Source organism: Corynebacterium pelargi, from assembly GCF_014635485.1.
Lineage (GTDB): Bacteria > Actinomycetota > Actinomycetes > Mycobacteriales > Mycobacteriaceae > Corynebacterium > Corynebacterium pelargi.
Genome location: NZ_BMCX01000002.1, coordinates 57672 through 146291 on the forward strand (window position 1 = coordinate 57672; position 88620 = coordinate 146291).

The following is an 88620-nucleotide window of genomic DNA, read 5'->3' on the forward strand; positions in this document are numbered from 1 at the left end:
CACGTCCTCGATACTCTCACATAGCCTAAAAGCATGAATATCCAAGCGGGCCGCTATGCTCCCTCACCCAGTGGTGACCTCCACTTTGGCAACCTGCGCACCGCCCTTCTAGCCTGGCTCTTTGCCAGAAGCTCCGGGCGCGACTTCCACATGCGCGTAGAAGACATTGATACTCAGCGCTCCTCAGCGGAATCAGCACAGCGCCAATTGGAAGATTTGGCACTGATCGGCCTGGACTGGGACTCGCTGACGTACCAGCACGAACGCTTCGCCTTATACGAGCAAGCACTAGCAAAGCTCGACACCTACGAGTGCTACTGCTCGCGCAAAGATATCCAGCACGCGGCCTCTGCCCCGCACGCCATTCCCGGCCACTACCCTGGAACCTGCCGCGATCTTAGCGAGGCCCAACGCGAGCAGCGCCGAGCAGAGCTCGCCCAGCAGGGAAGAGTCCCCGCAATTCGCCTGCGCGCAGACCGATCCACACAGCCCTTTGATGATTACTTCTTAGGCCGCATCGAGGGCGAAGTAGACGACATGATCCTCCGACGCGGCGGCCAACAACCCGACTGGGCCTATAACTTAGCCGTGGTTGTCGACGACGGCGCCCAAGGCATTGACCAAGTAGTGCGCGGCGACGACCTAGTATCTTCCGCCGGCCGCCAGGCCTATTTGGCTACGTTGCTCGGCATTGCTGTGCCCGAATATATCCATGTGCCCTTGGTGCTAAACCAGCAGGGCAAGCGTCTAGCTAAGCGCGATGGTGCGGTGACGCTGCGGCAGATGATGCAGCAGGGCGCTACAGCAGAAGATGTGGTGGAAGAACTCGGGGCCTCGCTCAACCTTAAAGGGCGTAGCGCGGGTGAATTGCTGGAACAATTCGAGCCCGATCAGGTGCCCAGGCAGCCCTATCGCTGGGAGAAGTAGCGCCAGGTGGCGGCGATGGTGAAAAAGCTTAAGGCCGTGAGCAGTGCAAATGTGCCGAATACTAGGGCGATGTTGCTGGAGTGATTCAGCAGCAGCATGGTGATGAGCGCGCCTGCAAATAGGGAGCTGAAGCAGAGGATGGCTTTGTTTTTAGCGATGAACTCGTGCATGCCTTTAACCTACACCAATTATTTACCCCTTTTTCGGGTAAAAATCGCTGCCGAATAATAGAAACGGATTAAGCCGTAAATAATAGTGGTGTCATTGTCCCTCCTTGGAAAGCACGTGAATGAACACCACCCCTGAGGTCACCGACCGCAGCAAACCAGTGCTCAGCATGAGCAAAGCATGGGTGCAAGGTGTCGCCTTGGTCATGCTTCTTGGCTTCTTTGTCATGGGCTTCTTGGCGTACCGCACCTACGACGCCTCCATGCCGCTGCCTGAAAAAATCGTTGCCGAAAAAACCGGCGATACCCTAATCACCCAAGAACAAATCACCCACGGCCAGGAAATCTTCCAGGCCCGAGGCCTGCAACAATACGGATCAGTGCTCGGCCACGGCGCATACTTGGGCGCCGATTACACCGCCGAATACCTGCGCATGGCCACTGATCTTGCCGCAGAAGAATTTGCAAAAGCAGAACTGCCCCAAGGCACCGATGCCCACGATGCAGTGGTAGAAGAATTCCGAACCAACCGCTACAACGAAGACACCGGCGTACTTGAGTGGACCGATAACCAGATCAAAGCCTTCGAGCAAGCACAGCAGTATTACCTGGACTATTTCGGTACCAACTCCTTCGATCACGGCCTGCCCAAAGACTTCATCACCAACAAAGAAGACATCCGTGACCTCACGGCATTCTTTGGCTGGACCGCGTGGGCTGCCGCAGCAGAACGCCCCGGCTTGGATTACTCCTACACCAATAACTGGCCAGCAGAACCCCGCGTAGAAAACGGCCCCACTGCCGACATCGTGGTGTGGTCAGTGCTTTCCCTCATCGCACTGATCGGCGGCACCGGATTAATCTTCGCCATCTACGGGCGCTGGTCTAAGCAAATCGGCTGGCATTCAGAAGAACAGCTCAACCTCGACTTCAAACAACCAGGAGAAGTTGGCCTTACTAAATCTCAAAAAGTAGTGGCTTGGTTCTTCTTCGTTATCGTGCTGCTGTTTTTAATCCAATCCTTCCTCGGCGCCGCAGTGCAGCACTACCGCGCAGAGATCACCGGCTTCTTCGGATTACCACTGCAAGAAATCCTGCCCTATAACGTCGCCCGCACCTGGCACCTCCAGCTCTCCTTACTCTGGACCGCCGGCGGCCTGCTCGCAGCAGGGCTATTCCTCGCACCATTTATTGCCAAGAAAGAACCCAAGAAGCAAGGCGTGCTCGCCTGGATCCTGCTGGGGGCTATCGCCTTCGTGGTGTTCGGCTCCATGGCATTTGAGTGGCTCTCCGCATTTGGCAAGGTGCCCGAAGGCTCGCTGTTCTCCCAGCAATGGGAATACTTAGATCTGCCGCGCTTCTTCCAGATCCTGCTCACCGCAGGCATGTTCATCTGGATCGCAATGATCTTCCGCTCCCTGCACGGACGCCTTAAGGGCGAGCACAAGTCCAATATGCCCTGGCTCTTCTTCTTCTCTGGCCTGACCATCCCCGGCTTCTACGCCGTAGGCATGCTCGCCGGCTCCGATACCCACATCTCCGTTGCCGAATTCTGGCGCTTCTGGGTCGTGCACCTCTGGGTTGAAGACTTCTTAGAGCTCTTCACCACCATCATGGTGGCCTATGTCTTCGTGCTGCTCGGCGTGATCCGCGAGCGCATTGCCCTAGGCATCATCTACCTCGACATCATCTTGTATTCCGTGGGCGGTGTTATCGGCACCATGCACCACCTCTACTTCTCGGGCACACCCGTGGAGCACATGGCCTTAGGTGCTTTCTTCTCAGCCGCAGAAGTTGTGCCACTGACCCTGCTCACCGTAGAAGCATGGACATTCCTGCAACTGGGTTCGCGCCAGCGCGCCTCCGGCGATCGCCCCTTCCCGCACCGCTGGGCTGTGCTGTTCCTCGTGGCCGTTGGCTTCTGGAACTTCCTCGGCGCCGGTGTGTTCGGCTTCCTGGTCAACCTCCCCGTCGTCTCCTACTACCAAATCGGCACCGCGCTGACCGCCAACCACGCACACGGCGCCATGATGGGCGTGTACGGATTCATGGCCATCGGCCTTGGAGTATTTGCCCTGCGCTATCTGCTGCCCAAGCGCTATTGGAATGACAAGCTCATGGGCTTAAGCTTCTGGCTGCTCAACATTGGTTTGTTGTGGATGGTGGTGATTTCGCTGCTGCCATTGGGCATTGTCCAGCTCTACCACTCCGTGGGCGAAGGCTATGTGGAGGCCCGCTCCCTGGGCTATCTCACCCAACCTGGCAACGCCATCCTCGAATGGCTACGCCTGCCCGGCGATGTGCTCTTCCTCGCCGGCATCTTCCCTCTGCTGTGGATGGGCTTCAAAGGCCTGCTGCACAACAAAGAAATCCCCACCGTGGATACCCAACCCGATAACGCCCTCTACTCCGTCATTTCGCTTGACGACGCCCCCGACACCAACACCCAAGCACACTCACAGGTGGGTCTGGTCTCAGGCGGGCACGGCCGCGTTGATCGGCGCGCTGAAGATGAGCCACGCGGGGGCGTCGAAAAGTGAACACCCCAGACGTGTTCACCTGGCTAGCGGGCGCCTACGCCATCTTCCTCCTGGGGGTGGCGTGGGGCTTCGACCGCATGGCGCAACACACCTCCAACAGAACCAGCGACATGCGCACCGGAACCTTCCGCTACGTCGAACAACACGACGCCTGGCAATGCCCCGAAGACCACTGGCTCTGGCCATCCAGCTTCGACCCAGAAAACCGAGTAATGCGCTACCGCGCACACCCCACCGTGTGCAACAACTGCCCAGTCAAACAAAGCTGCACCGCAAGCGCACACGGGCGCGAAGTAACCAGACAACTCGACCCCTGGCCACACTCAGACTCCGGGCGATTCCACCGCGGCATCGCACTAGGGGTAGCACTCATGGGACTCATCCTGCCACTGGTCTCCCTGATCCAATACCACACAATCGCAGACCTGCTACTCATCGGCGCAGTGCTCGTGATCATGATCGGCGGCACCATCCCACTGGCCAAACACCTATGGAACACGCCCTCCAACTTCCCCACCACAGTGCATGTGCCCCACCTGGATGACAGGCAGGCAGAAATCGAAGCAGCGGTGGATCGCTACGCACGCCGCTACGGATCCGACGCACGCAAACTTGCCCAAGAAAGGAAGCGCCCATGAGCGCACTCGTATTCTGGCCAATCATGGCCGGCATCCTCATCGCCATCCTGGTGGTACTGCTTTCCTACTCCATCAAAGTGATCAAACAATACGAACGCGGCGTCGCATTTCGCTTCGGCCACGTCAAACCACTCATGGAACCAGGACTGCACTTCCTCATCCCCGGCGTGGACAAACTCGAAAGAGTAGACCAACGCGTAGTCACCCTCACCATCCCACCGCAGGAGATCATCACCAAAGACAATGTCTCCGTGCGCGTGAACGCCGTAGTGATGTTCGAAGTACTCGACTCACTCAAGGCGGTGCTAGAGGTAGAAAACTACGCAGTAGCCACCTCACAGATCGCACAAACCACGCTGCGCTCCCTCCTCGGCCGCGCCGACCTTGACGACCTCCTCGCACACCGCGAAGAACTCAACGAAGACCTGCGCAAAATCATCAACGGCCAAACCACCCGCTGGGGCGTAGAAACCCGCATCGTGGAAATCAAAGACGTAGAAATCCCCGAAGCAATGCAACGCGCCCTCGCCCGCGAAGCCGAAGCCGAACGCGAACGCCGCGCCAAAGTGATCTCCGCACACGGCGAACTCCAATCCTCCGTGGAACTGCGCCAAGCCGCCGAAGAACTACAAAAAGCACCAGCCGCACTCCAACTGCGCTACCTACAAACAGTGCTCGAACTCGGCGCCGACCAGAACTCCACCATCGTGTTCCCGCTGCCCATCGACATCATGCAAGGCTTCATGGACAAAGCCACACAAATGGGCATCCCCCTGCCCAAAATCACCGGCAAACAACCCGAAAGTGAATAGGGAAGCACAGAAGCAATTTGGAGGAAAGTAAGAGCCAGCCTTTGGCTGGCTCTTTTCCTTTTGGTCGGCCCGCGGGGCCGGCTGTTTTGTGAATGTTCAAATTAATGAACATGGACTCTGCTATCAGAAGTGTGCACGCTGGAAGAGCGCTGAATTAGTTTTGAGGATTTTCCCCCTGAGGGATTAAAGGCCACAGTGAAAGGCCTCTGAGAATAACTACCAAAACGAGCAAAACCAGAACTACGCGAATCAAAAAATCCACTGCAAAGCAGAGTCTGACAACCCACTTATGGTCACTTGTAAAGCAATGGTATTTACCAATCGCGTCGCTTTCTTCAGGATAGTGATAACCGGCGTAAAGTTGCCACAATGTCATGAAAGGTGCGATGCTCCCCAGGGAATGGAAGGCTTGGATACCTGGCAGAGCATTGCTATCTGAATGGGGGTCGGGGTTGAGATAGGGTACTAAGTCGGAACTGGAGTCTGTTCTAGTGTCGGGTTGCGAATCGTCAGAATCAATAGGGTCGGGGGTCGGCTGAGGCTGGTTGTTTGACGACAAGAATCTACTCCCCAACGTCTCCGTTTACGCGACTAGGACTCTCCGGCGATGCTGTGTAAGGCGGCAGCATCAATTCGTTCTGGTAGGTGTCATCTATAGTCACATCGTTTGGGTCGATGAACCGTTGCTCGTTTTTCCTAGCTCGATCCCACGCTGAATTCTCCGCATGTGTCAATTTATAAAGTTTGATCGCGCCTAGGTCGCGTGTCGCAGCCCAAACTTTGTCGAGTGCCACACGCAATTCTGGGTTAGTGCTTTCATTCACTCCAAACGAATTGCCGAGTGCATCCTGTGTTGCATACTTTGTAATTGGGTATCCGCCGAACGGTTGGAATTCTCGATAGACGGATCGAAGGACAGGGCCATAACGCCAAGCTTCAAACCGCTCTTCAAAGAGCTGCTCTTCGGTTACCTTCGCGTACTCGCTTGCGACAAAGTACATGATTTTCTGAAGTTTTAAAGGTGAGATAGCAATTTCGTCATTAAACGCACGCCTAAGGATGTTGTTGCTGATTACGGTCGGGTCACTGTAGCTCATTTCGGCAGCTCCTTATCGAACTTAACTTGCAATAATGGCAAAGGTAAATAGTCCGCTGTTGAGATGTGCTGATCTACCCACTTTGGTAGTAGGGTGGGTGGTTTCAGTGTAGGTCAACGAAAGGATAGATTGAAGAGCTATTGGGTAAATTGTGACCTTCTTGATCGCTCTTGGGTGTGTTAACTCGCTAAAAGTGATGGACACCCGCACCAACAAGCTTATTAGTGCGGGTGTTCAATTGGCGGAGGATGTGGGATTTGAACCCACGAGGGTCGTGAAACCCGCACGCGTTCCAGGCGTGTGACATAGGCCGCTAGTCGAATCCTCCAGCGTGAGCGCTTCTTGCGCAATGGCGCGCGAAGTGCGTACCGGGATTAGTGTACTCACGGATCGCCCTGATGCAAAATGGCTGGTGGTGGGGGCTTTGGGCGTCGAAAAGCTAAAGAAAAAGAAGCGAAATGGCAAATGCGGCGATGCTGCGCTATTGTCTTGGGCAGGACTTCGCATGGCGCTTATCCCATGAACTCCCCCAGGGCAGGAATGCAGCAAGGGTCAGTGGGCTCTGGCGGGTGTGCGGAGTCCCTTTTTAATGGGCGGGGGAGCCGTTACACTAAAGCCCAGTGCAAACAAAGAGGAAAGGGCTACCTATGACTATCGCCGCGTTGAATGTGGAAAAGCTCCAAGCGAATGCTGAGGCAATTCGCCAACAATACGAGGATCTGAAGGCCAAGAACCTCAACCTCGACCTCACGCGCGGCAAGCCCTCTTCCGAGCAACTCGACTTCTCCACTGCTCTCCTGGATCTGCCGGGGCAGAACTACCGCACCGAATCTGGTGTGGATACGCGCAACTACGGCGGCCTGGTCGGCATTCAAGAAATCCGCAACCTGTGGGCCCAGGTGCTCGGCATTCCGGCAGAAAACATTATTGCCGGCGATGCCTCCAGCCTGAACATCATGTTTGACCTGATCTCTTGGTCCTATATCTGGGGCAACAACGATTCTGAGCGCCCCTGGTCCAAGGAAGACAAGGTCAAGTGGCTGTGCCCCGTGCCCGGCTACGACCGTCACTTCTCCATCACGGAGCACTTCGGCTTCGAGATGATCAACGTGCCGCTCAACCAAGACGGCCCGGACATGGACGTGGTGCGCGAGCTGGTGAAAGACCCGCAGGTCAAGGGCATGTGGACGGTGCCCGTCTTCGCCAACCCCACGGGCATTACCTTCTCTGAGGAGATCTGCCGCGAGCTTGCTTCCATGGAAACCGCGGCGCCTGATTTCCGCATCGTGTGGGATAACGCCTACGCCGTGCACACCCTCACCGACACCTTCCCCGTAGTCCACGATGTGCTGAGCATGAGCGCTGAGGCCGGCAACCCGAATCGCTTCTGGTTCATGAGCTCCACCTCCAAGATCACGTTGGCGGGCGCGGGCGTGGCCTTCTTCGCTTCTTCGAAGGAGAACCTGGACTGGTATTCCGAGCACGCCAATATCCGCGGCATCGGCCCGAACAAGGTGAATCAGCTCGCCCACGTCGAGTTCTTCGGCGGCCCCGAGGGCGTGTACGAGCAGATGCGCAAGCACGCCGGCAGCTTGGCTCCGAAGTTCGCTCGTGTGCTTGAGATCCTCAATGAGCGCCTGGCTCCCTTCGGTGCCGCTGAGTGGACTGAGCCTGAGGGTGGTTATTTCATTAGCGTGAATGTGGTGCCCGGTACGGCTTCGCGCGTGGTGGAGCTTGCCCGCGAGGCCGGCATTTCGCTCACCGGCGCCGGTTCTTCCTTCCCGCTGAAGCAGGATCCGAACAACGAAAACATCCGCCTCGCCCCCTCCTTGCCTCCTGTTTCGGAGCTTGAGGTGGCTATGGATGGCTTTGCCACCTGCGTGTTGCTTGCAGCACTTGAGTCTGCTTAACGCTTGTCGACGTCCCACCAGGAGCATCCCACATGGACTTAGAGGCATCGCTGCTTTGGCAGCAGGGCGTATTCCCCGGCAACCTTGAAGAGGTTCCCCTTGAGCCCGGTTGTGGGGTGCGCGTAGCCGTCTCAGATCTCGGTGGTGAACTACTGGCCACCACCTTGAACTTCAACGAGGTAGACACTGGTCTGCACTCCGAAGATGAGGGCGCTGATATCCGCAGTGAGATCTTCACGGTGGGACGTGTTTCTTCAGAGGTGGCGGTGAGCGCTTTGCAGCAGGTAAGCGCGAAGCTTGCTGCCTTTAACCAAAAGCTGCTGGGCATGGTGCCCGCCCAGCCCGGCACCATGATCCCTGGTTTGGAGCTCGAAGGCTGCTCGGTGCGCCACGGTGTGTTCGTGGTGCCCTATGTATGGGGCGAGCAAGTGCCGCGCTTTAGCGAAGGCGGGCGCCTCGTGGTGATGCTGCAGTTAGTCTTGCTCAGCGATGAAGAATACGAGTACGCCGTCACCTACGGTGTGCCGGCCTTGCAGCAGGCCTTAAGTGAGCAGGGCGTTGATCTGCTTGACTGGCAGCGCTGAGCTGCTGCGATGGGGGCTGTTCGGGTGATACTCTCCCCACGCTGGGAGCAAATCGGTGGTGGGTAGGTAGTGTTTAGTCCGTGGCTTTGTATAGGAAGTATCGCCCCGGCTCTTTCGCGGAGGTTGTGGGGCAAGAACAGGTAACCGTCCCGCTTTCGCGTGCCCTGGATAGTGGCAATATCAACCACGCCTACCTCTTTTCTGGGCCGCGTGGCTGCGGCAAAACTTCCTCTGCGCGCATCCTCGCGCGTTCTCTGAACTGCGCGGAGGGGCCTACCGCTACTCCTTGCGGCAAGTGCCCCTCATGTGTGGCGCTGGCCCCGAACGGCCCTGGCACCTTGGACGTTACTGAGCTCGACGCGGCCAGCAATAACGGTGTGGAGGATATGCGCGAGCTTCGCGACCGCGCCATGTACGCCCCCGCCGAGTCGCGCTACCGCATCTTCATCATCGACGAAGCCCACATGATCACCAACTCCGGTGCCAATGCTTTGCTCAAGATCGTCGAGGAGCCACCGGCGCACCTGATCTTCATTTTCGCCACCACCGAGCCGGAAAAAGTGATTGGCACGATCCGTTCGCGCACCCACCACTATCCCTTCCGGCTGCTCACCCCGCAGGCCATGCGCGGCCTCATTGAGCGCACCGCGGCCGCCGAGCACGCCCACATTGACGACGCCGTCTACCCCCTCGTCATCCGCGCCGGCGGTGGTTCCCCGCGCGATACGCTCTCGGTGCTCGACCAGCTCCTCGCCGGCTCCGGCCCGGACGGCCTCACCTACGACACCGCCCGCATGTTGCTCGGCGTGACCGATGATTCGCTTATCGACGCCGCCGTGGAAGCCCTCGCCGACACCCACAAGGCGGGCATGTTCGCAGTGGTAGACGAGGTGATCGAGGCCGGCATTGATCCCCGCCGCTTCGCCGCCGACTTATTGGATCGCCTGCGTGACCTCATGGTGCTCCAAGCCGTGCCGGAAGCACTCGACTCCGGGCTTGTCGACGCACCCGCCGACCGCCACGAAACGCTCAAAGAACAAGCCGGCGCCTTCCCCGAAGGCGGCATCGCAGGTTATGCGGCGATGGTCAATGAGGGCATCAGCGACCTCAGGGGAGCCACTTCACCCCGACTCTTGCTGGAAATTCTCTGTGCCAAAATGCTCTTCGGCGCCCACACCCCGGCAGTGGCTGCCCCCGAGGCGCCGGCCTCTGCGCAGGCAGAAAACCCGCAGCCTGCGCGCAAGAGCAAATACGACCGCGAAGCCCTGCGTCGCGCCCGCGAGGAGCGCGAACGCCAGCAGCGTGAACAGGCCGAAGCTGCGACGCAGAAGCCCAAGCCGGAGCCTGCACCAGAGCCTGAGCCTGAGCCCGTGCGGGAACCCGAGCCTGCGCCGGAACCCGAGCCCGCGGCGGAAGAACAGCGGGATGTAGAGCAGCTCGCCCGCGATCACTGGGCAGAGATCCGCAAACTCGTGCACCAGAAGAAGGCCGTGGCAGGCATCATGCTCACCGAAGCCCGTGTGCTTGGCCAACGCGAAGGCACCTTAGTCATTGGCCATAACACTGGGGCGCTGGCAGCAAGGCTGAACGATCCTTCCAATAATGCCGTGGTGGTAGAGGCCATCCGAGAGATCACTGGCTGCGATGTCGCCGTGGAATGCGTGGTGGGGCAGCGCCCAAAAGACGCGGGGTTCAGTGAGCCCGAGGCACCCACTGAGCCTCCCGCCGAATCCCCACAGCCTGAGCAAGAAGAAGCAGACGACGGTTGGGGCACCCCAGTGCAGATTGGGCGTAATGCCGATCCCGAACCTGCACCGGAGCCCGAGCCAGAGCCGGAGCCTGAGCCCGAACCTGCGGCACCGGCGGCCCCAGCCACGTTTTCTGATGGCAGCCCCTTGCCGCCCGAGCCTGATGACTTCTATGGTTACGGCCCAGACGAGGGGATGCCCGAACCTCAGCAGCCCGAGCCCGAACCCCAGCCCGAGCCTGCACCCCAGCAGCCTGAACCAGAGCAGCACAGCCGCGAGCAGGAAGAAGAAGAGATGCTGCGGGAGGTTCGCGATGGCGCTCGAAGCGCCGATCATCGCGATGCGCTGACGGTGGCCATGGATCTGCTCGGACAGGAGTTGGGCGCCAAGCCGCTCTAGGGGCTGTCTAGTACACTTGGCGCGAGCGAAACTGATAACAGCACACTTGAAAGGCAATGGAGATATGTCTCAGCCCGATATGAATGAATTGATGCAGCAAGCAGCCCAAATGCAGGCGCAGTTGAAGGCTGCTGAGCAGGAGATTCTTGAGTCCACCGTCACCGGCACCGCTGGTAATGGCTTGGTCAGCATCGATCTTGGTGGCAACGGCGTGATGCGCAACATCAGCATTGATCAGCAGGTAGTAGACCCGGAGGATGTTGATACCCTCCAGGATCTGATCATGGGTGCTTTCGCCGATGCGCACACCAAGCTTGGCGAGCTCGCAGAGCAGAAGATGGGCCCGGTGCAGCAGATGTTCGACACCATGCCCGGAATGTTCTAAACCCACCGAGTTCACGGCCAGCGCCTGGCTGGCCGTTTTCTTATTGCTGCACACTGGAAAGGATCGCGCCGTGTTTGAAGGCCCGCTGCAAGACTTGATCGATGAATTCTCGCGCCTGCCCGGCGTGGGCCCGAAGTCTGCGCAGCGCATCGCTTTTCACCTCTTGCACGTGGAGCCCACGGATATTGAGCGCCTCCAAGCAGCCCTTGGGGCCGTGCGCGATGGCGTGACGTTTTGCCGCATCTGCTGCAATATCTCTCGCGCGCAAGTCTGCCGCATCTGCGCCGATTCTTCCCGCGACCGCGGCCTGATCTGTGTGGTGGAAGAGCCGAAGGATATTCAGGTGATCGAGCGCACCGGCGAATTCAATGGCCGCTACCACGTGCTCGGTGGCGCACTCGATCCCCTGGCAAATATTGGCCCGCGCGAGCTGAACATCACCCAGTTGCTGCAGCGCATCGGCGAGGTGGTGCAAGACCGCGAGCTGGCGGATTCCACCCCTGAACAGCCGCTTTTCGACGATCCCCCGCGCATCACCGAAGTGATTATCGCCACCGATCCAAACACCGAGGGCGAAGCCACCGCCTCGTATTTGGCGCGTCTTTTGCGGGACTTCCCGGATCTGACAATCTCGCGTCTGGCCTCCGGCATGCCCCTTGGCGGCGACCTGGAGTTTGTCGACGAACTGACCTTATCCAGGGCGCTGAGCGGACGTTTGAAGCTTTAGCGCATTCGCTCCTTACGAAGCTGCGCCACCACCTCAATCTCTAAGGGCTCAAGCTCTGCCAAGCTGACGCCCATCGCGCGGGCAAGCAAAAGGTCGGCCAATTGGGGGTTGCGTGCCAGCGCCGGGCCGTGCATATACGTGCACACAACATTGCCCTGCACCACGCCTTCTACGCCCACCTGTGCGCTATCGTCCTTGGCGCCAAAGTCATCCGTATTGCCAATGCCCCTGGTGACCTTGCCTAGCGGCTGCGCATCAGAGCCGATGAGGGTGGCGCCCATGTGGTTTTCAAAGCCGGTGAGCGGCTGGTTGAGTTCCGCTGTAATGCCCGCGCCAGTGGGGGTGGATTGCACCTCTCCGATGGCGCGCTTTTCTAGGGAGACCGTGGTGGCGTCGATAAGCCCAACGCCTTCGACGATGCCCTCAGAAGCGCGGAAGCTGGTGCCGAGCACCTGCAAACCTGCGCAAATGCCCAGCACTGGGCGTCCGGCGTTGGCGGCGCGGATCAGGCCGCCATCTTGACGCAAGTGCTCAGCGGCGAGCACCTGGGCGGTATCTTCGCCGCCGCCGACGCAATAGACGTCGAGGGATTCAGGCACAGCCTCGCCAAGTTTGATGGGGTGGATCTCGGCGTCAATGCCGCGCATACGGGCGCGCTGGCGCAGCACGAGGGCGTTGCCATCATCGCCGTAGGTGCCAAGGACGTCGGGCAAGATGAGTCCGATGGTGAGCATTTAAGCCTCCTTCTTGGCTTCGAGCGCGCGCTTGAGATCGCGGAAGGCGGTGTAATTCGCCAGCACTTCTACACGGCCGGGCGGGCAGGCCCGGATGGCTTCAACGGGGTCTTTGACCAGCTCGTGCTGCACGGAGGCGTAGCTAAGACGCACGGCTAAATCGGTGCCGCGTTCCCCGGAGGCTTTCACCGCCAGGGTTTCTAGCTCCTCGAACTTCACGTCCCAAAGCCAGGAGAGATCCTCGCCATCAGCCACCTGGCCATTGACCGCAATAACCAAACCATCGGCGCTGCGATCCACCATGGAAAGAGCCTCCTGCCAGCCGGCGGGGTTCTTGGCCAGCAGCAGGTGAATCTGGTGCTCGCCCAAGGTGATGGTGGAGTAGCGGCCTGCCACATCATCAACGGTTTCCACCGCGGCCACAGCCTGATCCAGAGCAATATCGAAACGCTCCACAGCACCGGCAACGGCCTGGGTGGCATTGCCGCGGTTGGCATTGCCGGGCAGGGCCAAGTTCAAGGCCACGGGTTGATCTTCGGCGCGCTGGATACCTTCGGGCGTGATCGCCCACGCGGGCGTTGGGCGGCGGAACGTCCGGCCGTCGGCAAGCGGCTTGACGGCATACCAATCCGAACCATCATGCACGATATGTCCGCCGGTTCGCGGGCAAGAGACAGCATCGCCGAGCCAGCCGGCACCGGCAGAAACCCACACCACATTCGGGGAATCGAAGGCGATGGAAGTGATGAGCACATCATCGCAGTTCGCAATCACCGTCATATCCGGGTGCGCATTCACGCACTCGCGCAGCGCACGCTCAATCTTGTTAATCTCGCCCACACGGTCGAGCTGATCGCGCGACAAATTCAGCAGCACCAGGCACTGGGGCTTCAGGCGCTCGGCCACCTTCGGCACGTGGAGCTCATCTACCTCAAGCACCACATGGGAAGCATCGCGGCCAGCCAACAGGGCAGAAATGATCCCGGCGTCCATATTGTCGCCACCCTCATTCGTTGCCACCGTGTACTTGGTGCGCAGGGCAGAAGCCAACATGCGGGTGGTGGTGGACTTGCCGTTGGTGCCAGTCACCAGCGCCACCGGGCGATCGCCACCTAAAGAAAGCATGATGTTGGGGTCGATCTTCTCGGCGATCAGCCCGCCGATCATGCCACCAGAACCCCGGCCCGTGGCACGTGAGGCCTGCGTGGCAAGCTTCGCGGCAGACACAGCCAGGGCACTGCGAATCCGGCCAAAAGACACAGAAGGAAACGTCATGCCGAGCAATTCTAGTCTTTTATGGGCTTACCCTCCGCCACATGCTGACAGGCCTGCAAAAACTCCTCATCTGTCAGCAGCGGAATGCCCTTCCTGTCCCCGTGCATCGCCTTGCCCACCAAATCCTGGCGCTTATTACACACCACCACCGAAGTCTGGCGCGTCAGCTTCTCGCTATACGCCAAGTGCTCGCGCACCGCGGCCTCAATGATCACGTCTGGATCCATCGCGATCTCCGGGGCCACCACCACTTCCATGCCCTGCACCAAACCGCGCTCCGGGGTGTACACGCCTGGGTTTTCGTATTCGCGGGGCACGTGGGTGGCATCGATGCGCACGCTTGAGCGCTGCAAACCAAACTTATCGGCCCGCAACGCCTCAGGTGTTTGCACCGCGAGCAACTGCCAGGCCCGTTGCACAAAGAACATCCGGGCGATCATGAGCGTTTCTTCCCGGCTGGTTTCGGCCTCGCTGAGCTTGGTGCGCGCAACGCTCGCTTGTGCCGGTGGCGCCTCAAGGCCTAACTCCCTGGCCACATTGAGCACGCGGGTATCAGCAAACTGCAATCCGCGCCTGCGAGCAGAGGCCAAGGTATCCACGATCTCTTGAGGTTGTGGCACATGGCCTACACGCTGCCGCCGCTTCTGCTGGCGGCCACGCTGCCGATTCGCCCGTGCGGCCTCCGCCATTGCGCGGCGTGCCTCCGAAACCACAAAGCCCCACACCCGAGGGGCATTGTGCACCAAAAGGACGCGACCATCGATGAGCTTGTCCACGCGCTTGAGCACCTCGCCAAAGCGCTTGCCCTGAGCAATCTCATCCTCATGCAAGCCGTGCAGGTGATATGGGCCTGGGTCTTTGCCTGAATTGAGCACCACGTGGAATTGCTCCACCTGCTCACCATCTTCAGAAAAGGTCACAGCATCGATGCTGACCAAACGCGATGTGGAGGGGTGAATCCCTGAACTGCGCACCGAAAGCGCCACATAGGGGGCTCGCTCAATGGCCTCACGGTCCACGCTGGGAGTGGTTTGCTTCTTGCGCTGCTGCTTCTGCGCGCTGGCATTGGACTGCTGTTTGGAGTTCTGCTGAGCGGAGTTATTGGAGTTATCGCTGCGTTGAGTGCTACTGCGGTTGGACCGACGGCGCCGCCCGCCCCGACGGCGCCTGCCTTGACGCTGCGCCTGTTGTTCACTCCGCTGCTCATCACTCATGGGGCTAGTGTATCGGTGCGCGAAGCAACACAGCGCAACGGCGCTCAAGAGGGGTACACGCGGGGATAAAGCAACAGTTTGTGCTGGCTGCTTTGGCTGGTGTGTGCAGTTTCCCATGTCATGTGGAAAGAAGACCTGTGATTGAGCGCGAAACGTCATGGGAACGTGCACGCTGCCGCCGGCGTGGGGCTCATTGTTGCCTCTGTGCAGGCTAAAGAATGGCTCTGGTGTGGCTTGGTATCTTGCGGGCTTTTGCTGGCTGGGTTTCTCATTTGAGCAGTGCACTTGACGCAAGCGTGGCTTCGTTTTGGGGTCTGGCACCTGAGAATTACACCGTTGAAAGCATTGAAATAATTATTAATATGCATATTGTGTTTTAGGGGCCAATTGTGCAAAAGGCACAAGACTGAAAACGAAGTTACGTCGCGTTTTTCACTCCTCAGACAAAGGGGGGAGCGGTAGGGGTGTGGCGCCAAATAGTAAAAAAGTAGTAGATTCGCTAACGTTGTTAAAAAGACCAGTTCAAAGGCTATTACGATGGAAAAATAGCAGGTTTACTTTTGCTAAAAAACCCGAATTTAATTACTACCGGTGGCAAAAAGAGTGTGCGGTGCCTAGCCTTGAAATTGACCCCCTCCATCAGGTTCCGAGAAAGGCCGGAAGTATGTCCAAGAATTCTAGAAGGTTTGGCGCCAAGGCTATCGCTGCTATTGCTGCCCCCTCACTCATGTTTGCCACCGGAGCCGCATTTGCCCCCTATGCGGTGGCCGTAGAGGCTGAAGAGACAGCCTCTGAAGTTGTTGCACCGGAAGCCTCAAGCGAAGCTCCCGCTGATACCTCGGTAGAAACCCCTACCGAAGAGCCCGAGGCCCCCGCTGAGGAAACTCCTGCGGATACGGATGACAACGACAACGACAGCGACTCAGATTCCTCGACGGTCGACACCGAAGACCCAACTTCTGAGGAATCCACTCCGGCCGAAGAGACCCCCGCTGAGGAGACTCCCGCTGAGGAGACTGAAACCCCCAGCGAGGAATCTGAAACGCCTAGCGAGGATCCTGATCCCGTCGCCCCATCCCAGATCAACCGTGCCCCTAAGATCACGATCGCGGGACCTACTTCCTACCCGAAAGACTTCGATTTCCAGCCATTGGAAAATCTCAAGCCTGAGGCTTATGACGAGGAAGATGGCGACATCAGCGACAACGTCACTGTCTTGAGCAGCAACGTAGACACCAGCCAGCCTGGTGATTACCAAGTCACGTTCGAGGTAGCTGATAGCTTTGGCGCGCGCGTTACTAAGACCGTGGATGTGAAGGTCACGGCTTCCGACGAGCCGAACCAGGCTCCGACCATCGAGGTCAACGGCCCTATGGTGTACACCATTGACGATGGCTTTACGCCAGATCGCCTTGAGGTGGTCGCCAACGACGCTGAAGATGGCGATCTGACCGATCAACTTCAGATCATCGAGGGCGAAGTGGATCCCTCCATACCCGGTGAGTATTCCTTGACCTACCAAGTTACCGACAGCGGTAACTTGACCACCAAGGTGGTCGTCCCGGTGACCATCACCGCGAACAAGCCGATCAACGAGGTTCCCAGCATCACCATCAATGGGCCCACCACCTACACTGTTGGCACTCAATTCACCATTGACAGCCTGGAGGCCACCGCGTTTGACGCGGAAGATGGCGACATCACCGATAAGATCAAGCCCGTCTCCTCGAATGTCAATCCGGATAAGCCCGGCACCTACGAGGTGGTCCTCGCCGTCACGGACAGCAACGGTGCACGTCACGAGACAATCGTGACCGTCAAGTACCTGCCCAAGATGGAAAAGATCAACGCAGCCCCAGTGATCACGGGGCCTGAGCAGGTCGAGATCGAGCAGGATGCAGACTTCTCTAATGTGGTGGAGGTGCTCAAGGCCACCGCTGAAGATGCAGAAGACGGTGATCTCACCAGCAAGATCGAGGTAGAAAGCAACGACGTCGACACCTCGACCCCCGGCAACTACCGTGTGACCCTCAAGGTCACTGACTCCGAAGGCGCAAGCACCACAAAGACGGTGGACGTGCACGTCAAGCCCAAGGACGAAACCGTCGATGCATCGGTCAATATCTTCGTTGCGGCTGTAGTAAACCTGAACGTCGGCATCAACTTCGATGATCCGATCGCAGTGCTGCACGCAACGGCGTCTTCCACCCTTGACGGCAACCTCACTGGCTCCATCAAGGTGGTTTCCAGCGACGTCAACATTGAGGTAGCTGGCACCTATCACATCACCCTCGCAGTCACGGCCTCCAATGGCACCAAGTCTGAAAAGACCGTGGAGGTAGTGGTACACGAGAAGGACGACAACGGTGCTGCCACCAAGGACGATCAGCAGTCCGACTCCTCCAATGACGCGGCAACTGGCCACGCCACGGAAGACAAGCAGCAGCCCGCTTACCGCAACCTTGCTAATACCGGCGCTTCTGTCCTCGGCATCGTCGTGGTTGGTTTGGCACTGGTAGGTGGCGGAATCCTGCTCAGCCGTCGCCGCAAGCAGTCCTAAACACCGCAAAGCTGCTGAGCAAATAACGCAGCAATAAGCGCCCGGTTCCTCCTCGCGTAAAAAGCGACAAAGGAGCCGGGCGCTTCGCCATACACTTCTTCGCCATACACTGAAAAAAGCCCCAGCCGAAGCCGGGGCTTAAAAGTAGGAGGCGAGTGTTTATACGCCGCCGGTTACAGCAGGTGCGGCAGCAGCGCGATTTACGGCGCTGGTCACGGCTTGCAAGGATGCATAGGTAATAGAACCTGCGATGCCCACGCCCCACGCTGGGGTGCCGGAGACGTCGGCAAGCACATAGGCAGCGGCCTCGGCATCGTCACCGGAAGTGCGGGCGTGCTGCGAGTATTCCTGCACCTCAACATCAATGCCCAAAGATTCGAGCGCATTGCAATACGCGGCCACAGGGCCATTGCCGGTGCCGGAGATATTGACTTCCTCGCCGCGGAAACGCACCTGCGCTTCAACCTGGGCGTTTTCATCACCGCGCACCGTGATCTTCAACGCCTCCAGCGGTTCGGAACGCTCCAGGTATTCGGTGGCGAAAATGTCCCACATGTTCTTGGAGTTCACTTCGCCGCCTTCGGCGTCGGTTACGCGCTGCACCACAGAGGAAAACTCCACCTGCATGGGGCGAGGCAGGGCAATGCCGTGGTCGGTCTTCATAATGTAGGCAACGCCGCCCTTGCCGGATTGGCTGTTCACGCGGATCACTGCCTCGTAATCGCGGCCAACGTCCTTCGGGTCGATGGGCAGGTACGGAACCTCCCAGGTTTCGCTTTGCAGCTCGTCCCAAGCCACATCGGTGTGGGTCGCGCCGGGGCGCACACGCGCAGCCATGGCATCCAGACCCTTGTTCACAGCATCCTGGTGCGAACCGGAGAAAGCGGTAAAGACCAAGTCGCCGCCGTAGGGGTGGCGCTCCGGGACGCGCAGTTGGTTGCAGTATTCGACGGTGCGACGGATGTGGTTGATATCCGAGAAGTCGATTTGGGGGTCCACGCCCTGGGTGAGCATATTCAGCCCCAGGGTGACCAGGCAGACGTTGCCGGTGCGCTCACCATTGCCAAACAAGCAGCCCTCAATGCGGTCGGCGCCAGCCATGTAGCCCAGCTCGGCGGCGGCAACGCCGGTGCCGCGGTCATTGTGCGGGTGCAGGGACAAGATGATGGAATCGCGGCGGTTGAGGTTGCGGTGCATCCACTCGATGGAATCGGCGTAGACGTTGGGGGTGATCATCTCCACGGTGGAAGGCAGGTTGATAATGATCGGCTGCTCCGGGGTGGGATCCATGACCTCGACTACTGCGTCACAGACTTCCTTGGCGTATTCCAATTCGGTGCCGGTATAGGACTCGGGTGAGTACTCCCAGCGCCAGTTGGTGCCGGGGTATTCCTTGGCCAGGCCCTTGATCAATTCGGCGGCATCGGTAGCCAGCTTCTTTACCTGTTCGCGGTCTTTGCGGAACACCACCTTGCGCTGCAGCTTGGAGGTGGAGTTGTAGAAGTGCACGATCACATTCTTGGCACCGGCGCAGGCCTCGAAGGTGCGACGGATCAGGTGCTCGCGAGCCTGCACCAGCACCTGGATGGTGACGTCCTCGGGGATCATGTCTTTTTCAATGATCTCGCGCACGAAGTCGAAGTCGGTTTGAGATGCAGAGGGGAAGCCCACCTCGATCTCCTTGTAGCCCATCTTCACCAGCAATTGGAACATGCGGCGCTTGCGTTCGGGGCTCATCGGGTCGATCAACGCCTGGTTGCCGTCGCGCAGGTCCACCGCACACCACTGGGGTGCGACCTCGATGCGCTTGGATGGCCAGGTGCGATCGGGTAAATCGATGGCTTCTACTTCCTCATGGAATGGTTGGTAGCGCGCCGTCGCCATGTTGGAGCCACGCTGCTTATTCCAGTGTGCTTGGCCTGGGTTGAAGTCGCCTGCTGGGGTTTCGATGGAGCGTGGGGCGGAGAAGAAAGTGTCGTTTCGGCTCATGATGGTTCCTCAAGTCTTGTGCTAAAAGCTGATGGTGACTGAGCCGGCGAAAGCGAAAACTCCGCGACGGGAGCCAGCTCAGTGTTAGAAGGAGGGCCCGCCGCGGCGACTAAGCAATAGGTCCGCGCGTTGCATGTCTCACACCCTAGCACAGAAATGAGACAAACTATCCCAAAATACGGAGCTAGCGCCTGCCCGCCAAGCCTCAACGCCAAAGGCTACAGTTGCTGCTGATGCCTACTGCCCAACGTTACGGGCGCACGCTCACCCATCGTGTGGCTCGCGCCTTCACACCCGAACTCCGCCTCGCAACCTGGCTCTTCCTTGCCACGGCGATCGTTCGCTTTGGGCTGCTTTTGGCCATGAATCCCTCCCACGCCGTGGACTACCTGGCCAAATGGGATGGCGAACAATATGTGGCAATCGCTCGCTTTGGCTACTTCAGCGCAGATGGCTCCGGTGCTGCCGATCCAGAGATCTACCAGCAACGCCTGGCATTCTTCCCCGCCTACCCCTTAGCCATTCGCCTGGTATTCGCTGCATTGCACTGGATTCCCCTCCTGCCCATAAGTTATGCGGGGGTGGGGGTGCTCATCTCTTGTATCGCAGGTGTCGCCGCCACGATGGCCATGTTGCGCTTAAGCGGCCAGCAACCCAACGCTGCCCTGCTTCTTCTCGGCGCACCCATGGCAATCACCTTGACCATGGTCTACACCGAAAGCCTCTTTTTAGCCTGCGCGCTCTGGGCCTTGGTGTATTTGATCCAACGCCGCCTCCTGCCCGCTGCCCTGCTCGTCGCGTTGGCGGGGCTCGTGCGGCTTACGGCGGTGGATCTTTGGCTGGTGCTGGCAGCAAGCGTGGCGGTGTATCACCGCCGTAGCCTCAAAGCCTGGGTGCTGTGCGCCTTGGCCGCTGTGCCCGCGGTGGGCTATTTGCTGTGGGCCTCCTGGCATACGCGCGAGGTGGGCGGCTACTTCGGTATGCAGGAGCAGGGCTGGGATTCGGGCTTCGACTTCGGCCGCGCCACCTTGACCTGGCTTGGCACCTGGCACAGCAATCCCGGCTACATCATCAGCAGCGCCATCATCCTCGCAGCACTTCTGACCCTGCCCGTGGCAACGTGGTGGGCGCGCGCCGGGTTCCTCGACTGGCACCTCTGGCTTTTTGGCCTAGCCATCAGCGCCAATGTGCTGCTTTCCAATGGGATCATGCACTCGCGTCCGCGCTTACTGCTCCCCGCCGTGGTGCTGCTGCTCCCCCTGGCTCGACGTTTGCCCACGTGGGTAATGGTGCTGTGGTGCCTTCTGGGCGCGATGATTTCTGCCTACATGGTGGGCATATTCCAGTGGGCCATCTAGAAAGAAGGCCATCTACAAAGATGGCCGTCTAGCTCTTATGCGCCCCAACGCCCTTCCTTGAAAGCGCCACGGTGGAAACGGTCATGGTGACCAGCGCCAGCGCCATAAAGAACCAGTTAAAGCCGCTGACTTGGAACTTCTCTCCCAGCACTGCGTAACCAAGTGCAAATGCCACGATGGGTTCCAGAATCGTCATCGCCGGCAAGGAGTTCTTCAGATCTCCAGCATTAAAGGCATATTGCTGCACCACGGTGCCAATGATGGCTCCGGCCAAGAGGGTGTAGCCCTCCCATGCGGTGAGCAGGGCAACAAAGCCCTCGTGGGTGAAGATGTCCACGGTGCCTTTCGATAGCACGGCCACATAGCCGTAGATACCGCCGGTGACCACACCGAGCCAGAGTGCCTTTTCATTCCTGATCTGGCGCTGGGCATAGCGCTCCAGGCTCACCAGCGCCACCACGCCGATGATCATCGCGGGGATCCAGCGCTCAAGTGGTGGTTGGGGATCTCCGGCTTCTGGGCGGCCAAGCAGCACCAGCACGGCCACGGCCACGGTGAGGGCTAAGGCCCAAAGGAATTCATCGCGGGAGATGCGTCGGCCATCAAAGTGTGCCGAAAGCGGCAGGGTGAACATCAAAGAAAGCACCAGGATCGGCTGCACGACCAACAGAGCGCCGAAGCCAAGGGCAATGATTTGGAAGCCATAGCCCGCCAATGCGAGGAAGGTGCCGGCCCACCACGCTGGGCGTCGAATAGCTTGAAGGAAGGGCGATCCTCCTGCGGGAGCGTTTTCTGCAATGCGGTGTCGAACCACGGTGCCCCAGGCGATGGTGATGGCTGAAAGCAGCGCGAACGCCATTGCAAGAAGATTTCCCAACATTGTCCTTACTATAACGGCTAAATGGGGCTCGACTTCGCTTGACCACGCCGAAGGGCTGTAAGCTATGAAGCCGACATTCATGTAGGGATAGAAAGGGCAATGCCCGTGGCACTTGTCGTACAGAAATATGGTGGCTCCTCCTTGGAGACCCCGGAGCGCATCCGCAGCGTAGCTGAACGCATTGTTGCTACTAAGAAGAAAGGCAACGACGTGGTCGTGGTCTGCTCAGCAATGGGCGATACCACCGACGACCTGCTGGATATGGCCGCCGCAGTGAACCCCGTTCCTCCGGCGCGTGAAATGGACATGCTATTGACCGCCGGTGAGCGCATCTCGAATGCGCTGGTGGCGATGGCCATTGAATCCTTTGGTGCGAAGGCGCAGTCCTTCACTGGCTCGCAGGCGGGCGTGATCACCACCGAGCGCCACGGAAATGCGCGCATCGTCGACGTCACCCCCGGACGTGTGCGTGAGGCGCTCGACGAGGGCAAGATCTGCTTGGTGGCCGGGTTCCAGGGCGTGAATCGTGAGTCCCGCGATGTCACCACCTTGGGCCGTGGCGGTTCCGATACCACCGCTGTGGCGCTGGCTGCCGCGCTCGATGCCGACGTGTGCGAAATCTATTCGGATGTCGATGGCGTGTACACCGCCGATCCGCGCATCGTCTCGAATGCGCAGAAGCTAGAAAAGCTCTCCTTCGAGGAGATGCTGGAGCTTGCCGCAGTCGGCTCCAAAATTCTTGTGCTCCGCAGCGTTGAATATGCGCGCGCCTTTGGTGTGCCGCTGCGCGTGCGTTCGTCGTATAGCAATGACCCCGGCACCCTGGTCGCCGGTTCGATGGAGGATATTCCTGTGGAAGAAGCAGTGCTGGCCGGTGTAGCCACCGATAAGTCCGAAGCAAAAATTACCGTCCTTGGCATTCCGGATTCCCCCGGTGCCGCCGCCGATGTGTTCCGCGCACTCGCCGATGCCGAGATCAACATCGATATGGTGCTGCAAAATATCTCCTCGCTGGAAGATAACCGCACCGATATCACCTTCACCTGCCCCCGCACCGACGGCCCGCGCGCCATGGAGCTGCTGCGCAACCTGCAGGCCAAGAACGACTGGCAAAACGTCGTCTACGACGATCAAATTGGCAAGGTATCCCTGGTGGGCGCCGGCATGAAGTCGCACCCCGGCGTCACCGCCATCTTCTGCGAGGCGCTGCGCGATGCCGGCATCAACATCGAGCTGATTTCGACCTCCGAAATTCGCATCTCGGTGCTCATCCGCGAATCCGACGTGGACGAAGCCACCCGCGTGCTGCACGAGGCATTCGAGCTCGGCGGCGACACCGAGGCCACCGTGTACGCAGGCACCGGCCGCTAAACCTCAATACTTAAAAGGACACTCACATGACCACTGTTGCAGTAGTAGGGGCCACCGGCCAGGTGGGTCGCGTTATGCGTGCCCTGCTCGAAGACCGCGATTTCCCCCTCGACAGCATCCGCTTTTTCTCCTCCCCGCGCTCTGCCGGCACCAAGCTCACCTTCAAGGGCGAAGAGGTAGAGGTAGAAGACCTCACACAACAAGACGTTGAAAGCCTCCGTGGCATCGACATTGCGCTCTTTTCTGCCGGTGGTTCCACCTCCAAGCAGTGGGCTCCGGTCTTTGCCGAGGCAGGCGCCACCGTGGTGGACAACTCCTCTGCATGGCGCAAGGACGAGGAAGTGCCCTTGGTGGTTTCCGAGGTCAATCCTGAGCAGGTGCGCAATCTGCACAAGGGCATCATCGCCAACCCCAACTGCACCACCATGGCGGCGATGCCGGTGCTGAAGCCTCTGCACGATGAGGCCGGCCTGGTGCGCCTGCACGTTTCCTCCTACCAGGCAGTGTCCGGTTCTGGCCTCGCTGGTGTGGAGGCGCTGGCGAAGCAAACCGCCGAGATCGGCGACCGCGACGTGGAGCTCACCCACGATGGTTCGGTGCTTGAGACTGATGATCTCGGCCCCTACGTCAAGCCGATCGCCTTCAATGCCCTGCCCTTCGCTGGCAATTTGGTAGATGATGGCTCCAAGGAAACCGACGAGGAGCAGAAGCTGCGCAATGAGTCGCGCAAGATCCTCGGCATCCCTGAGCTCAAAGTGGCCGGCACTTGCGTGCGTATCCCCGTCTTTACTGGTCACACGCTTACCATCCACGCCGAATTCGACCGCGCCATTACCCCTGAGCGTGCCGAGGAAATCCTTGCGCATGCCGAGGGTGTCAAGCTTGTCGACGTCCCAACGCCGCTCGATGCCGCTGGCATTGATCCTTCGCTGGTGGGACGCATCCGCCAGGATCAGTCGGTGGACGATAACCGCGGCCTGGTGCTCGTGGTTTCAGGCGATAACCTGCGCAAGGGTGCCGCCTTGAACACCATCCAGATTGCAGAGCTTCTGGTCTAGTAGCGAAATCAAAGCGCTCCCCGAAGAATCGGGGAGCGCTTTGGTGTGTCTACAGTGTGTTGTGCGTGAATCTCACGCGGGGGCGTGTTACATCACGCCGTGGATTTGACCGATGCTGCCAAGGATGACCTTGACAATGGCCACAGCAAACTGTGCTGCATCTTGGTCAAAGTAACCGGGAAATGGTGCAGGTCCAACCTCCATGTGAGGTCCTTTCTCGTTGAGGGGAATGTCCCACTAGCCGATGGTGATCGTTGCCTGGGGATCGTTGTAATTGGTCCAAGCGGCAAGCGGAGGAACTCGCTTGCATTCCAAAACGCACTTGGGGTCTTGCTTCTTTGGCCGGCCATCTTGGCGCACATCATTCGCGCTATACACCGTTGGTACTGCTACCACCTTTTCCCCGGACTTCGCCCGGGAGGGGATGTAGGTGTTGAGCTTGATATGAAGCTTGCCTTCATTGGTGGCCTTGTAGGTAAGCCAGGTGTACACGCCCCAGTCTGCGCCGGTTCCTGCTTCACGCAAGGTGACGCGGACGGTGTAGTACAGCCCTGGGGTAAACCCGGAGGCTTCTGCCTGGATCACGGCCTGGGTGGGTGCATTGGGCACCATCTGAACGGTGTGGGAACCTTGAGGATCCGTGAATTTCACACTATCCACGCGGCCTTCGGCATGACCCGGATTCACGGGCACCTCAATGACCTTGGTGGGATCCCACCAGGGTCGGCCGTCGGTGGAGGAGGTGAGTGGATCAAAAGGTGCCGCCACGGCCGCTTGTGCTCCGAGCGCCATGGTTGCTGCCATAGCTCCGGCGGCGATGAGAGATTTGGCCTTCATGTGAGAAACGCTCCTTGTGTTACACCACGCCGGTGGCGAAGCCGAGCATTGCCTGGATCGCATCGAGCAGGTGCGGTCCGATCTCCTGGAACCAGTGAGTTACCGGGATGGGATCGTGTACGGGATCCAACGGCACATTTTCCATTGGGTATTCAGTTGCTCCCATGAGCGTGTCTCCTTGGTGCTAGTGAAGAAAACGAGTGATTTATGCGACCTTTGCCACAAAACCGAGGATCGCTGCAACAAGATCGACGATCTTTCCGAATACACTGGTGGCGTTGTCGGGAGTGATCTCCGAAGAGAAGGCGTTTGCCTTGTCGGAGGAGCTGTACTCAGGCTTTTGCACCGGGGTGGTGGGCTGCTCTTCGGCAGGTGCCTCCTCGGTGGGCTCAGCCTCATCGGCTGGTGCCTCAGTAGCGGGAGCCTCGACCTCGGTGCTTACAGCGGTGTCGGGGGCTTCTACGGGAGCCACTTCGTCTGCGTTGGCAAGGCCTGCACCGGCAACGGAAACAGCGATGGAAAGGAGTGCGGCGCTCGCAATCTTGCGGATCTTCATGAATCTCTCCTTGAGATGAGTGGGATGAACTTACGTCTCCTGTGGAATGGAATTGGAATTCAGGATGACGTGAGCTGATTATAAAATCGCCATTTTTTTAACGCAATAGGCCAGAGAGTAAAAAACTGGTCATTCGACAGGAATTGGCGCCACTTTTCTCCTAAGTGTGAGCATTTGTGCAGGTCAGCGCCTTAATTGAACTCCAGGTGAACTTTACACCGCGCGCTGTTTTGCTAAGTGAAGCTCCGTCTCGGCATCTTATTTTATGTCGAGGCGGAGCCACTTTTATGCAATAAGTTTGAGGCTATATTAAAAATATGCTCATTCTGCTACAAAAATATTTTGCGTGACATGTTCGCAAAGCTCAAACTTTTGAATGAGCTTGAGAAATACACGTTTTCAGTAGCTGAAAGAAAATACTGTGAGCGATGGCACTGCGCGGCGTTGTGTCGCATAGCGCACGCGGGCAGGGCTGCTTGAATTTCAAAGCAAGCGAATAAAAGCGCCCAAAATAGCGGGGGTAGCTATCGGGGGTAGCGTGTAACGCTAGGTAACACCGTTTCGATCGGGCTTAGGCGCCAAAAGAGGCCTGCTGCTGGCCGCTGCCATGCGCCTCGATGAGCTCCTTGCGGGCTCGTGCAACGCGGCTGCGGATGGTGCCGACGCGAACATCGGCGATCTTGGCCGCCTCTTCATAGGTATAGCCCAGCACCTGGGTCAGGATCAGCGCCTCGCGCTGCTGCTCGGGCAGGCTGTCGATGAGCATGCGCACATCGACCCACTCGGACCACTTAGATTCCATCGCGGTGCTGCGCTGAATGTCTTCCACCTCGGCAGTGGACTTGCGCGGGCGCGCCATATCGTGGCGGATATTGTCCACCCACACCCTTCGCGCCAAGGAAAGCAGCCAGGTTCTAGCAGAGGAGCGCGCCGCGAAACGCGGAAGCGCCTTCATTACTCGCAGATAAGTTTCCTGGGTGAGGTCATCGGCAATGGCGGTGCCGCCGAGGTGGGCTAGCAGGCGCCATACGTCGCCTTGGGTGGCACGGATGAACTCGCTGAGGGCAGCACGATCACCACGGCCGGCCTTCAAAGCCAGTGCCGTGACGGCGTCGTCATTATGTTGCTGCTGAGCATCCATGGTGTGTGTGAGTTTAGCAGTCAAACTTCCGATTGAGTTTTTCATGGGGGTAGCCGCTCTGGCGCGCCGCTCTTTGCTGGGCAAGCGCTGTGTTGCCTAGGAATTCCATGTGAATCCCATCGCTTCGCTTGAAGCCGGAGGTGACAAGGTGTAAGTTATCAATTAACGCACATCAATAGGAAAACCCTTAGGAGGGCAATGCTGATGTCCCAGAACGAACAATCCGCCGCCGATCAAATCCTCAACCAGGGCGAGCGCACCCAAGCAGCCAGCCACACCACCCGAGCTGGCGGCCAGCCCGTACCCAGCGAAAACATCTCCATCACCGCTGGTGCCCAAGGCCCCAACGTGCTCAATGACTTGCACCTGATTGAAAAACTCGCGCACTTCAACCGCGAGCGCGTCCCGGAGCGCAACCCCCACGCCAAGGGCCACGGCGCTTTTGGTGAGCTGCACATCACCGAAGATGTATCCCAGTACACCAAGGCCAAGCTCTTCCAAAAGGGCACCGTAACCCCCATGGCCGCACGCTTTTCCACCGTGGCTGGCGAGCAGGGCTCCCCAGATACCTGGCGTGATGTTCACGGCTTCGCGCTTCGTTTCTGGACCGAAGACGGCAATTACGACATCGTGGGCAATAACACCCCCACCTTCTTCCTGCGCGACGGCATCAAGTTCCCCGACTTCATCCACTCCCAGAAGCGCCTCGGCGCCAACGGCCTGCGTGATGCAGATATGCAGTGGGATTTCTGGACCCGCACCCCAGAGTCCGCGCACCAGGTGACCTACTTGATGACGGACCGCGGCACCCCCAAGACCTCCCGCCACCAGGACGGCTTCGGCTCCCACACCTTCCAGTGGATCAATGAAGAAGGCACCCCGGTGTGGATCAAGTACCACTTCAAGTCTCGCCAGGGCTGGGACTGCTTCACCGATGCAGAGGCCGAGGAGATGGCCGGCAAGAACGCCGACTACCACCGCGAAGACCTCTTCAACGCCATCGAGCGCGGCGATTACCCCATCTGGGACGTCAAGGTGCAGATCATGCCCCATGACGAGGCCGAGCACTACCGCTGGAACCCCTTCGACCTGACCAAGACCTGGTCGCAGAAGGATTATCCGCTTATCGACGTCGGGTACTTCGTTTTGAACCGCAACCCGAAGAACTTCTTCGCCCAAATTGAGCAGCTTGCCCTTGATCCGGCAAACCTGGTGCCAGGCGTTGGCCTTTCACCCGACCGCATGCTCATGGCCCGCGCTTTTGCCTACGCAGATGCGCAGCGCGCACGCATCGGCTCGAACTACCAGCAACTGCCCATTAACCGCCCCGTGAACCCGGTGAACACCTATAGCCACGAGGGGCACATGGCCTATGAGTTCAACCCCGCCGATGCTCCCACCTATAGCCCCAACCGCTTTGAAAAGGGCGCAGGCTACCTGGATAACGGCGAGACCTCGAACTCTGGTGAAACCTTCGGCCAAGCCGGCGACCTCTACGTCAATCCGGATCCCCATGGCACGGACCTGGTGCGCGCAGCCTATGTGCAGCACCCGGAAGATGACGACTTTATCCAGCCCGGCATCCTCTACCGCGAGGTGCTCGACGAGACGCAGCGCGAGCACCTGGTAGAAAACATCACCAATGCCATGCAGGGCGTTTCCGCTGAAACTGAGGAGCGCTGCTACTGGTACTGGAGCCAGGTGGATGAGAACCTCGGCGCCGAAGTCAAGCGCGTGTTCGCTTCCAAGAAGTAAAAACTAGACACCTCCAAGCCCCGCAGGCCTGCGCCTGCGGGGCTTGTGTGCTCCCCGGTACCCTCGTGCATGTGCAGCCCACCTCGCCTTTCGATCCCGCCATCCAAATGGCGCACGATTCTGCGCTGCGCTCCATTGCGCGCGTGGTAGAAGAAACCGCTCAGCCCACACCACCTGAGCAGGCATTAGAGCAGGTGAGCGAGCAATTGCGCCGGGGTGGCACCATGGTCATTACTGGCGCCGGGGTGAGCACCGAATCTGGCATCCCCGACTATCGAGGGCCGCGCGGCTCCTTGTCCCGGCATCGTCCCATGACCTATCAGGAGTTCCGCTACGACGCTTTAGCCCTGCAGCGCTATTGGGCGCGCAGCTTTGTTGGCTGGCGTCACCTCGATCAAGCCAGGCCAAACCGCACCCACTTTGCCCTCGTGGAGCTTGAAAGAGCCGGCTGTGTTTCAGGCGTGGTCACCCAAAACGTCGATGGCCTGCACTCTCAAGCAGGCAGCAAGAATGTGATTGCCCTGCATGGGGATTTAGCGCGGGTGGTGTGCCTGAACTGCCATGCCACCGAAGATCGCCACCATCTCGATCAGCGCATCCACCAAGCCAACCCCTCCTATTTGGAGCAGATCGAATTAGACCCCGCCATGGTCAATCCCGATGGCGACGTCACCCTCAACGCCCATCAGGTGAGCAGCTTCAGGCTGGTGGGCTGCCAGGTGTGCGGCTCCAAGCTGCTCAAACCGGATGTGGTGTACTTTGGCGAGCCCGTTCCTAAAAGCCGCCGCGAGCGTGCCTCCGCCTTGCTGGAACAGTCCACTTCCGTGCTGGTCGCCGGATCCTCACTGGCGGTGATGAGCGGCTATCGCTTCGTGCTCGATGCGCTCAAGCAGGGCAAAGAAGTCTCCATTATCAATGGCGGCCCGGGCAGGGCGGATGCCCGGGCACAGACCCTCTGGCGCACCCAAGTTGGCCCTGCATTTGATGATCTTTTAGATGCGCTGCATCTCTAGTGCTGCAGGGATGCTATTCGGGGAATCCTTTGCGCGCGGTTGGGTGGGCGCGGGGGTGCGTCGACAAGCGAAAAAGCAGCTAGGCAAGCCTTATTTTTTGGTGTAGGTTTTCTAATCGTAGCCTAAGTTAATCTCGAAACATCTAGAAGGAGCGAAATGCGCCGCCTCATTGCCGCCGGCCTAGCTGCCGCCCTCACGCTCACCGCCTGCTCAAGCGGGGAAGAAGGGTTCGATCAGAAGTCCGATGACGTAGTCAATGTGTACTCCTCCCGCCACTACGACGTGGATAAAGAGGTGTACAAGATGTTCGAAGAGGAAACCGGCCTCAAGCTCAACGTGGTGGAAGGCAAAGGCGATGAACTCGTCGAGCGCATCACCCGTGAGAAGAACAAGCCTCAAGCAGACGTGCTGCTCACCGTCGGCGCCGAATCGCTCTACCCCCTCCACGAGGCAGACGCCCTTGAAGATGCCATGAGCGACACCATCGAGTCGAATATCCCCGAGCAGTTCCGCGGCGACTACTGGATGGGTATCACCTCCCGTGCGCGCGTGATCGCCTATAACAAGGAGCACGTGGACCCGGAGAAGATCAAGACCTACGAGGACATCACCAAGCCAGAGTGGAAGGACCAAATCCTGGTTCGCCCCTCCAGCTCCTCCTACAACCAGGCGCTGCTGGCCTCCTTCATCGAGGTCGATGGTGAAGATTCCGCCAAGCAGTGGGCCCAAGGCGTAGTGGATAACTTCGCCCGCGAGCCCAAGGGCAACGACATCGACCAGGCCAAGGCAGTTGCCGCAGGCGAGGGCGATCTAGCCATCATGAACTCCTACTACTGGGCTCGCATGGCCAAGTCCTCCGACCCCAACGAGGCCAAGGTGGCTGAGAAGGTCGGCCTGATCTTCCCCGAGAACACCCACCTCAACATCTCCTACGGCGCCATGCTCAAGGGCGCAAAGCACAAGGAAAACGCCATCAAGCTGCTGGAGTTCCTCTCCAGCGAGAAGATCCAGGAACTCTACGCCAAGGAAAATGGCGAGTTCCCCCTCAACCCCAAGGCACCACTGCCTGAGGTGCAGAAGTCTTGGGGCGAATTCACCAAGCAAAAGGTGGATTATGAAGAGCTCGGCAAGTACCGCGACGATGCCACCAAGATCTTCGACGAGGTCGGCTGGAAGTAAGCCCCCGCACAACAACCACCAACACCTTCGAAGAATCGCGCCATCTTGATCACTTCTCGTCGCGTCTGGACCACGATCACTGCGATCGTGGTCTTGCTCATGCTTACCCCACTGCTCGGCATCCTCGCCGGGCTTTTTGCCCCCGCAAGCGATGCCTGGCACCACATCGTAGATCACCTGCTCGCAGGCTATATTTGGGGCACATTCAAGCTGGTTATCGCGGTGGTGTTCCTCAGCGTGATCGTGGCTTCTGCCCTTGCCTGGTGGGTCACCGCCTATGAATTCCCCGGCAGGAGCCTCCTTTCTTTGGGCCTGGTGTTACCCCTTGCCATCCCGCCCTATATCGGCGGCTACACCTATGTGGCCATGACTGGCTACACCGGCTGGATCCAGGTGGGCCTACGCAACCTGGGCGTGGAGCTCGCACCAGGCAGCTTTGATCTGCTCACGCCTTTTGGCGCGGTGCTGATGTTCACGCTCTTTTTGTACCCCTATATCTTCTTAGTGCTCCGCGCCTTCTTATCCCGCGAGGTAGGCCACCTGCTAGAGGCCGCCCGCGTGTCTGGGGCAAGCCCGATGCGCGCCTACTTCACGGTGATCTTGCCGCTTACCCGCAACGCGGTGGTGGCCGGTGCCACCCTGGTGGCCTTCGAGGTGCTCTCGGACTATGGCCTGGCCTCCTACTTTGGCCTGGAAGTCTTTACCACCGCCATCTTCAAAAGCTGGTTAGGTCTTGGAGATATGGCGGCGGCCTTGAAACTCGCAGCCATCTTGCTGCTGGTGGTCACCTTGCTTTCTGCAGGCGAAAAGGCACTGCGTGGGCCACGCTCGGCCTCGATAGGCGTGCGCGCAAGGCCCATGCAGCGCATGCAATTGCGCGGCCCCGCCCGGGTCCTGGTGCCGCTTGCAGCGTGGTCTGTTCTGGCCTTCGCCCTGCTCATCCCCGTGATCCAGATGATCTACTGGGCCATTGTGTCCATGCCCAATATTCGCTTCGATGGCCTCATGGCCACGCTCGGCACCTCCGTGGCCGTTGCCCTTGCCGGGGCGCTGGCCACCACCATTTGCGCTTTGATCGTGGCTCAAACCCAGCGCTTGTGGCCAAGTGCTGTGACCAAGACCTTCGCGCGTATCACGGTGATGGGCTACTCGGTGCCTTCCACCGTGATTGCCCTGGCCATTTTGTCGGTGGGGGTGTGGCTGGATACTCGCCTGGGCACCGCGCTGACCGCCACGCCCGCGATCATCGTGGTGGCCTACCTCATTCGCTACCTGGCGGTGAGTATGCAATCGGTGGAGTCCGGTTTTGAGCGCGTTGGTATCCGCGCCCACGAATCCGCACGCCTGCTCGGTGCCGGGCCGCTCAGGGCCACGGCCACGGTGGATGTGCCGATGATTCGCTCGGCGCTGATCGGCGCCTTCCTCTTGGCGTTTATCGACATGATGAAGGAACTTCCCATCGTGTTGATCCTGCGCCCCTTCAACTTCGCCACCTTATCCACCCGCGTCTTCGAGTACGCCAACGATGAGATGATTCCTGAGTCCTCGCTATCAAGCCTGCTCATTATCGGTATTGCCATGATCCCCATTGCCTTGATCGTGGCACGCCAATCCCAGGAGAACCCACATGTCTAGCATCCAGCTTGTCGACGTCACGTTCCGCTACCCGCACGCCTCCCAAGACCAATTAGCCAACTTCAACCTCGAAGTGGCCCCCGGGAGCTGCACCGCACTGCTGGGTCCGTCTGGATGCGCCAAAACCACGGTGCTCAGGCTCATCGCAGGCTTGGAACGCCCCGCCTCCGGGGAGGTGCGCATTGGTGATGCGTGCGTGGCTTCGTCGACAAGCTTCCAAGCCCCGGAAGCCCGTGGCATCGGCCTCGTGTTTCAAGACTATGCGCTTTTCCCGCACATGACGGTGCAGCGCAACGTGGAATATGGGCTGCGCGGCATGAGCCGTGAGCAGCGCAAACAGCGCGTGGCCGAAACGCTCGACATGGTGGGCTTAAGCGAACTCGCCTCGCGCTACCCCCACCAACTTTCCGGCGGCCAACAACAGCGCGTGGCCCTTGCCCGCGCCCTTGCCCCCAGGCCCAAAGTGCTGCTGCTTGACGAGCCCTTTTCCAACCTCGACGCCAACCTGCGCGAACAAGTACGCCAAGAAGTGCGCGAACTACTTCAACGCGCCGGCGTGACCAGCGTGCTGGTCACCCACGACAGCGCCGACGCCCAAGCCCTGGCCAGCGACATCGTCTACATGCAGCCGATCACCGCCTCGCACACGACGAACTAACCACGGCCACAAACGGCGCACCACCAGCAACTGCACCAACGCCCAGCACGCCATACCAGCGGCCAACGACGCCACCACACCAACCCAAGGATTGGCAATCCGGGCAAGAATATCGAACTGCAAGATATAGCAATACAGCGACGCCGCAGCCAACAAGCCCACCGGCCTCAAAGCCCAACGCGGCAAAGGAAGCTGCGGCACCCACAACAGCAACGCCGCACCAATGAGCACATACCCCCACTGCCACAGCGTCTCAAACATGCCCCAAGCAGCAACGGCAGTAAGCAACCACGCCACAATCTTCTGAGCCTGCTGCTGCGCATTACGCACCAACACACCGGCAGCCAACAGCCACATCGCCCCCAAAGGCCCATGGCGCAAATGCGCGGGATCGAAAATCTCCATGCCATAACGCGGCACCAACATCAATCCCAACATCACCAACGCACCCGCAAAACCATCGCGAGCATATAAACGCCACAGACTCGGCACACAAGACAACGCCGTGAGCACGACCATGCCAAGCAAGTACGTCTCAATAAACCAGAACAGCCACGTAGAACCCTGGCTCTCCCACAACCACTCAATCAACAGCACATTGGACCAGCCATAGGTGCCCGTAATGAGCACACCCACCAAAGAAATCAACGAAGTAGGAATCGCCACAGCCGCACACGTGCGCGCCACACGGCGCACACGATCCCGCGCCGAAGGCAACGCAAAAGCAAACGCAGCCAACTGATACCCCGCCACCAACAACAAGGTATGCGCCCCGCCCAAAATGCGCGCCAAATTTGCGTGATTCAGCACAATCGTCAACGCCGCCACAGCGCGCAACACCATCGGCGTATCCGCGCGCACCGTCGAAGCGCTCCGCGTAGCCAAAATTTGCTCCAAAGGCACATGCTGCCAATTCGGCGGCAAATCATGATGGCGGCCGAGCAGGGAGGCGGCGGCGACGTGGTTGAGGCTGGTGCCGCCGTTGTGCACAAAGGACTTCGACACATCCACCTCTTCTAGATATATACCTAGAAGATGGGCGAGCTTTGGCAATGTACCCGACCCAGCCCACTGCTGATCCACCACCTGCTTCGCCCGCCGTTTATCGGGTTTGCCATTGGGCAAAAGTGGCAGCGTTTCGGTGGTGGCCACTCGCACATGTGCCCCGTCGAGCCCGGTGGCGGCGATGAGTTCGGTGGTGTTGGGGGCGGTGCTTTGCGTGGCGAGCACGCGCACGGCTGTGTCGTCGCCGGTGACGATGGCGTGGATATTTTCTTTGCTCAATTGCGCTTGGATTTCCGGCAGGGCGATGCGCAGCCCGGCAATTTTGAGAAAGTCGCTGCTGCGCCCGTGGATACGCACGATGCCATCGTCCACGCTGCCGAGGTCGCCGGTGCGCAATTCGGTGATCATGCGCCCCAAAGCGAGGTCGTCTTGGTGCATGGCATAGCCCAGCATCACCCCAGGCCCGCGAAACACCAGCTCGCCTTCTTCCACGCGCATCTCGGAGCCGCGAATCACTTCCCCCACCGCGTCGGGATGCTCCAAGCTTGTCGACGGCCGCGTAATGGTCATCCGCGCACTCGCCTCGGTTTGCCCGTACATCATGGAAAACGCGATGCCTTGTGCGCCCAGGCGCTTGGACCACTGCTTGGCCAAATGGGCATCGAGTTTGCCGCCGGCCTGATACACCAGGCGCAGCGAAGCAGGCGCCGGATCAAAAGTAGGTGTGGTTTGGGCCAGTTCGAGCATGTGCGGCACCACACCAATATTGCTCACTTGGAACTTGCTCAAATTCTGGTGCAGGTCTGGGTCGTTCATGCTCCACTCGCCCACAGCCAGGCAGCCGCCAACCAGCAGGTGCGTATGCAGCACCGAAAGCCCGAAAGAATAATGCAGCGGCAATAAGGTTGCGCCCACATCCGAGGGCTCAAGCCCCAAACCGTCGATGATGGCATCGGCATTGGAGTGCAGATTCTCAGCCGAAAGGCGCACCAATTTGCTCGAACCCGTCGAGCCGGAAGTGCTCAATAGCACGGAAAGTTCGGGGTGCAGCTCGATCGGCTGATCATGCAAAGTGACCATGGTTTGGCCATCCATGCGCGCATTGGGCTGATAAGGCTGAGCGGCCTGATCCCCAGCCACCAAGGCCACATGGCCTGCCTGGAGCACGCCAAGGTAGCCGATGATGGCGTCGATGCTTCGTTCAAAAGGCACCTGAACCAGCAGGCGCTGGTTGGAGGCGAGGGTGGCAGCGCAGGCGCTGACCGCTTCGCTGAGCTGAGTGTGGCTCAACGTGCCTGTTGCACTTCGGAGCGCGGGTGCGTCTGATTGGTGGAGGAGCGCACGGGCGAGATTCATGGGGTTACCTCAACATAGGGACGCCTAAAAGAGTTAAGGGTATCCTATCCATTATGAATCCCGAGGTAGCAATCGTGGTGTATCGCATCCCCCTCAGCGTTGCCGGTGCAGACCTCGAAGAGCTACTCAATACGAAGGATCGGGCGCAGCTTGAGCAGTTTGTGCAGCCGGCGGATCGGGCCAGGCGTTTGCTCGGTCATGCCCTCCTCCCTCTTCTAGATATATATCTAGAAGAGCAGGTGTGTCCGGAATGCGGAGCCGAAGGCCACGGCCCGGTCCAAACCACTACTGGTTTCGTCTCCATCGCCCACTCGGGCCAGTGGGTGTATGTGGCTTTTGCTGATGCTCCGGTGGGGGTGGATGTGCAGCGTTTGCCTTGCCCGGATGGGTGGGCGCGACACGAGGCGCAGGTGAAGTGCCCTGCTGCGCGTTGGGTGCGCGATATTGAGGCCCCGGATGGGTATGTGGCGGCCTTGGCGGGGGTGCAGAAAAGCAAACAGCACGCCCTGAAGGATGGGGGCGTGCTGTTTGAGCAGTGGCGTTATTCGCGTTCGGCGTCTTCGCGGGCGACCTCATAAAGCGCTCGGCCCATCACGAAGGAGCCGATGGCGAGTACCACCAGCAGGCCGGTGATGGCGAGGGCTGCGACGACGAGGTCGCTGATCAGGAAGGTGCCTGCGCCGATGTCGTGGATGAGTTTGGCAATGATCAACAGTGGCAGCGCGAGGCTGGTGTTGGTGCTGAGCACATTGGCGCGGGTGAGCGGGTCTTTGCCGCGCCAGACGGCCAGGGTGGTCAAGGCGATGACGATGCAGGCGATGATCACGATGGCGGCGGCGATGATATCGAACATTAGCGGCGTCCCTTCGAGATGATGCGTGCGGCCGACATGGTGGGCAGCACGCCGCCGATGATGGCCACGAGCAGCAGCACATCGTAGGCGATCTGGGTGTCGTGGGTCATGGACCACAGCACGTAGAGGCCGATGAGGGTGTAGAACACCAGGTCGCTGACGACGGCGCGGCTAAAGGCATCCTTGCTGCGCAGGATGAGCGCGAGCGCTGCAAGTGCGCAGACTCCCAACACGCCCACAGCTACATAGATCACGGTGAGAAACATGGTTAGGGCGTCTCCTTTCGCTCCGGCACGGGTGCGGGCTGCTCGATGGTGGCCGATGCAAGGTCATGGTGGATGGAGCGAACGCTGGGCGCCATCGTGGCTTCCATGTGCGCAAGATCTTCCAGTACCGCTTTCGGATCAGAGCCATACACTGCGTGCACCAGGAGGGTGTGGTCTTCTCGCAGGCCAATGCTCATGGTGCCTGGGGTCATGGTGATGGACACGGCAAAGGCGGTGATCTGCCAGTCTTTGCTCAGACGCAGGGGATAGTGCACCACGATGGGGTCCATGCCCTTATTGCCTTTGAGCGTATCTACCAGCACCGTGTTGGCCGCCAGGACGATCTGCCAGACCAGCCACAACACATATTTGATGGCGTGCATTTATTTGCCTCCTAGGTTGCTGCTGGCGTTGGCCTGGACGTCGAGGGGCAAGCCCACTGCTTCATCACCGAGGACGGCTTGTTGGTAGGCGGGGACGTCGAGAAGCCCCTCGGCGGCCTGGTTGGTGAGTTCGAACATCGGCCCTGCGGCAAGGAACATGCCAAAGGAAATCACGATGAGCATGGCGCTCGGCGCGAGTCGGAGCCAACGAACTTTCAGCCCATCGGGGTAGCGCTCCTTATTCAGCGGCTGGCCCCAGAAGGTTTCGCGCCACAGGCGCATCATGGAAAGGAAGGCGCCGAAGCTTGCCACCACGATCACGGCGATCACGATCCAGGAGGCGATATCGCCAGGCTGGGCCGCTGCCACCACGAGTGCCACTTTGCCCCAGAGGCCGGAAAATGGCGGGAAGCCAACCACGGAGAACGCACCTGCGGCAAACACAGCCGCCACCCAGGGGTCGCGGTGGGCGAGGCCGTGGAGCTTGGAAATCAGGTCGGTGCCGTAGGTTTCTTCCACCGCGCCGGTAGCCAAGATGAGCGAGCCGACGGTGATCATGTGGTGCAGCATGTAGAGGATGCCGGCGGCCAGAGCCGCGGGCTCATTGCCGGTGGCAAAGGCAAGCATGACCAGGATGAAGGGCATGCCATTGACCATCTGGTAGGAGATCACGCGGCGCATGGAGTTTTCTGCCAAGCCGGCATAGGCGCCCACCAGCATCGAAAGCGAGCAGATCACAATGATCAGCCACATCCAGCGGCTATCCAGATCGAAGATCACCACGTAGATGCGGAAGATCATGTACACCGCCACCTTGGTGTGCAGGCCAGAGAACAGGCCCATCACCGATGCCGAGGTGGAGGGGTAGGAGCGTGGCAGCCAGGTGTGGACGGGGAAAATGCCCGCCTTGACGGCCAAGGCAATGATGATCACGCCCATGGCCACGGTGATGGGGCCATTGCCCGCGGCTGCGCCTGAAAGCGCTGCGATATTGACGGTGCCGCTGACACCGTAGAGCAGTGCCACACCGGCGAGCAGCACGGTGGAGGTGGCCAAGTTGACCAGCACGAAGGTGCGTCCGGCGGAAAGCCTTGCCCAGGTGCCCGTCATGGCCAGCAGGCCGTAGGAGGGCATGAGCATGACTTCGATAAAGACGAAGAAGTTGAACAGATCGGCCGTCATCAGCGCGCCCATCACACCGCTAAGAAGCATGAGCGATAGGGGTGCGTAGTAGCGTGCGCGTGTTTCGCCCACCACGATGGCAAACCAGTTAGAGGCGAAGGCCACGATGGAGGTGGTCACCATCATCACGGCGCTGAATTGGTCGGCGGCAAAGGGGATGGCCACGCCGCCGATGTAGAGGCCGATGGAGTGTGCCTGGGTGCCGTTGGCGGTGATGTAGGCAAAAAGCCAGGCGCCAGCCAGTCCCGTCAGCACTGGGGTCACGAGCGCGGTGATATCGCGGAAGGCGCGCCAAGGTGCGAGGGTGGTCAGTGCCACCGCCACCAGGGGTAGGCCTACAAAGAGGGGAAGAACATAATCCATTAGTGCTTCGCCTCCTCAGAGCGCGATTCCATGCGCTTGGCGTTGTGGTCGAGGTTTTCTGCTACCTCGGCGCCCGAGATGGAACGGCCGAGGGTTTGCAGCGGCGAATCCTCATCGGCCACCTCTTCGGCCAAGGTGTCATCGGATCGGCCGAGCCCGGAGAGGGTGAGCATGTACGTGGTGGTAGCCATCGCGATCACGATGGCGGTCAGCACGAAGGCTTGGGGCAGCGGGTCGGCGGCATCCGCAAGATCTGTGATGTTGGGGAATGCCTCGCCGCGCCACTTGGGCACACCGGTTGCCAGGATGAGCAGGTTTACGGCGTGGCTAATTAGCGTCATGCCAATTACCAGTCGCAACATGCCGCGCTGCAGCACCAGGTATGTGCCACCGGCGGCTAGCAGCGCAATGGTCAAAGCCAGGATCATTGTGCTTGCTCCTTCTGGATTTGCTTAATGGTTTGAGCCTTCCTGCGTTCCCCGCGCTTTGGACGGGTGGCCGTTTCATGTTCGAAGGGCTTGCCGTCTGGGAAGTTCGGGTCGTCGTCTTCGCGTGCGCTGACTTCCGGTGCGGATTGCAGTGGCGAATTGTCTTTTGTAAACGTCAGTTGCTTGCGGCTCATGCCTGGGCGCAGGTAGCTGCCCAGCACATTGATGGCCATGCTGAGCATGCCCATCACCGCCAGGTACACGCCCACGTCGAAGATCATCGAGGTGGTCCAGTGATTGCCGGCGAAGTGCCCATGCAGTGCGTAGAGGAATGAGCCCTTGATCAGGCCAATAAAGCCCGAGATCAGTGCGAGCAGCACACCGACGCCGGTGAGCTTGGCTGGTGTGTACACATCCACGATGCGCTGGTCGCGCGGGAAGGAAATGTAGGAGATCATCAACGCGCCACCGAAGATCAGCGCGGCAATGAAGCCACCGCCGGGGCTGTTGTGGCCGCGCATGAATACCAGGAAGCTCACAACCGCAAGGGCAGGAATGAGGAAGCGAAGCAGTTGCTGCGCTGGGATGGCATTGATGCGGGCACGCCCGAAGGGGGAGGGGTGGGTGCCACGTTGGAAGGGGTAGCGCGGCATGGAGGTCACCACCGCGGCGATCACCACGGCAGCCATGCCCAACACCGTGAGCTCGCCCAAGGTATCGAAGGCACGGAACTCCACCAGGATGGTGTTGACAATATTGTCGCCACCGGTGATCTCCGGGCCGTTATTGAGGTACCACAGTGAGAGCTCGGTGCGTTCGCGCCTGCCAAGCAGACCATAGGCTGCGCCGAAGGTGACCAGACCAACTAGCACCGCCATCACGCCAGCACCAATGCGGCGCTTGGGCTTGGTGGGGTGGAAGGTTTCTGGCTGCTGGCGAACCACCAGCATCATGATCACCACGGTCAGGGCCTCTACCAGCAACTGCGTGAGTGCCACGTCGGGGGCGCCGAGCGTGAGCATCTGGAAGGTCACGCCCATGCCGGCCACGCCGAGCAGCACCACACCAGTCAGCCTGGAGGAGGTGCGCAGCAGCAGCACGAGTGCCAGCGCCACGATGCCCAGGGGCACCAGATCGCTCCAGCGATCCATGCCCTCTACGCGCGGGGCAACGGGTGCACCGTCGATACCGCCGCTGATCAGCGTGCGGATACCCACCGTGGCGCCCAGGGCGATGATGAGCACGAACATGGCGGCCAGGTGGCGGGTGGGGCTTAGAGAATCAGCCATCTTGCCCACGGCCTTGCCGTAGCCTGCCATGCCGCGCACGGCGGTGTTGAGCAGCTCATTGCCGCTGCGCCACGCCAGCTTGCGGCCATCGAGTGCTGCCCAAATCTGCTTGCGCATCACAATGCCAACCACGCCGAGCACCGTGACGGCGATAGAGATCGCCAGCGGCACATTGAAGCCGTGCCAAAGCGCTAGGTGGGTGTGGGGATCTTCGGATACGGCGGCTACGGCCGAGCTGATGGGCTTATCAAGGGCCGATACGAAGAAGACGATGGGCAAGGAAAGTACGCCGGGAATGGCGGCTGGAAGCCACAGCGAAATGGGCGCTTCCTTGGTTTCCGACATGTCGCGGTCGCCGTCGATAAAGCCATCGCACACGATGCGCGCGGAGTAGGTGAAGGTAAAGAGTGCACCAATACCTGCGGCGATGAGCAAGATGGCGGCAGGGCCGTTGCCGATGGGGGCTTCTTCAAAGGCGGCCAGCATGCCTTCTTTGGAGATAAAGCCGAGGGTCGGCGGCACGGCAGCCATGGAGGCCGCTGCGATGCACACTGAGCCGAAGGTAAAGGGCAGCAGGCGCCAGGAGGAACCAAGGCGCGATGCATCGCGGGTGCCGGTTTGGTGGTCTACCACGCCAATGAGCATGAACAGGCTGGACTTGAACATGGCGTGCGCCAGGGTGTGCACCAGTGCCGCGGCCAAGGCCAAGGGGGTGCCAACGCCGATGGTGGCAACGATCCAGCCCAGGTGCGACACGGTGGAGTAGGCGGTGAGCTTTTTCAGGTCCGATTTCTGGATGGCAAACAGCGAGGCCATCACGGCGGTGACAATACCCACCACAATGAGCAGCCAGTTCCACGTGGCGTTGTCGTGGAAGATGGTGCTAAAGCGCATGAGCAGGTAAATACCTGCCTTCACCACGGCTGCGGCGTGCAGGAATGCAGACACCGGGGTGGCTGCGGCCATGGCCTCTGGCAGCCAGAAGTGGAAGGGGAACTGCGCCGATTTGGTAAAGGCCGAAACGGCGATGAGCACGGCGATAGTTGAGCTCAAGCCGGGTTTTTCGGCCCATACATCGCTGGCCAAGATCCCAGAGATGCTGGTGGTGCCGGTTTGGGTGGCGGCGATGGCCAGCGCGCTGAGCATGGTCAGGCCACCAATGAAGGTGAGGATCAAGGTGCGCTGGGAGCCAAGCTCACCGCCGGTGCCGCCGGAGCGTGCGATCAGCATGAAGGAGGCCAAGGAGACGAGCTCCCAGGCGATGAAGAGCACGAAGGCGTCGTCGGCAAGCACGAGCATCAAGATGCTGGCGGTAAAGGCCGTCATGATGGTGTAGAAGCTGGTGTTGCTTCTATTCTTCGATAAATAGGCAGAAGAATAAATGAACACCACCGCACCAATGAGCAGCGCAAGCAGCGCGAAAAAGACGCTGAGCGCATCGGCTTTAAGCGCGAAGTTCACACCAAGACCGGGGCCGAGGAGGTCGGGCACCCAGGTGGCTTGGTAGCTCAACGCTTTGCCGTCGTAGATGTCGGGGAGCTGCCGAATTAATAAGATGGCTGCAAAAATGAAGATGCCTGCAAGCGGCCAGCCAGCGGCGCGATCAATGAGTTTGACCAGAAGTGGCGAAACGGCGATCGCGAGCGCGGCTAGCGCTAGAACATACAAAAGGGTCACAGTGGTTTCACACCCATTGAGGTAGGAACTCGTGGCCTGTTGGATCTTGTGGGATCACAAGCAAACAAAAGGCAATCGGGCACAACTAACGCCTCAACACTACCAGTTGGGCATAGGGGATCTCACACGGCGATCCAGGTAGAAAGCCCCACAAAAATACCTGCTTTACGCGCGCGCCGTGAACGCAAACGCCCTGCAAGGGGCTAGGTTTGTTAAACCATGAGCCCCATTTCTAAGCCCGAGGCCACCGGAAAGCGTGTGATCGCTTCCATTCTCCTGGCAGTCCCCCTGCTTGCTGGTGTAGGCGTGGCGGCAACAAGTGACACCCAGATCGCATCCACCTGGACTAATAGCGAGGAGTCTCAGGGTGCACCCGCGGCGGTGGCGATGCCCGATCTCAGCGAGGTGCGCAGGGCGGTAGGCAATGCCAACGCCCAGTCCTCGATGCTCCAAAGCGGCACCAAGCAGCTTGTCGACGGCACCGAGAAGCTCAAAACCGGCTCCCAGGCCCTAGGCGATGGCGTGCATGAGGCGCGCGATGGTTCTCAGCAGCTTGCCAATGGCATGACTGAGATTCAGGCGGGTACCGCACAATTAGGCGATGGTGCAACCAAGGTTGCCGATGGCGTGGAGGCCGCGGTGAATCAGATGGTGGGCCTGGAAGCTGCCAGGGGGCAGATCTTAACGGCTATTGAAGATGCCCAGTCCGATGTAGAAAACAGCGTGGATCCGCGCGCTGCGGAGATGAAGCAGCGCCTGGCTGAATTCCATGCCCGCGTGGAGGCCGCCGCCCTCGATGAGGGCACGAAGGCGCAATTAGAAGAGTTGCGCAATGGATCGCGCGAGGTGGCCAATCAGCTTGCCGTGCCAGGCTATAGCTATCACGACGGCATTTATAGCGCCACGAAGGGCTCCAAGGATTTGGCCAGTGGGCTCAATAGGTTATCGGGTGGCGTGGATGAGGCCACCAGTGGCGTGGATCAATTGGATGAGGGCGTGAAAAAGATTGACTCCATGGCTCAAGACACCCGCGCCAAGCTCGCCGCGGCGCAGCGCGCGCTGCCTGCCGTTACCCCAGGCACGCAGGAGGCCGAGGAGGCGGGCGTGAGCCAGTCGCTTGCGCCACTTTATGCCTTCTTTATTGCAGCCGGCATCATGTTGGCCGCTGCAACGCGGGTGCGTGATTGGCGCGGTGGTGCCCTAGCGATTGTGGCTCTTGGCGTGCTCGGTGCGGTGCTCGTCGCTGTGTTGGGCGTGGGCATGAGCGTTGGTGCTGCCATCGTTGCAGGCTTGGTGGGTGCGCTAAGCGCCGCGCTTTCTGCTGCAATGACGATGGCGCTGATGCGCATCCTCGGGCCTCGCATTGGCCTTGGCACAAGCTTTTTCGCCCTGCTTGCCCAGGTAGGCATCGTTGGTTGGGTGTGGAATAAGGCAGCGACTGAGTCGATTGCGTCTGGGCTTGAAGCGCTTGCGGCATTGATGCCGTTGAATTACCCAACTCTGGCGTTGAGCGCTGTGGGTAACCAGGTTGGCGGCGCGGCGTTGTGGGTGCCGCTGGTGGTGATGCTTGCTTTGATTGGGGCGGCAGCTGCGAGCTTGAAGATCGTCCCGGAATCTCGCACGGAGGACGTCGAAAAGCTAGCGATGTGACAATTGTTACGCGCGTGACTGGTGTGATTTGGGCTTGCGCGGTTGTTTTTAGGTAAAAGGTTCCGCTACGTTGTAATAACGAAATCATAACGACGGATAGACACTATGTCTGCACGCCGAAGAAAGGACCCACATGCGCAACCGCGTAGTCGCCTCAATCGCTGCCCTCGCCGCCAGCGCCAGCCTCATGCTTGCCCCCAATGCCTCGGCAGCGGAGCCGAATGCAGTGCTCATCGGTGATTCCGTCCCCGCGAACCCCTCCTTGGTGTCCTTCTTTGCCGGCAAAGTGATTGCCAACCCCTCCAGCGTGGTGCTGCCCGAGGGCGTATTCGTCAACCAGCTCGGCTGCGGCACCGATAACCGCATGTCCGACGCCTTCGGCCGCGGCGCAGGCCAGCCCACCGCCAACTTCACCTGTGCAGGTGCAAGCCTGGCCTCCGGCGGACGCCACGTGATCGACCTGATCAACGACGCAGCAGCCACCGGCCAGCTCGGCCCCCACACCACCCAGGTTGGCCTGCTCGCAGGTGCCAACGACACCTACCCCTACAACGGCAAAGAATCCCTGGAGCAAATCTTCACCCGCATCCACGTTGCCATGCGCGATGCCGTCAACCGCGTGAAGGAAGTAGCGCCCAACGCCCAGATCAAGATCCTGGACTACCCCACCATCGCACCCGATGGAAATGTCTGCCTGATCCGCGTGGCCCCCGGCCAGACCGTGCCTTTGTACCTGCAGGCCATGGCCGATTATGAAAACGGCCTGAGCAACACCCTGCGCACCGTCTCCCAGGAAACCGGCGTGAAGTTCGTCGATTCCAAGATCCCCACCGCAGGCCACGGCATGTGCTCCGATGACGCCTGGTACGCAGGCCTGATCGACTTCGGCGCCGGCCCGCACAAGCTGCCCGTACACGCCACCGACATCGGCCTCGACACCGTAGGCGAGTTCGCTGGTCGCGCCTAAGGCAGGCTCAGCGGAGCTCTAAAGGGCTCAGCGAAGCTTTACGGAGCCCAACATTCAAGCGCACCTTCGGGTGCGCTTTTGCTATTCCTCCCTTTTGTAGCCGTGCCCTAGAGCGCCGGGTTGAGCAGGCCTGGGCTTGGGCCTCGTCTGGGGCAGGGGATAAGAAAAACCGCAGCTCAGAAAGTGAAAGACTTGCTGAACTGCGGTTATTGGTCGGGATAACAGGATTTGAACCTGCGACCTCTTCGTCCCGAACGAAGCGCGCTACCAAGCTGCGCCATATCCCGGCATAACACCTGCGTGCTACCCAGAACAGCATAGTGAGCTGTGCCAGGAACTCCAAAACGGCAGGTCGCAGCTCAAACGCTGTTTGGGCACGCGTGTGCCCGTCGAAAAGCCTAAACTTTTTCCACCAGGCGCAGCAGCGTGGCAGAGGGCTTACAAAATAGGCGCACGGGCGCGTACTTAGATTGCCCAAGACCATTGCTTACATGCATAAACATGTCACCGAAGCGGTGCAGGCCCTTGCAGCGTTCGGGATCGATGCCACAGTTCGTTACCAATGCCTTACCCCCTGGCAGGCACACTTGGCCGCCGTGGGTGTGGCCGGATAAAGAGAGCATGTAGCCGTCTGATTCAAAGCGTTCCAGCACGCGGGGTTCGGGAGCGTGCAACAAGGCCAAGGAGAGGTCGGCTTCTGGGTGGGGCGGGCCTGCGATCTCCTCATAATTGTCAAGATCGTGGTGGGGATCATCCACCCCGGTAGCAGCGATTTTCAGCCCCGAGGCCTTGAACTCATGGCGAGCCTGATTCGCGTCCATCCAACCGTGTTCCACAAAAGCTGCTCGCATGCCCTGCCACGGCAATTCCACGCGGCTGACCTTGCGTTTTTTGCCCAGCAGATACTTCAAGGGATTGACGGGCCTGGGCGCAAAATAGTCATTGGTGCCAAACACAAACAGACCCGGACGGCGCAGCAGCGGCTCAAGGGCACGCAGCACACCTGGCACGCCTTTTTGGTCGCTTAAGTTATCGCCGGTATTGACCACCAGGTCGGGATTCAGCGCGTCCAAGGAGCGAACCCACTCCTGCTTCGCGTGCTGGGTGGGGATCATGTGCAGGTCGGAGATGTGCAGGATGCGGAAGGCATCTCGACCATCGAGGGTGCCCGGCTCAAGGATGGGTACTTCTACCTCGTGGAGCTGGAACTGGGTGCATTCGCGCATCGCCCAGCCCAAGGTGGCAGCCCCGCCAAGCGCAAGACCGCCGAGTGCACGTGCCGTTACCTGAATAATTGAAGCCACTCGATCAGCCTACCGGTACTCTCAAGGTATGAGTGAACTCAAGCAAACCATCCGTCAAGACCTCACCACCGCCATGAAGGCTCGCGATAAGCTCAGCACCTCCGCATTGCGCATGTTGCTGTCGGCGATCCAGGCCGAGGAAACCAGCGGTGCTCGCCATGAGCTTGACGACGCCACCGTGCTCAAAGTCATCGCCCGGGAAATTAAAAAGCGCAAGGAATCCGCCGAGGTCTATGCCCAAAACGGCCGCCAAGAACTTGCCGATACTGAACTGGCAGAGGCCAAAGTATTCGAGCAGTACCAGCCAGCCCAGCTTGATGATGCCGAGCTCGAAGCCCTCGCTCAGGACGCAGTAAAAGAAGCCGCCGGCGATGGCGAGGTTTCGATGAAGCTCATGGGCAACGCCATGAAAATCGCCACCGCCAAAGCCGGTGGGCGCGCCGACGGTAAGCGCCTCAGCGCCGCGGTACGCGCAGCGCTGCAGGGCTAGCTAAGCGTCGCTTCTGGCATTACTGCCCCAGGAGCCTCCGGATGGAATCGGTGATGCTGTCTACGTCCTGGCTCGGAATCTCTGGCACCGGCGGAATAGACGGCACTACCGGTTGCGGTGCTGGCCTGCGCGCCGGGCTGCCATCGGAGATATACAAGGTGATGGTTGAGCCCTTACGCAGTGGTGTGGGCACGCTGGTGCGAAGCACCTGATTCTTGGGTTTGCCGTCGCCTGCAACGTATTGGCGCACGACCTTATAGCCCTGCTTTGTAAGCTCACGTTCGGCGCTGGATACATCGCGGCCAATGAACTGATCCCCTAAGGTTGCCGAGCGTCCACGGCGGTAGGTATCACCAATCGGCGCCAGATTGCCCTGCTGGGCAATATTGCTGCCGTTCGCCGCGGAGAACCACGTGCGCGCCGGCTCATCGCCACCGTACAAGCTGCCTGCACCGCATTGCTGCACCGGCGAGGTGCACAGCGGAGCCACCGAGGTGCCATCGTTGTAGATATAGGTCACGGCGGCATAGGCGGAGTTAAAGCCCATAAACGCTGCCGACTGGTGCGACTCGGTGGTGCCGGTTTTCGCAGCCAATGGGGTAGACCAATTAAAGGCCTTCGCGGCATCCGCGCCGGTGCCTTCAATCGTGTCTTTGCTCAAGGCCTGCCCAAGGGCGTTGGCGGCATCGGCATCCATCGCATTTTCGCAGTCAGGGCGCTCTAGGAATACCTCATTGCCTTCTGCATCGGTGACATTTTCAATGGGGTTCGGTTCGCACCAGCGACCATCCGAGGCGATTGATGCGGCCACATTCGACATTTCCAGTGCGTTAATGGCGGTAGGCCCAAGGGTATAAGAGCCGAGGTTGTGGTCTTTCATGTATTCGGCAATGGAGGCTTCACCATCGAAGGTGCCTGCTTCCTTATAACTTCTTAAGCCCAGCTTCACCGAAAGATCCACCACTTTATCCACGCCCACTTCGCTAATGAGCTTCACAAACGGCGTGTTGGGTGAATAGGCCAAGGCGTCTTGTAGCGACATCCTTGAGGCATAGGAGCCGGAGTTTTCCACGCAGTAGGTGTTGGCGGGGCAGTTGCTAGCGCCGCCTTCACCCAGGCCCTTGGCCTCATAGCGGGTGGGCACATCGAGCATGGTGTCGAGCCCGTAGCCATCTTCAAGCGCGGCACCGGCGGTAAAGATCTTAAACACCGAACCAGCACCGGAGCCCACCAGCGATGCCGTCTGCGGCAGCACTGTTTGGCCGGCTTCAAGGTCGAGGCCGTAGTCGCGAGAAGAGGTCATGGCCAAAATCTTGCGGCTATCCTTGCCGGGCTCAATCACATTCATCACGTTGGCCACCCCTGGGGTAGAGGCGGGTACTTGCCCGGTCACTGCATCATGCGCAGCGGCTTGTACCTCGGGGTTTAAGGTGGTGCGAATGGTATAAGAGCCCGAGGTGATCGTGTCCAGGTCCAGGCCTTTTTCGCCCAGGTACTTCAATACATAATCGCAGAAGAAGCCGGCATCGCCTGCGGCGATACAACCATTGGGCAGCCCGCCAGGCTGTTCTTGCACACCAAGCGGCTCGCCCTGATACCGCGCGGCATCCTCGGGAGTAATCGCCCCTGTTTCTGCCATGGCGCCAAGGACTTCATTGCGACGATCAGTGACAGCTTCGGGGTTGGTGTAGGGGTTGAAGTAGGAAGAAGACTGCACAATGCCTGCAAGCATCGCGGCCTCTGGAATATTCAGCTCCGCTGCTGGCTTGCCAAAGTAGGTCTGGGATGCGGCCTCCACGCCATAGGCGTTATTGCCGAAGGGTACGAGGTTGAGGTAGCGAGTCAGGATCTCGTCTTTGCTCAGGTTCTCGTCGATGCTCGAAGCCATGCGCATCTCGCGCAATTTACGAGGAATAGATGTCTCTGTTGCTGCTGCCTGCTCATCGGGATTATCCGAGGCCACGAGGAGCAAGTAGTTCTTCACATACTGCTGATCCAAGGTGGAAGCACCCTGTTCCACGCCGCCGGCAAGCAAGTTGGTGGCCATAGCGCGCAGATTGCCTTTGAGGTCTACGCCATTGTGCTCATAAAAGCGACGATCCTCGATGCTGACGATGGCAGCTTTCATCGGCTCCGCGATGGCCTCAGATGGCACCGAGTAGCGGCGCTGCTTATATAGCCACGCCATTGGCTCATCGTTGGCGTTGAGGATGGTGCTGACACCGGGGGTAGCTCCGAAGGTGAGATCGTCAATATTTGATTGCATCGTCTCGTCCGTGCGCTCAATAGCCACACCGGAGATAGCTGCAACAGGGGTAAGCACCACGGCAGCGATCGTGCCGGCGGCGAGTGCGCCACCGACCATTTTGATCAGAGATTTCCCTACAGACACGGTTACACCCTACTGGCTTCCTCGGCTGCGGAAAAGAAGCTGAGACTTACCCCCGTCCGAATGAATGCCCATGTGACCCGCTTGGGGGTAACCCATAAAGTGTGATCCATTCGCTAGATAGGTAGGTGGGCGAATAGAATTACACATGTACGTTTTCGGCGCTTGAGCTTTAGCGTCGATCGGGTCCCCAATGTGTGGCAGGAGGCGTTCAACGTGACCACCTCGTTGATCAAAGAAACCAGGCGTGACCCCTTTGCGGTCGAGTCCAATGAGCTGGATGTGACAAGCCCCCGGGGTGAATGGGTGATGAGAGCTACTTGCCGTCACGTGGATCCTGATGCTCTATTCGTCCGTGGCGCTGAACAGCGCCAGGCCGCCACCATCTGCGATGGCTGCCCGGTACTGATGCAGTGCCGCGCCGATGCTTTGGATAATCGCGTGGAATTCGGCGTATGGGGCGGGCTTACCGAGCGTCAACGTCGCGCCATTTTGCGCAAGAATCCCCACGTAGATAACTGGGCAGAGTTCTTTGCTCAGGGAGGCGAGCCCGTCGGGCTGTAATGGCGCTTGGCCATCTTGGCATTAGTATGTGCCCTATGAACAAATGGGAATACGCAACTGTGCCACTTATTACTCACGCCACCAAGCAGATCCTCGATACGTGGGGTGAAGATGGTTGGGAGCTCGTGGCAGTGATGCCCGGCCCGAACCCGGAAAATGTCGTGGCCTACCTCAAGCGCCCGGTGCAAGCATGAGCACACCTTCTGAAAAACTCGCAGAACTCGGCCTGAAACTGCCGGAGGTTGCAGCACCCGTTGCCGCCTATGTGCCCGCTGTGCGCGTTGGCAATCAGGTATGGACCTCGGGCCAACTGCCCTTTATCAACGGCGAACTTCCCGCCACCGGCAAAGTCGGTGGGGATGTCAGTGCCGAAGATGCTCAAGATTATGCCCGCACTGCCGTGCTCAACGCCTTAGCTGCGGTGGATAGCTTGGTGGGCATTGATCATGTCACCCGTGTGCTGAAGATCGTGGGCTTTGTGGCCTCTGAGCGCGACTTCGGTGGCCAGCCCGGCGTGATCAATGGCGCAAGCGAATTGATTGGCCAGATCTTTGGCCAAGCCGGTGCCCATGCCCGCAGCGCCGTCGGCGTTGCTGAACTTCCTTTGGGTGCTCCCGTGGAACTTGAGCTGGTGGTCGAGGTAGACGCCCCTTAACGGGGGAGTGTTTGGGTGTCCGAATCTGCTGGTTTGGGTGCCTGATCCAAGAAAAGTTTTCCGTTTATCGGGGTCAGGGTGAGGGGTGAGACACTTCCACCCCAAGAACTAGTCGCGCGTAATAGATGTGTCCTAAGCTAAACCCTATGGAGCATCCCGCTTACAGTCAGCAGAGGCCGGTGACCCCGTCCACTTCCGTGGTTCTTTGCCCGAATCCGGGGTACGCGTCACTGGAAGGTACGAACTCGTGGATCATTCGCGCCGAGGAAGATCCTCGCGCCATCGTTATTGATCCCGGCCCTGCGGATGAAGGACACTTAAATGTCTTGCACCGTTATGCCGATGAAGTGGCGTTAATTCTTGTCACTCACCGCCACCACGACCACGCCGATGGTGCTGAGCGCTTCCGCCAGCTCACCGGTGCGCCCGTCCGGGCCTTTGATGCCGCATATTGCATGGGTGGTGAGGAACCACTTCGCGATGGAGAGATCATTGCCCTCGACGGTGTTACCCCGCAGATCGAGGTGGTGGCCACCCCTGGGCACACGGCTGATTCTGTGTCCTTCTTTATTTGGTCCGGCAAGCCGCACGAGTCCACCCTTGAGGCGATTGCCACAGGCGACACCATCGCCGGGCGCCACACCACCATGATTTCTGAGACTGATGGCGATCTTGGCCAGTACCTCGAAACGCTCGATCTTCTCGAACGTCGTGGCAAGGATGTGCACCTCCTGCCCGGCCACGGCCCTGATGGCGAGAACTTGGCTGCCTATGCCCGCAAGTACATTGATCGTCGCCACCAGCGTCTGGATCAGATTGTGCAGGCACGCAAGGAGCTGGGTGAAGATGCCAGCTTGAAGGAGCTTATCGACGCCATCTACGACGACGTTGATCCTGTCCTCCGTGGCGCTGCTGAGCAGTCCACCCGAGTGGCCCTGCGCTATCTCGACGCCCAATAACGCTTCAGACCACACAGCAAACGCTCCCGGCAACAAGGCCGGGAGCGTTTGTGTTTCTTGTACTAGCGTGCGCGCTTGGCAAGGTGCTCGGTGTCAATGATGAGCACCGATTTGCCTTCGAGGCGGATCCAGTTGCGGTGCGCGAAGGTGGCAAGCGCCTTGTTCACCGTCTCACGCGAAGCGCCAACCAGTTGAGCAATTTCTTCCTGGGTGAGGTCGTGGTTGACGCGAAGGGCGCCACCTTCCTGGGTGCCGAAGCGGTTGGCAAGCTGCAGCAGTGCCTTTGCTACGCGGCCGGGCACATCGGTGAAGATGAGGTCGCCAAGGGAGGCGTTGGTGCGGCGCAGGCGTCGAGCCAGCATGCGCAGAAGCTGCTCGGAGATCTCCGGGTAATCAGAGATCCACTTGTGCAGCATGGTGGAGGTCATGGTGGCTGCATGAACCTCGGTGACGCACACGGCAGAGGAGGTGCGCGGGCCTGGGTCGAAGATGGACAGCTCGCCGAACATGTCCGAAGGACCCATCACGGTGAGCAGGTTCTCGCGGCCGTCGAGTGCGTGACGGGCGAGCTTCACTTTGCCGGAGGTGATGATGTAGAGGCGGTCGCCTGGTTCGCCTTCTTCGAAGATCGTGGCGCCTCGGGGGAAGCGAACGGTCTCCAACTCCTTGATCAGATTCTCCACCGCCACAGGGGCGACCCCCTGGAAAATTCCGGCGCGGGAGAGGGTCTCTTGTACACCTTCCACGTAAGTACTCCTCATGTCGTCGACGCCTGGTGCTGCGTGCACCGCCGAAATTCGGTGGGCGTCGTGATCCGGTCAGTTGTGCGTTCCGCCTAAAAGGGGAAGTGACACAGCGGACATTATCTTGTTGTTCCTGAGTAACCTTACTATGTGGTTCGTCACGTCTGCACGTAATACTTTAGAATCGTCACATCTTGGGCGTCTTTGCGCTGCGCCGGGGGTAGTGTGTGGCAGCTCGCACAACCTAGAACTTGCGGAACTCCGCCCAGCCATATGTGGGAAATGTCCATATTGTCCTGGGATTCATGTCCGATTACGTGTGAATCTGTGGACTTTCCAAATCTTTTCTACCCCCTACCCCCGTTTGTGGGCAACCTTTTCAGCGTCGAATCCCGGCGATGATCTGTGGACCTGGCAACTATTGTGGTGGGCATGCCATCTCGATCGTCCACACAAAGCAGCAACACTGCCCTGGCAAAAACCAGGCGTGCCCGCAAAATCAACCGGATGCTCGCCCAGGCCTATCCAGATGCGCACTGCGAACTGAATTTTCGCAACCCACTCGAACTCACCGTGGCCACCATCCTTTCGGCACAATGCACCGATGCGCGCGTCAATACCGTTACCCCGGCACTCTTTGCCCGCTACCCCAACGCCGCGGCCTATGCCACTGCCAATGAGGCGGAGTTACAAGAACTCATCCACTCCACGGGCTTTTATAAAGCCAAAGCCCGCAACATCATCGGCATGGCCCAGCGCCTCGTGGCAGACCACGACGGCCAAGTGCCGGAAGATTTCGACGCACTGATCGCGCTTCCAGGGGTGGGGCGAAAAACTGCGCACTGTGTGCGCGGCAATGCCTTTGATTACCCAGGTTTAACCGTGGATACGCACTTTGGCAGGCTCGTGCGAAGGTGGGAACTCACCACAGAAAAAGACCCGGTGAAAGTCGAGCACATCATCGCGGCGATGATTCCTAAGAAAGAATGGACGCTATATTCTCACCGCCTGGTCTTTCATGGCCGCCGCGTATGCCACTCACGCAAACCGGCATGCGGTGCATGCCTGCTCAAGAAGGTGTGCCCAAGCTACGGCACCGGTCCCGTAGGCATCGAGGCAGCAGAATTAGTCAGCGGCCCCAATGCCGAGGCGCTCATTGCCATAGCAAGTGAACAGTAAACAAGGAGCAAAGGACCACCGTGCGCAAACCCATCATCACCTCCATCGTCGTATTCGTGGGCATTCTGGCCTTATTGTTTGCCCTGCTGCAGATGGGCAAGAAGGAAGAATCCGCCCAGGATGGCGTAGAGAGCAGCAGCAATGCGAGCATGCTGAGCGTCGATAAGCGACCAACCTGCCCCAAAGTGAACTTCGAAACTCCCCTGCCGTGCCTCGGCGCTGGGGTTGATAGTGCACCCGCGCAGGCTGAATACACCGTGGTGAATGTATGGGCCTGGTGGTGCGGGCCGTGCCGCGAGGAGCTACCCGCCATCGACGCCTTTGCCAAAGAGCACCCCGAATACGCGGTGGTAGGAGTCCACGCCGACCCGAATGCCGCCAATGGCGCTGCTTTGCTCAATGATCTCAACGTCGACCTGCCCAGCTACCAGGATGGCGAAGGCATGTTTGCCGCCACCTACGCACTGCCCAACGTGGTGCCCATTACCTTGCTGCTGGACCAAAACGGCAAGCTCATCGGCCAAAAAGCCCAGGTGTTCCACAGCGCTTCGGAGCTTGATGCCGCGATCAAGGCTATGGTGGATGGCCAATGAATCCAGACGCCAGCCCTTTAGCCAAGCTCAGCCCCGATAGCCCGGGTGAAAATATCACCCTGCAACCCGAGCGTGCCCCACTGTGGATGCGCGGGCTTGTCCGTGACGTGGATCAAGGACACCTCGACGCGCGCTTGCGCAAGGCCTTAAAACCCGATGCGGCCATTGATCATCGCCGCGAGGCATCGGTGCTGATCTTGCTTGCTGGCACAGAAACCTCCGCAGAACTACCGCATGATGCCGCGGTGCTGCTCACACACCGATCACCGCGTTTGCGTTCGCACTCAGGCCAGATGGCTTTTCCTGGCGGCAGGCGCGACCCAGAAGACATCAATGCCGTTGATTGCGCCCTGCGCGAGGCCTGGGAAGAAACGGGCCTTGATCGCCATAGCCTCAGCCCGCTGGCGCAACTGCCGGAGGTGCATATTCGCGCCACCGGCTACCCCGTGCACCCGGTGCTTGCCCACTGGCATAGCCCTTCTCCGGTTGGGGTGGTAGACCCAGGCGAAGCCGATGCCGTGGCCAGCGTGCCGTTGGCTGAGCTTCTTGCTCCAGAAAATAGGCTCACCGTGGCGCGCGGCGGTTGGCACGGGCCGGCGTTTCGCCTCAATGGCTTTATTATTTGGGGTTTTACCGGCGGTTTGCTCGACGCGATCATTACCCAAGCGGGATGGGAACAAGAGTGGGATCGCGATAGGCACTACGATCTGGTGGAAACCCTGGCTCGTTCCCGCAATAAAGAGGCAGTCGGGGATCAGTTGACCGAAAGGAAACCCACAGCGTGAGCCTCGGGCTGATCGTCGATATCGTCATCGTTGCCATCCTGTTCATCGCCTTTTTCGCAGGCTGGCGCCAAGGTGCAGTCTCCTCGGTGCTTTCCACCATCGGCGTGATCGCAGGACTCATTTGCGGCGCGGTGCTCGCCCCCTTGGCCATGCACTTCAGCGATTCCCAGGCCATGCGCTTTGTGCTTGCCCTAGGCGTGTTGGTGCTGCTCGTAGGCGTTGGCAACATGGCCGGTGCTGCGATTGGTGCTGCGTTTCGCGATGGCCTGATGTGGAAGCGCCTGCGCGGGCTTGATTCGCTGATCGGCGCCTGCTTCCAAACAGCCGCCGCGTTGCTGGTGGTGTGGCTGATCTCCATTCCCATTGCATCGGGCTTGCGCGGGCAATTGCCCCAGGCCGTGCAGGAATCGAAGGTGCTCGCGGAGGTCGATCGCCTCGCTCCCGCGCCGGTGAAGAGCTTGCCTTCGAAGATCTCCGCCATGCTCAACGATTCCGGCCTGCCGCCACTGGTTTCGCCTTTTACCCACGGCAACCGTCCGGTGGTCGATGCCCCGGATATCCAGGTCAGCGATGAAGAGCTGGTGCGCCGACTGCGCCCCTCGGTGATCCACGTGCTTGGCGAATCTCAACGATGCGCCCGAAGGCTCATGGGCTCCGGCTTTGCCGTGGATAACCAGCATGTGATTACCAATGCTCACGTGGTGGCCGGCACCCAGACCGTAAGTTTGGATACGGTGCTCGGGCTTAAAGAAGCCCAGGTGGTCTACTACAACCCAGAGATGGACATCGCCGTGCTTGCCACCGATGAACTCGACGTGCCGGCCTTGCAGTGGGCCCCGGAACCTGCCCAAACCGGCGACGATGCCATCGTGCTTGGCTTCCCCCAATCAGGGCCTTATACCGCCTCACCTGCAAGGATCAATGATCGCATCACTATTTCGGGGCCGAATATCTACGCCGGTGGCCGCGTTGAGCGCGAGGCTTATACCGTTCGAGGCAATATCCGCCAAGGCAATTCCGGTGGTCCGCTTGTCGACGCCAACGGCAACGTCCTCGGCGTAGTGTTTGGAGCCTCTGTGGATTCCTCCGATATTGGCTACGCCTTAACCGCACGCCAAGTACAAGAGGCCATCGGGGATATCGCAGCACTCCAAGCCCCGGTTGATACCCAAGAATGCGTGGCGCACTAGCGCTGCGCACCCTGTAGGCCACGTTCGACCTCAAGGGCAAAAGCGCTGAGGCTTCGCACAAAGGCCTCCGGCTGCTCTAGGTGTGCGCGTTGGCGCGCACCGGGGATGCGCTCGGTGCTAAAGCGTGAAGTGCAGCGCTTGGCGCCGCGGCGAACCAATACCCGAGACAGGGCAGAGGCGTCGCTGAGCATGCGCACGGGAAGATCCACTTTCTCCGTAGCCCAGCGCACAGGGGGCACATTGACCACATAGCGGGAGGTCTTGGCCACCGGTGTTGCCGTGGATTGAATGGACATGGCAGTAAATCGAAGCTGGAGTTCTTCTTCAAAGGCGGCGCTGCGCTGATACTCCAGGGAGGTAGCAGTGCGCAGATCCCTGCTAATGATGCGTTCGCGGTGGCCCCAGAACACCCGCGAGAGCACCTTAGGCAAGCGGAACATGCTGGTCATGGCCAGAAGATTGCTAAAGTGCCAGGGGTGCGTGATGATAGCTCGCCGCAAATCCAGGGGGTGGATGCTCCCAGAGGTGCAGAGGCTTTTTATCCGCTGCGGCTGGTTGGCTGCTGCCAGCCAGGCAATCGCTGCTCCTGCACCAATGCCAACGACGTGGGCTTGGCTATGCCCCAGGGTGCTAATGCACCCAAGCACATCACCTACTGCTTCGCGGTGGTCGTAGCCCTGTGGGGGTTTATCCGACATGCCATAGCCGCGCATATCAATGGCCGCGACGTGGAAGCCTCGATTCGCAAGCGGGGCAATCACATGGCGAAAATCAAACCAACCGCCAAAGGAATCGTGCAATAACAGCACCAAGGGATTATGGGGGTCGCCCGCGGTAGCGGCATGCAGGCGCACGCCGCGGGTGTGCAGCATCTGGTGTTGGAAATCGCCCTCCAAGGCCACCACCTTCGGTGAGAGCTTGCGCTTAGAGCGCTGCTGCGCACTGGGGAGGTTTGCAGTCACTGGGCTCGGGCTCACGGGATATTCCTCGGACGGGGGCTAGGCGGGGGCTGGATAGGGGGCATGTGGGGAAAATGAAAGCCAACACCCCGCAGCCCTGGTGGGCGCGGGGTGGGGAAGCATCTGCGGCTTAGCTATAAAGGCCGCGGGTCTTGGCGTCTTGATTTGCCTCAGCCTTGCCGGGGACCAGCGTTTTCAGCTCGCCTACCGATTCAATGGTCTTTTCGGGCTTGCCGATCTTCTTCACCTTGCGGTAGCCGAAGAGGGCGAGGATGGCTGCAAGCGCCACCATGATCAAAAAGACGATGAGGAATCCAGCCCAGCGATCCATCCACTTGGAAAGCAGCTCGGCCAGGAAGAAGAAAAAGAAGAAGGAGCTGTAGAGCGCCAGGGTGCCAGCTACGCCGAAGAGGCCGCCACCAATAGCGCCCTTTTTCGCCTCGGCGGCGAGTTCGGTCTTGGCCAGCTCAACCTCGGAGCGGAACAGCGAAGACATCTGCGCGGTGGCCTGGCTGACCAAACCGCCGATGGAGTCCTTGCTCACCGAATCAACATCGCTTAGCGGAATGGAGTTGACCTGCGCCTGAAACGTCTCTGCGCTGTCGGTGTAAAAACCACTGTCCTTGCTCACGGGATTGTCCCTCCACGATCGTTCTTTGGGGTATTTGCCTACGTAGTTACTCAATATGGTGCCACGAAACACTGCTTAAAGCGAAGTTGAACCCTATTTCTACAATGGTTCTCATGCCTTATGTCGCAGATTTTGCCGCTCACCCGGATCTTGCGCCTGCACTTTCGCAGGCGCATCTCGCCATTCAAGCGGTGCATCGCAGGCCGGTGAATTTAAGAAAATTCGCTCTCACCAGCTCAGAGTCTGCCGTTCGAGGAGCCGCCATGGCGCAGCGTTGCAGTGGTGTCGATCTGCAGCAGTGCATGGCTGCCTATAGTGTGCTTGCCCCCGATGTGGTGGAAGCCACCACCAGAACCTTCCTTCGGGCACCACTGCAAGTACTCGCCAAAATTGATGTGCTAGCCGGCGGCGATGGGCGCCCCCGCCAAGGCAGTGCCGCGCAACTCCAACAACTTGCAGCGCTGCTCCAACAGCGCCCACCAGCCGATGGTGCGATCCTTGCCGGCATCGTGCAGGCCGGGATCATCGCCACCAATGCCTTTGACGCCCGATCGGTGCTTATCGGGTTGGTGGCAAGCCGATGTGCCGCCATCAGTTATGGTTTTGATCCCCGTGGCCTGGGCGTGCCTGAAACCTGGCTGCACCGGCACCGCCAACGCTATCTTGCATCTGCCCACGCAAGCCTGAACTCAGAAGAAGCCATGATCGATTTTCTTGGCCTCTTCCTTGAGGCCACCATCAAAGGCGCTGCAGAAGCAGAAGGGATTGCCGAAGCAGCCAAAGGCTAGCCAAGTACAAGGCGGCCTGGCCGAGGGGGAGGGGTGAATTTAATTGCGGGGGCGTCGATAAGCCCACCACCACCCAGCGATTCCTGCCACCACGGCTGCAAGGCCGGTGCTAATGGTCATCTCGCGTTTGGTGGGCATGCTAAACAGCGGCACCGGGTTATCAAAGCTGCGGATCTTCCACCCGCGATCCGTGGCGATCTTGCGTAATTGCCGATCAGGATTGACCACCACAGGATGACCCACTGCCTGCAGCATGGGCACGTCGGTGACGGAATCCGAATACGCAAAACAGCGCGAGAGATCATAATGTCGTGCCTGGGCACGAGCAGCCAAGGCCTCGGCTTTCGCCTCACCTTTGCAATAAAACAGCAATTCGCCGGTGAACTTGCCCTCTACTACCTCAAGCTCGCTGGCAATCACGTGCTCAATGCCGAGCTCGCGGGCAATCGGCTCCACCAGAATTTTGGCGGAGGCGGAGATAATGACAACCTCGTGGCCTTGAGCCTTGTGCTCCTCGATTAAGGCGCGGGCCTCGGAATAGATGGTGGGGCGAATGATGCTATGCATCGTTTCGCTCGCGATCTCGCGGATCTGCGCCTCTTCCCAGCCGATGATCAACTTGCTTAATTTATCCCTGGTGGCGTCGAGCTGTTGGGCGTTGTGCCCGCCGAGCATATAACTGGCCTTGCTCACGCTCATCTGCAATGCATCAGCGGGGCTAATTAAGCCAGATTGCAAAAACTCCTTGCCATAGGCCAGGGCCGAGGAGGTGGCGATGATGGTTTTGTCTAAGTCGAACAGCGCTGCGATCCGAGGGCTTGGCGTAGCGGCTGTATCTGTATTGGCTTGCGGTAGGGCATGCGCATTGGCCTTCTCCTGCCGCGAATGCGACTGCTGGGGTGGGCCAGTGGTGCTCATAATGAGTCTCAGCATATCGTGATCCGCGCGCACGCATCCGCCGATCATGGGAAAGATGTGGCAGGAATAGACTCCTGTGACGACTTTTCCACAGGCTATTGGGTGCAAGGATGCCCACACCGCAGTTATCCACAGCCCCAATCGCTCGCCCTCGCGCTGCCGCAGATGCCCTTTCATACTTGGCCACATGAACGGCCACATGAACGGGCACACGAACGGGCAGATGAACCGGCACACCTACCGCCAAGCAGTGTTGATCGCCATTACCGACCCAACCTTGCACCCAGAGGCAAGCCACGTAGCCGCAGCCACCGGGCGCGAAGTAATAGCAACCACCGACCCAAGGGAAATAGCACGTCACGCGCCCAAAGCCGCGGCCATACTCGTAGACGCCACCACCGCCACCCATGTGGCGAGCCTGAAGGCACAAACGGTGGTGCTGCTGGCCAATGATCCAGGGCCGGTGGATTGGCAACTAGCCATGAGCATCCACGCCGAGGCCGCGATGCTGTTACCAGCTCAAGCACCAGAACTGCTCGCCTTGCTTGGCAGAGAAGATCCCGTGCCCCACAGCGACTTTGCACTCATCGCACTCTGCGGCACCGCCGGTGGAGTGGGAACCACCACCTTGGCGGCAAGCCTTGCCATGAGCCTGGAACGCGCCTGCTTTGTTGATGCCGATCCCTACTCCGCAGGCGCCGACTTAGTCTTTGGGGTGGAAGCCGAACCGGGTGTGCGCTGGAATGATCTAGGCCCAGATACCCAGGCACTTCCAGCAGAAGCACTGCACAAAGCCCTGATTCAAGGCCCCGAGGGCGTGGCGGTGCTGAGCAATAGCCGCGCAGGCGAGCCGCCTGAAGCCCAACAACTCGCAGGCGTGCTCAGCTCCCTTCGGGGTGCAGGCCATGTGGTGGTGGACTGTCGTATGGGAACAGCACTTGCCACCGTTGCCCGCGATCACGCCGATGCCGTGGTGCTGGTAGTACCGGCAGAAATTCGCGGCGCCGCCTGTGCTGCCAGGATGCAAGAAGAATGCCGAAACGCCAGGGTGCGCACCGTGGGGGTGCTGCGCCACCGGGGGTGGTCTGGCATCGATGCAGAAGAAGCCGCCACCATCGCCGGGGTCGAGATTGTTGCAGAAATCCCGACGATTCCTCGCCTTGCCAAAAGAATGGAATTAGCAGGGCTACACGCCCCGCCGAAGCCATTGCAGCGCGCCTCAACCAGCATCTTTGATGCTCTTGCACAGCTTGGACACGGCTATGAGTAAATACGACACCATCATCCAAGAAGTGCAGCGCCGCCTGGCGGAAGCGCCCACCGAAGATGACACCGCCCTGGCGAGCTTGGTGCGCGAGGTATCTGGAGGGGTGATCAGCAACGTCGACGTGGTGAATGTGCTTCGCGCCCTACGCCACGAATCCACCGGCGTTGGCCCCTTAGAGCAGGTCTTGGCCATCCACGGAGTCACCGACGTCCTGGTCCACGGCTGCCACGGGGTGTGGTTTGATCGCGGCCGAGGCCTTGAAAAATCCCAGGTGCGTTTCAGCGATGACGCCGAAGTGCGCCGCCTTGCAACACGGCTACTAGTAGCCGCAGGCAGAAGGCTTGACGACGCCCAATGCTTCGCCGACGGGCGAATCCCAAGGGCAGACGGCAGCGCATTAAGGGTGCATGCCGTGCTCAGCCCTCCCGCAGAAACCGGAACCTGCCTTTCTCTTCGAGTGTTGCGCCAAGCAGCCACCAGCCTTGAAGCACTCGAAGCCGGTGGCACATTTCAGCCGGGGGTTGCTGAGTGTTTGCGCCAACTGATTGCCGTGCGCAAATCCATGCTGATTATCGGTGGCACCGGCAGCGGGAAAACCACCCTCCTTGGTGCCCTACTAGCCCAGGTTGATCCCCGCGAGCGCATTATCGGCATCGAAGACACAGCCGAGCTTCGCCCTGATCACCCGCACTTCGTTTCACTGGTGAGCAAGACGCATAACACTGAGGGCAAAGGTGAGGTGCGCATGGAACAGCTCCTACGCCAGGCCCTTCGAATGCGCCCCGATCGCATTGTGCTGGGAGAAATCCGTGGCGCAGAGGTAGTAGACCTGCTTGCCGCCTTAAACACCGGCCACGATGGTTGCGCAGGCACCGTGCACGCCAACACCGTAGAAGAAGTACCGGCACGCCTGGAGGCACTCGGCGCGCTTGGCGGTTTGGATCAACACGCGCTGCATTCCCAACTCAGCGCCGCCGCACCGGTGGTGCTTGCCATGAAGCGCACCGCCCACGGCAGAAGCCTGCACCAAATCGGCATCCTTCGCGGAAACCCCGTGGAAGTAGCCGTGCTCTGGGATGCCCGCCAAGGTGTGAGCTGCCAGGTGGATTGGAGCGCACTATGAGCCTGCTTGGCATCGCAAGCTTCGCCGGAGCCATCGCCTGCTATGGGCCTTCACCTGCTCGCCGCATAGGAGAGCCAACACCGTTCAACCGCAAAATCCGGGCGATGTTAGGCCTAGTACTGCTTCTTGCTTTGCTCGTGCTTTTGCGCCACGCGCTCGTTCTGATCACCGTGGGAATCGCCGGTGGTGTGGCCTTTCGAATTTGGCGCGATGCGGCAGCACTTCGCAAACAACGCCGCGAAGAAGCCACCATCGCCTCGATCGTGCACACCATCAGCACAGAACTTCGTGTTGGTGCAGATCCAGCTACCGCCTTGGCACATGCCGCCGAACAACACGAGCACGGCATCGCCGCTGCCTTTGCCAGCGCAGCCAGAGCCACCCGCAGTGGCGCCCAACCAGGCGCGCAATTGTATTCCATGCGCAGCCGCTATCCGGCCTTAGCGCCCATTGCCCGGTACTGGATGATTGCCGAAGAACACGGCGTGGCCCTTGCACCACTGTTAGAGCAATCCCACCAGCAACTTCGCGCCCGCATCGAGCGCGCTCGTAGCACCAACGCCGCACTTCAAGGGCCAAAAGCCACCGCGATTATCCTAAGCCTCTTACCCCTCGTGGGCATGCTGCTTGGCAGCGCCATGGGCGTGCACGTGCCGGCGGTACTGCTTGGCAGCGCCTTAGGCAATCTGCTCTTGCTCATCGGGATTTGCCTGCTATGCGCAGGGGCGTGGTGGTCCAACAAGATCATCCAAGGAGCAACCCCATGATTGTGCTCGCTGCTTGCCTGAGTGCTGCTGCCCTATGGATCAGCGGCAGCCACAGTGCTCCAAGGATAGAAAGCTGGCAACAACGGCGGCCAAGAGAACCACCCGCATGGTGGGGCCGCATCAGCAATGCACTGCGTCGAAGCGATATAGCTCCCGATGTGCTCGCAGCAGAACTTGAGCTATACCTCGCGTGTGTTCGCGCCGGGCTAGTGCCTCAACAAGCAGTAGCAACGGTGGCAGGCTGCGCCAGCAGTGGCAGCAAGCAGGCGTGGACAAGGACGGCCACCATGTTGGACTTAGGCATCGCAGCGCAACAGGCGTGGGCGCCACTTGCAAGCCTGCAAGGGCTGGAAGAAGTCACCACCGTTGCCCACGCCTCAGCCCGCACCGGGGCATCAATGGAGCCAGGCTTAAGCAGCATTGCCCAACAGCTTCGCGCAGGCGCCAAAGCGCACGCCACCGCCACCGCAGAGCGCGCTGGGGTGTTGATTGCACTACCGCTCACGCTGTGTTTTCTTCCCGCATTCTTCACCCTCGGGCTTGCCCCAGTGCTGCTAGCGCTGGCAAGCGAAATCTTGAACAACCACTAAGCACACAGCACTTCCGTTTGTTTTTAATCGAAAGGATCACCCACACCATGAACAACACCATCCGCGGCGCACTCCAGCGCTTCTACCGCAATGAACAAGGCATGAGCACCATCGAATACGCCATGGGATCCTTGGCCGCAGCGGCCCTCGCGGCCGCGCTCTACCTGGTGGTGTCCTCCGGGGCGGTGGTAGATGCCATCGAATCCATCATCACTACGGCCTTGAATAACTCACCGGGCTAATGATGCCCACGGCACAACTTTGCCGGAATAACGCCTTGAGCTTGGTGCGCAAGGCGTTATCCGCACGTCGCGGCAGCATCAGCATCGAAGCAGCCATCGCCAGCAGCGCGCTATTGATCTTTGCCGCCGGACTCGCCGCGGCATTAGTCACCATCGGGGCCTATATCCAAGCCATCGACATCGCCGGTGCAGCGGCCAGGGCCCACGCCATCGGCCAGGCCTATCAGCCGCCTCGCGGCAGCGTGAGCGTGCACCAAAGCGAAGGACTGATGGTGGCCGAAGCCAGCGTGCCCGCACCCTTTGGCACGATGCGCGCCGAGGCACGCTTTGTACCAGAAGGAGCCCCCGGTGAATAAGCAGCTCAACCTGCGCAATGATCGAGGCTCAGCCACAGTATTGGCCTTAGGCATTGCCATGGCCTTAAGCCTGATCCTGGGCATTATGTTGGCCATTGCCAATGCACACGTGCAGGCCCACCGCGCGCAGGTGGCAGCCGATATGGGGGCGATTGCCGCAGCACAGGCACGTGCCTATGGCCAATGGGCGTGCCCCAAAGCCAAGGAGGTGATCAACGCCAATGGCGCAAGCATGACCTTGTGCATAGAAGAAGACCAGGACGTTCGCGTTTCAGCACAAGTAGGAAGGCAGGTAGCGCAGGCCAAAGCCGGACCAATCTAGGCCGGACCAAGCTAGGTCGGATAAAAGCTAAGCAAGACCAATCTGGGCCAGACCAAGCTAAGCCAGCATGGAACACATCGCCCCAAGCAGACGAATGGCGCCGGCTTTGTTCAAAGGCTGATTGCCATTGCCACACTTGGGTGATTGCACGCAGGAAGGGCAACCATGATCGCAGGCGCAGGATCGAACGGCCTCATAGGTCGCTTCGATCCACTCACGGAAACGCTCATAACCACAATCGGCAAAACCTGCCCCACCGGGATGGCCGTCGTAAACAAACACGGTGGGCAGGCCAGTGTCTGGGTGCTCGGCGGTGGAAACACCGCCGATATCCCAACGGTCGCAGGTGGCAATCAGCGGCAGCATGCCAATGGCGGCGTGCTCCGCGGCATGAAGGGTGCCGGGGATATCGTCAATGCCGAGCTCGGCAAGCACCAAAGGGTCAATGGTGTAGGCCACCGCTTTGGTGATGAGCTGCTGAGGAGGTAAATCCAAGGCCACCATGTCCAAAATGGAGCCGTCTTTGCCTTTGACGGTATAGCCAACAACCCGGTCGGTGACTTCAACTTCGATATTGCTCAGCCACAATCCAGGTGCGGGGTTGAAGACCTTCTCGCCCACCTCGCGGATTGCAATATCGGTAGTAGTGCGGGCGTGGGTAGAAAATTCGGGGAATTCCTGGTGCACCAACGCCATGTGTTCGTCGAAAAGCAGCTCATCCACCACATAGGATTCGCCCTGGTGCAAGTACACAGCCCCTGGGTGTACCTGGCTTAAGGCGGTAGCGGCGTCGATGGTGCCGAGCAAACGTCCGTCACTGTGGTCCACGATGGCAATGCGTCCTCCACTGCCACGTAGGTGCACCTGGGTGTGAATGTCTGGGGCGCCGGGCTGCGGTATGGTGTACCAACCGCGGGCGCGCCTGCGCATCAAGCCTTGGGCTGCGAGTGCTTCGGCTACCTCCCTGGCGCCAAAGGCATCAATTTCTTCTTCGGAAAGGGGGAGTTCCTCAGCGGCGCACAGCAGGTGACCATGGAGGATATGGGGGTTATGGGGATTAAAAACCGTGGCCTCAATCGGCCTGCCCAATAAAGCCTCTGGGTGGTGTACCAGGTAGGTATCCATCGGTTCATCGCGGGCCACGAGTACCACGAGGGAGCCTTGGCCGCGTCTGCCGGCGCGACCTGCTTGCTGCCAAAAACTGGCGATCGTACCGGGAAAGCCTGCGGTGAGCACCGCGTCGAGGCCGCCAATATCGATGCCGAGTTCAAGGGCATTGGTAGAAGCCACGCCGAGAAGCTCGCCGGAATCCAGTTGGCGTTCAAGGCGCCGGCGATCTTCTGCCAGGTAGCCTGCGCGGTAGGCGGCTATTCTGCGGGCGTCTTCGAGGCGACCCATGCCCGCTAATTCTTCGGCGCTGCGCATCGCTACCACCTCCGCTGCGCGCCTGGAGCGCACGAAGGTTAAGGTGCGAGCACCTTCGGCAATGAGTGTGGCCATCATCCCCGCGGCTTCGGTGGATGCGGCTCTACGCACGGGGGCGCCGTGTTCGCCTGTGGCACCTTCAAGAAAACCGGGTTCCCACAGCATCACGGTGCGCGTGCCTCGAGGTGCGGTGTCTTCGGTGACTGCCACGACGTCCTCGCCAATTAAACGCTTGGCGTGCTCACCAGGTTCGCGCGCAGTAGCGGAGGCAAACACCACGGTGGGGTGGGCGCCGTAGCGACGCGCTAGGCGTAAGAGGCGACGAAGCACCAGCGACACCCCAGCGCCGAAAACCCCTCGGTAACTGTGGCATTCATCCACGATCACCACCTTGAGGTGGCGAAGAAACCGCGTCCACCTGCTGTGGTTGGGCAAGATCGCGGTGTGGAGCATATCGGGATTAGAAAACACGAAGCGCGATTGCTCCCGAATGCCTGCTCGTGCCTCGGTTAAGGTATCGCCGTCATAGGCGCTGGGGTGGACGTGCGAAAGTTCTTCAAGCGAAGCACACAGATTGAGCACTTGGGCAAGCTGATCAGAACCCAGTGCCTTCGTTGGCGTCAAATACAGTGCCGTGGCCTGGGGGGATGTGCCCAGAATGCTGAGTGCGGGCAGCAGGTAGCCCAGTGATTTTCCAGAAGACGTGCCGGTTGCCACCACCACATGCCGGCCATTCCAGGCGTGCTCAGCGGTGGCCACTTGGTGCGTATAGGGCTGCTTGATGCCGCGTTCAATCAGCAGTGCTTTTAGGCCCGGCAACACCCACTGCGGCCACTCGCCGTATTCGGCTGGGCGCGCAGGGATGGTGGCAAGGTGAGTGCAGGTGGAGTTTGGAAATCGCTTTTCGACGCTCTGCGCCAGCTCAATGCCGAGCTGAGCTCCCGGTGCGGGGTTGAAATTCTCCACGCTTTTGCTTCCTCCAAGAACGTATTGACCAGCGTTTATATGTTTTGGCTCCGGTGCTTTCTGCTGGGGCGGGGGTAGCACTTGCTCAGCGCAAAAGCTCAAAGCGTGACACACTGGGGTTCGGTCGCCGCATCCAGCAGCAATGTTGGTGCATTTTTTACTAACGCGATCTGCGGGAATTCTATCCCGTGGTGATGCTCGAAGTGTGGAATGAACGGCTCCCACAACAATTCGGTAATCGCCGAAGGATTTTCAAAGAAGTAAGGTTTTACAACATGGCACAGGGTACTGTGAAGTGGTTCAACGCCGAAAAAGGTTTCGGCTTCATCGCTCCCGAGGACGGCTCCGCTGACGTCTTCGTTCACTATTCAGAAATTCAGGGCAACGGCTTCCGTACCCTCGAAGAAAACCAACGCGTTGAATTCGAGGTAGGCGAGGGCGCTAAGGGCCCCCAAGCCCAGCAGGTTCACGCACTCTAAAGCGCAGCGCCTCAGACGTTAAAGAAGACGCCAACCCCACAGGGGGTTGGCGTCTTTTTCTCGCCCTCATGCCGGAGAGGAGATGCCCGCCGTCGCGGACGCTTCTACGGGGACGCTTAAGCCAAGATGAGCTGTGCCAACAGGGAACCCACAACGCAGGACGTGAACACGCAGATGGCGCCGGGGATGAGGAAGGAGTGGTTAATGACGTACTTGCCAATCTTGGTGGTGCCAGTTGGGTCGAAGCCGATACATGCTAGATCCGAGGGGTAGGTTGGCAAGATCCAATAGCCATACGCGGCACCATAGAAGCCCACGATCACTGCGGGATCAACGCCGAGGTTGAGTCCCAGTGGGGCAATGGCAACCAGCGCGGCAGCTTGGGAGTTCACCAACTTCGACACGATGAGCAAGACAATCGCGTACATCCACGGTGCGGAGGCCACCACATCGCCCAGCGATGCCTTGAGTGCCTCAATATGGGTGGCAAAGAAGGTATCTGCCATCCATGCCACACCAAAGACAGAGAACACCGCGGTCATACCGGCTTTGAACACGGCGGTATTGGCGATCTTATTTTTGTCGGTGCCGCAGAAGATCAAGATGATCGCGCCAGCAACCAGCATCACCATCTGGATAACCAGGTTCATCGACAACGCCTTGATCTGCCCGTCCTCGTTGGGGAAGGAGGGGCGCAAAGATTCGAAGGCGCCAAGCAGCACCACCACGGCAATGGCGCTAAAGAAGATATACATCGAGCGGTAGGCGCCTTTGGGGAATACCTGGCCAATGAGCGTGGAGGAATTTCCATAGACGGCGGCTTTGAACTCTGGGTCTTTGAGCTTTGCTTGGAACTCAGGATCTTGATCAAGATCTTTGCCTCGGCGCATCGACCACAGTGCGGCGATCACCACGCCAGTGAGCGAGGCCGGCAGCGCCACGCTCAGGATCTGGGGGATGGAATAGGAGGCTTCGATCACGCCGGCTTGCTCGGCGAGGATCGATGCTAGCGAGACGGTAGCCACGGAAACGGGGGAGGCGGTAATGCCCATCTGTGCTGCGGTGGAAGACACTGCCATGGGGCGCTCGGGGCGGATGCCCTTTTTTAAGGCGATATCTTCAATGATCGGAAACATCGTGTACACCACGTGCCCGGTGCCGCATAACACCGTGAGTGTCCAGGTGGTCAGCGGAGCCAAGATCGTCACCATGGACGGCTTTTTGCGCAGCATCTTTTCGGCGAACTGCATCATTACGTCCAGGCCACCTGCTTGTTGCAGTGTTGCGGCACAGCCGATGACGGCGATGATGGTGAGCATCACCGAGATCGGTGGTTCGCCGGGGGCGAGCCCGAAGATAAAGACCAAGGCCATCAGGCCGAAGCCGGAAATGAGGCCGAGGCCGAGGCCTCCGTAGCGGGTGCCTAGAAGAAGGCAGAAGAGGATCACCAAGATCTGGAGGAGGATGGCAACCCCAGATGTTGGATCAAGGATCCCAGAGAGCATAGATAGACCTGCAATTCTCAAATACGTGATTTCACTTGGGACATTGCAGGCTGCTCAATAATCAAACCCAATGCTTTGCGTTGAAAGCACATCTCTTCCCGAAGAGCGGCGCTGCAATCAATTGCTTACTTTATTGACAACGATGCTCTATGTCCATCTTCACTTTCCAAAACCAATGTGAGTATCCACACAGTGACAGATGCGCAGCACGCAGTCGCCGCTTCTACAGCCTCAGCGCCCCACAACCCCGCAGCGTCTAGAAGTGGGCGCGCTTAAAAACCTTCACGCCCAGCCAGCCCCGAACAAGAACAAAGCGCACCGCCTGCATTCCGCCTGCATACGGCCGCAACGCCTCAGCAGCTCCGCGGGCCTGCGTGAGAGGGCTCAGCCCGCCCTGGCGATGTGTAGAGATGAGCAAACCTGCAGCTCAAGGTGTGTGCAGGGGCTTTCGTGTCGGAGGCCGCCGCGACGTATCTATGAGGAAACAAAGGCATATGTGCCTTTGGGTGGCGTTGGGAAGGGGCGTGGTTGGATCGTCGAAAAGCTTGGCGTGATCCTTGCGTATTTTCCCCCTCGATTGTGCCCTATGGCGCTTTACTGCTTATGCTGCTTGCTTAGACCTTTGTACGCAGGGGCATCCCTTATATATAAGGAATGAAATTGCGTGGGCCACCCGGCCTCAAAACGAAGGTGGCTGAAACTAGAAGTTCGCAGTGTTTTTGAATTGAGGTTTTCACCCTTTATGGCTGAAACGACCGGCACCAAGCGCCTCGTCATTGTCGAGTCCTCGACGAAGGCGAAGAAGATCGCGCCCTACCTTGGCAACGACTACATCGTAGAGGCGTCCGTCGGGCATATCCGCGACCTGCCGCGCGGTGCCGCCGACGTGCCTTCGAAATACAAAAAGGAGCCCTGGGCGCGACTTGGTGTAAACACCGAGGATGGCTTCAAGCCGCTGTATGTGGTGAGCACGGATAAAAAGAAGAAGGTCCAAGACCTCAAATCCAAGCTCAAGCAGGTCGACGAGCTGCTGCTCGCAACCGACCCCGACCGCGAAGGCGAAGCCATTGCCTGGCACTTGCTTGAGGTGCTGAAGCCGAAGGTGCCCGTGAAGCGCATGGTGTTCAATGAGATCACCAAGCCGGCCATTTTGGCTGCCGCTGAGAACACTCGCGAACTGGACGAAAACCTCGTCGATGCCCAGGAAACGCGCCGCATCCTCGATCGCCTCTATGGCTATGAAGTATCGCCGGTGCTGTGGAAGAAAGTGATGCCGAGGCTTTCGGCAGGCCGTGTGCAGTCGGTAGCAACGCGCGTGATTGTCGAGCGCGAACGCGAGCGCATGCGCTTTATCTCCGCCGAGTACTGGGACATCGAAGCCGAATTCGACACCGGCAAACCCGCCCAAGACGGCAACCCTCGCACCTTCCAGGGCCGCCTGGTCAATCTCAATGGCCAGCGTGTTGCCACTGGCCGCGACTTCAATGATCGCGGTGAGCTTAGCGCCGATGTGGTGCTGGTGGATCAAAGCAGCGCCCAGTCTTTGGCCGAGGCTTTGCAAGACGCGCCCATGCAGGTGGCAAAGGTAGAGCAAAAGCCCTATACCCGCCGCCCCTATGCGCCGTTTATGACTTCCACGCTGCAGCAAGAAGCCGGCCGGAAGCTGCACTTTACCTCCGAGCGCACCATGCGCATCGCGCAGCGCCTCTACGAAAACGGCCACATCACCTATATGCGTACCGACAGCACCGCGCTTTCGGAACAAGGCATTCAGGCCGCCCGTGAGCAGGCCATTTCCCTCTACGGCAAGGAGTTCGTCGCCGACGGGCCGCGCCGTTATGAGCGCAAGGTGAAAAACTCCCAGGAGGCACACGAGGCTATTCGCCCCGCCGGCGAGAGCTTCGCTACCCCAGGTCAGCTCCACTCCCAGCTCGATGCCGAGGAGTTCAAACTCTATGAGCTGATTTGGCAGCGCACCGTCGCATCCCAGATGGCCGACGCCAAGGGCACGTCCATGAAAGTCACCATCGCCGGCGAAGCGATGGGCAATGAGGTGGAATTCGCCGCTACCGGACGCACCATCACCTTCCCAGGCTTCCTGCGCGCCTACGTGGAAACCTCCAAGCTTGCCGACGGCCGCGACGTCGCCGACAACGCCGAGAAGCACCTGCCGCGCCTAAGCCAAGGCGATGAGCTGGGTGTGAACAAGCTCAGCGCCGAGGAGCACAACACCAACCCGCCTGCGCGCTATACCGAGGCCTCGTTGGTGAAGAAGATGGAAGATCTCGGCATCGGCCGTCCTTCTACCTATGCCTCGATTATTAAGACGATCCAGGACCGTGGCTATGTCTTTTCCCGCGGCAATGCGCTTGTGCCAAGCTGGGTGGCCTTCGCCGTTGTGGGCTTGATGGAAAATAGCTTCGCTGCGCTGGTGGATTATGACTTCACCTCTTCTATGGAAGATGAGTTGGATGAGATCGCTGCCGGTAATGAAAACGGCACCGATTGGTTGAGCGGCTTCTACTTCGGTGATGCCTCTGCCTCCGATGCCACCGCGGAATCCATTGCTCGCCAAGGCGGCCTGAAGGCGCTGGTGGGCGATAACCTTGAGCAGATCGACGCTCGTCTGGTTAATTCCTTGCACCTTTTCGACGACGCCGAAGGCCGCGCCATCAACGTGCGCGTGGGCCGCTATGGCCCCTATATCGAGCGCCAGGTGGGCACCAAGGACGGCGAGCCTGAGTATCAGCGCGCCAACCTTTCTGATTCCACCACGCCCGATGAGCTCACCTTGGAGCTGGCAGAACGCCTCTTTGCCACCCCGCAATCGGGCCGCGAGCTTGGCCGGAACCCGGAAAATGAGCGCATGATCGTGGCCAAGGAAGGCCGCTTTGGCCCCTATGTGACCGAGCTTGTCAATGATGATGAGCGCGAAAAGGCCGAGGCCAAGGCCGAGGAGATCGTCGCCCGTGAGCGCGCCGAAGAAGATGAGCAGCGCAAGGCCGAAGGCAAGCGGGCGAAGAACTGGGGCACCAAGACGGCTGCGAACCAAAAAGAAAAGCGCATCAACCAGATCGTTGATGAAACACTCAAGCCCAAGACCGCTTCGCTGTTTAAGTCCATGGAGCCATCGACTGTCACCTTGGAGCAGGCCTTGCAGTTGCTTTCCTTGCCGCGCGAGGTAGGTGTGGATCCAAGCGATGGGGAAGTGATCACTGCCCAAAACGGCCGCTATGGCCCGTATTTGAAGAAGGGCAATGATTCTCGCTCGCTCAACCGCGAGGAGCAGATCTTCGAGATCACCTTGGATGAGGCTCGTCGCATCTATGCCGAGCCGAAGCGTCGTGGCCGCGGCGCTACGCCTTCTGCCATTAAGCAGCTTGGTGATAATGACGTCTCGGGCAAGCCCATGAGCGTGAAAGATGGCCGCTTTGGCCCCTATGTCACCGATGGTGAGACGAATGCCTCGCTGCGTCGTGGCGATGATCCGCTGAAGCTTACCGACGCCCGCGCGAATGAATTGCTCTCTGAGCGCAGGGCAAAGCAAGCCGCGGAGGGTCCGAAGAAGGCCACGAAGAAGAAAGCCACCAAGAAAAAGGCCACGAAGAAGGCGCCGAAGAAGACCACCAAACGAGTGGTCAAGGCTGGTAGCCGCAAAAAGTAGCACTGCAGGAGTGCAGTGTGGCCCCGGGGATGTGGCAGCGTCCCTGGGGCTTTGCGCTGAAATTTTGCGCTGGGTTTAGGCCGTGGTGGGCGCAGTGATAGGTCTTCTTGGCAATTTGGCTATGCTAACCTTATTTCTCCTGATATTGTGCTGGTGGCTTATTCCAGCATGCCCAACTGCGGTTGGGTTCCCTCATATCGAAATAAGGAAGACCCCATGGTTCAACGACGCACAACGCTGCGCCTTGTCGGCATCGGAGCAACCTTAAGCCTCGCGCTTGCCGCCTGCGGTGCATCTGAAGAAGTAAAGAACAACGACACTCAGACTTCCACCCAAGCGGAAGGCAATACGCAGTATCCGATCAAGATTGAGAACTGCGGAGAAACCCTCACCATCGACCAGGCACCTACTCGCGTAGTCTCCCTCGACCAAGGCTCCACCGAGATCCTGCTTTCTTTGGGCCTTCAAGACAAGATCGTCGGTACCGCATCCTGGACGGACCCGATCCTGCCCGAGCTTGAGCAGGCGAATGAGAACGTGCCGCGCCTGGCCGATAACGCACCGACCTACGAGGTCGTCCTCGACACCGACCCGGACTTCATCACCGCCTCCTTTGGCCGCCACTTCAAAAAAGAAGGCGGCGTTGCCCCTCGCGAGCGTTTCGAGGAAACCGGCATCCCCACCTACCTTTCGCCCACCGACTGCGATAACGGCGAGAGCATCAACGCCGGCGGTACGCGCAGCTCCGCGCTGACCCCTGAGGTGATCTACGAAGAAATTACCCAGTTGGCTGAAATCTTCGACGTGCAAAGCCGCGGCGAGGAACTCGTCGATTCGCTCAAGCAGCGCGTAGAAAAGGCCACCAAGGATCTGCCCGATGCCGACGGCCAGACCGTTGCCTTCTGGTTCGCCGATACCAAGACCCCATACATGGCTGGCGGCCAAAGCGAACCCCAGATGCTGGCAAACATGACCGGCCTGAGCAACGTCTACGCCCAGGACAAAGAAGACTGGCCAGCAGTGACCTGGGAGGACGTAGCCGATAAGCAACCAGACATCCTGGTGCTTGGCGATCTTGAACGTGACCGCTTCCCCGGCGACCGCCTGAAGGATAAGAAGAAGTTCTTGGCTGAGGATCCGCTGACCAAGAACATGAAGGCAGTCAAGGAAGAAAACTACATCGCACTGCACGGTGCAGAACTCAACCCATCCATCCGCTTCGTCGATGGCTTGGAAAAGATTGCTGAGTACCTGCGCGAGCACGATAAGCGCTAAGGCGAATTGTGAACGCTGCACCCCATCGCTTTCGACGCACCCTCGGTGTCGGAGCGCTCACGCTGCTTGCCTGCGCGCTCATCGCTGCATCCCTGCTGGGAGCAACGGTGTTAGGGCCGGCTGCGGTCAGCGCAGTCAACGTGCGTGATGTGCTAGCCAATCACCTGCTCGGTGCCGATATCCCGGTGCGAAACATCAAAGATGCCATCGTCTGGGAAGAGCGCCTCCCACGAGCCATCCTCGCCGCCTTATGTGGCGCAGGCTTGGGCCTGTGCGGTGTGATTATGCAGTCGCTACTGCGAAACCCACTGGCAGACCCCTATATCTTGGGTGTGTCTTCCGGTGCTTCCACCGGGGCTGTGGTGGTCGGCATCTTTGGCCTCGGGGCATCACGCTTAAGCCTTTCTTCCGGCGCATTCGTGGGATCGCTGATCGCCTTCGGCTTGGTGCTACTGCTTGCTCGCTTCTGTGGTGGAACAACGGAAAAAGTCCTGCTTGCCGGTATTGCCGCCACGCAACTATTTTCCGCCCTCACCTCACTGTTGGTGTTCGCCTTCGCCGATTCCGATGAAGCCCGTGGCGTGATGTTCTGGCTATTAGGCTCGCTCGAAGGCATCCGCTGGTTCGATGTTCGCATCGCAGCCGTGGTGGTATTCCTTGGAACGCTGCTCTGCCTGTATTTTGCGCGCGTGCTCGATGCCTTCGCCTTCGGCGATACCATCGCATCTACCCTGGGCATTAACGTGACCAAAATCCGCTTGGTGCTACTTGGCCTGTGCGCATTGATCACCGCCACCTTGGTCTCGATCACCGGCGCCATCGGCTTCTTAGGCTTGGTGCTGCCGCATGTGGCGCGACTGCTGCTGGGCACCGCCCAACACATGAAGGTCATTCCCGTCACCATCGTCGTCGGCGCGGTGTTTATGGTGTGGGTCGATGTCTTCTCGCGCCTTGCCTTCGCACCAACCCCATTGCCAGCCGGTGTGGGCACAGCGCTTGTTGGCGTGCCAGTCTTTGTATTCCTAATGGCCAGGAGGAGGGCATGAGCCTCGAAGCACACGAAGTGAGCTGGAAGCGCGGCAACAACTTAGTTGTCAACGGTGTTTCGCTCACACCAGAGCCCAACACCACCGTGGGTCTGCTCGGCCCCAATGGTTCAGGCAAATCCTCCTTCCTGCGCCTGCTGCATGGCGAGGTGCGCCCCACCGAAGGCAGGGTGCTGCTGAACCAACGCGACCTTCACAGCATTGGACGCAAAGAACGCGCCAAGCAGATCGCGGTGGTAAGCCAGCACGTGGGAACCGACCTGAACATGTCGGTACGAGAAGTGGTCGCCCTTGGGCGCATCCCCTTTCGATCACTCATCGCCAGTGAGCAAGGATCGGATCAAGCAGCCATCGAAGCCGCCATGGAAGAAACCGGGGTCACGCACCTACGGGATCGTTCCTGGCATCAGCTTTCCGGTGGTGAACAACAGCGTGTGCACATCGCCCGCGCCTTGGCCCAAGAACCAAAAGAGCTGCTTCTCGACGAACCAACGAACCACCTGGATATCCAACACCAATTGGAGATCCTGCAATTGGTTCGCTCGCTTGATGCCACCTGCGTGGTGGCACTGCATGATCTCAACCTTGCCGCCATGTTCTGCGATAGCCTCATGCTGCTCAAAGACGGCAAAGTGGCAGTAGCGGGAGCAACCGAAGAGGTCTTGCGCCCAGAGACCATCCAAGAGATCTTCGGTGTTCGAGCAAAGATCAACCGCGACCCAGACAATGGGCGCATGCACATCGCCTACGAGTGCTAAACAACAACAATGCCCCCGGCTCTCGCCTTTCAAGGCTGCAGCCGGGGGTTTGGTTTAATCTGAGCGATCCGCCAAGGTGGGCCTGATTGGGCGAGCAAGTTGCGTCATCAAATTCCTACCGCGCAGCTCCACCGACTTCATCAGCGTCCAGCGGGCCTGCTCAGCCTCATTGGCACGATCAAGGGTGGCGGCATTGGTCAAGACGCGGCCAGGGGTGTTCTTTGCAATCTCCGTCAAACGCGCTGCGGTATTCACGGCATCGCCAATCACGGTGTATTCGAAGCGATCGTGGCCACCAATATGGCCTGCCACCACATGGCCAGAGGCCACACCAATGCCGGCCTGCAGGCGCAGCCCTTGGAGCTCCTGGCGCAACTCGCGCGCGGTTTTGAGGGCATGGCTTGCAGAGTCGGTCAGGGAAATCGGCGCACCAAACACAGCCAGGGCGGCATCGCCTTGGAACTTATTAATGATGCCCTTGTTGCGGTGTACCACTTCTACAACGTGCTCGAAGAAGCGATTGAGCTCCTCCACGACTTCCTCGGGATCGTGATTCACAGCGAAGGTAGTAGATCCAACCACGTCCACGAACACCACGGCCACCTCGCGGTCCTCGCCGCCCAAGGTGGGGCGTTCTTCCAGGGCGCGGCGGGCCACCTCGATGCCCACGTAGCGGCCGAAAATATCGCGCACGCGCTGGCGTTCCTGCAGGCCGCGCATCATCTCATTAAAACCGGCCTGCAGCACACCGATCTCGGAGCCATCATAAATATCCACCTGCACATCCGACTCGCCGCGGCGCACCCGGTTAATGGCGCCCTGAAGCTCCAGGATGGGATCCACCACGCTCATGGTGGCCAAGGTGGTGCCCACAAAGCCGGTAATCAAAGCGGTAATGCTCAAGGCGATAATCGCCGGCACAATATCGGCGTCGCTGCCGCTGAACAACCCCGCGGCGTCGCCAAGCGCCATTAAAGCAATACCGACAATGGGGGCAGCGGAGGTTAAAAGCCAGGTCAGGCCGAGGCGCTGGCTAATCGGGGGCTCCAAGGTGGAATCCTCGAAGCGGCGCGCCAGGGCAGTCGCTGCCACGGGGCGAACCAGACGCTCGGCAAAAAGATAAGTGATCACCGTGATGGCGCTGCCGGCAAGAGAGGTGGCAACAACCACCACCAGGCCTAAGTGCGCGGAGGTTTGAGCTGCGGCAATGCCTAAGATCACGATGCCAAGCAACCACACCGCCAGGCACAACGCCGACTGCAAAAATGGAATGCGCATCACTAGGTGGCGCACCATGTTCGGGTCGTGGCGCTCGGGATGGCGCTGCCAGTCGATCACCGGCCTAAACAGCACGAAGGTAGCGATAGCGCCGATGAGCACCGCAAACACCACATACGCCAGGCCAATAATGGGCAGGTAGGGCGCGTCGATGGGGAACTCGGCAAGCTCTGGCATGGGCACCAGATACTTCAAAAAGAGCATCACTCCAACTGCTGCAAGCAAATTGGAGCCCAGCACCGCCGTGGCATACAAAGGCCAAGAGGTGCTAAAGAGCCACTTAAATGCTCGCCACAATCTGGTCATAGCAATCACTCTAACCGGCAGTGCAATCTTGTGGTGACATAGCGGTTAGGGTGGATTCCGTGACTAGCAATGACGTGTTCGCCCAAATGGGTGTGAGCGAACTAATCGCACCACAGTTGCGCAACGCCGCACGCGCAGCCCGCGCAGGAGACACCGGCAGCGCGATGACGCACGCCTGGCTTTTTAGCGGCCCTCCCGGCTCCGGGCGTTCCGTGGCGGCGGTGGCATTCGCCGCAGCACTCGAATGCTCCAACCCCGATGTGGTGGGCTGCGGGCAGTGCGAACAATGCCGAGCAGTGCGCAACGGCACGCATGGCGATGTGGTCCATATTGTGCCCCAGGAACTTTCCATTGCCGTGGCCACCATGCGCCGAGACGTAATCGAACCAGCCGCCACCCGGCCCACCGTGGCCTCCTGGCGCGTGGTGATTTTGGATAATGCCGATCGGCTTACCGACGGAGCCGCGAACGCCCTGCTGAAAACCGTGGAGGAACCGCCCAAGCACACCGTCATCTTGCTGTGCGCGCCTTCGACTGACCCCCAAGACGTCATGCCCACGCTCGTCTCACGCAGCCGCCATGTGTACGTGCCACAGCCAAACACCAAAGAAGTGGCGCGGCTTTTAATGCAAAGCGAAGACGTGAGCGAAGAAATTGCCACCTTGGCCGCCGCATCGACCAGTAATCACGTCGGCCGTGCCAGGCGATTGGTGCGAGACCCCGATATGCAGCGCAGCCGTGCGCGCACACTCACCCTTGCCGAGGACGTATTCCGGGGCGATAAGGCATTCCGCAATGTCACCGCCATGGTCAAAGAAATCACCAAAGTAGCAGAGCAAGGCCTGGCCGAAGCCTCCGAGGCTGAGGTAGAAAAATTGCGCACCGCTTTGGGCATGGGCGCTAGTGGCCGTGGCGCACAAAAGGCATTGCGTGGCAGCGCCGGGCAGATCCGAGAATTGGAAGATAAGCACAAAAAGCGCAAAACGCGTGCGGTGCGCGATGCCCTGGATTTAGCCCTAGTAGACCTCGCCGGGCTGTACCGCGATGCGCTGATCAAGGCCGTGGACTCCAAGGTTGAGCTCATGCATCCAGACTTTCAGCAGCTTTCCGAGGGGCTGTGCCAAAGGGTGAGTCCACAGGGGCTCAGCGCCTGCATCGAGGCCATTATGAAGGCCCGTGAGCACCTGGGAATGAACGTGCGGCCAGAGACAGCACTCGATGCGATGGTGGGCCGTATCAGGCTTGCATGCGGGGTAAGTGAGTAGCAATTTTCTTGCTGCCAGTACCGTGATGTAAAGTGCCAACAGGATTATTTGATCCGAGGCCGCCTTAGCTCAGTCGGTAGAGCATCTCACTCGTAATGAGAAGGTCGCGAGTTCGATTCTCGCAGGCGGCTCCACACTCCAGTCCAAACGGAGACAAACCGTTTGATGGCTGGAATTGGCCGGGTGACCTACTTTCCCTTGATATTGCGGGAAAGCGGGTGCCCGGCTTTTTCGTGTCTGGTGGTTGGTGATGGCCGCGGGGGTGCTTCTCGGCCCGAGAGTGCGCTGTGGAGCTTGGCTCCTCCAGTTTTGAGGTGGCTAAGAGGCTAAACGTTCCGCGATATAGGTGTTGATATTGAAAATCGAACCCCAGACAGTGGCTGATTTGAAGATGTCTCCTAACAGCTCCGTACAGGTGGGCAGGATTAACAGTATTGTTCAGGTTAAGTACATGAGAATTGTCGGGTTTGTTCGGTCGTTGAGACGGGTTTTGCTCTTTTAGCCGGCAATTCAGAGGCATCCAAACTCACAGTAGCGTTGAGTCGGGCTGTTTGTGGCTAGATAAATGATGTGAAGGGGGCGTTGGCTAATCTTAAGGGCGAGCAAGAGGATAATAATAGGGTTCTCAAAACCTTCAGCGACGCGACTGATGATACCGGAGACGTTGCCGAGGAAGTCGCTAAGCGACACTGCGCCCCTAGAGAACGCGGTTAATGACTTCGACGACGAGATGGGCTCAAGTGGTACCATGATGCCATGTTCACACTCGCCCCAGCTGCTAGCTGACGTGTGCATGTGCGCGGTGCACGAACGATCGGTACGTTTAGAGGGCTCATGGGCAGAGCCCAGCAGTGCGGGAGTGGCTTATGCAGCGTGAATCTTCTCAGTATCCTGACTTTTCGTGCACCTACGCTTCTGATCCGGCCTTGTGGGATGACGGTCCAAGCTTCCTTGGGAAGATTAAATACACGGACGGCTGTCAGGCTGTGTTTGCGTCCGGTTGGCATCGCCGCCAGATTGAGTTTGAAAACCCGGGTGTAGTTTTCGCGGACGCGGGCGAGGTGGGAGTTATAGAGCTACCAAGCTCCACTCACCCGCGTGTCCATCCTTCGCCGGAGCCCGGGCACCAGTCGATCGATCGGTATGAGATAGAAGTGTCCTTCGATGAGATACACGCCAACGATCTGCTCGGTTTGCTCGCGCGGTTCATCCCGGAATCGGATGCTCACAAGATTCTCGACTCGATGAGTGACATGGTTCAGCGGGTATCTGCTAATCGTGCCAATAAGACAATCGAAGGGTCTGGTGGACAGGATATCCACACAGTTGATCTGCTGTGTCAGAACCTACCGGCACGCTCTGGTAACGCGACTGAGCCGCTGCGTGCGATCTCCAGGTGGTGTAGGATTTTTGAGCTTGAGCGTGGCACTGTCACGATTTATCAAGCGATGGACGAGACGGAGAAAGCTAAGCTCCGATGGCCACACAACGCTATCTGGCTCAACAGAGGCAAGGACTACTACCTCCAGCCCAGCGACTCGATCGGGGACATCGTGGAGACGTTCAAGATCCCGGTCCAGTATGAGCGCTACAACCTGGCGAACTGGCGAATCGAGTTCGACTTTTGGGAAAACCAGCCATTCCAGGTCATGGTGACTGACGATGCTGATGTGGCATCTGCCCGCTTGGCTGCAGCTTTAAAAGAGCTCGCAATCCTCTCAGAATTCATCACAGTGGCGTTCCTATCGACCAGGAACCTCCAACGCCGCTTAGATAACAACGAGCTCATCCGCCGTCACAAGGCGATCCGCGACTACGCTAAGAAACAACTCGAGGAGCTCCAAAGTGAGATTGTTGAGTATCGGATCCTTCTTGAGAAAGCTTCGACATTACTGGCAAACACTGCCCAATCGGTACAAGCGGTAGCCAACCGCGAAACCGCCGAGGCAGCAGAGAAAACCAACACGTTCCTGAACTTCGCCACGACGGTGTTCTTCATTCCGACGCTCATCATCTCTTTCTACTCGATGTCCATCATCGGACAGAACCAAGATGAGCCCGTGCCGACGACAACGGCCGTGCTCATTCTCTGCATTATCAGCGTTGCCTTAGGGATCGCCTCCTTGGCAATTTTCAGATTCGCCCAAAAACGCAAAAGAAAACGCGCCAAGCAAATGTTCTACCAGGAGGTCAAGCAATGATCGAACACATCAAAAGAGATGAGATTGAAACCTCGCTGAAGGAAACCACCCGGCAGTACCTGGTCGGTAACCTGCAACGTCCGCAGCGACTGCGTTTTTTGCGATCCGAAGCCCTTGAGGTTGGTATCACAAGGTATCTCGATCACGCAGAAGAGGTCCCACACTGGCATACCGAAGCAACTGAATACCAGTACGTTATCAGCGGCTGGACTAGCTACTTGGACACGAACACCGGCGAGGATTTCCACTTCACCGCGGGGGATTTCTATGCGATCTTCCCGGGCACAAGCTACGCACAAAAGTCCAAGCCAGGTACACAGATCCTGTTCATCAAGGTGCCCTCAATCGACGACAAGAATCTCGCTGAGATCACTGACGATGTCGAAGCCTGGATGAGCCGTCAGTTACGAACGGTGCGCACCGATTACTACCACGACCCAGAAGCGCCCAATGCGAACTCTGTCAGGCCTGCAGCTGCAGTGGCCGTTGTGCGGGAAGGCCAGGTTCTATTAGTACGGCGCAAAGATAACGGCAAATGGACGTTACCAGGCGGAACTCTCGAGATGAACGAAAGTTTGCCCAGATGCGCTGTCCGCGAGGTGAAAGAAGAAACCTCCCTCGACGTAGAAATTACTGACATCCTGGGCACCTACACTGACCCCGGTATCCGTATCGCCTACTCCGACGGAGAGGTACGGCGAGAGTTCACCATCGTTTACCTCGCTACCACAACTTCTAGTGAAGTGTGCATCGACTCAGAATCAAGCGAATACCGCTGGTTTGCCATCTCGGCTCTGGACACAGTTGACGTGGCGCAGTCCCAGCGTAAGCGCCTCGAGGATCTTGTCCGCTACTTTGAAACCGGAGAGAAGCGATACGCGTGATGCCAGACCAAACCGATCCCACACCTGCATCTTCCGCTGACGCAATTGGCATCAGCGATGACCGCCTGCTCCACCTCCGAGCAGTTGGACGCCGAGCAGCAGAATTATCCCGAGAATTGTTTAATTTCCCGCCGGAAAAACAGCGCGCAATGTTCGTTCTCGGATTCCTCCACGATATCGGTTACGAATACGCGACTGACCAACGCCAACACGAACACCTCGGAGGAAATCTCCTCGGTTGTATGGGACTCGACGGATGGCAAGTAGTCCACGACCACGGGGACCCCGACATTGCCGACATGAGCGACGAACTCATCATCCTCAACATTGCTGACATGCAAACCGATGGGCGCGGTAACCATGTCACCGCCGAAGAACGGCTTGCCGACATCGCTAGCCGATACGGAAAAGACTCTGAGCAATTCGTTAGAGCCACCCGTCTCACGGATAATCTCCGCAGTCAACTTGCTGCCAGAGGTAAAAACGCTGAGACTATATAATCAAAACCTATTGCTGATTGGGTCCCGACGATGGGGAGTGCAACAGGCAAAGAAAAGTTTTACTGAGGGTGGTAGTGGCCATGATTATCACCGCACTCAGTAGCTTGGCTACCTTCCGTATGAGCTGGCCCATGATGTCTCAAATATCGTCGCTGAACGCCGTTGCAACTGAAAAACGTGAGCGTCAATCTGCGGAGAGTGTTCTGTCCTATTTTTCGCCCACGATCTCCAACTTTGTGCCGGTCGAGATCGCAGTCTGAGTCTTTACCTTTTCCTCAGTCAGGGAGATACGCGCCGCATCCTCGAAGGAAGTTTTCATTCCCACAGCCGCTGCTATTCTGCCGGTACCCCTACTGGCGCTATTCCTTCTTTCAACTGGCCTGGACCACACGGAACTCGTCCAAGACCTCACGGGCAAGAAAATCGTTCAGCTGTTAAGTGTCGCGGTAGCAGGATTCTGGATCACGAGGGCCGTCTACTTGGGAAAACGTTCCATCACGTCGAGAAACCCGACCCGCAAAGCTGATCTCAGGAGTACTTGGGCCGTGCAGCCGGAAACGTAAACCTGAAAGCTCAATATTTCTTAGAAAACGGACCCGGGCTCCAGCGCTCACCAGGGTGGCGACGAAGCTGAACCTAGATTTAAACTGCTCGAAAACCTCTGGCGACACCCTGCATTCGGCTCATGTCCCAGTGCGGTCACGTATCAAAGTCGGTCACTGGAGATTCACACAATATTCACCCTCCACGTTCCACCACCGGAACGTGGAGTTTCTTTTTCCGCCTCGTGCATTTGCCGGCCTGTATGCTGATCAGACGAACTCAAGATCGGATGCCCGAGGGGGAAAGTTGTGACCGTATCGCCAGCAAGCCTATCGGCTGCGCTTGCTGTTCTGGGCAATCCTGAGCAGGCGGTTCCTGCAGAGACGGTGTGGGCACAAACGTCGGTGTTCTATCCGCATTGGTGGCGCAAGCGCTGGCCGCAACATCTAGCACTGCCCGAGTTTCTCAAAAGACCCGAAGCGCAACTTTCGGTTTCTAGAAAAAGGCTTTTCGAGCTCGCCGATGGCATTGAGACTGAAGCCGACGCGCTGAGCTTTTATGTAGCTGTCTGCGCTTGGGGTGCTGGAACGTATGCGCAGCAGGTTGCTCGCAGCATGAAACCTCTTGTGCAACCCGATGCGCCCGCAAAACTCCTTGAGGGCTTCAAGGTTGCCGCCACTAGTACGGCCACTGAGAGCTACGCGGCATTCCATGACGCAGGACCGGCCAAGATCAAGGGACTAGGGCCTGCGTTTTTTAGCAAGCTGATGTATTTCGCCGCCGGCCAACCTTCGCCCTTGGCTACCCGGCACCCATTGATCTTGGATAAGCGAGTGGCGCAGGCCCTTGGGTGGAAGAAGACTGCCGATTGGTCCACCAGCGAGTACAGCGCCTATCTCGACCTCATTGAGGCACTGCATCAGCAGTGGCGTCCAGATCTTCCCACCGACGTGATTGAGTACACCCTGTTCCAAGGCCCTGCGGCTGCGCTGCCTCCAAGCATTTAAGTGGCGCTCTTTTCTTCGCAGGCACCAGCGTATGTATTAACAACAATTTTGTTGTTATGGCTAGCATCGGGGTATGTCTGCTAAAGATTCGCTCATCTACCTGGTGGCTCCGGCTGGGCACCCTAACTTTGGCGACGAATACATCGTGGCCTCCTGGCTACGCACCTTGGCCGAGCTACGCCCTGATGCGCGTGTGATTCTCGATTGCCATTCACCCGGCAGGGCCTCCTTGCTGCACCACAATCACCACCCCGATCTCATTGTGACCAACACATTCTGGGATCTCGCTGGCCACGCCTATCACGCCACAGCCGATCACTTCGGCCTCGATCCAGCCCAGCTTGAGGGCTTCCACACCGAGGCCTATGAGTATCTTGCACACACGGCGCAGCAATTGCTTTTCGACGCAGGCCCGCACCCCGAACACGTCACCGGCACCAATATCGCCCGCACCGCCGATGCGGTGCACATCCTTGGTGGCGGCTGGCTTAATGATTTCTGGCCACACAATATTGCGGTGTGTGCCATGGCCTCCCAAGCTGGTGCCGAGCATGCCCGTCGCTTTGCCACAGGCCAAGGCGTAGCACCCCTTGAGAAGGCTCAGGCGGTATTGGTTGATGCCCTCCAACGCTGCGACGTGGTGGATGTTAGAGATGCAGCGTCGCGCGACCTGCTCCAAGCAGCGGGCCTGCAACCGAGCATGAGCGGTGATGATGCCTGGCTGGGGATCAATAATCGCTTCGGTGCCGAGGGTGTTTTTGGCCCTGGCGCAGATGATGCCCGCGAGCGCCCCTTTGTGTTGTGCGCCCAGGCAGACCTCCTGCGCAGCAACGCTGCTGATGCCGCGGCCTGGATCCACCAGGGTCTGCAGCACTATGGCGTGCGCGGAGAAGACTTAAGCATTATCGAGTGCATCCCAGGTATCGATGGCCAGATCTGGCGCGAGCTGCATCAACGCTGGCCGGAGCACTACCAGGGTTTCCGCTTCGTGGCCTTTGATGAGCTCTGGGCCTTCGGTGTGCCGGTTGCAAGCGAGCAAACCTGGCTCAGTACCCGCTATCACCCACACATGATTGCCGCCGCTGCCGGTGCCAAGGGCGTTGCTCTGGAAATGCATAGACAGGACTATTACGCGGTCAAGCACGAGGCGGTGCAGTCGGCTGGTTCTTCCTGGCCGATGGCGCGCTTGAGTGCTGCACAGGAGGATGCTTGGCCACAACCGGGTGAGGGGATTGGCCCGGATCAGGCGCAGCAGTGCAGGGATGCCAAGTGGCAGCTTGCGCGGCGCTGCTATCCGCTAGAGCCGGAGGACCAAGCCGATGAGCCTGAACAGGCTTCCGATCCACCACGACCTGCCCGTGGGCTTGGGCGCCTGGTGGCTCGTGTGCGCGGTGGCGACCGCTAGAAGGCGCTAGCCCACGGCTGCCAGGGATGCAGGCGCACCCTCGACGTCTGTATGCGTGATCGAATCATCGCTGAGGTTTACCTGGTAGAGGGTATTGCTCTTCGGTTCGCTTACCCATACCAACGTATCGTCGCCGTGTAAGGCTGCGGTGATGCTTGGCTCTACACCGCCATGGCCTTTGGGTTTGGTCCATTCTTTCGTCACCGGAATGCTGCGTTGTTCCACGGCGTGATCATCCAAGATGTGCAACACGCCCTTGGTGTCGAGGTAGGCAAAGCCGCCTTCGGGCAGGCTGATGCGATTGCCAAATGCTGCCGGGGTGGGCACCACGCTGGCTTGATTATCGCGGATGAGTAGCAGCGACTCATCACCCCAATCGCCTAAGGCCGCGCTAGCATCGTGATTAAAAGTAATCGCTCCCACGCGTTCACCGGAGGCATCGGGAGAGGGAATCGTTGTGGCGTTGCCTTGGTCAATTTTCAGCACTCCATCGCTGCAGCCAAAGATGGCGGTATTGGCGTACACGTCCTCACCGTGCATCTCTGAGCAGTCGAAATTCCCGATAGTCTTACCATCGGTGCCAAGCAGCGTAATGGTATCGGCTAAGTGCGAACCCTTCTGGGATACCAACATCTGATCATTGGCCAAAGGCACCACAACCCCGTGGTGGGCTTCTTTGGCCTTGATGCGTTGAGCTGCATCAAGCTGGCCTTTTTCTAAGTTTTCTGCGTCCAATACCCGCCCTTCTGCGTCATCATCGAAGAAGATGGCACTGCTTCCAGACTTTGCATTGCTTACAACATGAATGGGCTTTGCGCCTTCGAGTGCTTGCTGCGCCTTGGAGGGTTCGGTGGTGTAGTAGTGGGAGTGATCGCCGTGGGGAACGCTCCAACTGCCGGCGTCGATAATCTCCACCGCGTTGTTTTTGGTCAGCACCGCAGCGACATGGCGATGATCGCCAAGGGTACTTAAGGTCGGCCGCGCTGGCAGATCGAAGGAGGCCACTTGCTTGAGGTTGCTATCGAAGATGCGTACTCCATGCTCCGTGGCGACTGCGAGCCGTGGTTGGGGAGCATCTTGTTCTTGAGCCTGCTCGCTGCTGCTGGCTGTGCTCTTTTGCTCCGTAGTGCCTGTGCTGCAGGCCGCGAGTGGGAGGGCGATGGTGCAGCTTAACGAGGCGATCAACAACGTCAAAGACTTATTGGAAAACATACCCACTTAATCTAATGGGTGTATTTTTCAATAGCAATGCTTCGCCCACACTTGAGGGCATTAACCACCTTGAAGTGCGCGCAGCAGATACGCCCCGTATCCAGACTTCTGCATCGCCGTGGCCTGGGCTTCAAGCTGGGCATCGCTAATAAATCCCTCGCGCCAGGCAGCCACTTCTGGTGAACCAATCACCCCGCCGGTGCGCTTTTGCAATACCTCCACATAGGCGGCGGCCTCACTCATGGAATCAATGGTGCCGGTATCAAGCCACACATCACCGCGCTGAAGCCGATGCACATTGAGCTTTCCGCGGCGCAAATACTCCTCATTCACAGAGGTGATCTCGAGTTCTCCGCGTGCAGAAGGGCGGATCTGCGCGGCAATATCCACCACGGAATTGTCGTAGAAGTACAAGCCCACCACCGCAAAATTCGATTTCGGGTGTGGTGGTTTTTCCTCAATAGAAGTCGCACTGCCGTGTTCGTCGAATGCCACCACGCCATAGCGCGAGGGATCCGAAACCTCATAGGCAAACACCGTGCCACCTTCTGGTTCGCGGCACTGCTTGAGCGCATCGCCTAAGCCGTGACCATCGAAGATATTATCGCCAAGCACCAAGGCCACCGAATCATCCCCGATGAAGTCGTGCCCAATCAAAAACGCCTGCGCGAGGCCTTCTGGCTGCGGCTGCACAGCGTAGGAGAGGGAGACGCCGAACTGCTCGCCGCTGCCAAGAAGGCGCTGAAACGCCGGCTGATCTTCCGGGGTGCTAATCACCAGAATCTCGCGGATGCCGGCCTCGATCAGCGTGCTGAGCGGGTAGTAGATCATGGGTTTGTCGTAAACCGGCATGAGCTGTTTAGAAATGCCCAAGGTAATTGGGTGCAGCCGCGTGCCGGAACCGCCAGCCAAAATAATGCCCTTCACTGGCTACCCCTCCTGTTCTTCCGATGCATCGAGATGGCGTAAGTACTGCTCCAGGCCTATACGCCAATCCCGTGGCACAAAGCCCGTCGCAGCGATTTTGCTCAAATCCAAGGCCGAATGTCGAGGCCTTGGCGCATGGGGGCGCTGCCCAAAATACTGCGCACTCGAAACTTCCTGCACTGCTTCTGCATTATCTGAGCAATGCGCAAACACCTCACGGGCGATCTCGGCCCAACTCACCACATCGCCGCTATTGCTCAGGTGATAGGTGCCCCAATCGGCCTGCTGGGCAATCAGATGCAGGATGCCAAAGGCCAAATCCTCGGCGAAGGTGAGACGGCCAAATTGATCGCCCACCACCTGCGGTGCCACACCCCGAAGCGCCAAGGATCGCATGGTGCGCACAAAATTCTTTCCATCGCCAACGACCCAACTGCTGCGCACAATATAGTGCCGCCTGGCACCCCTGGCCGCCAGCTCGCCGGCGGCCTTGGATTGCCCATAGACGCTCAAGGGGCTCAAAGGCTCAGATTCACTATGGCAGGCGATGGAGCCATCAAAGACATACTCGCTGGAGACATAGACCAAGGTGATCTGAAATTCATTGGCTACCTGCACCAACCTGGACACAGCCTCGGCATTCACCTGCCAACATTGCGCACGATCTTCTTCGGCTTGATCCACTGCCGTGTAGGCAGCAGCCAATATAATCGCACCGACTTGCGTCCAATCCATCTCGGGCAAGGGATCGCGTAAATCCCAATCCTGACGAGTCCACGCCATGGCATCTGGAAGCGCTGCACACAATGCGCGCCCAAGCTGCCCATCTGCCCCGATGATCAGCGTTCGCTTGTGGGGCACAGGGGTGGCGTCGACAAGCAAGGGATGCTCAATATCTTTTTGGGAAAGCTCAGCAATGGGCAAAGGCCACTGAATATCGAGTGCCGGATCAGCGAGATTAGCCGCACTATAGGCGGCATTGGGCGACCAATGACCATTGACCAAGTAGGTATAGGCGGTAGCAGGCTCTAAAGCCTGGAAGCCATTTGCCACCCCGCGGGGCACAAACACCGCCACATCGGGGCCGATCTCTTGGGTGAAGACCTGCCCATATGTTGCAGAACCCTCGCGCAGATCGCACCAGGCGCCAAACACCCGGCCGTGGGCAACCGAGACGAGCTTATCCCAAGGCTCCGCGTGCAAACCGCGCGTGACCCCAGGTGAGGCATTCAAAGAAATATTTTGCTGAACCGGTTCAAATTCCTTCAATGCGCGGGCGCCGGGAGCATCCAGGTCCAGATCGCGAAACTTCGCGCGCTGCCACTGCTCCTTGAACCAGCCGCGATTATCGCCATGAAGCTGCAGATCAAGAATGAATAGCCCCTCAATCGCAGTGGGGCGCGCTGAAAGAGTCTTGGCACCGGCACTCATTTATTGCCCACTTTCTGCATATTTGGCCTCCACTGCCTCTTTTTGAGGCAGCCACCAATCCTGGTGCTCGCGATACCACTCGATCGTCTGCGCCAAGCCCTCGCGCATACCTGATTGATCAGTGAATTGCGGTGCCCACCCCAGCTCACGGCGCAGTTTCGTGGAATCCATGGCATAGCGCAGATCATGCCCGGGACGATCATTGACATGCTCAAAATCATTCTTATCCCGGCCCATGAGCTCATTAATCATTTGGATAACCTGCAGATTATTCACATGATCATTATCGGCGCCGATGATATAGGTTTCGCCTACACGCCCGCGTTCAATAATGGCCAGCACGGCATCATTGTGATCATCCACGTGGATCCAATCGCGCACATGCTCACCGGTGCCATACAGCTTCGGCGAAAGCCCCGCGAGCACATTCGTGATCTGGCGCGGAATGAACTTCTCAATGTGCTGATAGGGCCCATAATTATTCGAGCAATTCGAGATCGTCACCGGCACCCCAAAAGAGCGATACCAAGCACGCACCAACATATCCGAGCTGGCCTTTGTCGCAGAATAGGGCGAAGAAGGGCGGTAGGGGGTGTCCTCGCGGAAACGCTCAGGATCATTCAAGGCGAGATCACCAAACACCTCATCGGTGGAAATATGGTGAAAACGCGTGTTGTGGCGCCTGCAAGCCTCAAGCAATTGGAACGTGCCCTCGACATTGGAGCGCAAGAAGGGCGAAGGATCCGCCAGAGAATTGTCATTATGCGTCTCAGCGGCAAAGTGCACCACAAGATCGTGGCTTGCTACGAGCTTATCGACGATCTCCGCGTGGCAAATATCTTCCTGCACGAAATCCACGTCGAGGCCATCGAGATTGCTTCGATTGCCGGCGTAGGTGAGTTTATCCACCACGGTGATGCGGTAGCGGCCAGTCAAAAGCGCCCGGCGCACAAAATTAGCGCCAATAAATCCCGCTCCACCGGTGACCAACATCCTGGTTTCAAGCATGGTTTGAGCGTACCCGAACACCTCAAGGCCTTCGGCCTTCTGGCAGCTTGGGAACATGAAGAAGGTATAGACGAAGGGCACGCGATTCTTTCGGGGGGGGGTGAAGGTAACGCGTGCCCTTCTAAGGTGGCGGGGGCAGTGCCTCTCGGGGGGGG

81 protein-coding genes, 3 tRNA genes and 1 other RNA gene (1 of these 85 cut by a window edge) are annotated in these 88620 nt (G+C 59.1%); 51 read left to right on the forward strand and 34 right to left on the reverse strand.

Annotation, left to right across the window (positions count from 1 at the left end):
* On the reverse strand, positions 1–3 hold the beginning of the coding sequence (locus IEU99_RS03940) for a queuosine precursor transporter (protein WP_371869468.1). It extends 669 nt beyond the left edge of the window; only the first 3 of its 672 coding nucleotides appear in the window; the start codon lies at positions 1–3; the stop codon falls past the left edge of the window.
* 30 nt (positions 4–33) lie between these two features.
* Between IEU99_RS03940 and gluQRS the strand changes: the two genes are divergently transcribed.
* Positions 34–927: a tRNA glutamyl-Q(34) synthetase GluQRS gene (gluQRS, locus tag IEU99_RS03945; RefSeq protein ID WP_128890646.1), complete on the forward strand. Its 894-nt coding sequence runs from the start codon at positions 34–36 to the stop codon at positions 925–927.
* On the opposite strand, the gene IEU99_RS03950 is transcribed toward gluQRS, so the two are convergent.
* On the reverse strand, positions 909–1097 hold the full coding sequence (locus tag IEU99_RS03950) for a hypothetical protein (RefSeq protein ID WP_123961066.1): 189 nt from the start codon (positions 1095–1097) through the stop codon (positions 909–911). The genes gluQRS and IEU99_RS03950 overlap by 19 nt on opposite strands.
* A gap of 119 nt (positions 1098–1216) precedes the next feature.
* On the opposite strand from IEU99_RS03950, the gene IEU99_RS03955 reads away from it, so the two are divergent.
* Genes IEU99_RS03955 through IEU99_RS03965 form a run of 3 tightly spaced genes read left to right on the forward strand, consistent with a single transcriptional unit; the run spans position 1217 to position 5084 of the window.
* Entirely contained in the window at positions 1217–3634 is a 2418-nt protein-coding gene (locus tag IEU99_RS03955; protein WP_128890645.1) for a nitric-oxide reductase large subunit, read from the forward strand.
* Complete coding sequence (locus IEU99_RS03960; RefSeq protein ID WP_123961064.1) at positions 3631–4272, forward strand: hypothetical protein; 642 nt, start codon at positions 3631–3633, stop codon at positions 4270–4272. Before IEU99_RS03955 ends, IEU99_RS03960 begins: the two co-directional genes overlap by 4 nt.
* On the forward strand, positions 4269–5084 hold the full coding sequence (locus IEU99_RS03965; protein ID WP_123961063.1) for an SPFH domain-containing protein: 816 nt from the start codon (positions 4269–4271) through the stop codon (positions 5082–5084). Before IEU99_RS03960 ends, IEU99_RS03965 begins: the two co-directional genes overlap by 4 nt.
* A 563-nt stretch (positions 5085–5647) precedes the next feature.
* On the opposite strand, the gene IEU99_RS03970 is transcribed toward IEU99_RS03965, so the two are convergent.
* Together IEU99_RS03970 and IEU99_RS03975 are read right to left on the reverse strand one after the other, a co-directional pair.
* Positions 5648–6181: a Panacea domain-containing protein gene (locus IEU99_RS03970; protein WP_128890644.1), complete on the reverse strand. Its 534-nt coding sequence runs from the start codon at positions 6179–6181 to the stop codon at positions 5648–5650.
* A gap of 239 nt (positions 6182–6420) precedes the next feature.
* Positions 6421–6509 (reverse strand) — tRNA-Ser (locus tag IEU99_RS03975).
* A 164-nt stretch (positions 6510–6673) separates the two neighbouring features.
* On the opposite strand from IEU99_RS03975, the gene ffs reads away from it, so the two are divergent.
* The 6 genes from ffs (at position 6674) to recR (ending at position 11934) form a co-directional block, all read left to right on the forward strand.
* Positions 6674–6770, forward strand: an RNA gene (gene ffs, locus IEU99_RS03980) — signal recognition particle sRNA small type.
* 58 nt (positions 6771–6828) lie between these two features.
* Positions 6829–8091: an aspartate aminotransferase type Ic gene (locus IEU99_RS03985; protein WP_128890643.1), complete on the forward strand. Its 1263-nt coding sequence runs from the start codon at positions 6829–6831 to the stop codon at positions 8089–8091.
* A 32-nt stretch (positions 8092–8123) separates the two neighbouring features.
* On the forward strand, positions 8124–8675 hold the full coding sequence (locus tag IEU99_RS03990) for a suppressor of fused domain protein (protein WP_128890642.1): 552 nt from the start codon (positions 8124–8126) through the stop codon (positions 8673–8675).
* Positions 8676–8755: 80 nt separating this feature from the next.
* Positions 8756–10822 carry a DNA polymerase III subunit gamma and tau gene (locus tag IEU99_RS03995; protein ID WP_128890641.1) on the forward strand — a complete coding sequence of 689 codons (2067 nt, stop codon included), beginning with the start codon at positions 8756–8758 and terminating at the stop codon, positions 10820–10822.
* 64 nt (positions 10823–10886) lie between these two features.
* The gene (locus IEU99_RS04000) at positions 10887–11207 is read left to right on the forward strand and encodes a YbaB/EbfC family nucleoid-associated protein (RefSeq protein WP_128890640.1); all 321 of its coding nucleotides are present in this window, start codon (positions 10887–10889) and stop codon (positions 11205–11207) included.
* A 70-nt stretch (positions 11208–11277) separates the two neighbouring features.
* The gene (gene recR / locus IEU99_RS04005) at positions 11278–11934 is read left to right on the forward strand and encodes a recombination mediator RecR (RefSeq protein WP_128890639.1); all 657 of its coding nucleotides are present in this window, start codon (positions 11278–11280) and stop codon (positions 11932–11934) included.
* Here recR and IEU99_RS04010 read toward each other — a convergent pair.
* Genes IEU99_RS04010 through IEU99_RS04020 form a run of 3 tightly spaced genes read right to left on the reverse strand, consistent with a single transcriptional unit; the run spans position 11931 to position 15157 of the window.
* Positions 11931–12668 (reverse strand): type 1 glutamine amidotransferase, encoded by a 738-nt coding sequence (locus tag IEU99_RS04010; protein ID WP_128890638.1) that lies wholly within the window; start codon positions 12666–12668, stop codon positions 11931–11933. The genes recR and IEU99_RS04010 overlap by 4 nt on opposite strands.
* A complete protein-coding gene (locus IEU99_RS04015; RefSeq protein WP_128890637.1) occupies positions 12669–13943 on the reverse strand; it encodes a Mur ligase family protein in 1275 nt (424 codons plus the stop codon).
* Positions 13944–13954: 11 nt separating this feature from the next.
* Positions 13955–15157 carry an exonuclease domain-containing protein gene (locus IEU99_RS04020; RefSeq protein ID WP_128890636.1) on the reverse strand — a complete coding sequence of 401 codons (1203 nt, stop codon included), beginning with the start codon at positions 15155–15157 and terminating at the stop codon, positions 13955–13957.
* Between the two features lie 664 nt (positions 15158–15821).
* On the opposite strand from IEU99_RS04020, the gene IEU99_RS04025 reads away from it, so the two are divergent.
* Positions 15822–17717, forward strand: a complete 1896-nt coding sequence (locus IEU99_RS04025) for an immunoglobulin-like domain-containing protein (protein ID WP_128890635.1) — start codon at positions 15822–15824, stop codon at positions 17715–17717.
* A 159-nt stretch (positions 17718–17876) separates the two neighbouring features.
* On the opposite strand, the gene leuA is transcribed toward IEU99_RS04025, so the two are convergent.
* Complete coding sequence (gene leuA, locus IEU99_RS04030; protein ID WP_128890634.1) at positions 17877–19706, reverse strand: 2-isopropylmalate synthase; 1830 nt, start codon at positions 19704–19706, stop codon at positions 17877–17879.
* A 233-nt stretch (positions 19707–19939) separates the two neighbouring features.
* Here leuA and IEU99_RS04035 point away from each other — a divergent pair, with 233 nt between their 5' ends.
* On the forward strand, positions 19940–21064 hold the full coding sequence (locus IEU99_RS04035) for a putative hexosyltransferase (RefSeq protein WP_229718387.1): 1125 nt from the start codon (positions 19940–19942) through the stop codon (positions 21062–21064).
* A gap of 28 nt (positions 21065–21092) precedes the next feature.
* Here IEU99_RS04035 and IEU99_RS04040 read toward each other — a convergent pair whose 3' ends face one another.
* Positions 21093–21944: a DMT family transporter gene (locus IEU99_RS04040; protein WP_128890633.1), complete on the reverse strand. Its 852-nt coding sequence runs from the start codon at positions 21942–21944 to the stop codon at positions 21093–21095.
* A gap of 105 nt (positions 21945–22049) precedes the next feature.
* Between IEU99_RS04040 and IEU99_RS04045 the strand changes: the two genes are divergently transcribed.
* Both IEU99_RS04045 and IEU99_RS04050 read left to right on the forward strand, forming a co-directional pair.
* Positions 22050–23315: an aspartate kinase gene (locus IEU99_RS04045; RefSeq protein ID WP_128890632.1), complete on the forward strand. Its 1266-nt coding sequence runs from the start codon at positions 22050–22052 to the stop codon at positions 23313–23315.
* Positions 23316–23341: 26 nt separating this feature from the next.
* Positions 23342–24373 (forward strand): aspartate-semialdehyde dehydrogenase, encoded by a 1032-nt coding sequence (locus IEU99_RS04050; RefSeq protein ID WP_128890631.1) that lies wholly within the window; start codon positions 23342–23344, stop codon positions 24371–24373.
* A 237-nt stretch (positions 24374–24610) separates the two neighbouring features.
* Here IEU99_RS04050 and IEU99_RS04055 read toward each other — a convergent pair whose 3' ends face one another.
* The 4 genes from IEU99_RS04055 to IEU99_RS04070 all read right to left on the reverse strand — a co-directional run bounded on the left by IEU99_RS04055 (position 24611) and on the right by IEU99_RS04070 (position 26907).
* Positions 24611–25210, reverse strand: coding sequence for a hypothetical protein (locus IEU99_RS04055; protein WP_128890630.1), 600 nt, complete (start codon positions 25208–25210; stop codon positions 24611–24613).
* 19 nt (positions 25211–25229) lie between these two features.
* Positions 25230–25376 (reverse strand): hypothetical protein, encoded by a 147-nt coding sequence (locus tag IEU99_RS04060; RefSeq protein WP_164931201.1) that lies wholly within the window; start codon positions 25374–25376, stop codon positions 25230–25232.
* 39 nt (positions 25377–25415) lie between these two features.
* On the reverse strand, positions 25416–25766 hold the full coding sequence (locus tag IEU99_RS04065; protein WP_128890629.1) for a hypothetical protein: 351 nt from the start codon (positions 25764–25766) through the stop codon (positions 25416–25418).
* Between the two features lie 571 nt (positions 25767–26337).
* Positions 26338–26907, reverse strand: coding sequence for an RNA polymerase sigma factor (locus IEU99_RS04070; RefSeq protein ID WP_128890890.1), 570 nt, complete (start codon positions 26905–26907; stop codon positions 26338–26340).
* 204 nt (positions 26908–27111) lie between these two features.
* On the opposite strand from IEU99_RS04070, the gene IEU99_RS04075 reads away from it, so the two are divergent.
* The 5 genes from IEU99_RS04075 (at position 27112) to IEU99_RS04095 (ending at position 33147) form a co-directional block, all read left to right on the forward strand.
* Positions 27112–28662 (forward strand): catalase, encoded by a 1551-nt coding sequence (locus IEU99_RS04075; RefSeq protein ID WP_128890628.1) that lies wholly within the window; start codon positions 27112–27114, stop codon positions 28660–28662.
* Positions 28663–28769: 107 nt separating this feature from the next.
* Complete coding sequence (locus IEU99_RS04080; RefSeq protein ID WP_128890889.1) at positions 28770–29675, forward strand: Sir2 family NAD-dependent protein deacetylase; 906 nt, start codon at positions 28770–28772, stop codon at positions 29673–29675.
* A gap of 156 nt (positions 29676–29831) precedes the next feature.
* Positions 29832–30854, forward strand: a complete 1023-nt coding sequence (locus IEU99_RS04085; RefSeq protein WP_128890627.1) for a Fe(3+) ABC transporter substrate-binding protein — start codon at positions 29832–29834, stop codon at positions 30852–30854.
* Between the two features lie 45 nt (positions 30855–30899).
* A complete protein-coding gene (locus IEU99_RS04090) occupies positions 30900–32489 on the forward strand; it encodes an ABC transporter permease (protein ID WP_229718388.1) in 1590 nt (529 codons plus the stop codon).
* Complete coding sequence (locus IEU99_RS04095; RefSeq protein WP_128890626.1) at positions 32482–33147, forward strand: ABC transporter ATP-binding protein; 666 nt, start codon at positions 32482–32484, stop codon at positions 33145–33147. Before IEU99_RS04090 ends, IEU99_RS04095 begins: the two co-directional genes overlap by 8 nt.
* Here IEU99_RS04095 and IEU99_RS04100 read toward each other — a convergent pair.
* Positions 33028–35442: an AMP-binding protein gene (locus IEU99_RS04100; RefSeq protein ID WP_164931200.1), complete on the reverse strand. Its 2415-nt coding sequence runs from the start codon at positions 35440–35442 to the stop codon at positions 33028–33030. The two genes, IEU99_RS04095 and IEU99_RS04100, sit on opposite strands and share 120 nt — an antisense overlap.
* A 119-nt stretch (positions 35443–35561) precedes the next feature.
* On the opposite strand from IEU99_RS04100, the gene IEU99_RS04105 reads away from it, so the two are divergent.
* Entirely contained in the window at positions 35562–36086 is a 525-nt protein-coding gene (locus IEU99_RS04105) for a 4'-phosphopantetheinyl transferase family protein (protein WP_128890624.1), read from the forward strand.
* Here the strand turns inward: IEU99_RS04105 and IEU99_RS04110 are convergent.
* From IEU99_RS04110 to IEU99_RS04135, 6 genes are read right to left on the reverse strand one after another with little or no spacing between them, the layout of a single operon-like run.
* Complete coding sequence (locus tag IEU99_RS04110; RefSeq protein ID WP_128890623.1) at positions 36050–36361, reverse strand: Na+/H+ antiporter subunit G; 312 nt, start codon at positions 36359–36361, stop codon at positions 36050–36052. The two genes, IEU99_RS04105 and IEU99_RS04110, sit on opposite strands and share 37 nt — an antisense overlap.
* Positions 36361–36627: a cation:proton antiporter gene (locus IEU99_RS04115; protein WP_128890622.1), complete on the reverse strand. Its 267-nt coding sequence runs from the start codon at positions 36625–36627 to the stop codon at positions 36361–36363. The genes IEU99_RS04110 and IEU99_RS04115 overlap by 1 nt, the downstream gene beginning before the upstream one ends.
* 2 nt (positions 36628–36629) lie before the next feature.
* On the reverse strand, positions 36630–37010 hold the full coding sequence (locus IEU99_RS04120) for a monovalent cation/H+ antiporter subunit E (protein ID WP_128890621.1): 381 nt from the start codon (positions 37008–37010) through the stop codon (positions 36630–36632).
* Positions 37011–38555: a monovalent cation/H+ antiporter subunit D family protein gene (locus IEU99_RS04125; protein ID WP_128890620.1), complete on the reverse strand. Its 1545-nt coding sequence runs from the start codon at positions 38553–38555 to the stop codon at positions 37011–37013.
* Positions 38555–38983, reverse strand: a complete 429-nt coding sequence (locus IEU99_RS04130; RefSeq protein ID WP_128890619.1) for a cation:proton antiporter subunit C — start codon at positions 38981–38983, stop codon at positions 38555–38557. The genes IEU99_RS04125 and IEU99_RS04130 overlap by 1 nt, the downstream gene beginning before the upstream one ends.
* Positions 38980–41949: a DUF4040 family protein gene (locus tag IEU99_RS04135; RefSeq protein WP_128890618.1), complete on the reverse strand. Its 2970-nt coding sequence runs from the start codon at positions 41947–41949 to the stop codon at positions 38980–38982. The genes IEU99_RS04130 and IEU99_RS04135 overlap by 4 nt, the downstream gene beginning before the upstream one ends.
* A 219-nt stretch (positions 41950–42168) precedes the next feature.
* Between IEU99_RS04135 and IEU99_RS04140 the strand changes: the two genes are divergently transcribed.
* Together IEU99_RS04140 and IEU99_RS04145 are read left to right on the forward strand one after the other, a co-directional pair.
* Positions 42169–43599: a hypothetical protein gene (locus IEU99_RS04140; RefSeq protein ID WP_128890617.1), complete on the forward strand. Its 1431-nt coding sequence runs from the start codon at positions 42169–42171 to the stop codon at positions 43597–43599.
* A gap of 133 nt (positions 43600–43732) precedes the next feature.
* Positions 43733–44566, forward strand: a complete 834-nt coding sequence (locus IEU99_RS04145) for a GDSL-type esterase/lipase family protein (RefSeq protein WP_128890616.1) — start codon at positions 43733–43735, stop codon at positions 44564–44566.
* A 210-nt stretch (positions 44567–44776) separates the two neighbouring features.
* Here the strand turns inward: IEU99_RS04145 and IEU99_RS04150 are convergent.
* Positions 44777–44853 (reverse strand) — tRNA-Pro (locus IEU99_RS04150).
* A gap of 111 nt (positions 44854–44964) precedes the next feature.
* Positions 44965–45870 carry a metallophosphoesterase gene (locus tag IEU99_RS04155; protein WP_371869469.1) on the reverse strand — a complete coding sequence of 302 codons (906 nt, stop codon included), beginning with the start codon at positions 45868–45870 and terminating at the stop codon, positions 44965–44967.
* 28 nt (positions 45871–45898) lie between these two features.
* Here IEU99_RS04155 and IEU99_RS04160 point away from each other — a divergent pair, with 28 nt between their 5' ends.
* Positions 45899–46360 (forward strand): GatB/YqeY domain-containing protein, encoded by a 462-nt coding sequence (locus IEU99_RS04160; protein ID WP_128890615.1) that lies wholly within the window; start codon positions 45899–45901, stop codon positions 46358–46360.
* A gap of 19 nt (positions 46361–46379) precedes the next feature.
* On the opposite strand, the gene IEU99_RS04165 is transcribed toward IEU99_RS04160, so the two are convergent.
* On the reverse strand, positions 46380–48752 hold the full coding sequence (locus IEU99_RS04165) for a transglycosylase domain-containing protein (RefSeq protein WP_128890614.1): 2373 nt from the start codon (positions 48750–48752) through the stop codon (positions 46380–46382).
* 273 nt (positions 48753–49025) lie between these two features.
* Here IEU99_RS04165 and IEU99_RS04170 point away from each other — a divergent pair, with 273 nt between their 5' ends.
* The 4 genes from IEU99_RS04170 (at position 49026) to IEU99_RS04185 (ending at position 50927) form a co-directional block, all read left to right on the forward strand.
* Entirely contained in the window at positions 49026–49313 is a 288-nt protein-coding gene (locus tag IEU99_RS04170) for a WhiB family transcriptional regulator (RefSeq protein WP_371869475.1), read from the forward strand.
* 35 nt (positions 49314–49348) lie between these two features.
* The gene (gene sp36, locus IEU99_RS04175) at positions 49349–49507 is read left to right on the forward strand and encodes a Sp36 family protein (RefSeq protein ID WP_164470327.1); all 159 of its coding nucleotides are present in this window, start codon (positions 49349–49351) and stop codon (positions 49505–49507) included.
* Positions 49504–49968 carry a RidA family protein gene (locus IEU99_RS04180; protein WP_128890613.1) on the forward strand — a complete coding sequence of 155 codons (465 nt, stop codon included), beginning with the start codon at positions 49504–49506 and terminating at the stop codon, positions 49966–49968. Before sp36 ends, IEU99_RS04180 begins: the two co-directional genes overlap by 4 nt.
* A 125-nt stretch (positions 49969–50093) precedes the next feature.
* The gene (locus IEU99_RS04185; RefSeq protein WP_371869470.1) at positions 50094–50927 is read left to right on the forward strand and encodes an MBL fold metallo-hydrolase; all 834 of its coding nucleotides are present in this window, start codon (positions 50094–50096) and stop codon (positions 50925–50927) included.
* Positions 50928–50989: 62 nt separating this feature from the next.
* On the opposite strand, the gene glxR is transcribed toward IEU99_RS04185, so the two are convergent.
* The gene (gene glxR, locus IEU99_RS04190) at positions 50990–51673 is read right to left on the reverse strand and encodes a CRP-like cAMP-activated global transcriptional regulator GlxR (RefSeq protein ID WP_128890611.1); all 684 of its coding nucleotides are present in this window, start codon (positions 51671–51673) and stop codon (positions 50990–50992) included.
* A 429-nt stretch (positions 51674–52102) separates the two neighbouring features.
* On the opposite strand from glxR, the gene nth reads away from it, so the two are divergent.
* Genes nth through IEU99_RS04210 form a run of 4 tightly spaced genes read left to right on the forward strand, consistent with a single transcriptional unit; the run spans position 52103 to position 55417 of the window.
* A complete protein-coding gene (nth, locus tag IEU99_RS04195; RefSeq protein ID WP_128890610.1) occupies positions 52103–52849 on the forward strand; it encodes an endonuclease III in 747 nt (248 codons plus the stop codon).
* A gap of 20 nt (positions 52850–52869) precedes the next feature.
* Positions 52870–53442 (forward strand): TlpA family protein disulfide reductase, encoded by a 573-nt coding sequence (locus IEU99_RS04200; protein WP_128890609.1) that lies wholly within the window; start codon positions 52870–52872, stop codon positions 53440–53442.
* Positions 53439–54227, forward strand: a complete 789-nt coding sequence (locus IEU99_RS04205; protein ID WP_128890608.1) for an NUDIX hydrolase — start codon at positions 53439–53441, stop codon at positions 54225–54227. Before IEU99_RS04200 ends, IEU99_RS04205 begins: the two co-directional genes overlap by 4 nt.
* Positions 54224–55417 carry a MarP family serine protease gene (locus tag IEU99_RS04210; RefSeq protein WP_128890607.1) on the forward strand — a complete coding sequence of 398 codons (1194 nt, stop codon included), beginning with the start codon at positions 54224–54226 and terminating at the stop codon, positions 55415–55417. The genes IEU99_RS04205 and IEU99_RS04210 overlap by 4 nt, the downstream gene beginning before the upstream one ends.
* On the opposite strand, the gene IEU99_RS04215 is transcribed toward IEU99_RS04210, so the two are convergent.
* A complete protein-coding gene (locus IEU99_RS04215) occupies positions 55414–56394 on the reverse strand; it encodes an alpha/beta hydrolase (protein WP_371869471.1) in 981 nt (326 codons plus the stop codon). The genes IEU99_RS04210 and IEU99_RS04215 overlap by 4 nt on opposite strands.
* 112 nt (positions 56395–56506) lie before the next feature.
* Positions 56507–57007: a phage holin family protein gene (locus IEU99_RS04220; protein WP_128890606.1), complete on the reverse strand. Its 501-nt coding sequence runs from the start codon at positions 57005–57007 to the stop codon at positions 56507–56509.
* 113 nt (positions 57008–57120) lie between these two features.
* Here IEU99_RS04220 and IEU99_RS04225 point away from each other — a divergent pair, with 113 nt between their 5' ends.
* Entirely contained in the window at positions 57121–57795 is a 675-nt protein-coding gene (locus tag IEU99_RS04225) for a hypothetical protein (RefSeq protein ID WP_128890605.1), read from the forward strand.
* Between the two features lie 39 nt (positions 57796–57834).
* On the opposite strand, the gene IEU99_RS04230 is transcribed toward IEU99_RS04225, so the two are convergent.
* The gene (locus IEU99_RS04230; RefSeq protein ID WP_128890604.1) at positions 57835–58713 is read right to left on the reverse strand and encodes an HAD family hydrolase; all 879 of its coding nucleotides are present in this window, start codon (positions 58711–58713) and stop codon (positions 57835–57837) included.
* A gap of 223 nt (positions 58714–58936) precedes the next feature.
* Here IEU99_RS04230 and ssd point away from each other — a divergent pair, with 223 nt between their 5' ends.
* Genes ssd through IEU99_RS04265 form a run of 7 tightly spaced genes read left to right on the forward strand, consistent with a single transcriptional unit; the run spans position 58937 to position 63380 of the window.
* Complete coding sequence (gene ssd / locus IEU99_RS04235; RefSeq protein ID WP_164931199.1) at positions 58937–59983, forward strand: septum site-determining protein Ssd; 1047 nt, start codon at positions 58937–58939, stop codon at positions 59981–59983.
* Positions 59976–61103: a TadA family conjugal transfer-associated ATPase gene (locus IEU99_RS04240; RefSeq protein WP_128890602.1), complete on the forward strand. Its 1128-nt coding sequence runs from the start codon at positions 59976–59978 to the stop codon at positions 61101–61103. The genes ssd and IEU99_RS04240 overlap by 8 nt, the downstream gene beginning before the upstream one ends.
* The gene (locus IEU99_RS04245; protein ID WP_128890601.1) at positions 61100–61870 is read left to right on the forward strand and encodes a type II secretion system F family protein; all 771 of its coding nucleotides are present in this window, start codon (positions 61100–61102) and stop codon (positions 61868–61870) included. Before IEU99_RS04240 ends, IEU99_RS04245 begins: the two co-directional genes overlap by 4 nt.
* On the forward strand, positions 61867–62460 hold the full coding sequence (locus IEU99_RS04250; RefSeq protein ID WP_164931198.1) for a type II secretion system F family protein: 594 nt from the start codon (positions 61867–61869) through the stop codon (positions 62458–62460). The genes IEU99_RS04245 and IEU99_RS04250 overlap by 4 nt, the downstream gene beginning before the upstream one ends.
* Positions 62461–62507: 47 nt before the next feature.
* Entirely contained in the window at positions 62508–62702 is a 195-nt protein-coding gene (locus IEU99_RS04255) for a DUF4244 domain-containing protein (RefSeq protein ID WP_128890599.1), read from the forward strand.
* Complete coding sequence (locus IEU99_RS04260; protein ID WP_229718389.1) at positions 62702–63058, forward strand: hypothetical protein; 357 nt, start codon at positions 62702–62704, stop codon at positions 63056–63058. The genes IEU99_RS04255 and IEU99_RS04260 overlap by 1 nt, the downstream gene beginning before the upstream one ends.
* Positions 63051–63380 carry an Rv3654c family TadE-like protein gene (locus IEU99_RS04265; protein ID WP_128890598.1) on the forward strand — a complete coding sequence of 110 codons (330 nt, stop codon included), beginning with the start codon at positions 63051–63053 and terminating at the stop codon, positions 63378–63380. The genes IEU99_RS04260 and IEU99_RS04265 overlap by 8 nt, the downstream gene beginning before the upstream one ends.
* 57 nt (positions 63381–63437) lie before the next feature.
* Here IEU99_RS04265 and IEU99_RS04270 read toward each other — a convergent pair whose 3' ends face one another.
* Positions 63438–65771, reverse strand: a complete 2334-nt coding sequence (locus IEU99_RS04270; RefSeq protein ID WP_128890597.1) for a DEAD/DEAH box helicase — start codon at positions 65769–65771, stop codon at positions 63438–63440.
* 275 nt (positions 65772–66046) lie between these two features.
* On the opposite strand from IEU99_RS04270, the gene cspE reads away from it, so the two are divergent.
* Positions 66047–66250, forward strand: a complete 204-nt coding sequence (cspE, locus tag IEU99_RS04275) for a transcription antiterminator/RNA stability regulator CspE (RefSeq protein ID WP_123935498.1) — start codon at positions 66047–66049, stop codon at positions 66248–66250.
* A 116-nt stretch (positions 66251–66366) separates the two neighbouring features.
* On the opposite strand, the gene IEU99_RS04280 is transcribed toward cspE, so the two are convergent.
* Complete coding sequence (locus IEU99_RS04280; RefSeq protein WP_128890596.1) at positions 66367–67755, reverse strand: anaerobic C4-dicarboxylate transporter; 1389 nt, start codon at positions 67753–67755, stop codon at positions 66367–66369.
* Positions 67756–68497: 742 nt separating this feature from the next.
* Between IEU99_RS04280 and topA the strand changes: the two genes are divergently transcribed.
* The 4 genes from topA (at position 68498) to IEU99_RS04300 (ending at position 74498) form a co-directional block, all read left to right on the forward strand.
* Positions 68498–71419: a type I DNA topoisomerase gene (gene topA, locus IEU99_RS04285; protein WP_128890595.1), complete on the forward strand. Its 2922-nt coding sequence runs from the start codon at positions 68498–68500 to the stop codon at positions 71417–71419.
* Between the two features lie 216 nt (positions 71420–71635).
* The gene (locus IEU99_RS04290; RefSeq protein WP_128890594.1) at positions 71636–72694 is read left to right on the forward strand and encodes an ABC transporter substrate-binding protein; all 1059 of its coding nucleotides are present in this window, start codon (positions 71636–71638) and stop codon (positions 72692–72694) included.
* 8 nt (positions 72695–72702) lie between these two features.
* Positions 72703–73740 (forward strand): FecCD family ABC transporter permease, encoded by a 1038-nt coding sequence (locus IEU99_RS04295; protein ID WP_371869472.1) that lies wholly within the window; start codon positions 72703–72705, stop codon positions 73738–73740.
* Entirely contained in the window at positions 73737–74498 is a 762-nt protein-coding gene (locus IEU99_RS04300; protein ID WP_128890592.1) for an ABC transporter ATP-binding protein, read from the forward strand. Before IEU99_RS04295 ends, IEU99_RS04300 begins: the two co-directional genes overlap by 4 nt.
* Positions 74499–74552: 54 nt before the next feature.
* Here IEU99_RS04300 and IEU99_RS04305 read toward each other — a convergent pair whose 3' ends face one another.
* Positions 74553–76082, reverse strand: coding sequence for an adenylate/guanylate cyclase domain-containing protein (locus IEU99_RS04305; RefSeq protein WP_128890591.1), 1530 nt, complete (start codon positions 76080–76082; stop codon positions 74553–74555).
* Positions 76083–76141: 59 nt separating this feature from the next.
* Here IEU99_RS04305 and IEU99_RS04310 point away from each other — a divergent pair, with 59 nt between their 5' ends.
* The 7 genes from IEU99_RS04310 (at position 76142) to IEU99_RS04340 (ending at position 83887) form a co-directional block, all read left to right on the forward strand.
* Positions 76142–77347: a DNA polymerase III subunit delta' gene (locus tag IEU99_RS04310; RefSeq protein ID WP_229718390.1), complete on the forward strand. Its 1206-nt coding sequence runs from the start codon at positions 76142–76144 to the stop codon at positions 77345–77347.
* Positions 77348–77405: 58 nt separating this feature from the next.
* A tRNA-Thr gene (locus IEU99_RS04315) sits at positions 77406–77481 on the forward strand.
* A 732-nt stretch (positions 77482–78213) separates the two neighbouring features.
* Positions 78214–79548: a magnesium transporter CorA family protein gene (locus tag IEU99_RS04320; RefSeq protein WP_128890590.1), complete on the forward strand. Its 1335-nt coding sequence runs from the start codon at positions 78214–78216 to the stop codon at positions 79546–79548.
* A complete protein-coding gene (locus tag IEU99_RS04325) occupies positions 79545–80432 on the forward strand; it encodes an NUDIX domain-containing protein (RefSeq protein ID WP_128890589.1) in 888 nt (295 codons plus the stop codon). The genes IEU99_RS04320 and IEU99_RS04325 overlap by 4 nt, the downstream gene beginning before the upstream one ends.
* Entirely contained in the window at positions 80432–80932 is a 501-nt protein-coding gene (locus IEU99_RS11060) for an HD domain-containing protein (RefSeq protein ID WP_128890588.1), read from the forward strand. The genes IEU99_RS04325 and IEU99_RS11060 overlap by 1 nt, the downstream gene beginning before the upstream one ends.
* 851 nt (positions 80933–81783) lie before the next feature.
* Positions 81784–82482 carry an 8-oxoguanine DNA glycosylase OGG fold protein gene (locus tag IEU99_RS04335; RefSeq protein WP_128890587.1) on the forward strand — a complete coding sequence of 233 codons (699 nt, stop codon included), beginning with the start codon at positions 81784–81786 and terminating at the stop codon, positions 82480–82482.
* 73 nt (positions 82483–82555) lie between these two features.
* Positions 82556–83887 (forward strand): polysaccharide pyruvyl transferase family protein, encoded by a 1332-nt coding sequence (locus IEU99_RS04340; protein ID WP_128890586.1) that lies wholly within the window; start codon positions 82556–82558, stop codon positions 83885–83887.
* Positions 83888–83893: 6 nt separating this feature from the next.
* Here the strand turns inward: IEU99_RS04340 and IEU99_RS04345 are convergent, their stop codons facing one another.
* The 4 genes from IEU99_RS04345 to rfbB are packed head-to-tail and all read right to left on the reverse strand — an operon-like array spanning position 83894 to position 88450.
* Complete coding sequence (locus tag IEU99_RS04345; protein ID WP_128890585.1) at positions 83894–85099, reverse strand: hypothetical protein; 1206 nt, start codon at positions 85097–85099, stop codon at positions 83894–83896.
* A gap of 60 nt (positions 85100–85159) precedes the next feature.
* Complete coding sequence (rfbA, locus tag IEU99_RS04350) at positions 85160–86026, reverse strand: glucose-1-phosphate thymidylyltransferase RfbA (RefSeq protein ID WP_128890584.1); 867 nt, start codon at positions 86024–86026, stop codon at positions 85160–85162.
* A 3-nt stretch (positions 86027–86029) separates the two neighbouring features.
* Complete coding sequence (locus IEU99_RS04355; RefSeq protein ID WP_128890583.1) at positions 86030–87457, reverse strand: sugar nucleotide-binding protein; 1428 nt, start codon at positions 87455–87457, stop codon at positions 86030–86032.
* The gene (rfbB, locus tag IEU99_RS04360) at positions 87458–88450 is read right to left on the reverse strand and encodes a dTDP-glucose 4,6-dehydratase (protein ID WP_128890883.1); all 993 of its coding nucleotides are present in this window, start codon (positions 88448–88450) and stop codon (positions 87458–87460) included.
* Positions 88451–88620 lie beyond the last annotated feature (170 nt).

Coding starts and splice junctions, on each gene's coding strand:
- gluQRS (WP_128890646.1), top strand. CDS start 34: ATGAATATCCAAGCGGGCCGCTATGCTCCCTCACCCAGTGGTGACCTC.
- IEU99_RS03950 (WP_123961066.1), bottom strand. CDS start 1,097: ATGCACGAGTTCATCGCTAAAAACAAAGCCATCCTCTGCTTCAGCTCC.
- IEU99_RS03955 (WP_128890645.1), top strand. CDS start 1,217: ATGAACACCACCCCTGAGGTCACCGACCGCAGCAAACCAGTGCTCAGC.
- IEU99_RS03965 (WP_123961063.1), top strand. CDS start 4,269: ATGAGCGCACTCGTATTCTGGCCAATCATGGCCGGCATCCTCATCGCC.
- IEU99_RS03970 (WP_128890644.1), bottom strand. CDS start 6,181: ATGAGCTACAGTGACCCGACCGTAATCAGCAACAACATCCTTAGGCGT.
- IEU99_RS03985 (WP_128890643.1), top strand. CDS start 6,829: ATGACTATCGCCGCGTTGAATGTGGAAAAGCTCCAAGCGAATGCTGAG.
- IEU99_RS03990 (WP_128890642.1), top strand. CDS start 8,124: ATGGACTTAGAGGCATCGCTGCTTTGGCAGCAGGGCGTATTCCCCGGC.
- IEU99_RS04000 (WP_128890640.1), top strand. CDS start 10,887: ATGTCTCAGCCCGATATGAATGAATTGATGCAGCAAGCAGCCCAAATG.
- IEU99_RS04010 (WP_128890638.1), bottom strand. CDS start 12,668: ATGCTCACCATCGGACTCATCTTGCCCGACGTCCTTGGCACCTACGGC.
- IEU99_RS04015 (WP_128890637.1), bottom strand. CDS start 13,943: ATGACGTTTCCTTCTGTGTCTTTTGGCCGGATTCGCAGTGCCCTGGCT.
- IEU99_RS04020 (WP_128890636.1), bottom strand. CDS start 15,157: ATGAGTGATGAGCAGCGGAGTGAACAACAGGCGCAGCGTCAAGGCAGG.
- IEU99_RS04025 (WP_128890635.1), top strand. CDS start 15,822: ATGTCCAAGAATTCTAGAAGGTTTGGCGCCAAGGCTATCGCTGCTATT.
- leuA (WP_128890634.1), bottom strand. CDS start 19,706: ATGAGCCGAAACGACACTTTCTTCTCCGCCCCACGCTCCATCGAAACC.
- IEU99_RS04035 (WP_229718387.1), top strand. CDS start 19,940: ATGCCTACTGCCCAACGTTACGGGCGCACGCTCACCCATCGTGTGGCT.
- IEU99_RS04040 (WP_128890633.1), bottom strand. CDS start 21,944: ATGTTGGGAAATCTTCTTGCAATGGCGTTCGCGCTGCTTTCAGCCATC.
- IEU99_RS04050 (WP_128890631.1), top strand. CDS start 23,342: ATGACCACTGTTGCAGTAGTAGGGGCCACCGGCCAGGTGGGTCGCGTT.
- IEU99_RS04055 (WP_128890630.1), bottom strand. CDS start 25,210: ATGAAGGCCAAATCTCTCATCGCCGCCGGAGCTATGGCAGCAACCATG.
- IEU99_RS04060 (WP_164931201.1), bottom strand. CDS start 25,376: ATGGGAGCAACTGAATACCCAATGGAAAATGTGCCGTTGGATCCCGTA.
- IEU99_RS04065 (WP_128890629.1), bottom strand. CDS start 25,766: ATGAAGATCCGCAAGATTGCGAGCGCCGCACTCCTTTCCATCGCTGTT.
- IEU99_RS04070 (WP_128890890.1), bottom strand. CDS start 26,907: ATGGATGCTCAGCAGCAACATAATGACGACGCCGTCACGGCACTGGCT.
- IEU99_RS04075 (WP_128890628.1), top strand. CDS start 27,112: ATGTCCCAGAACGAACAATCCGCCGCCGATCAAATCCTCAACCAGGGC.
- IEU99_RS04080 (WP_128890889.1), top strand. CDS start 28,770: ATGGCGCACGATTCTGCGCTGCGCTCCATTGCGCGCGTGGTAGAAGAA.
- IEU99_RS04085 (WP_128890627.1), top strand. CDS start 29,832: ATGCGCCGCCTCATTGCCGCCGGCCTAGCTGCCGCCCTCACGCTCACC.
- IEU99_RS04095 (WP_128890626.1), top strand. CDS start 32,482: ATGTCTAGCATCCAGCTTGTCGACGTCACGTTCCGCTACCCGCACGCC.
- IEU99_RS04105 (WP_128890624.1), top strand. CDS start 35,562: ATGAATCCCGAGGTAGCAATCGTGGTGTATCGCATCCCCCTCAGCGTT.
- IEU99_RS04110 (WP_128890623.1), bottom strand. CDS start 36,361: ATGTTCGATATCATCGCCGCCGCCATCGTGATCATCGCCTGCATCGTC.
- IEU99_RS04115 (WP_128890622.1), bottom strand. CDS start 36,627: ATGTTTCTCACCGTGATCTATGTAGCTGTGGGCGTGTTGGGAGTCTGC.
- IEU99_RS04120 (WP_128890621.1), bottom strand. CDS start 37,010: ATGCACGCCATCAAATATGTGTTGTGGCTGGTCTGGCAGATCGTCCTG.
- IEU99_RS04125 (WP_128890620.1), bottom strand. CDS start 38,555: ATGGATTATGTTCTTCCCCTCTTTGTAGGCCTACCCCTGGTGGCGGTG.
- IEU99_RS04130 (WP_128890619.1), bottom strand. CDS start 38,983: ATGATCCTGGCTTTGACCATTGCGCTGCTAGCCGCCGGTGGCACATAC.
- IEU99_RS04140 (WP_128890617.1), top strand. CDS start 42,169: ATGAGCCCCATTTCTAAGCCCGAGGCCACCGGAAAGCGTGTGATCGCT.
- IEU99_RS04145 (WP_128890616.1), top strand. CDS start 43,733: ATGCGCAACCGCGTAGTCGCCTCAATCGCTGCCCTCGCCGCCAGCGCC.
- IEU99_RS04160 (WP_128890615.1), top strand. CDS start 45,899: ATGAGTGAACTCAAGCAAACCATCCGTCAAGACCTCACCACCGCCATG.
- sp36 (WP_164470327.1), top strand. CDS start 49,349: ATGAACAAATGGGAATACGCAACTGTGCCACTTATTACTCACGCCACC.
- IEU99_RS04180 (WP_128890613.1), top strand. CDS start 49,504: ATGAGCACACCTTCTGAAAAACTCGCAGAACTCGGCCTGAAACTGCCG.
- IEU99_RS04185 (WP_371869470.1), top strand. CDS start 50,094: ATGTGTCCTAAGCTAAACCCTATGGAGCATCCCGCTTACAGTCAGCAG.
- nth (WP_128890610.1), top strand. CDS start 52,103: ATGCCATCTCGATCGTCCACACAAAGCAGCAACACTGCCCTGGCAAAA.
- IEU99_RS04205 (WP_128890608.1), top strand. CDS start 53,439: ATGAATCCAGACGCCAGCCCTTTAGCCAAGCTCAGCCCCGATAGCCCG.
- IEU99_RS04225 (WP_128890605.1), top strand. CDS start 57,121: ATGCCTTATGTCGCAGATTTTGCCGCTCACCCGGATCTTGCGCCTGCA.
- IEU99_RS04230 (WP_128890604.1), bottom strand. CDS start 58,713: ATGAGCACCACTGGCCCACCCCAGCAGTCGCATTCGCGGCAGGAGAAG.
- ssd (WP_164931199.1), top strand. CDS start 58,937: ATGAACCGGCACACCTACCGCCAAGCAGTGTTGATCGCCATTACCGAC.
- IEU99_RS04240 (WP_128890602.1), top strand. CDS start 59,976: ATGAGTAAATACGACACCATCATCCAAGAAGTGCAGCGCCGCCTGGCG.
- IEU99_RS04245 (WP_128890601.1), top strand. CDS start 61,100: ATGAGCCTGCTTGGCATCGCAAGCTTCGCCGGAGCCATCGCCTGCTAT.
- IEU99_RS04250 (WP_164931198.1), top strand. CDS start 61,867: ATGATTGTGCTCGCTGCTTGCCTGAGTGCTGCTGCCCTATGGATCAGC.
- IEU99_RS04255 (WP_128890599.1), top strand. CDS start 62,508: ATGAACAACACCATCCGCGGCGCACTCCAGCGCTTCTACCGCAATGAA.
- IEU99_RS04260 (WP_229718389.1), top strand. CDS start 62,702: ATGATGCCCACGGCACAACTTTGCCGGAATAACGCCTTGAGCTTGGTG.
- cspE (WP_123935498.1), top strand. CDS start 66,047: ATGGCACAGGGTACTGTGAAGTGGTTCAACGCCGAAAAAGGTTTCGGC.
- IEU99_RS04280 (WP_128890596.1), bottom strand. CDS start 67,755: ATGCTCTCTGGGATCCTTGATCCAACATCTGGGGTTGCCATCCTCCTC.
- topA (WP_128890595.1), top strand. CDS start 68,498: ATGGCTGAAACGACCGGCACCAAGCGCCTCGTCATTGTCGAGTCCTCG.
- IEU99_RS04290 (WP_128890594.1), top strand. CDS start 71,636: ATGGTTCAACGACGCACAACGCTGCGCCTTGTCGGCATCGGAGCAACC.
- IEU99_RS04300 (WP_128890592.1), top strand. CDS start 73,737: ATGAGCCTCGAAGCACACGAAGTGAGCTGGAAGCGCGGCAACAACTTA.
- IEU99_RS04305 (WP_128890591.1), bottom strand. CDS start 76,082: ATGACCAGATTGTGGCGAGCATTTAAGTGGCTCTTTAGCACCTCTTGG.
- IEU99_RS04320 (WP_128890590.1), top strand. CDS start 78,214: ATGCAGCGTGAATCTTCTCAGTATCCTGACTTTTCGTGCACCTACGCT.
- IEU99_RS04325 (WP_128890589.1), top strand. CDS start 79,545: ATGATCGAACACATCAAAAGAGATGAGATTGAAACCTCGCTGAAGGAA.
- IEU99_RS11060 (WP_128890588.1), top strand. CDS start 80,432: ATGCCAGACCAAACCGATCCCACACCTGCATCTTCCGCTGACGCAATT.
- IEU99_RS04340 (WP_128890586.1), top strand. CDS start 82,556: ATGTCTGCTAAAGATTCGCTCATCTACCTGGTGGCTCCGGCTGGGCAC.
- IEU99_RS04345 (WP_128890585.1), bottom strand. CDS start 85,099: ATGTTTTCCAATAAGTCTTTGACGTTGTTGATCGCCTCGTTAAGCTGC.
- IEU99_RS04355 (WP_128890583.1), bottom strand. CDS start 87,457: ATGAGTGCCGGTGCCAAGACTCTTTCAGCGCGCCCCACTGCGATTGAG.
- rfbB (WP_128890883.1), bottom strand. CDS start 88,450: ATGTTGGTCACCGGTGGAGCGGGATTTATTGGCGCTAATTTTGTGCGC.